The 90,607-nt window shown below is 41.7% G+C and carries 104 protein-coding genes and 1 tRNA gene; 76 read left to right on the top strand and 29 right to left on the bottom strand.

Features of this window, described 5'->3' with window-relative positions:
• Window positions 1-401: 401 nt before the first annotated feature.
• From PY092_RS17165 to PY092_RS17155, 3 genes are all read left to right on the top strand, one after another.
• A complete protein-coding gene (locus PY092_RS17165; RefSeq protein WP_275617027.1) occupies window positions 402-638 on the top strand; it encodes a bacteriocin immunity protein in 237 nt (78 codons plus the stop codon).
• A 74-nt stretch (window positions 639-712) separates the two neighbouring features.
• On the top strand, window positions 713-1,153 hold the full coding sequence (locus tag PY092_RS17160; RefSeq protein ID WP_275617026.1) for a hypothetical protein: 441 nt from the start codon (window positions 713-715) through the stop codon (window positions 1,151-1,153).
• A gap of 41 nt (window positions 1,154-1,194) precedes the next feature.
• Entirely contained in the window at window positions 1,195-1,707 is a 513-nt protein-coding gene (locus PY092_RS17155; protein WP_275617025.1) for a DinB family protein, read from the top strand.
• Window positions 1,708-2,384: 677 nt separating this feature from the next.
• Here the strand turns inward: PY092_RS17155 and PY092_RS17150 are convergent.
• Window positions 2,385-3,899, bottom strand: a complete 1,515-nt coding sequence (locus PY092_RS17150; RefSeq protein WP_275617024.1) for a sensor histidine kinase — start codon at window positions 3,897-3,899, stop codon at window positions 2,385-2,387.
• Between the two features lie 458 nt (window positions 3,900-4,357).
• Window positions 4,358-4,705 (bottom strand): winged helix-turn-helix transcriptional regulator, encoded by a 348-nt coding sequence (locus PY092_RS17145; protein WP_275617023.1) that lies wholly within the window; start codon window positions 4,703-4,705, stop codon window positions 4,358-4,360.
• A 277-nt stretch (window positions 4,706-4,982) separates the two neighbouring features.
• Between PY092_RS17145 and PY092_RS17140 the strand changes: the two genes are divergently transcribed.
• From PY092_RS17140 to PY092_RS17115, 6 genes are all read left to right on the top strand, one after another.
• The gene (locus tag PY092_RS17140; protein ID WP_275617022.1) at window positions 4,983-5,576 is read left to right on the top strand and encodes an NAD(P)H-dependent oxidoreductase; all 594 of its coding nucleotides are present in this window, start codon (window positions 4,983-4,985) and stop codon (window positions 5,574-5,576) included.
• A gap of 20 nt (window positions 5,577-5,596) precedes the next feature.
• Window positions 5,597-5,884: a putative quinol monooxygenase gene (locus PY092_RS17135; protein WP_275617021.1), complete on the top strand. Its 288-nt coding sequence runs from the start codon at window positions 5,597-5,599 to the stop codon at window positions 5,882-5,884.
• 84 nt (window positions 5,885-5,968) lie between these two features.
• A complete protein-coding gene (locus tag PY092_RS17130; RefSeq protein WP_275617020.1) occupies window positions 5,969-6,877 on the top strand; it encodes a helix-turn-helix domain-containing protein in 909 nt (302 codons plus the stop codon).
• Between the two features lie 77 nt (window positions 6,878-6,954).
• The gene (locus tag PY092_RS17125) at window positions 6,955-7,956 is read left to right on the top strand and encodes an aldo/keto reductase (RefSeq protein ID WP_275617019.1); all 1,002 of its coding nucleotides are present in this window, start codon (window positions 6,955-6,957) and stop codon (window positions 7,954-7,956) included.
• 49 nt (window positions 7,957-8,005) lie between these two features.
• Window positions 8,006-9,226 carry an MFS transporter gene (locus PY092_RS17120; protein WP_275617018.1) on the top strand — a complete coding sequence of 407 codons (1,221 nt, stop codon included), beginning with the start codon at window positions 8,006-8,008 and terminating at the stop codon, window positions 9,224-9,226.
• Between the two features lie 422 nt (window positions 9,227-9,648).
• Complete coding sequence (locus PY092_RS17115; protein ID WP_275617017.1) at window positions 9,649-9,885, top strand: hypothetical protein; 237 nt, start codon at window positions 9,649-9,651, stop codon at window positions 9,883-9,885.
• 135 nt (window positions 9,886-10,020) lie between these two features.
• Here the strand turns inward: PY092_RS17115 and PY092_RS17110 are convergent, their stop codons facing one another.
• The 3 genes from PY092_RS17110 to PY092_RS17100 all read right to left on the bottom strand — a co-directional run bounded on the left by PY092_RS17110 (window position 10,021) and on the right by PY092_RS17100 (window position 12,020).
• Window positions 10,021-10,737 (bottom strand): DUF6090 family protein, encoded by a 717-nt coding sequence (locus tag PY092_RS17110; protein WP_275617016.1) that lies wholly within the window; start codon window positions 10,735-10,737, stop codon window positions 10,021-10,023.
• A 44-nt stretch (window positions 10,738-10,781) separates the two neighbouring features.
• Complete coding sequence (locus PY092_RS17105) at window positions 10,782-11,204, bottom strand: DUF3052 domain-containing protein (RefSeq protein ID WP_275617015.1); 423 nt, start codon at window positions 11,202-11,204, stop codon at window positions 10,782-10,784.
• Between the two features lie 132 nt (window positions 11,205-11,336).
• Complete coding sequence (locus PY092_RS17100) at window positions 11,337-12,020, bottom strand: metal-dependent hydrolase (RefSeq protein WP_275617014.1); 684 nt, start codon at window positions 12,018-12,020, stop codon at window positions 11,337-11,339.
• 180 nt (window positions 12,021-12,200) lie between these two features.
• On the opposite strand from PY092_RS17100, the gene PY092_RS17095 reads away from it, so the two are divergent.
• Window positions 12,201-12,614, top strand: a complete 414-nt coding sequence (locus PY092_RS17095; RefSeq protein ID WP_275617013.1) for a 6-carboxytetrahydropterin synthase — start codon at window positions 12,201-12,203, stop codon at window positions 12,612-12,614.
• Between the two features lie 28 nt (window positions 12,615-12,642).
• A tRNA-Val gene (locus tag PY092_RS17090) sits at window positions 12,643-12,717 on the top strand.
• 11 nt (window positions 12,718-12,728) lie between these two features.
• On the opposite strand, the gene PY092_RS17085 is transcribed toward PY092_RS17090, so the two are convergent.
• Together PY092_RS17085 and gldJ are read right to left on the bottom strand one after the other, a co-directional pair.
• Window positions 12,729-14,006, bottom strand: coding sequence for a UDP-N-acetylmuramoyl-tripeptide--D-alanyl-D-alanine ligase (locus tag PY092_RS17085; protein ID WP_275617012.1), 1,278 nt, complete (start codon window positions 14,004-14,006; stop codon window positions 12,729-12,731).
• Window positions 14,007-14,073: 67 nt separating this feature from the next.
• A complete protein-coding gene (gene gldJ, locus PY092_RS17080; RefSeq protein ID WP_275617011.1) occupies window positions 14,074-15,723 on the bottom strand; it encodes a gliding motility lipoprotein GldJ in 1,650 nt (549 codons plus the stop codon).
• A 394-nt stretch (window positions 15,724-16,117) separates the two neighbouring features.
• Here gldJ and porV point away from each other — a divergent pair, with 394 nt between their 5' ends.
• The 9 genes from porV (at window position 16,118) to PY092_RS17035 (ending at window position 25,611) form a co-directional block, all read left to right on the top strand.
• On the top strand, window positions 16,118-17,263 hold the full coding sequence (gene porV, locus PY092_RS17075; RefSeq protein ID WP_275617010.1) for a type IX secretion system outer membrane channel protein PorV: 1,146 nt from the start codon (window positions 16,118-16,120) through the stop codon (window positions 17,261-17,263).
• 78 nt (window positions 17,264-17,341) lie between these two features.
• The gene (gene cdd, locus PY092_RS17070) at window positions 17,342-17,833 is read left to right on the top strand and encodes a cytidine deaminase (RefSeq protein WP_275617009.1); all 492 of its coding nucleotides are present in this window, start codon (window positions 17,342-17,344) and stop codon (window positions 17,831-17,833) included.
• An 80-nt stretch (window positions 17,834-17,913) separates the two neighbouring features.
• The gene (pdhA, locus tag PY092_RS17065; protein ID WP_275617008.1) at window positions 17,914-18,912 is read left to right on the top strand and encodes a pyruvate dehydrogenase (acetyl-transferring) E1 component subunit alpha; all 999 of its coding nucleotides are present in this window, start codon (window positions 17,914-17,916) and stop codon (window positions 18,910-18,912) included.
• A 4-nt stretch (window positions 18,913-18,916) separates the two neighbouring features.
• Complete coding sequence (locus PY092_RS17060) at window positions 18,917-20,536, top strand: pyruvate dehydrogenase complex dihydrolipoamide acetyltransferase (RefSeq protein WP_275617007.1); 1,620 nt, start codon at window positions 18,917-18,919, stop codon at window positions 20,534-20,536.
• 94 nt (window positions 20,537-20,630) lie between these two features.
• Complete coding sequence (locus PY092_RS17055) at window positions 20,631-21,617, top strand: M28 family metallopeptidase (RefSeq protein WP_275617006.1); 987 nt, start codon at window positions 20,631-20,633, stop codon at window positions 21,615-21,617.
• 86 nt (window positions 21,618-21,703) lie between these two features.
• On the top strand, window positions 21,704-22,381 hold the full coding sequence (locus tag PY092_RS17050) for an SDR family NAD(P)-dependent oxidoreductase (protein ID WP_275617005.1): 678 nt from the start codon (window positions 21,704-21,706) through the stop codon (window positions 22,379-22,381).
• A 46-nt stretch (window positions 22,382-22,427) separates the two neighbouring features.
• Window positions 22,428-23,039 carry a SprT-like domain-containing protein gene (locus tag PY092_RS17045; protein WP_275617004.1) on the top strand — a complete coding sequence of 204 codons (612 nt, stop codon included), beginning with the start codon at window positions 22,428-22,430 and terminating at the stop codon, window positions 23,037-23,039.
• Window positions 23,040-23,067: 28 nt separating this feature from the next.
• A complete protein-coding gene (locus tag PY092_RS17040; RefSeq protein WP_275617003.1) occupies window positions 23,068-24,147 on the top strand; it encodes a mannose-1-phosphate guanylyltransferase in 1,080 nt (359 codons plus the stop codon).
• A 3-nt stretch (window positions 24,148-24,150) separates the two neighbouring features.
• A complete protein-coding gene (locus PY092_RS17035) occupies window positions 24,151-25,611 on the top strand; it encodes a DUF389 domain-containing protein (RefSeq protein WP_275617002.1) in 1,461 nt (486 codons plus the stop codon).
• Window positions 25,612-25,620: 9 nt separating this feature from the next.
• On the opposite strand, the gene PY092_RS17030 is transcribed toward PY092_RS17035, so the two are convergent.
• From PY092_RS17030 to PY092_RS17020, 3 genes are all read right to left on the bottom strand, one after another.
• On the bottom strand, window positions 25,621-27,450 hold the full coding sequence (locus PY092_RS17030) for a sugar-binding protein (RefSeq protein WP_275617001.1): 1,830 nt from the start codon (window positions 27,448-27,450) through the stop codon (window positions 25,621-25,623).
• 95 nt (window positions 27,451-27,545) lie between these two features.
• Window positions 27,546-28,313, bottom strand: a complete 768-nt coding sequence (locus tag PY092_RS17025) for an ABC transporter ATP-binding protein (RefSeq protein WP_275617000.1) — start codon at window positions 28,311-28,313, stop codon at window positions 27,546-27,548.
• Window positions 28,313-29,050: an MlaE family ABC transporter permease gene (locus tag PY092_RS17020; RefSeq protein WP_275616999.1), complete on the bottom strand. Its 738-nt coding sequence runs from the start codon at window positions 29,048-29,050 to the stop codon at window positions 28,313-28,315. The genes PY092_RS17025 and PY092_RS17020 overlap by 1 nt, the downstream gene beginning before the upstream one ends.
• A 116-nt stretch (window positions 29,051-29,166) precedes the next feature.
• Between PY092_RS17020 and pafA the strand changes: the two genes are divergently transcribed.
• Window positions 29,167-30,837, top strand: a complete 1,671-nt coding sequence (pafA, locus tag PY092_RS17015; RefSeq protein WP_275616998.1) for an alkaline phosphatase PafA — start codon at window positions 29,167-29,169, stop codon at window positions 30,835-30,837.
• A 1-nt stretch (window position 30,838) separates the two neighbouring features.
• Here the strand turns inward: pafA and PY092_RS17010 are convergent, their stop codons facing one another.
• The 6 genes from PY092_RS17010 to gcvP form a co-directional block, all read right to left on the bottom strand.
• Window positions 30,839-31,282, bottom strand: coding sequence for a hypothetical protein (locus tag PY092_RS17010; protein ID WP_275616997.1), 444 nt, complete (start codon window positions 31,280-31,282; stop codon window positions 30,839-30,841).
• Entirely contained in the window at window positions 31,283-33,646 is a 2,364-nt protein-coding gene (locus PY092_RS17005) for a MopE-related protein (protein WP_275616996.1), read from the bottom strand.
• Between the two features lie 263 nt (window positions 33,647-33,909).
• Window positions 33,910-34,752, bottom strand: coding sequence for a glycosyltransferase family 2 protein (locus PY092_RS17000; protein WP_275616995.1), 843 nt, complete (start codon window positions 34,750-34,752; stop codon window positions 33,910-33,912).
• A 101-nt stretch (window positions 34,753-34,853) separates the two neighbouring features.
• The gene (locus tag PY092_RS16995) at window positions 34,854-35,378 is read right to left on the bottom strand and encodes a class I SAM-dependent methyltransferase (RefSeq protein WP_275616994.1); all 525 of its coding nucleotides are present in this window, start codon (window positions 35,376-35,378) and stop codon (window positions 34,854-34,856) included.
• A 117-nt stretch (window positions 35,379-35,495) separates the two neighbouring features.
• Window positions 35,496-36,554, bottom strand: coding sequence for a 3-oxoacyl-ACP synthase III family protein (locus PY092_RS16990; protein WP_275616993.1), 1,059 nt, complete (start codon window positions 36,552-36,554; stop codon window positions 35,496-35,498).
• A gap of 168 nt (window positions 36,555-36,722) precedes the next feature.
• The gene (gcvP, locus tag PY092_RS16985) at window positions 36,723-39,575 is read right to left on the bottom strand and encodes an aminomethyl-transferring glycine dehydrogenase (protein WP_275616992.1); all 2,853 of its coding nucleotides are present in this window, start codon (window positions 39,573-39,575) and stop codon (window positions 36,723-36,725) included.
• Between the two features lie 125 nt (window positions 39,576-39,700).
• Here gcvP and PY092_RS16980 point away from each other — a divergent pair, with 125 nt between their 5' ends.
• Complete coding sequence (locus tag PY092_RS16980) at window positions 39,701-40,525, top strand: UbiA prenyltransferase family protein (protein WP_275616991.1); 825 nt, start codon at window positions 39,701-39,703, stop codon at window positions 40,523-40,525.
• Here PY092_RS16980 and PY092_RS16975 read toward each other — a convergent pair.
• The 6 genes from PY092_RS16975 to PY092_RS16950 form a co-directional block, all read right to left on the bottom strand.
• Window positions 40,522-40,752 (bottom strand): hypothetical protein, encoded by a 231-nt coding sequence (locus tag PY092_RS16975; protein ID WP_275616990.1) that lies wholly within the window; start codon window positions 40,750-40,752, stop codon window positions 40,522-40,524. The genes PY092_RS16980 and PY092_RS16975 overlap by 4 nt on opposite strands.
• Before the next feature lies 1 nt (window position 40,753).
• Window positions 40,754-41,308 (bottom strand): sigma-70 family RNA polymerase sigma factor, encoded by a 555-nt coding sequence (locus PY092_RS16970; RefSeq protein WP_275616989.1) that lies wholly within the window; start codon window positions 41,306-41,308, stop codon window positions 40,754-40,756.
• A 133-nt stretch (window positions 41,309-41,441) separates the two neighbouring features.
• Complete coding sequence (locus PY092_RS16965) at window positions 41,442-43,469, bottom strand: M3 family metallopeptidase (RefSeq protein WP_275616988.1); 2,028 nt, start codon at window positions 43,467-43,469, stop codon at window positions 41,442-41,444.
• 5 nt (window positions 43,470-43,474) lie between these two features.
• Window positions 43,475-43,867 (bottom strand): hypothetical protein, encoded by a 393-nt coding sequence (locus tag PY092_RS16960; protein WP_275616987.1) that lies wholly within the window; start codon window positions 43,865-43,867, stop codon window positions 43,475-43,477.
• A gap of 18 nt (window positions 43,868-43,885) precedes the next feature.
• Window positions 43,886-44,377: a 5-(carboxyamino)imidazole ribonucleotide mutase gene (purE, locus tag PY092_RS16955; protein WP_275616986.1), complete on the bottom strand. Its 492-nt coding sequence runs from the start codon at window positions 44,375-44,377 to the stop codon at window positions 43,886-43,888.
• A gap of 3 nt (window positions 44,378-44,380) precedes the next feature.
• Entirely contained in the window at window positions 44,381-45,535 is a 1,155-nt protein-coding gene (locus tag PY092_RS16950; RefSeq protein ID WP_275616985.1) for a 5-(carboxyamino)imidazole ribonucleotide synthase, read from the bottom strand.
• A 117-nt stretch (window positions 45,536-45,652) separates the two neighbouring features.
• Between PY092_RS16950 and PY092_RS16945 the strand changes: the two genes are divergently transcribed.
• The 6 genes from PY092_RS16945 (at window position 45,653) to PY092_RS16920 (ending at window position 50,670) form a co-directional block, all read left to right on the top strand.
• Complete coding sequence (locus PY092_RS16945) at window positions 45,653-46,759, top strand: adenylate kinase (RefSeq protein ID WP_275616984.1); 1,107 nt, start codon at window positions 45,653-45,655, stop codon at window positions 46,757-46,759.
• Window positions 46,760-46,792: 33 nt separating this feature from the next.
• Complete coding sequence (gene obgE / locus PY092_RS16940) at window positions 46,793-47,794, top strand: GTPase ObgE (RefSeq protein ID WP_275616983.1); 1,002 nt, start codon at window positions 46,793-46,795, stop codon at window positions 47,792-47,794.
• Between the two features lie 64 nt (window positions 47,795-47,858).
• Window positions 47,859-48,386, top strand: coding sequence for a DUF4136 domain-containing protein (locus PY092_RS16935; RefSeq protein ID WP_275616982.1), 528 nt, complete (start codon window positions 47,859-47,861; stop codon window positions 48,384-48,386).
• Window positions 48,387-48,624: 238 nt separating this feature from the next.
• Window positions 48,625-48,834 (top strand): hypothetical protein, encoded by a 210-nt coding sequence (locus PY092_RS16930; protein ID WP_275616981.1) that lies wholly within the window; start codon window positions 48,625-48,627, stop codon window positions 48,832-48,834.
• A gap of 43 nt (window positions 48,835-48,877) precedes the next feature.
• On the top strand, window positions 48,878-49,948 hold the full coding sequence (locus tag PY092_RS16925; RefSeq protein WP_275616980.1) for a sensor histidine kinase: 1,071 nt from the start codon (window positions 48,878-48,880) through the stop codon (window positions 49,946-49,948).
• Window positions 49,945-50,670, top strand: a complete 726-nt coding sequence (locus tag PY092_RS16920) for a LytR/AlgR family response regulator transcription factor (protein ID WP_275616979.1) — start codon at window positions 49,945-49,947, stop codon at window positions 50,668-50,670. Before PY092_RS16925 ends, PY092_RS16920 begins: the two co-directional genes overlap by 4 nt.
• Here PY092_RS16920 and PY092_RS16915 read toward each other — a convergent pair whose 3' ends face one another.
• Window positions 50,671-51,456 (bottom strand): SDR family oxidoreductase, encoded by a 786-nt coding sequence (locus PY092_RS16915; RefSeq protein WP_275616978.1) that lies wholly within the window; start codon window positions 51,454-51,456, stop codon window positions 50,671-50,673.
• Window positions 51,457-51,458: 2 nt separating this feature from the next.
• Window positions 51,459-51,770 (bottom strand): cupin domain-containing protein, encoded by a 312-nt coding sequence (locus tag PY092_RS16910; protein ID WP_275616977.1) that lies wholly within the window; start codon window positions 51,768-51,770, stop codon window positions 51,459-51,461.
• 96 nt (window positions 51,771-51,866) lie between these two features.
• On the opposite strand from PY092_RS16910, the gene PY092_RS16905 reads away from it, so the two are divergent.
• Window positions 51,867-52,760 (top strand): Mur ligase domain-containing protein, encoded by an 894-nt coding sequence (locus tag PY092_RS16905; protein WP_275616976.1) that lies wholly within the window; start codon window positions 51,867-51,869, stop codon window positions 52,758-52,760.
• A 3-nt stretch (window positions 52,761-52,763) separates the two neighbouring features.
• Here the strand turns inward: PY092_RS16905 and PY092_RS16900 are convergent, their stop codons facing one another.
• The gene (locus PY092_RS16900; protein WP_275616975.1) at window positions 52,764-53,213 is read right to left on the bottom strand and encodes a DUF1569 domain-containing protein; all 450 of its coding nucleotides are present in this window, start codon (window positions 53,211-53,213) and stop codon (window positions 52,764-52,766) included.
• A gap of 53 nt (window positions 53,214-53,266) precedes the next feature.
• Between PY092_RS16900 and radC the strand changes: the two genes are divergently transcribed.
• Genes radC through PY092_RS16870 form a run of 6 tightly spaced genes read left to right on the top strand, consistent with a single transcriptional unit; the run spans window position 53,267 to window position 58,871 of the window.
• Complete coding sequence (gene radC / locus PY092_RS16895) at window positions 53,267-53,965, top strand: RadC family protein (protein ID WP_275616974.1); 699 nt, start codon at window positions 53,267-53,269, stop codon at window positions 53,963-53,965.
• A 3-nt stretch (window positions 53,966-53,968) separates the two neighbouring features.
• Complete coding sequence (locus tag PY092_RS16890) at window positions 53,969-55,264, top strand: polysaccharide deacetylase family protein (protein WP_275616973.1); 1,296 nt, start codon at window positions 53,969-53,971, stop codon at window positions 55,262-55,264.
• A complete protein-coding gene (locus PY092_RS16885; RefSeq protein ID WP_275616972.1) occupies window positions 55,257-55,946 on the top strand; it encodes a YjjG family noncanonical pyrimidine nucleotidase in 690 nt (229 codons plus the stop codon). The genes PY092_RS16890 and PY092_RS16885 overlap by 8 nt, the downstream gene beginning before the upstream one ends.
• Before the next feature lie 55 nt (window positions 55,947-56,001).
• Complete coding sequence (locus PY092_RS16880) at window positions 56,002-56,553, top strand: hypothetical protein (RefSeq protein WP_275616971.1); 552 nt, start codon at window positions 56,002-56,004, stop codon at window positions 56,551-56,553.
• Window positions 56,554-56,555: 2 nt separating this feature from the next.
• Entirely contained in the window at window positions 56,556-58,010 is a 1,455-nt protein-coding gene (locus PY092_RS16875; RefSeq protein ID WP_313790232.1) for a DUF5723 family protein, read from the top strand.
• A 12-nt stretch (window positions 58,011-58,022) separates the two neighbouring features.
• A complete protein-coding gene (locus PY092_RS16870; RefSeq protein ID WP_275616969.1) occupies window positions 58,023-58,871 on the top strand; it encodes a hypothetical protein in 849 nt (282 codons plus the stop codon).
• On the opposite strand, the gene PY092_RS16865 is transcribed toward PY092_RS16870, so the two are convergent.
• A complete protein-coding gene (locus PY092_RS16865; RefSeq protein WP_275616968.1) occupies window positions 58,868-60,145 on the bottom strand; it encodes a replication-associated recombination protein A in 1,278 nt (425 codons plus the stop codon). The genes PY092_RS16870 and PY092_RS16865 overlap by 4 nt on opposite strands.
• A 119-nt stretch (window positions 60,146-60,264) precedes the next feature.
• On the opposite strand from PY092_RS16865, the gene PY092_RS16860 reads away from it, so the two are divergent.
• A complete protein-coding gene (locus PY092_RS16860; protein WP_275616967.1) occupies window positions 60,265-60,987 on the top strand; it encodes a rhomboid family intramembrane serine protease in 723 nt (240 codons plus the stop codon).
• Between the two features lie 3 nt (window positions 60,988-60,990).
• Here PY092_RS16860 and rlmB read toward each other — a convergent pair whose 3' ends face one another.
• Complete coding sequence (rlmB, locus tag PY092_RS16855) at window positions 60,991-61,728, bottom strand: 23S rRNA (guanosine(2251)-2'-O)-methyltransferase RlmB (protein ID WP_275616966.1); 738 nt, start codon at window positions 61,726-61,728, stop codon at window positions 60,991-60,993.
• Window positions 61,729-62,109: 381 nt separating this feature from the next.
• Here rlmB and rpsL point away from each other — a divergent pair, with 381 nt between their 5' ends.
• The 36 genes from rpsL (at window position 62,110) to PY092_RS16675 (ending at window position 85,006) form a co-directional block, all read left to right on the top strand.
• Window positions 62,110-62,484, top strand: coding sequence for a 30S ribosomal protein S12 (gene rpsL / locus PY092_RS16850; RefSeq protein WP_127138685.1), 375 nt, complete (start codon window positions 62,110-62,112; stop codon window positions 62,482-62,484).
• A 20-nt stretch (window positions 62,485-62,504) separates the two neighbouring features.
• Entirely contained in the window at window positions 62,505-62,981 is a 477-nt protein-coding gene (rpsG, locus tag PY092_RS16845) for a 30S ribosomal protein S7 (RefSeq protein WP_127138686.1), read from the top strand.
• Between the two features lie 8 nt (window positions 62,982-62,989).
• Entirely contained in the window at window positions 62,990-65,116 is a 2,127-nt protein-coding gene (fusA, locus tag PY092_RS16840; RefSeq protein WP_275616965.1) for an elongation factor G, read from the top strand.
• An 11-nt stretch (window positions 65,117-65,127) separates the two neighbouring features.
• The gene (rpsJ, locus tag PY092_RS16835; RefSeq protein WP_108246808.1) at window positions 65,128-65,433 is read left to right on the top strand and encodes a 30S ribosomal protein S10; all 306 of its coding nucleotides are present in this window, start codon (window positions 65,128-65,130) and stop codon (window positions 65,431-65,433) included.
• Window positions 65,434-65,600: 167 nt separating this feature from the next.
• Window positions 65,601-66,224, top strand: a complete 624-nt coding sequence (rplC, locus tag PY092_RS16830) for a 50S ribosomal protein L3 (protein WP_275616964.1) — start codon at window positions 65,601-65,603, stop codon at window positions 66,222-66,224.
• Entirely contained in the window at window positions 66,224-66,853 is a 630-nt protein-coding gene (gene rplD / locus PY092_RS16825; RefSeq protein ID WP_275616963.1) for a 50S ribosomal protein L4, read from the top strand. The genes rplC and rplD overlap by 1 nt, the downstream gene beginning before the upstream one ends.
• Window positions 66,854-66,860: 7 nt before the next feature.
• A complete protein-coding gene (gene rplW, locus PY092_RS16820; protein WP_275616962.1) occupies window positions 66,861-67,151 on the top strand; it encodes a 50S ribosomal protein L23 in 291 nt (96 codons plus the stop codon).
• A 9-nt stretch (window positions 67,152-67,160) separates the two neighbouring features.
• Window positions 67,161-67,985 (top strand): 50S ribosomal protein L2, encoded by an 825-nt coding sequence (gene rplB, locus PY092_RS16815; protein WP_275616961.1) that lies wholly within the window; start codon window positions 67,161-67,163, stop codon window positions 67,983-67,985.
• Between the two features lie 11 nt (window positions 67,986-67,996).
• Window positions 67,997-68,275 (top strand): 30S ribosomal protein S19, encoded by a 279-nt coding sequence (rpsS, locus tag PY092_RS16810; protein ID WP_275616960.1) that lies wholly within the window; start codon window positions 67,997-67,999, stop codon window positions 68,273-68,275.
• A gap of 7 nt (window positions 68,276-68,282) precedes the next feature.
• A complete protein-coding gene (rplV, locus tag PY092_RS16805) occupies window positions 68,283-68,690 on the top strand; it encodes a 50S ribosomal protein L22 (protein WP_127138691.1) in 408 nt (135 codons plus the stop codon).
• 10 nt (window positions 68,691-68,700) lie between these two features.
• Entirely contained in the window at window positions 68,701-69,411 is a 711-nt protein-coding gene (gene rpsC, locus PY092_RS16800; protein WP_100816202.1) for a 30S ribosomal protein S3, read from the top strand.
• Between the two features lie 20 nt (window positions 69,412-69,431).
• Entirely contained in the window at window positions 69,432-69,851 is a 420-nt protein-coding gene (rplP, locus tag PY092_RS16795) for a 50S ribosomal protein L16 (protein WP_275616959.1), read from the top strand.
• Between the two features lie 19 nt (window positions 69,852-69,870).
• On the top strand, window positions 69,871-70,062 hold the full coding sequence (rpmC, locus tag PY092_RS16790) for a 50S ribosomal protein L29 (RefSeq protein ID WP_014032004.1): 192 nt from the start codon (window positions 69,871-69,873) through the stop codon (window positions 70,060-70,062).
• A gap of 13 nt (window positions 70,063-70,075) precedes the next feature.
• Window positions 70,076-70,333, top strand: a complete 258-nt coding sequence (gene rpsQ / locus PY092_RS16785; RefSeq protein ID WP_100816200.1) for a 30S ribosomal protein S17 — start codon at window positions 70,076-70,078, stop codon at window positions 70,331-70,333.
• Window positions 70,334-70,335: 2 nt separating this feature from the next.
• A complete protein-coding gene (gene rplN, locus PY092_RS16780; protein WP_014032002.1) occupies window positions 70,336-70,704 on the top strand; it encodes a 50S ribosomal protein L14 in 369 nt (122 codons plus the stop codon).
• A gap of 16 nt (window positions 70,705-70,720) precedes the next feature.
• Window positions 70,721-71,032, top strand: a complete 312-nt coding sequence (gene rplX / locus PY092_RS16775; protein WP_275616958.1) for a 50S ribosomal protein L24 — start codon at window positions 70,721-70,723, stop codon at window positions 71,030-71,032.
• A gap of 2 nt (window positions 71,033-71,034) precedes the next feature.
• Complete coding sequence (gene rplE / locus PY092_RS16770) at window positions 71,035-71,586, top strand: 50S ribosomal protein L5 (protein ID WP_127138694.1); 552 nt, start codon at window positions 71,035-71,037, stop codon at window positions 71,584-71,586.
• Window position 71,587: 1 nt separating this feature from the next.
• On the top strand, window positions 71,588-71,857 hold the full coding sequence (rpsN, locus tag PY092_RS16765) for a 30S ribosomal protein S14 (RefSeq protein WP_207096771.1): 270 nt from the start codon (window positions 71,588-71,590) through the stop codon (window positions 71,855-71,857).
• A gap of 18 nt (window positions 71,858-71,875) precedes the next feature.
• Window positions 71,876-72,274: a 30S ribosomal protein S8 gene (rpsH, locus tag PY092_RS16760; protein WP_127138695.1), complete on the top strand. Its 399-nt coding sequence runs from the start codon at window positions 71,876-71,878 to the stop codon at window positions 72,272-72,274.
• Window positions 72,275-72,293: 19 nt separating this feature from the next.
• Complete coding sequence (gene rplF / locus PY092_RS16755; RefSeq protein WP_275616957.1) at window positions 72,294-72,836, top strand: 50S ribosomal protein L6; 543 nt, start codon at window positions 72,294-72,296, stop codon at window positions 72,834-72,836.
• Window positions 72,837-72,847: 11 nt separating this feature from the next.
• Entirely contained in the window at window positions 72,848-73,201 is a 354-nt protein-coding gene (rplR, locus tag PY092_RS16750) for a 50S ribosomal protein L18 (protein WP_275616956.1), read from the top strand.
• A gap of 6 nt (window positions 73,202-73,207) precedes the next feature.
• On the top strand, window positions 73,208-73,732 hold the full coding sequence (rpsE, locus tag PY092_RS16745) for a 30S ribosomal protein S5 (protein WP_275616955.1): 525 nt from the start codon (window positions 73,208-73,210) through the stop codon (window positions 73,730-73,732).
• Between the two features lie 12 nt (window positions 73,733-73,744).
• Window positions 73,745-73,924 (top strand): 50S ribosomal protein L30, encoded by a 180-nt coding sequence (gene rpmD, locus PY092_RS16740; protein WP_207030334.1) that lies wholly within the window; start codon window positions 73,745-73,747, stop codon window positions 73,922-73,924.
• Window positions 73,925-73,937: 13 nt separating this feature from the next.
• On the top strand, window positions 73,938-74,390 hold the full coding sequence (rplO, locus tag PY092_RS16735; protein ID WP_275616954.1) for a 50S ribosomal protein L15: 453 nt from the start codon (window positions 73,938-73,940) through the stop codon (window positions 74,388-74,390).
• 11 nt (window positions 74,391-74,401) lie between these two features.
• Window positions 74,402-75,745 carry a preprotein translocase subunit SecY gene (secY, locus tag PY092_RS16730; RefSeq protein WP_275616953.1) on the top strand — a complete coding sequence of 448 codons (1,344 nt, stop codon included), beginning with the start codon at window positions 74,402-74,404 and terminating at the stop codon, window positions 75,743-75,745.
• 4 nt (window positions 75,746-75,749) lie between these two features.
• Window positions 75,750-75,965: a translation initiation factor IF-1 gene (infA, locus tag PY092_RS16725; protein ID WP_014031991.1), complete on the top strand. Its 216-nt coding sequence runs from the start codon at window positions 75,750-75,752 to the stop codon at window positions 75,963-75,965.
• 4 nt (window positions 75,966-75,969) lie between these two features.
• A complete protein-coding gene (gene ykgO, locus PY092_RS16720) occupies window positions 75,970-76,086 on the top strand; it encodes a type B 50S ribosomal protein L36 (RefSeq protein WP_010519235.1) in 117 nt (38 codons plus the stop codon).
• A gap of 2 nt (window positions 76,087-76,088) precedes the next feature.
• Window positions 76,089-76,463 carry a 30S ribosomal protein S13 gene (gene rpsM, locus PY092_RS16715; protein ID WP_275616952.1) on the top strand — a complete coding sequence of 125 codons (375 nt, stop codon included), beginning with the start codon at window positions 76,089-76,091 and terminating at the stop codon, window positions 76,461-76,463.
• Window positions 76,464-76,475: 12 nt separating this feature from the next.
• Window positions 76,476-76,868 (top strand): 30S ribosomal protein S11, encoded by a 393-nt coding sequence (gene rpsK, locus PY092_RS16710; RefSeq protein WP_014031989.1) that lies wholly within the window; start codon window positions 76,476-76,478, stop codon window positions 76,866-76,868.
• Window positions 76,869-76,976: 108 nt separating this feature from the next.
• Entirely contained in the window at window positions 76,977-77,582 is a 606-nt protein-coding gene (gene rpsD, locus PY092_RS16705; RefSeq protein ID WP_275616951.1) for a 30S ribosomal protein S4, read from the top strand.
• Between the two features lie 21 nt (window positions 77,583-77,603).
• The gene (locus tag PY092_RS16700; protein WP_127138704.1) at window positions 77,604-78,596 is read left to right on the top strand and encodes a DNA-directed RNA polymerase subunit alpha; all 993 of its coding nucleotides are present in this window, start codon (window positions 77,604-77,606) and stop codon (window positions 78,594-78,596) included.
• Between the two features lie 60 nt (window positions 78,597-78,656).
• Window positions 78,657-79,160 carry a 50S ribosomal protein L17 gene (gene rplQ, locus PY092_RS16695; protein ID WP_127138705.1) on the top strand — a complete coding sequence of 168 codons (504 nt, stop codon included), beginning with the start codon at window positions 78,657-78,659 and terminating at the stop codon, window positions 79,158-79,160.
• Between the two features lie 96 nt (window positions 79,161-79,256).
• Window positions 79,257-80,369 (top strand): glutamine-hydrolyzing carbamoyl-phosphate synthase small subunit, encoded by a 1,113-nt coding sequence (carA, locus tag PY092_RS16690; protein ID WP_275616950.1) that lies wholly within the window; start codon window positions 79,257-79,259, stop codon window positions 80,367-80,369.
• Window positions 80,370-80,653: 284 nt separating this feature from the next.
• Complete coding sequence (gene eno, locus PY092_RS16685) at window positions 80,654-81,943, top strand: phosphopyruvate hydratase (protein ID WP_275616949.1); 1,290 nt, start codon at window positions 80,654-80,656, stop codon at window positions 81,941-81,943.
• A 120-nt stretch (window positions 81,944-82,063) separates the two neighbouring features.
• Window positions 82,064-83,602 (top strand): glycogen synthase, encoded by a 1,539-nt coding sequence (locus PY092_RS16680; protein ID WP_275616948.1) that lies wholly within the window; start codon window positions 82,064-82,066, stop codon window positions 83,600-83,602.
• 120 nt (window positions 83,603-83,722) lie between these two features.
• A complete protein-coding gene (locus PY092_RS16675; protein WP_275616947.1) occupies window positions 83,723-85,006 on the top strand; it encodes a citrate synthase in 1,284 nt (427 codons plus the stop codon).
• A gap of 68 nt (window positions 85,007-85,074) precedes the next feature.
• Here PY092_RS16675 and PY092_RS16670 read toward each other — a convergent pair whose 3' ends face one another.
• Window positions 85,075-85,539: a hypothetical protein gene (locus PY092_RS16670; protein ID WP_275616946.1), complete on the bottom strand. Its 465-nt coding sequence runs from the start codon at window positions 85,537-85,539 to the stop codon at window positions 85,075-85,077.
• Between the two features lie 285 nt (window positions 85,540-85,824).
• On the opposite strand from PY092_RS16670, the gene PY092_RS16665 reads away from it, so the two are divergent.
• From PY092_RS16665 to PY092_RS16650, 4 genes are all read left to right on the top strand, one after another.
• Window positions 85,825-86,739 carry a dimethylarginine dimethylaminohydrolase family protein gene (locus tag PY092_RS16665; RefSeq protein WP_275616945.1) on the top strand — a complete coding sequence of 305 codons (915 nt, stop codon included), beginning with the start codon at window positions 85,825-85,827 and terminating at the stop codon, window positions 86,737-86,739.
• Between the two features lie 33 nt (window positions 86,740-86,772).
• Window positions 86,773-87,726 carry a citrulline utilization hydrolase CtlX gene (gene ctlX, locus PY092_RS16660; protein WP_275616944.1) on the top strand — a complete coding sequence of 318 codons (954 nt, stop codon included), beginning with the start codon at window positions 86,773-86,775 and terminating at the stop codon, window positions 87,724-87,726.
• 284 nt (window positions 87,727-88,010) lie between these two features.
• Entirely contained in the window at window positions 88,011-88,628 is a 618-nt protein-coding gene (locus tag PY092_RS16655) for a Pr6Pr family membrane protein (RefSeq protein WP_275616943.1), read from the top strand.
• A gap of 529 nt (window positions 88,629-89,157) precedes the next feature.
• A complete protein-coding gene (locus tag PY092_RS16650) occupies window positions 89,158-90,174 on the top strand; it encodes a TIR domain-containing protein (protein WP_275616942.1) in 1,017 nt (338 codons plus the stop codon).
• Between the two features lie 4 nt (window positions 90,175-90,178).
• Here PY092_RS16650 and PY092_RS16645 read toward each other — a convergent pair whose 3' ends face one another.
• Window positions 90,179-90,364 carry a hypothetical protein gene (locus tag PY092_RS16645; RefSeq protein ID WP_275616941.1) on the bottom strand — a complete coding sequence of 62 codons (186 nt, stop codon included), beginning with the start codon at window positions 90,362-90,364 and terminating at the stop codon, window positions 90,179-90,181.
• Window positions 90,365-90,607: the final 243 nt, after the last annotated feature.

Here is a 90,607-nt window from a genome sequence, read left to right as displayed (position 1 = left end):
GACTTTTTACAGATAGATCTAATCTAAAGGTGGGTCACTTTGGCCCGGCGGGGGTGGGTCACTTTCGTCCGGCCAGCTATGGTCACTTTAACCCGGCGAGGGTGGTATACTATGTCCGGCGTTTCCAATTAGGGTAACTATTGCAACTGGATCTAAAAACAATAAAGAACTTAGTAACGTGCAAATTTCAAAAATGGAATGTGTGAATTGCGAAAGGAATGTTCTGGATGAAGCAATCAAATGTGAAGCCATTCAAAAGAGTTTTGAAATACTAAAAGGTCATGCAGAAAATCGGGATTTTAAAGAAAATTCAATTTATGTCAAAAAATTCAGGTTTGACATCTAAAAACGAAAGTACTAGATAGATCTGTGTCAAAACAAAGTTCAATAAAACGATTAGGATGACAAGGATAGAATTAATTGATCTCGGACAAAAAATCGTTGCGGCTAAAGGAACTGAAAGCCAAATTGATGCGATGATGGATTTGTTTGACAAAAACGTTCCTCATCCCAATGGATCAAATCTATTTTTTTACCCTGAGAATTATAATGCAAGAATTGATGATCTTTCGAAATATCGGCCAAGTGTTGAAGAAGTAGTAGATCAGTGTTTATCTTATAAACCTATTCAACTATAGATTGATTTAAAGTTCAAATAAACGATGACACGGAAATTGCCTATTGACAAACAAATCACATTAATATCTGGTAAATGAATAAAGTAATAATAATTTCATTTCTGACTTTTTTGATTATTGGTTGCGTTAATAAAGATCAAGATGCAATCACAATTCAAGAATTGGAAAATCTCAAGGCTGAAAATGATAGTCTGCGGAAAATTGTAGAAGAAATTCAAACTAAATATGTTTTTGATAGCATTTCAGTTCGTGATATTCCTTCTTACAAAAATAAGTATGAATTGAATTCAAAAATTAATGGTGAAATTGTGTTCGTTGGTTATAATTTAAATGATAAATCTTGGGCTATAAAATTTGACAGTGTCAATTACAATAATGGGAGAACCTTAATCAATCCAGACACCTTAACAAATATTAGAGGTGGATACAAATATGAATTAGTTTTAGATTCTAACATTAATAGGATTGGAGCGGAATTAAAACGGAAAATGATTTTGGAAAACCATTTAATGTAGTTTATCAATCAATAATAAAGGCAGAATAGTTCAAATAAACGATGAAACAAATCTTTTTCATTTCGATATTGAGTTTAATAATCCTTAGCTGTTCTGAAAGTAAAAAGGACGAGAGCGTGAGATCTTTGCTAGTGGAACAATTGAGAAATACGCACAACGAACAAAATTGGTTTGTTCCAACTAAAATAGCCCTTAAAGGACTTTCTTTAGAACAGTCTATCTGGAAGGATTCTACAAACAATCACTCTATTGCAGAATTAACAACGCACTTGACTTTTTGGAGTGAAATGAACCTAAGATCCTTTAAGGGAGAGGATATGTCGGACCTTAATGTTGATAATGAACAAACCTTTATAATAAATACTGCAGATGATTGGTCAATGATGTTGATGAAATTGGATAACATCCAAACAGAATGGGAAAAATTGATTGGGGAAGCTTCCTTGGAAAAATTGGAAGAATGGAGTTCGGAGGTAACAAACATGACGGCTCATAATGCCTACCATACTGGCCAGATTATTTATATTAGAAAACTTAAAGGCTGGTGGCCTTAGCCAAATAAAGTTCAAATAAACGTTCAACATCACTTTTCCAATAAGTAATCCTAATTACATAAAAACTATCCATTTAGAATGAGTTAATATTTTATGATTAAATTTGATGTCTATGAAGTCGGATTTCGATAAGTGGTCTGTAATTCGGTTAGTAAAAATAGTATACGCAAGGAAAAACCCAGTAAACATAAGGGTAGGCAAAAGGGGTTCGAATCCCTCAGCGCCCACAGAAAAAAAGCCTTCGATTTTTCGAAGGCTTTTTTGTTTGTCCAAGTCTCCCATATCATCCCGCAAAGGGTCAAGCCGCAGTATTTTGGAGAGGATGAAAGCCAAGACCTTAATGGGACTATTTGAACATTACACCTCCATAGTGCTTATAACCTCAGTAAGCAACCTTTAAGCACTATAGGGCCATCCGGAAGATATTTAAGAAGGAATACAAAATGTAAATAAAATTGTTTGTATTTGTGGTGTGATGGGTTATGCGGAAAATATAAAGGTATACATCCAGAATCGATCTTGACAAGGGAATTGAAGAAAATATCCAATCAGAATCCTAGCTTACTTCAATCCTGATGATTAGATGACAAGGAGGTGATCATCCATACTCAATAATAAGTGGTTTGGTAAATAGGTTTGAATCTGGTGAACATTGTTTCCTACGGTTCCATCTCTGATTAATGCACGGACATTGTCTGGTCTTTAATTGTACCATTGATCGAGTCCTTAAAGCGAAGGATAAAGTTGGTACCCTTGCCAATATCGCTTTCGCAGATTATTTCACCTCCATTCATTTCCACAAAATCCTTGGTAATCAAAAGACCGAAACCAGTCCCTTTCTCGCCTTTTGTACCTTTTCGTGTTCGGGGTTTTTTATCATCTTTCAGCTTGCGGTACCAATTGACATCCATACCTACTCCAAAATCCTTCACGCCTATATCGACACTATCCGCATTATGTTGAGACCATATTATGATATTTTGGCCATTGGGACTGAATTTTATGGCATTGGAAATCAAATTCCGTAGAATGACCTTTAACATATCTTCATCGATGAATAGAACTGGATGGGAAATGCTTAGTTCAATGGTTATGTTTTTATCTTCGGCCATCCTTGTAAATTCAAGCCTTATCAATTGACAGATGCCTTCCAGGTCACATTTCGTTTTTTCTAACCTGACCCCGTCCAATTGCTTGTAGGACCATTGAAGTAAACTATTCACCATGGAAATCTTATCAAAAATCTCATTTTTTAACATTGTTGTCAAATCCTTTAGTTCGGTATCGACCAATTCACTCTCAATCAACTCTATGATCACAATGAAATTATTGAGTGGTGCCCTTACGTCATGAGCAAGTAAGGAGAACAATTTGTTTTTAAGTTCGCCAATCTTTTCAAGCTCATCATTTTGGATTTCCAGCTCTCTCTTCGCCATTTTGAGGCCCTTGGTCTGTCGGTCGACTTCTTTTTTAAGCCTCATATTGGATTCAAGTTGCAATTTGAGGTGTTGTTTTTCTATGGCTTTGAACTTAATTCCGATGAGCACCGAAAAAAGAATCAATTGGACCGTTACCAGTATAGAAGTTGCAAAAACAGTTGGATTGGCATCAAACTCATAGTGCCTTTTTAAAAACCATGTCCCGATATATAGTAATGCGGCGAGCAGGATCGGAGCATATGAGTACATGTAATACCTGTTCAATTTATGGGCATTGAACAAACGGACGCCAGCAAATATGTTCAAGAATATGGAAGCCATGGCCACAATGGCAGCCGACAAGATCAAAAAATCGTTCAACCAACCAACCTCGGCCACTATATTGTTCACAATGTGGAAAAAGGGTAGGAAGATGATGATCCATGAAAATATCCTATAGATACCGGATAGCTTGGGATAGTTACTCTTTTTAATGTTCAGGTAACTCTTGGTGAACAACAACAATCCAAAAGTTGTAATCATGGCCGTTGTCAGGGAGGCCCTGTCCACAATATCGAAAGTCAGATTGCTCAATGGGTGGGTCACAAAAAAATACAAGCTCCAATGTAGGGCAAGGCCCAAAATGAGGATAAAATAATACAACAGAATCTTGTGTCGTAATATAAGGTATGAAAGAAGGTGGTAAACCCCGAAAACCGCAAAGATTGAAATAAACACAATGGTTGTTACGTCCCTAAAATCGAACACATCCATATTGGGAAAAGAAGTTGGTTTTGTTGTTTGTCGTCAAAAATAGAACAGTTTTTTTATTTCTATATGAAAAGCTAAGATTTTATTTCTAAACCAGTTAGGGATTACCTTTGAAAAGGTGGGCACTGCCAACCTTTTATGCTAACCTTAAACTTTAGGACTATCCTTTACCTAGCACTTTTGGTGACTTGGAAATTTTTGATGGTGGTTTCCGGGGTTCTATCGGTTATGCGTCCAGGAAATGGTTGAACCAAGATTAACTATTGGAATGACAACATGATGAAGGCACCAATAAGGAAGGTGGTAAATGTATTTTGTCCCATACAAATCTTTTATTGGGTTATGCCATGAAGGGGGGGTAATTCTGTTTGTCCACCGGAAAAATTTCAGGGGGGTCTGTAATAAAAGAAGCCGTGATTGTTTTTTCAGGGAATCGAAAAATCGGATAAGGTAATGGATGGTCATTCGATCTTAATTTCCTTATGGGTGTCAGCTGTTGTCTTCCCCCAACTGGCAATCGCCTCCAATACGGGTATCAGGGTCTTGCCAAAAGAAGTCAGATCATATTCTACTTTCAGGGGTGGCTTGCTCGTATGCACCGTACGGGAAACCAATCCATCGGATTCCATTTCTTTCAATTGAAGGCTCAATGTACGTTCCGTTATGGTGGGTATTTCCTTTTTGAGTTCATTGTACCTTTTTTTTCCACGGGTAAGGTGAATCAAGATGACCGATTTCCATTTGCCTCCTATGTACTTCATGGTCAGGCTTGTAGTACAGGGATATTTTTTGTCATTGATACAGTACATGCGTTGATTTTTTTAAAAATGGGAAACTATACATTTTGACCGTTATTGCAAAGATAGAAAACTATATATATGTTTGTAACTATAAAAAGTATAGTTATATATGGTTAATGTAATTTGTAGGTCCTGCCAATTGGACCTGATGTGACAACCAACCTTGCAGACAAAACCTAGGCAGGTCAAGGAGGACGGCATGCCATTTATGTAATCATTTTAATTCAATCAATATCATCACTTTGGTGGGTTGTTTTTCAATCTACCCTAAACTTCTATTTTTACAATGAAACACGTACACATTATCAACGCCCATCAGTTTTATGAGGGGATCTCAGAAGGAGCATTGACCCGAACCTTGGCAGACATTACCAAGACCTTTTGTGAGGAAAAGGGATATAGTTATAGTATGACCAATATAGAAGAGGAATATACTCCCGAAAAAGAAGTGGACCTTTATGTAAAAGCCGATTATGTGGTATTGCATACCCCGGTCTATTGGTTCAATACCCCGTGGATTCACAAAAAATATGTGGACGAGGTCTTTAATGTGGGATTGGCCACCGGGAAATTGTTGAAGGATGATGGTCGTACCCGCAAAGACCCTTCAAAAAACTACGGTACGGGAGGTCTCATGCAGGGCCGAAAAATGACCATGGTCACTTCATGGAATGCACCGGAAGAATTTTCAGGGAATGGGAATCAATACTTGTTAAGTGGCAAAACAGCTGATGATGTCATGTACAATGTGGGTGTCAACTACCGTTTTTGTGGATTTGAGGTGCTGCCCCAATACCACTGTTTCAATGTAATAAAAGATCCCCAAGTGAAAAAGTATGTGAACGAGTACAGACAACACCTGGAAAACCATCTAGTCTAAACCAAAAAACAATCAATAGTATGAAAGTTTATGTTTCTGCGATTATTACCAGTAAACCAGAATTTCAAAACGAGGTAAAGGAAGCTTTGCTGGAATTGGTAAAGGCCACCGAAAAAGAAGAAGCCTGTATCCAGTATGATCTTCATCAGGACCTTGATGACGGAAACCGATTCCTTTTTTATGAGATCTGGGAGGACCAAGAGGGATTGGACAAGCATAATGGCCAACCCCATATCAAAGCCTTTCAAAACATTGTTGAAGGCAAGTTGATGGGGCCGGTGGAAGTTTACAAGGCCACAAAGCTCTGATTGTTGAACAATTTCCTGTAAAGACTGCTTTTGAAACATAGTTTTTCAAGATTCCATATGATTTGAATTTTATAATTTTACAGTATGGATGAAAAAGAGTCTTTACAGGATTTTTATCGACGGGTGCCCAAATTAGGGGCTGGCACAGGTCAACTCAACAATTCAGGGGCGGGTCATATCAATGTATTCTCCAGGGATAAATGTAGATTGATCAGTCCTTATATGCGTAGGGATTTTTACAAGGTGACCCTGATCATTGGAGAGGGAACCCTACAATACGCCAATAAGTGGATTGCCATTGACCGTCCGGCATTGTTGTTTTCCAACCCTATGGTGCCCTATGCTTGGGAGGCCCGTTCGGAGGAGCAAAAGGGCTGGTTTGCCTTGTTTTCGGAGTCTTTTCTCTTCAATGGTACACCGTCCACAAGTCTGAGGGAATCCCCATTGTTTCGGGTGGGCAGTGACCCGGTATTCTTTTTGGATACTGATCAGTTAGCCAGTATATCCGATATTTTTCAAAAGATGGAAAAGGAAATGAATTCAGACTATCAATTCAAGTATGATGTAATCCGAAGTTACCTGCATTTGATCATCCATGAGGCCATGAAATACAATCCAGCCAATAGCTTTGAAAGAAACTATAATTCATCAGAACGAATTGCTTCCCTTTTTCTGGAGTTATTGGAGCGTCAATTTCCGGTTGACTTTCCCAACGCTCCCTTGGAGATGAAATCCGCGAAGGATTTTGCGGCACATCTATCCGTGCATGTGAACCACTTGAACAGAATGGTCAAAAAGCAAACCAATAAGACCACCACAGAACATATTGCGGACCGCGTATTGAGAGAGGCGGTGTCGCTGCTGCAACATAGTGATCACAGTATCTCTGAAATTGCCTATAGTCTTGGATTTGACAACCCGGCCTACTTCACGAATTTTTTCAAGGGTAAAATGGGTGTGTCCCCCAATCGTGCCCGTGAGGCTCGTGCTTGAATTTTATAAGTGATGCTTTGAATTTTATAAGCATGCCCTTGGCATGGTGCCTACCTTTGTCTTCAAAACCAAGTATCATGAAATATAGAAAATTAGGAAATACGGAAGAGCAATTGTCAACATTGGGATTGGGCTGTATGGGAATGAGTTTTGCCTACGGTCCATCCGATGACAATGAAAGCATTCAAACATTGCACAGTGCCTTGGATTTGGGCATCAATTTTTGGGATACGGCGGATATGTACGGCAATGGTGCCAATGAACGGCTGTTGTCCCAAGTCTTGAAGGAAAACAGGGAGAAAGTGTTTTTGGCCACCAAATTCGGATTTCGGTTCAGGACAAACAATGCTTCGGACAGTAATTCACCCAACACTTATTTTGATGGTTCCCCTACCTATGTTAAGCAAGCTGTGGAAGCAAGTTTACAACGGCTGGGCATTGAGGTCATCGATCTTTATTATGCACACCGGGTGGACCCCAATGTGCCCGTTGAGGATACCGTGGGTGCTATGGCAGATTTGGTAAGGGAAGGAAAGGTGCGTTATCTGGGCCTAAGTGAGGCATCCCCGGAATCCATCAAACGGGCCAATACTGTACATCCTATTTCTGCGTTGCAAAGTGAATATTCGTTGCTTACCAGGGGAGTGGAAGGTAAAATTATGGACACCATGAGAGCCTACAACATGTCGTTGGTTCCCTATTCCCCATTGGCCAGAGGGTTGGTGACCGATACCTTTAAAGTGGAAAATTTGGATGAAAAGGATTTTAGGCGAACCTTGCCAAGGTATAAAGGGGACAAACTGGACAACAATCTTAGTCTTAAGACAGAATTACAGGAATTGGCCAATCAGAAAAGCATTACCATGGCCCAATTGGCTTTGGCTTGGGTCTTGCACCAAGGTAACGACATTATCCCTATACCAGGAACCCGAAAAATCCATAGGTTGAAAGAAAATGCGGCCGCCGTTGATGTCAATCTTTCCGAAGAAGAGCTACAAACAATTTCGCAACTTTTAGCCAAATACCCTAATGTGGGCGAGCGCTATAATGAAGGGGCCATGCGCTTGGTGAACAATTAAAATTCCCCGATTTAGTTCAATTGAAATTATTTATTTTAAAAATTTTCTATTGGTAACAAAACCTTATACCGACGTAAAGCGGCTACACGACGATCATAAAAGGAAGGCGACCCTTATCTCCTTTTTAATGATTCCCCTGTCTGGATTGGTCACGGATATTTATGCCCCGTCCATGCCTACCATGGCCTCGGAGCTGAACCAATCCGAAGGAGCCGTTCAATTAACGCTGACCTTCTTTTTGCTGAGCTACGCCGTGGTACAGTTCTTCGCGGGCAGCATCATGGATAGTTATGGACGCTATCGGATAACCCTGATCTCGCTCGTTCTGTTTATTTTGAGCAATGTGGTCATTGCCCTGTCCACCAGTTTGGCCCCCATCTACGCGATGCGAATTTTGCAAGGGGTGGCCATTGGGTGTATCGGGGTCTCCAAACGCAGTTTTTTTGTGGATGTCCATGAAGGTGACAAGCGGAAACATTACCTGAGCATCATGTCCATTGTATGGTCCATAGCGCCCATAGTGGCACCTTTTATTGGAGGGTATCTACAGCATTATTTCAATTGGCAGGCCAGCTTTTGTGTTTTGGCAGGATATGCCTTTGTACTGCTATTGTTGGAGTTGTTCTATTCCGGGGAGACAATACCTGAATTTAGACCGTTCAAACGAAAGGCCATACTCAAGGATTACGGAATTATGCTACGGACACCCATGTTTATTTATGGAGTGATCTGCAGTGGTCTGTGCTATGGGACCATAATGATATTTAACCTGTCCGGTGCATTTATTGTGGAACATGGTATGGGATTTCCTCCAGTGGTTGCCGGGTACGCCTCCTTGGTCATGGGAATAGCTTGGCTACTGGGTGGTTTTTTGGGCAAAGCGCTTATTGATAAACCTTTTATGCCAAAATTAAGAATTGCCATTATATTGGAGATTGTTGTGATCATCCTGATGATTCTCAGTGCCACCATCTGGGAAAATATATACAGTTTGGTATTGTTCGCTTTTTTGGTGCACCTAGGGGTTGGATTCATTTTCAACAACTATTTTGCCTATTGTATCGGAAGGTTTCCAAAAATGGCGGGCATATCAGGTGGTTTTATCGGGGGCTCCGCGTTTTTCATCACTTCCATTTCCAGTTATGCCCTTGTGGGACTGGTGCATCCGCAGGATCAAGTCGGTCTCGGTATCAGTTATTTGGGCATGGGAATATTGATTATGGTTATCTTATTGTTCTTGATGAAGCCGGACAACCTCGAGGAAAATTAGGCGTCGAGATACTTTTTTATGCAGTAAAATGGTATGGAGACTATATTACCGGTGCACCATTGAAATCGATTAAATTTCAAGGGATCCATAATAAAAGAAGCCTGGTTGTTTTTCTGGGCATAGAAAAATAGGGCAGTGCCCAAAGACTTCCAATCAGGATGCTACCACTTGTACTCGTTTGACTTCCTGTATGCTCCCTTGGGTAGGTGAAGCAAAGCCCTTATTGAACCACTGAAGGAATCCTTTTGAATATTGATTGTCAAAAATTGGGCAGCTATGCACATTTGGTCATTGGGATGATTTTCGTCATACTAAGCCTCTTGGGAAGAATTTAACTTTGAAATGTACAATGAGGAAGAAAGCATCGAATCAGGTAATCCCTGTAGTGTACCCAGCAAATTTGTATGTCGTAAGATATTATCATGGGGAACCTTAAAATTTCCCATCAAGTCAAAGGTTTGCCAGAGATTAAAAAAGCTATGGATCGTTTGGTATTGGCCTTAATTATTTCTGCTCTGTCCATTGGTTCGGCCATTTTAGTACTGGCCAACATGCCACCGAAGATTTTGGGGGTTCCCTTGCTTGGTCTTGTCGGCTTTACCGTATCATTTCTTATCGGGTTTTGGATTGTGCTATCTATGTTGAAAAGGAAAAATTGAAAATATTTCATTTTTTCAGTAGCACACGTCTAAAAGTTTTCAAAAAAAGGAGGGGTGCCATGCGAAAACCACCATTTTTGTCCAAGGTCAAGTGCTTTTGCTACTTGGAAAGTCATAAGTGTGTAAAAACCCCCTTTATGGCGACACATCTTTGGAGAGGCGTACAATTTCTTTCATATAGTGCTCCAATCCATCATTACCGCCCATGGAACTAACAATGTTCTTTTGAAAATGTTGTTTGCGAACAAGCATGTTGATAAAAACAGGATCGGTAAGCATAGCTTTGTTCTTATCGCTGGAAATATCCATGAAATTTCCATTCTCGATGATATGGGGCTCAATTTTTTGACTCCAGAAGTTAAGGTCAACCTCAACAAAATCCGTATAATGGGTAAGCACGTCTTTCCATGAGACCAAATACTTCCGTAAAGTGTCGTTTCTGATTAAGTTGATGTCCCCAGTACTTAATAAAGATTCCACGACACCATTGGATGGGTTGTACGGATAGCCTCCGAACATGTTGTCCGCATGTCGGAAAACAGAGTCCCTGGATTTTGGCAAATGTAATTTGTTAATGTTCCTAAAAACAATGTTTCCACTGTTCAAAGTGCTTATTTGAAGCTGTTTGATGGGTTGAAATGCCTCTAGGTTTTTTTTGAAGTCCTTGTGGAGCTCCATTAAAAGGGCTCTTTCTTTGTTTCTGTCTTTTCTGTTTTCGTTCCAGGTGTTTACTTGCAGTGCCAAAAGGATACCGATCATAACCAAAATAATTTCTCCAAAGGCATATTTTAAGTAAGAACCCACACTGTTTTTCTTCATCAGTTCAAAGCGTATTTTTCTAAATAACTTCACCTACTTTCAAGTTTTAAAATGACCGATATCACTCTGTATGAACATCAAATTCGCCTGTCCTTGGTTCGATACACAAATTTGAGACCGCTCCAATCTTCATCTATTGCGGCAACTTTAATGTCCACAAGTCCCAAGTCGAGGATATGTGCCCGTATCAAATCTCTTTTTAAATCCGTTTGGATTTTGGATTGCCCTTTGGGCCAGCTAATCCATAAAAGACCGTCTTTCTTTAATGTTCTGATAAATTTACCCACATGGATTTGTAGGTCATGTAACGAAGTAAAAAACAAATGGATAAAATCAATTTCCTTTTCTTCGGATTGGTCGATGTTGAGAATATTGAGATTTGGGGGCAAATCGGAAAATAAATCAAAATAATGCTCAGGGGCATTGTGCAGAAGGATATTGTACCTTTCTTTAAGCCCCAACTTTTTTCCCAAGGGTGTCCCTGAGTATCCCGTACTCATCACAAAGCTTTTCTGAATTTTAAGCCTTTAAATTACATTAATTTATCCAAATTGGATTTTTTCATGCTTTGCAGGATGTTGTTTCTGGAGAGCAAGGCAAAAAGCCTCCGAATTTTCGAAGACTTTTTTCTTTTATATGTTAATGGACTCTCCAATATCTGGAAGAATCAGTTTCTTTCCTTTTTTGTCAAAATACTCAACCGCTTTGGATTTATCTATTTTAATGGGAGGAAAGGTATCATAATGACAACCGATTACGGTGTTGCACTCTATAAAATCACTTGCAATAGAGGCATCTTCGTAGCCCATGGTAAAATTGTCCCCAATCGGTAGGACCGCAATATTCAATTTTGGGCATGTCATGGGGATGAGTTCCATGTCCTTGGTCAATGCCGTGTCGCCCGCAATGTAAATGCACTTTGAATCATCCCATAATACAAACCCTCCAGGGTTTCCTCCATTACTTCCATCGGGCAGCATACTGGAGTGGATGGCGTTCACGTATTTGGCGGTTCCAAAGTCAAAGGTGTATTTTCCACCATGGTTCATGCCGTGTCCCTCAATGCCTTTGTTGCCAAACCAAGTGGCAACCTCAAAATTGGAGACCAAAAGTGCTTCCGGATTGTTTTTTGCAATGGCTTCGACATCGAGTACATGGTCTTGGTGCCCGTGGGTTATAAAAATGTAATCGACTTTAAGACTGTGAATATCCACATCCGATGCCATTTCGTTACCTGTAATGAAGGGGTCGAACAATATCTTTTTCCCGTTCATTTCCACTAGCAATGTGGCATGACCCAAATAGGTGATTTTCATAATATATGATTTTATTTGTTTTTAGAAATAACTGTAATTCTGAAGACATTTCAGTCTTTGTATAAAGTTAGCAAGAACGCTTGTGATTATCAATTGGATTTTTAGGTTAATGCGCAGATTGTTTTTTGATTTTTTTGAATCCTAAATATGGATTGAAGAAAAAGGGATTAACTTTGCAACATGATTGCTACAATTTGCAGAAAAGCCCATTTTAATGCAGCCCACAGGCTCCATAATCCCAATTGGAGCAAGGAGAAGAACATAGAGGTGTTCGGTAAATGCAACAGCCCTAGTTTCCATGGTCATAATTTTGATCTTGAAGTGAGAATCAAGGGCGAAGTCGACCCGGATACCGGTTTTGTGATGGACCTTGCCGTATTGGGTGCTTTAATCAGGGATGAAGTGGAGGAACGGTTCGATCATAAGAACCTGAATGAAGATTGTCCAGAGTTTGCAGACCTATTGCCTACCACGGAATACTTTGTAAAAGTGATCTACGATATTTTGAAGCCCAAACTAAAAAAAGGGCAATTGCTGCATATTACCTTGCATGAGACATCAAAGAACTCTGCAGAGTATGGAGATTGGGATTAATTTCCGATATTGCAGCCCGATTTATAAAGGGATATTAGCTCAGTTGGTTTAGAGCGCTGCCTTGACAGGGCAGAGGTCACTGGTTCGAATCCAGTATATCCCACTTTTTTCTTTCTATTTTAAGATATCCAAAATCCGTTCCAAGGCCATTCCACGTGAACCTTTGATGAGCAATGCTCCTTTTTTCAAAGGGTTTTTGTCTAGATATTCTTTAAGATCAACAAAAGATGGGAACTTATGGAACGAAGTTTTGGTCCTGAAGAAATTTTCGCCCACTAAATGCACGTCGTCAAAATTCAATTGCTTTGCAAAATCAGCGATGGCTTGATGCTCTTCGGCAGCAGTATTGCCGAGTTCGAACATGTCGCCAATAATTATTGTTTTCTGGTTGGCATCCATCAAACTGAAATTTTCAAGGGCGGCCTTCATACTCGTGGGATTGGCGTTGTAAGCATCCAATACAATGTCAAAACCATCTTTGGATAGGATTTGTGAGCGATTGTTCTGTGGTTGATAGCCTTCAATGGCCGATTTGATATCCTCCAGGGGAATGTTGAAATATTTGCCCATCAAAATGGCGGCGCAGCAATTGGGAAAGTTGTACTTGCCCACCAATTGTGTATTGATCTGTACCCCTTCAACTTCCAAGGAGACATAGGGGGCAACACCGAGAAATGTGATGTTGTAATAGTGATGGTTGCTCGTGCTGAAGCCCATCTTTTTGGTATACCCTGCCAATTTTTCTTTTTGAATCCCATCGTCAGCATTTAAAAAAACATACTTGTTGTGGGCTATTAGATAATCGTAGAGTTCACTTTTTCCTTGAATAACGCCTTCAATGCTTCCAAAGCCTTCCAAATGGGCTTTGCCAAAATTGGTAATGTACCCAAAATCTGGCTGGGCGATGTTGCACAGGGATTCAATTTCCTTTTTGTGATTGGCGCCCATTTCCACAATGGCGATTTCTGTATTTTCTTTTATGGATAAAAGGGTCAAGGGAACACCAATGTGATTGTTGAGGTTGCCATATGTGGCTATGGTCTTGTATTTTTTGGAGATTACCGCATTGATGAGTTCCTTGGTAGTGGTTTTGCCATTGCTTCCCGTAAGCGAAATGATCTTTGCTTTGCAATGGTTTCTGTGATGGGAGGCCAACTCTTGAAGCGTTTCCAAAACATCTTTGCAAAGAATAAATCTGTCCGACGTTTTGAATTCTACCTCATCTATTATGGCATAAGCAGCACCTTTGTTCAAAGCTTCTTGCGCAAATGCGTTTCCATTGAAATTAGGGCCTTTCAGGGCGAAGAACAGACAGTTTTCGGTAATTTTCCGAGTGTCCGTACATATTGTGGTGTGCTCCAAAAACAGAGCGTGCAACTCTTCCATTGTCATAAATCGAAGATAAAAAAAAGCCCCGACCTTTTGGCCAGGGCTTTTTTAAATACTCAAGAAATTTATGTTATTTCGTTTTTTTGTGTCGTACCGTTTTCTTGGTTCTCGATTTGGAACCAACTCTGGACATGGCGCATCTAAAGCCGATATCGTCCGTTGCCATGTATTGTGGTAAATATCTACGTTGTGCAGGATCTAACCAGTAGGCCCTATCTCTCCAAGATCCACCTTTGTAAACTCGAACTTCGTTATTGATCAATGAAGTCCTGAAGTTTGACTCATCATACTGACGAACAAGCTCGCCATCCTCATTGCGCTCTACTTTGTGCTTTGGAGCATCGTACATTTTTTGGTTGTCGTCCTCATCGCTAAAGCGGCTGAAGAATCTTGATGAGCCTGGGTCGCCATCTCTGTAACCCCTGTTATCACTCTTGTCAAAATTGGTTCTCAGGTATGTTTCTTTTTCTGTAACGGGAACCTCTTTGATTTCGCCCGGAAGGTTGACGGCCACGATTTTGCCGTTGGGCAATGTGTCGTAAACAATGTTATCTTCCAATATCTCAACTTTTCCATCTTCGCCTATGGCTTTTTTCATGAAAACGTTTCCACGGTAGTAATTGAAATCACTGATTTCATCATCCACTATGGGGCGGTATACATCTGCGACCCATTCGTTTACGTTTCCGGCCATATCGTATAGGCCAAAATCGTTGGGTTTGTAGGATTTAACCTCTCCGGTAATATCAGCACCGTCATCGGACCATCCAGCAATACCACCGTAATCACCTTTACCTTGTTTAAAGTTGGCCAATTGATCGCCTCGGCCTACACGTTGTCCGTTACGGGTGTAATCACCTTCCCATGGGTATTTTTTTCTACCCCTGTAATTGTTGTATTCCCTGCTTCCGACCAATGCTTGGGCTGCATATTCCCATTCGGTTTCAGTGGGCAATCTGTAGGCGGGCATAATGACACCGCTACTTCTTTTGGCAAAGGAGTTGATGGAATCCTTTTTTTGTTTTCCTTGAAGGGAATCGATCTCGCCACCATAAACGGATTCTGGATTGTTCAAATATGCTTCTGTACTGAAAGTACCGTCAATATCGCCGTTCAGTACTTTGTATTTTGAATCTTCGGCCAAATACCCTTCTCTCTCCAACATTACTTCGTTGACCCTGTCCGTTCTCCATTCGGCATACTGGGTAGCTTGCACCCAATTTACCCCTACTACTGGATACTCGGCATAAGCAGGGTGTCTTAGGTAGTTGTTGGTCATGGTTTCGTTAAAGCCCAACCTGTTTCTCCATACCAAAGTGTCCGGCAGGGCACCTGTATATATATTGGTGTAATTGGGGTTGTCCGGAGGATAGACCTCTTTAAGGTAATCCAAATACTCTAGGTACATCACATTGGTCACTTCGGTCTCATCCATATAGAAAGACTGTACGTGTTGCTGGGTAGGGGTATTGTTCCAATCATGCATGATATCGTCCTGAACTTTACCTTTGGTAAACGTTCCACCCTCTACAAATACGGTTCCTGGTGGAGTTTCTTGCTCCTTGAAATCCGAATTATATTGAAATCCTCCTTCTTTGGCATTGATTTTCCAACCGGTGGCTCTGGATACGTTCTTTGATGAGGAAGAGTTTTTACAACTGGAAAAACTTCCCATCACTACGGCGCAAGAAAGTACAACTTTGATTAAGTGTTTTTTCATAATTTGGGCTTGAGTACTTTAAAACTCAGGGTTTTTACCCTCAGTAACTTCGATTTGTTTTGATTTTTTGAAATCCTTCGATGGCATTAAAACGATGTTTTTACCATTATATTTTGTGCTCATCAAATATTTCTGGCGATGTGGCAATTGGCCCACGCTACACTTCTGTAACGGAGAAGGTTCTGAATTAGTATAGAAAGATTGGTTTTTAACGGTTTGGGCAAATATGTCCGAACTTGATCTTTACCTTTTAACCAGAATAGTGATGTTTTGGACGATTAACATCAAAAATATGTGTTGAGATATAAGATTTTTGTCAAAACACCGTTTAATTTGTATTGCTTCCAAAACATATTTTTGGAACTCGGACTACACTAAATGCTAAAATTTTAGAATGAAAAAATTATTGATAGTGGTTGTTTTCTTAATTGTAGCACCACAAGTTAGCGCTCAGCAAGAAAGAGCAATCACAACAGCCGTCCCCTTTTTGAACATAGCAGCGGATGCAAGAGCTTCCGGTATGGGGGACTTGGGTGTGGCAACTTCTTTTGATGCATACTCCCAACAATGGAACCCGGCTAAATATGCATTTGCTACCCAAAAAATGGGAATAGGAGTAAGCTACACTCCCTATCTGGAAAGTATTGTGAATGATGTGTCCCTGTTGAACGCCAATTTTTACAATAAGCTCAACGATAGAAGTGCCTTTGCCTTTAGTATTCGTTATTTTGGTTTAGGGGAGATTGAATTGAGGCAAACCTTTGATCAAAATGCTACCTTGGTCAAACCCAATGAATTTTCTTTGGATGGTTCTTACTCCTTAAAATTGAGCCAGACATTTTCGATGGCCGTTGGAGGTAGGTTCATCAGTTCAAATCTAAGATTTCAAGATGGAACCCAGGATTCACAAGCTGCCAATGCCTTTGCGGTGGATATTGCTGGATTTTACAGATCTCCAGAGATTGCTTACAGCAATTTTGACGGTCGTTGGAGAGCAGGTTTCAATATCTCAAATTTGGGAGGTTCCATACAATATGATGAAGGAGGACAAGAAAACTTTTTACCGACCAATTTAAAATTTGGTGGAGGTTTTGATTTTATTTTTGACCAAGACAATGTTTTGGCGGTAACTACCGAGTTCAATAAATTATTGGTTCCCACACCAAGAGATTTTGATGGTGATGGTGATATTGATGTGGATGATAATGACGAGTATCAAAACATTGGCTTTTTTCAAGGAGTTTTTGAATCCTTTGGAGATGCGCCGGATGGATTCAGTGAAGAACTGAAAGAAGTCACTTGGGCCCTTGGTGCCGAATATAAGTTTAGGGAAGCTTTTATGCTGCGCAGCGGTTATTTTAATGAAAGTGAAGAAAAAGGTTCCAGAAAATTCTTTACACTGGGAGCCGGTTTCAAGTTCAAATCAACACAAATAGACCTTTCCTATCTGTTTTCAACCTCTCAGGTTAGAAACCCATTGGAAAATACATTGCGATTCTCACTTACCTTTAATTTAGGGGAAGAATTCTATAATGATTAAGAAGACATAAAATATATAAATAAAAAAACCTGTCCCTTGTGGCAGGTTTTTTTATTTTTGGATACATCCAAAGTTTACATGGAAAAAAAGAAAATCGGTTTTGAACTGCTCATTTTTGAGGATGCATCGGAGTTGTCACAAAACGAGCAAAAATTGTTACGGGATGCTGCAGCTGCTAGAGAGAATGCCTATGCTCCGTATTCCAAATTCAAAGTGGGGGCCGCAGTCTTGTTGGAGAATGGCGAAGTGGTCATAGGGAACAATCAGGAAAATGCATCCTATCCTTCAGGGCTTTGTGCAGAGCGCGTGGCTATTTTTCATGCCGGTGCAAAATACCCAGGAGTGGCCGTGAAAGCCATTGCTATAAGTGCTTCCTCATCTAAATATGAGGTAGAGGTCCCTGCGGCGCCATGTGGTAATTGTAGGCAATCCATTATGGAGTACGAACAAAAACAAAATACACCAATTTCATTGTTGATGAAGTCGGAGAAAGGACCAATTTATAAATGCAATTCCATGACCGATATTTTACCATTGGCATTCAATAGCTCATTTTTGGGCGATTCTTAATTCAATTCTTTTTCCAAAACAGATATATATGTATTTTTGCTTTTCCCTACACTGGGGAAATTCATTTAATACAACTGTAGATGAAAAAAATTACCAAAGAAGTTTACCTTAAATGGTACGAGGACATGTTTTTCTGGAGAAAGTTCGAGGATAAACTGGCTGCCGTATATATTCAACAAAAAGTTAGAGGTTTCTTGCACCTGTACAATGGTCAGGAAGCGGTTTTGGCTGGTGCATTGCACGCCATGGACTTGGATAAAGATCGCATGATCACCGCTTATCGTAACCATGTTCAGCCAATTGGTATGGGTGTGGACCCACGAAAAGTAATGGCGGAACTTTACGGAAAAGTTACAGGTACCTCCAAGGGCATGGGGGGGTCCATGCACATTTTTTCCAAAGAACACCGTTTTTATGGCGGACACGGAATCGTGGGTGGACAAATTCCTTTGGGTGCTGGATTGGCATTTGCCGATAAGTACTTCAAGAGGGATTCGGTAACACTTTGTTATATGGGTGATGGTGCCGTTAGACAGGGTTCGCTTCACGAAGCATTCAACTTGGCCATGCTTTGGCAATTACCGGTGGTTTTTATTTGTGAGAACAATGGTTATGCCATGGGGACATCCGTGGCCCGTACATCGCACTCCACGGAAATCTGGAAATTGGGTCTTGGTTACGAAATGCCTTGTGGCCCAGTAGATGCCATGGATCCTGCAAATGTGGCAAAGGAGATGGATAAGGCCATTGAACGTGCACGTACCGGAGGTGGTCCAACTTTCTTGGAGATGAAGACATATAGGTACCGTGGTCACTCCATGTCCGATGCACAGCACTACAGAACTAAAGAAGAAGTAGAAGAGTATAAAAAGATAGATCCGATTACTCAGGTTAAAGATGTGATTCTTGAGAAAGGATATGCATCCGAGGACGACCTTAAGAAAATCGATAAAAAGGTAAAGGATTTGGTGGAAGAGTGCGAGAAATTCGCCGAAGAGTCGGATTTCCCACCATTGGAACAGTTGTACGACACCGTTTACGAGCAAGAAGACTATCCATTTTTACAACATAAATTATAATTAGATGGCAGAAGTAATCAACATGCCTAGATTGAGCGATACCATGGAAGAAGGAACCGTGGCGAAATGGCTCAAAAACGTAGGGGACAAAGTCGAAGAAGGAGACATATTGGCTGAAATCGAAACGGACAAAGCCACCATGGAATTTGAATCTTTTCATGAAGGGACTTTGCTCCACATCGGAATAGAGGAAGGTAATGGTGCCCCGGTTGATTCACTTTTGGCCATTATCGGTGAGGAAGGAGAAGATATTTCAGGTCTGTTGAACGGCGGGTCGGAAAGTTCTTCCGATTCAGCGAAAGAAGAAGCTGAAGAGAGTTCAGCTCCTGCAAGCGAACCTGTGGATATCCCGGAAGGAGTGGAAATCGTGACCATGCCCCGGTTGAGTGATACCATGGAGGAAGGAACGGTTGCCAGCTGGTTAAAGAGCGTTGGAGACGAAGTAGAGGAAGGCGATATATTGGCAGAAATCGAAACGGACAAAGCTACCATGGAGTTTGAATCGTTCTATTCGGGAATTTTGTTGCATATCGGTATTCAAGAAGGCGAAGGAGCTCCTGTGGATTCATTGTTGGCCATTATCGGGCCGGAAGGGACCGATGTTGATGCTGTATTGAAAGCACAAGCTGGAGGTGGTTCTTCAAAGAGCGCTTCAAAATCTGAGCCAACCAAAGAAGAAGCCCCAAAGGCCGAAACATCTTCCCAAAAAGAAGAATCTGCACCTGCCACACAAGATGGGCAACGCATTTTTGCTTCGCCATTGGCCAAAAAGATCGCCGAAGAAAAAGGTATCAACTTGGCCGATGTAAAAGGGACGGGAGATAACGGTAGAATCGTTAAAAAAGACATAGAGAACTTTGCACCAGTTGCTAAAGCAGCACCATCAGTAGAAAAAACTGAAGCATCTCCTGCAATTGCACCAGTTGCACTTCCTGTTGGAGAGGAAAGTGTGGAAGAGGTAAAAAACTCCACAATGCGTAAGGTGATTGCGAAGCGTTTGGGCGAGTCCAAATTCTCAGCACCTCACTATTACTTGACCATTGAGGTGGATATGGACAATGCCAAGGCTTCCCGTGCACAAATCAATAGCTTGCCAGATACCAAGGTGTCTTTCAATGATATGGTCTTGAAAGCTTGTGCTATGGCGCTTAAAAAGCACCCACAGGTCAATACCACTTGGAATGGGGATTCCATGTTGTACAAACATCATGTGCACATGGGAGTGGCCGTAGCTGTTGATGAAGGTCTTGTGGTTCCTGTAGTTAAATTTGCCGATCAGTTGAGTTTGACACAATTGGGGACTGCCGTGAAAGATTTGGCAGGAAGGGCACGAAACAAGAAAATCAAGCCAGATGAAATGGAAGGAAGCACCTTTACCGTATCCAACTTGGGTATGTTCGGTATTCAGGAATTCACTTCCATCATCAACCAACCCAATTCCGCAATTTTATCGGTAGGGGCCATAGTTGAGAAACCCGTGGTCAAAAATGGTGAGATTGTACCAGGAAGTACCATGAAAGTTACTTTGGCCTGCGACCACCGAACGGTCGATGGTGCTACTGGAGCCCAGTTCCTTCAAACTTTGAGAGCTTACTTGGAGAATCCGGTTACCATGTTGGCATAAATTGTCAATGAGTACAATATGAATACATAAATTAAAAAGCATCCTTTTTCGGGATGCTTTTTTTTATCTTTAAAAAATTCAAAAAACTACACGAATGAAATTACTGTCCTATTTACTACTTACACTTTTTGCAATGAATTGTGGGTCCACTCCGATATCCCAAACATCAGCTGTTGAAACCACCGAAACATCAAAGAGCACAGAATCAAACAAAACATTTACAGATGCCGACCGGATTGGAGAAATGATGAATTATTTGGCTTCCAATGATATGAAAGGAAGAGAGGCAGGAAGTGAAGGCATTGAAATGGCAGCTACCTATATTGAAAACCACTTCAAATCGTATGGGGTACAACCTTATTTTGAAACCTATCGCGATACCTTGTCAAATTTTAAAGAACCAGCATACAATATTGTGGGGGTGGTTGAGGGCAATGACCCCGACCTGAAAGATGAATATGTTCTGATAGGGGCGCATTACGACCACATTGGTACCATAAAACCCGAGAATGGTGACTACATCGCCAATGGCGCCAACGATAATGCTTCCGGTACTACTTCCGTTTTGGAAATGGCCCGTTATTTCGGAACCAAAAAAACCAATAAACGAAGCCTGATTTTTGCCTTGTTCAGTGCAGAGGAAAAAGGACTATTGGGCTCCAAGCATTTAGCCAAAAAGTTGAAAGAGGAGGATATGGATCTTTATACCATGCTCAACTTTGAAATGACAGGCGTTCCATTACAAGACAAGGATTACTTTATGTACATCACGGGATACGATATGTCCAATTTGGCAGAGGTGGGCAACACCTATGCTAAAGAGAACCTAATTGGGTTTCTGCCTACGGCAAAGGAATTCAACTTGTACCAACGCTCTGACAACTACCCGTTTCATGAAGAATTTGGAGTGCCATCACATACTTTTTGCACTTTTGATTTCACAAATTTTGCGTACTATCATAAAGTTGGGGATGAGGTTTCATTGATGGATTTTGATCACATGGCCACTTTGGTGAACAAGACTATTCCAGTGATTGAGGATATCGCCAATGCCGTTACCCGAGAAATCAAGTTAAACTAAGTTTAAAAATGTCACGTTGAGCACAGTCGAGATGTGAAGGTTTTTACAGATTCCCGATTTCTTGGGAATGACAAATCAATTCAAATATGGCAAACATTATCATAACAGGTACAAGTAGGGGAATAGGTTTTGAACTGGTAAAACTTTTTGCAAGGGAAGGACATCAAGTTTTGGCCCTGTCTCGTAATGATGGGCCCGTAAAAGCACTGAAATTGCCCAATGTACATTCCTTTTCCTTTGATTTGGGCAGTCCAACCGATTATCAAAAGTTAAATGATTTTTTGGAGCAATGGCATGTGGTGGATGTACTCATCAACAACGCAGGGCGATTGCTGAACAAACCATTTTCGGAAACCACCACAGAAGAATTTGAAAGTGTTTACAAGGTAAATGTGTTCGGTGTGGCCGAAATGACCAAGACCGTATTGCCTATGATGGGCCAAGAGGGGCATGTGTTGACCGTAAGTTCCATGGGCGGGGTGCAAGGCAGCATGAAGTTCCCTGGACTTTCGGCTTACAGTTCAAGCAAAGGCGCTGTGATTACCTTGACAGAGTTGTTGGCAGAAGAGTACAAAGAAACAGGACCAAGTTTCAACGTGTTGGCGTTAGGTGCTGTGCAAACCGAAATGTTGGAAGAAGCGTTTCCTGGATATAAGGCTCCTGTCACAGCCATGGAGATGGCAACCTACATCAAGGAGTTTGCGTTGACGGGCCAAAAACTTTACAATGGAAAATTGCTGCAGGTAAGTAATAGTACGCCTTAGGTTTTATCATTGAATATTTTCTGGATAAACTTGTAACTTCATCCCAGTGGACAATACCCTTCAAAAATACCTCCCTGAGCTTGCAGTAGTTCCTTGTTTTGAACTCATCAAAACCCATGGGGTACATTTAAAAATCGTGAATCATAGGGTAACCCGGCATGGCGATTACCGAAGATTGCCCAATGGGCTTCATCTGATTACCGTAAATGCTTCACTCAATAAATATCGATTCCTCATTACACTCGTCCACGAAATCGCGCATTTGGTGGCCTTTGAAACGTATGGTCGTCGAATAAAACCGCACGGCGTGGAATGGAAGCGTACCTTTCAGCACTTAATGGTTCCCTTTATTAGGCCCGAAGTGTTCCCAAGGCAACTCTTGCCGATAATTGCGAACCATTTTAAAAACCCGAAAGCAAGTAGTAGTACCGACGCAAGGTTGTCTATTGCGCTTAAAACTTTTGACGAGGAAGAACGACAGCACAGTTATGTCTATGAGTTGCCAACTGGCAGTGTTTTTAGACTGTACAATGGCAAGTTGTTCAAAAAAGGAAATAAAAAAGTAAAACGGTACGAATGTGTGGAGTTATCAACTGGCAGACTATATTTGTTCCAACCCAACGCTGAGGTTGAACTGGTTCAAGATGTGCCTAGATAATCAGCATTCTAATTAGAAAAACAGCAAAATGAACAAGAATTATTATGCAGTTTTAATGGCAGGAGGAGTTGGTTCCCGATTTTGGCCTGTGAGTACATCATCCAACCCAAAACAGTTCCATGATATGCTGGGAACGGGTAAAACGTTGATTCAAAAAACCTTTGATCGTTTAAATAAGTTTATCCCCACCGAAAATATTTTGATCCTGACCAATGAGCGTTACAACGATTTGGTTTTGGAGCAATTGCCAAAGGTAAAACAAGATCAAGTTGTTCTGGAACCCGCCATGCGCAATACAGCACCCTGTATTTTGTATGCTTCGCTGAAGATTCAAAAAATGAATCCCAATGCAGTGATGATCGTAGCTCCAAGTGATCATTGGATAGAGGACGAAGCTGCTTTTGAAAAGGATGTGATAGCTTGTTTTGATAAATGTGAAAAAGAGAGCGCACTTTGTACCTTGGGTATTCAACCCACATTTGCCAATACCGGCTTTGGTTATATAGAGTTCGAAAAGGGAAGTGACGAAAATTTGAAAAAGGTGTCCCAGTTCAGGGAAAAACCAGATTATGAGACCGCAAAGGAATTTTTGGCACGGGGCAACTTTTTGTGGAATGCAGGTATTTTTATGTGGAGCGTGGAAACCATAGTGGAAGCTTTTAAAAAATACCAGCCAAGTCAATATGAATTATTTGGAAAAGGAATTTCGAGTTACAATACGGAGGAAGAAAGAGCCTTCATTCAAGAAAATTATGCCAAGGCAGAAAACATATCCATCGATTATGCTATCTTGGAGCAATCCAAATCCATTTATACCTTGCCAGCTACTTTTGATTGGAACGACTTGGGAACGTGGGGCGCTCTTTATGATAAATTGGATAAAGACGAAGCGGACAATGCCGTTGTGAATGCCCAAGTGCTGTTGGAAGATGCCAAAGGAAACATGATTCGTTCCCCAAAAGGGAAGGTCGTCGTGGTAGATGGTCTGGAAGACTATATTATCGTGGATAAGGAAGAAGTGCTCTTGATTTATCCCAAGGACAAACAACAGGATATTAAAAAAGTATTGAACCAAGTAAAAGAAAAATTTGGAGATCAGTTTGCATAATAGATGAGCGAAGAACAGAAAAAGGATGTGAAAACGACAGCTCCCAATCAAGATAGCGGAGATGAGGTAAAAAAGGATTTTAAAGGCCTTTTGGGCAGCGTGCGCAAATTTTTATCGGATTTGTTGGAGATACGCTCCAATACCGATGCGGCTGCAACCAAAGAATCCATAATTGCGGATATTCCTTTTAAAAACCACACCACATGGATTTTGGTATGCTCCATATTTATTGCCTCAATTGGGTTAAACGCCAATTCAACGGCAGTGGTTATCGGGGCCATGCTTATTTCTCCTTTGATGGGTCCCATTTTGGGGATGGGCATGTCCTTGGCCATTAATGATATCGATACGCTACGGAGATCACTTAAAAACTTTACCGTAATGGTGGTGTTGAGTGTGATAACCGCATTCTTGTTTTTCTATTTCTTTCCATTGCGGGATGAATCCTCGGAATTGTTGGCACGCACCAAGCCCGATATCCGAGATGTGCTGATTGCATTTTTTGGTGGGCTTGCCCTTGTGATTGCCCGTGCCAAAAAGGGTACTATTGCCAGTGTTATTTTTGGTGTGGCCATTGCAACTGCACTGATGCCACCTTTGTGTACAGTGGGTTTTGGTCTTGCGATAGGCAAACCGCTATATGCAGCGGGAGCCATGTATCTATTTATAATCAACACCATTTTTATTGGCTTGGCAACCTTCTTGGTCATCAAGTTTTTGAGGTTTCCCATGGTTCGCTACGCTAACTCACAACGGAGAAGATTAATTGCCCGTTTGGCATCCATCACTGGAATTTTGGTCATGATCCCAGCAGGGTTCACTTTTTACAATGTGTTCCAGGAGTCACTTTTTATGAAGCAAGCACAAGGATTTTTACAGGATACAGTTGAGGTATACCAGTTTGATGGTGCTGGAAGATATGTGGACAATCTTACCAAATTGGAATATGTGGACGACGGAACATCAATGATTGAAGTAGTGTTTATGGGAGATGAATTGGTGCCTGATAATATTATTAGTACGTGGAGAACACAAAAGAACGAATACAATAGGCTCAAAGATGCCGAACTGCATATTATTCAAGGAGGAAGGGACGATTCAGAAGAAAAGTTCAACTATGTGAGTGAGCTTTACGAGAAGAACAAGGCCGAACTTCTGAACAAGGACGAGCAAATCAGACTGCTTGAAGAAGAACTGGCCACGTTGACCAAAAATGTGGGGAAACAGATTCCTTTTCAAAACATAAGCGCAGAGGCAAAGGCCAATTATGATAATATAGATGCTTTGGGTTTTTCGTACCAAATACGTACTGACTTTAAAAAATTGGATACCATTCCCGTATTTGAGGTACATTGGAAAAATGGTGTCAGTTCCGCTCAAAAAGAATCAGATACAAAAAAAATGTTAGCTTGGTTAAAACTAAGGCTACAAGATTCCACTTTGGTCATTAAAGAGGTCGAATAAACTCTCGTTTTACTTTTTGAATATCATTCCAGAACCGGGTATGTCACTGCTTTCATTCCAAGCGGGCACCCAAAAATGGGTTGTGGAACCTTCATCTGCGGTGTCAAAATCATAATAACCAACATCCAAACGTAATGTGGACCATGGGCCTTCATGCATTTTGTTGAGGTATTCAATAGGTATGGCCATTTCCATTTGCGCCCCTGTTTCTGTTTTCTTCAATGCGGACTCCACCTTAACGGGTAAGGTGTCTTCTTGGTAAACAGGGTTTTCTTCTTTGAAGGTTCGTAAAAAAGCCAGCCAATCACGACCTCTTCCTGCTCCGGCATTAAAAGCACTGGTCAGTTGGGGTCTGGCATCAAGGCCAACAATGATAGCATCCTGTCCCCAATAGGAACCTTTTTCATTAGTGTAAAAGTCATTGTCCTTGACATCCACGGCCACATAAAAATACGTGTCGTCGTATGCTGTGGCAAACTTCATCTCAAAATCTTCTTTCCCATCAAAATCAAAAGGGGAGCCATCCATATCCTCTACCATATTCCATTGGGAATTATCCCATTCCTTCAATTTTCCGTCCAACTTTACTTTGGATATTTTCTCTGTTTTGTATTTAAAAAAGGGCAGGTAATTCAAGGTTGATGAGAACTCAACGTTTGGTTGATTCTCAAACAGGTAGGTAATGTCAGCTTCCACTTTCATGGTGGAAAGGTCTTTTAGGACTTTGCCATGTACATTTTCAATGGTTAAATCAAAAACGGTCACATCGTTGGGCTCCACGATAAAATCAGTCTCTTTGAACTGATAAAATAGTTCTTCATGAGCGATACCTTTAAGCTGCACCCTCATTTTTGTATCAGAATTGTTTGTGGCTCTTACTTGTGTGATGCTGGTTTTGGCGTTAGGGTTATTCTCATAGACAGGTTCTATTTTTACAGGAAAAGGACGGTTCCGAACCAAGTCAACAATTTCCTCGGTTACCACATCTTCATCCCAGATACCATCCAAGAACAAATTGGCCAAAATGGGGCCTTCTTCTGTCATAGTGACCCAAACCACATGGTCGAATTCGCCATACGCCTTCCCTCTGAGTTGACTCCCACCACCCGTGGTCGCCAAGGCAATATATTTGCCATTGTTCCTTTGTGTTTTCCAGTATCTGTGATAGTGTCCTGCAAAAACGTTGTGCGGTCTGTCTTGAAGCAATTTTTCCACATCGTTCCATCGTTTTGTGTCGTCTTGGACCCAAAGTGGTTGGTGCAAGAAGGCCAGCGTCCATTTCACGTCTTTGTTTTCCTCCAATACTTTTTTGATGTATTCGTACTGTTCATCATCAATGGTTCCTTTTCCGGCACCACGCAAATTGTCTTCGGAATTCAAACAAAGAAAAAGCACATCTTTATAAACAAAATGATAATAGGACACCCCGAACATTTCTTCCCATTTTTCTTCCATGACCTCATTGGTAATGTCATGGTTTCCGGGAATATAGAAAAATGGAGCTTCGAGTTGGGATATAAAGCCATTGAATTCCTTCCATTCTTGGTTCAACCGGACTGTGTCGCGGGTATACCCCTCGATAAAATCGCCAACGCTCATTACAAATTCGGGTTGTAACAAGTTCAATTTCTTAATTCCGGTAGGGAAAACCCCAGGTCGGTGGCCACCGGTTCGGTCGGTAACGATGGCAAATTGAAATTGCTCTGGAGAGGCGTTCCAATCGATATGGTTCCAGGGTTTTTGTTGCGTGGGGATATCGATGTAGATGGTAGGTTTGTCTTGGGCAAAGACAGTTGAAAGGGACAAAAAAGAAAGGATGAGGAAATAAAAACGTGGCATGGTTGATTTTTTACGAAAATTCAGGATTTTTCGTTAAATAAACGGCACGTTCAAATTAAGGTTTGGTTAACATTTTTAGGAGTTATGGTATTAACTTAATTTCTCTCCTCGATATACATTTGCCGCACTTTTTTAAAGAGCTCGGAAGAATAGACAAAATCAGTAACGGCCTTGTTATCCGTTTTAAAGATTTCTTTGTTGGTACCTTCCCATTCCTTATGTCCGTTTTTTAAGAAAATGATTTTCTCCCCGATTTCCATTACGGAGTTCATATCGTGGGTATTGATCACTGTGGTAATGTCGTATTCCTGTGTGATCTCATGTATTAGATTATCAATTAAAATGGCTGTTTTGGGATCTAGTCCAGAGTTGGGTTCATCACAAAACAAGTATTTTGGGTTCATCACAATGGCTCTTGCAATGGCGACTCTTTTTTGCATCCCCCCTGAAATTTCTGCGGGATACCTTTTGTGTGCATCCACCAAGTTGACCCGCTTCAAAACAAAATCTACCCGATCTTGCTTTTCGGACTGAGATTGGTTGGTGAACATATCCAATGGGAACATGACGTTGCCTTCCACCGTCATGGAGTCAAAAAGTGCACTTCCCTGGAACACCATGCCCATTTCTTGCCGTAGGTTCCTTTTTTCTTTTATCGAAAGCTCGGAATAGCATTGGCCATTGTAATAAATGTTGCCTTCGTCGGGCTCAAAAAGCCCCAAGAGGCATTTTAGGAAAACTGTTTTACCGGAACCACTCTGACCAATGATCAAGTTGGTCTTGCCTTTATCAAAACGTGTGGAAATTCCTTTTAGGACATGATTGTCCCCAAACGATTTGTGTATGTTTTCTACCTCTATCATCAGCCAAGCAAAAGTTGTGTTAGTATGTAGTTCAAAATAATAATTACGACACTCGTCCAAACAAAAGATGTGGTACTGGCCTTGCCCACTTCCAGTGCGCCACCAGTCATGTAATATCCGTGGTATGAGGGCACCGTAGCGATCACAAAGGCAAAAACAACCGATTTTATTAAGGCGTATGTTACGTGATAGGCATTAAAATCCATTTGTAGTCCCTGAATAAAATCGCCACTTGGGGCAAAACCGCCGAATACGGCTGCTACCCATCCTCCCAAAATACCTACAAACATGGAAATCGCAACGGCGAAGGGGTACAACATGACGGCCACGATTTTTGGGAACACCAAATAGTTCAACGAGTTGATTCCCATTACCTCAAGGGCATCAATTTGTTCGGTAACCCTCATGGTGCCTATGCTCGAAGTAATATAAGACCCTACCTTTCCCGCCATGATGATAGAGGTGAAAGTGGGGGCAAACTCCAAAATAACAGATTGTCTTGCCGCAAAACCAATAAGACTTTTTGGTAAAAGTGGATTGGTAAGGTTCAATGCGGTTTGTATGGTAACAACCCCTCCTATAAAAAAGGAGATGAATATAATGATGCCCATGGCGCCATAGACCAACTCATCAATTTCCTTGAAGATCAAGGTTTTCATGATGCGCCATTTGGTAGGTTTTTTAAATACTTCCCAAACCATGATGAAGTATTTTCCAATCGCTTCTAGGTATTTCATGCGTTTTTTGGACTTGAGGTCATAAAAATAAGAATATTGTGCAGCATTTAACCTTCATTTAAATTTTTAAACGGGAGAATTCAATAGTTTTGCCCTTACTTGATTAAAACTTTAGCATGAGAACAACCAACCTTTTAGTATCCATTTTAGCATTGTGCATGATCAGTATCACTTATGGTCAACGCAGGAAAAAGAACGATGCAGCACCTCAACCGGTACCTATTGCACAAACTCCGAAATTGGTCGTGGGTATTGTCGTGGACCAAATGCGATATGACTATTTGACCCGTTTTTGGAATCAATATGGCGAAGGAGGATTTAAAAGATTGGTGAATGAAGGGTTCAATTGTAAAAACAACCATTTTAATTATGCGCCAACCAGTACGGGGCCCGGGCATACATCCGTTTATACGGGCACAACACCATCCATGCACGGTATTATTGGGAACGATTGGTTCGATAAGGAATCTGGAGAGGATGTATACTGCGCAGGGGATGATAGTTACACTTCTGTGGGAACATCATCGGATGCTGGGCAAATGTCCCCGCACCGAATGCTTGTGACCACGATTACAGATCAGTTGCGTTTGCATACCCAAAAGAGAGGAAAGGTCATCGGGGTGGCCTTAAAGGATAGAGGAGCCATTTTACCTGCAGGCCATGCTGCCAATGCGGCATATTGGTTTGAAGGAGGGGAAACAGGAAACTGGATAACCAGTTCCTATTATATGGATGAATTGCCACAATGGGTGGCGGATTTTAATGCCTCGGACAAGGTTGAAGTCTATAAAAAGCCTTGGAATACCTTAAAACCTATTGAAACATACGTGGAAAGTGGATTGGATGCCAATAATTATGAGGGACTACAAAAAGGAGAAGCAACCAATACGTTTCCACACGACTTACCTGCCATTTGGGATCAAAACGGTCAGTTTGATTTGATAAGAAGGAGTCCGTACGGGAACAGCATCACTGCTGATTTTGCCCTAGCTGCTTTGGAAGCAGAAGATTTGGGTGCTGATGCCATAACCGATTTCTTGGCCATCAGTTTTTCCAGTACCGATTATGTGGGGCACTTTTTTGGAGTAAATTCCAAGGAAATTGAGGATACCTACATTCGATTGGATCAAGATTTGGCCCGAATTTTTTCCACTTTGGATGAAAAAGTGGGCGAAGGGGAATATACAGTTTTCCTAACCGCAGATCATGCAGCGGTCAATGTACCTTCATACCTGATGGATTCCAAAATTCCAGCAGGTTATTTGGATATGGGAGGGATGCAGACAAAGTTTGCCGAGTTTCTTCAGTATAAATACGGAACTACCGATGTGGTAAGGGACCTTTCCAATTATCAATTGTTTTTGGACCACAAGATTTTGGCCAATTTGGATATTGATTTGGACGATGCCCAAGAGGATATTGCACGGGAATTATTGTCTTATGAGGGCATAAGCCAAGTCTACACGGCAGACCAAATGTGGCATAACGATTATACCAAAGGTATACCGTACATTTTACAGAACGGCTATAATCAAAAACGTTCGGGTGATGTGCTTTTGGTGCCAAGTGTGGGATATATTTCATATGGAAGAACCGGTTCCACCCATGGTTCTGCACAGATTTACGATACCCATGTTCCGTTATTGCTTTACGGAAAGGGCATTAAGCAAGGAAGCACGGTAAACCGCACGGAAATTCCCGATGTTGCACCCACTATTGCCGCTTTGTTGGGCATTGCATTCCCGAATGGGGCTACTGGACATCCGATTGGGGAGGTTTTGGAATAATTTATTCAATAAAAACCCTATAAATTCCTGTTTCATAATCTATTTCGTAATTCGAATGGGATATTTCAATGGTCGTGAATTTGGTGTAAGAGCAACAGCCTTCTGTTATTCTTTCAGCATTGACCTGTAAAGAGAAAATAAGGTTGTCAGAAGCGATGATTTGATAATTGACAGCTTCCGATTCCCAACCAATGGAGTTGATGTTTATTAAATCAATATCCCCATCTTGAACAATGGAGAATTCCAAAGCTTGGTTGTTTGATTGATCAACAACCTTAATATCGTTGGAAGAATAAGTTCCATTGGAAATCAAATTAGCCCCAGTTTCTAGGCCTATAAGTTCAAAAAGCAGCGGTTGAGGAGGTGTGAAACATTCATTACAGTCTTCTTTACAAGCTAGTAGTACGAATAAGAAAGTAACGATAAGAGTTAATTTTGATTTCATTTATCTATTTATGATTAATTTTTTGGCAATCCTTTTACCGACCACTAAATCATGGTAAAGAACAAAATAAATACCGTTGGATAAATGCTCAATGTTTATTGGGTATTTATTTTTATAGCTAAGTACTAAGCGGTTTTTGACATCAAAGATTTCAATTGTGAAATCATGATTGTCGGGTTTTACAATGTATAGGTTTTCGTTGGCTGGATTAGGGTATATAAAGAATTCGTTTGTGTTCTTTTGCTCAGGCTCAGGCTCAGGTTTAGGTTCAGATGAGGATGTGACCTCAATGATGCCATCGCAATTTTCATCCACTTGATTGTTTACTGTTTCCGCTGCATATGGATTGATGTCAGGGTCACTGTCATCACAGTCCTCTGCATTGATGAACCCATCCTGATCTAGGTCATCGTCGAGGGTGTCGGGGTCGCAGTCATCATCTATGCCATTGTAGGGAATCTCCTCCCCATCTGGATTGATGTCAGGGTCGCTGTCATCACAGTCCTCCGCATGGTTGAACCCATCCTGATCTAGGTCATCGTCGAGGGTGTCGGGGTCGCAGTCATCATCTATGCCATTGTAGGGAATCTCCTCCGCATCTGGATTGATGTCAGGGTCACTGTCATCACAGTCCTCCGCATGGTTGAAACCATCCTGGTCGAGGTCGTCGTCAGGAGTGGCAGGGTCACAATCATCGTCGATACCATTGTACGGAACCTCCTCCGCATCTGGATTTATATTTGGGTCGGAGTCGTCACAGTCCTCCGCATGGTTGAACCCATCCTGATCTAGGTCGTCGTCAAGAGTTGCGGGATTACAATCATCATCGATACCATTGTACGGAACCTCTTCTGCATCTGGATTGATGTCAGGGTCGCTGTCATCACAGTCCTCCGCATTGATGAAACCATCCTCATCTAGGTCATCGTCAGGAGTTGCAGGGTCACAATCATCGTCGATACCATTGTACGGAATCTCTTCTGTATCTGGATTGATGTCAGGGTCGCTGTCATCACAGTCCTCCGCATGGTTGAACCCATCCTGATCTAGGTCGTCGTCAAGAGTTGCGGGATTACAATCATTATCGATACCATTGTACGGAACCTCTTCTGCATCTGGATTGATGTCAGGGTCGCTGTCATCACAGTCCTCCGCATTGATGAAACCATCCTGGTCAAGGTCGCCGTCGAGGGTGTCGGGGTTGCAGTCATCATCGATACCGTTGTAGGGAACCTCTTCTGCATCTGGGTTGATGTTGGGGTTATTGTCATCGCAATCATTGGCTTGGTTGAATCCGTCCTCATCTAGGTCATCGTCAGGAGTGGCAGGGTCGCAATCATCATCTATGCCATTGTAGGGAACCTCTTCTGCATCTGGGTTGATATCGGGATTGAAATCATCACAATCCACATCCGATAGTGTTCCATCTTCGTCAAAATCGATGCTGCCAATTCCATAGTGAAGGCTTAAATATTCTTTAATACTGTTCGCGCAAGACTCTGCAAATAATTCTCTTGTTTGGGGTTGGTCGCCATTTAATCTAATATTTTGATCTGCTTCGATTTGAAAGGCATCAAAGTTGTCATTAAAATGGGCTCCATGATAATATACATTGTATCCTCCATTAAAATAAGGATCATCGAACTCGGGATATGGGTCTTCGGGACTCGGAACGGCAGGATATCCCTTACTATGGATAAGTGCACCGAAACTTAGTGGACCTCGGACCAATTCAGAGTGCTCCAGATCTAAAGGATTCTCCTTAACAAGGTTTTTAATGCTGTTCCGATTGATATGAAAGGGAGTGTTCAGGGTTTCGTCAGTTTGGTTAAGGTCACTGTGTGTCAGAATGTAGCCTAACTCTATTCGTTGAATTGGATGCGCATGACCATGCAGGTCGATTAACAGCCCTCTACCAAATTCTTGTACAATTTTTGTTTTGGTTGTCTCTATGTAATCTTGATAATTGGTCCAAGCCTCTTCACCAATAGGATCACCATCGGCACCGTCCTCTATTGGACGATTGGTGTCTAATTTACTTCTATCCAGTAAATTGATGATTACGTGCGGATAGTGGCCTGTTTCCTCGAAAAAATACTGCATAATGCTTCTCCCGATTTCTTGTGTGAATGAGTCTCGGATATACACACACTCATTGCAATCTCTATCTGCAATCTCATCAGGTGTTTCATAACCACCGTGGGGAATGGAAATAATCAATGGGTAGTTTCCAGCGATATATTCCACATACCCAGTATCATCAAAATAGCTTTGCCCTGGAATTTGAGCCGTAGCAGAACCGATCAACAACAAGAAAGCCAGAGGGAAAAATAGCTTTTTCCGAAATTGTAGGTCAGGTTTCATATTTTTCATTGGTTTATGAATCCTTTTATGATGTTGGGGTTTTACATCTGGGACAAAAGATTATTTGGGAATGCTGCTATCTTTAAAGTTACTTACAGTTAGGGCAATACCATGATGAAAATTGATGAATGCCCCATTTGAATTGACGGAATTTGGTTTAGTATGTGACTTGTAGTTCTATTGAAGAATAGCTGTAAGTGAATTCTTTGTTGTTAATAAAGAATAACATGTAAAATATCTGATATTCAAATAGTTGTTTGTGTTTAGATTTTGGATTTGATTCCTTTCCAACGATATTTTCGGATGAATTTGCCTTCTTTTTTGGAAACGTATTTCGTTTGCTGTTGGATGAAAGCCTTCAGGAAGCCCAGCACTGCTTGAACGTATAAATTCAGACTTTTGGCCTGCCAGGCCATTTTCAATGCGGCAATTTTGGTCAGTACAAGTCCGTAGCCCATTTTGTACATCGCCACACCCTTGGATTGATAGTTTTTTGTGCTGTACCCATGCCCCGTTGGTCGAAGATGTTTTACTTGGAGTTCGGGGAGCGTCAAGGTGTCAAAATCATGGTATTTGGCTAAAAGGATGTCCACGGTGTCCCAGCCAACACCTGGCCGTAAACCACCTATTTTGTTAAAGCAAGCTTTATGATAGAGCTTGATAGGTCCTCGGATGTGATTTTTGTCCGCAATGTGTTCATAGATCCAATCATTGCCTCTTTTGATGTACAAAAGTCCTGAGCACATTCCTAGTTTCCAATTGGCCTGAAATTGATTGACGATTAATTCAAAATAGTTGTTTGGCAGGATGATATCTGCATCAAACTTGCCAATAAGGTCATATTCCGAAGTGTGTCCCAATCCAAAATTAAAGGTGTCCACCACTTTTTTACCTGGGATATGCTCATCGGTGGAGCTTCGCTGAACCACTTTTATCCAGTCATGCTTTTGTGCGAAAATGGTCGCTATGGTAAAGGTATCATCAGAAGAATTGTCATCCACCACAATAAGCTCGTTGGGCAAATAAGTTTGGGCCACAAAAGAATCCAAGCAATCCTTTAAAAAAGAAGCCTCATTGTGTGCGGGAATTATGATACAGATGCGCATTGGCTAAAATTCCAAAAAACAAACCAGAAATCCCAAATTAGTTTTAGGTTTAGTAGTCAGTGATTCCCGTCTTTGATTTTAGAAACTTGGAACTTGATATACTATGTTTCCCGCTCGGCATAGACGATATAATAGCGATTGGTAAAATATCGTAGAATTGGACGAATTCCGATTTTTTTGGTAGGGTTGGTCCATTTAGCAGAATCTTTGATAGTCCAACCTGCCTTTTCCAATAGCCAATCAAATTGCCAATCCTCGAATTCGTGGTAGTGGCGGTCCCATGGATCGGTTTTGCTTCGATAAGCTGGGGAGAACCATAATCGCATAGGTATGCTTGCTACCAATTTCTTGGCTTTTACCTCCTTCAAAACATTCAGCGGAGCTACCAAATGCTCAAAAATCTCGAAAGCAGTAACCACATCAGCATCGGACTGGGCAACATTTTGAAAATCCACGTCCAAATCTTCTCCACCAGTATTTGTGACGGCATATCCGTTGGACTTCATTATTTCAGAAAATGGATTTTCGACCCCAAGGTCCAAGATGGATTCCGAAGGGGCTATATGCTTCTTTAGGAACTCCAGGGTGTGTTTATAGCGCTTGTTGGGAAAGTTGTTTTCGTACATGGGTTAAAATTCCAAAAAACAAACCAGAAATCCCAAATTAGTTTTAGGTTTAGTAGGCAGTGGTCAATGATGGGTATATTGTGTTTGAACTTGATGCTTGAGTTTGTTTTTTCTGTATCAACATCTGTAAACAATAGCGTTGACGTTCATTCCTGCACCAACGCTTGCAAAAATCACAACGTCTCCTTTTTTTACTTCATGATTGGGTAGTTTTCCTTTCAGGACCATGTCGTATAGGGTAGGTACGGTAGCAACGGAACTGTTCCCTAAATCCTGAATGCTCATGGGCATAATGTTTTCGGGTACAGGTTTACCATAGATTTTATAAAACCTTTTGATGATGGCCTCGTCCATTTTTTCGTTGGCCTGATGGATGAAAATCTTTTTAACATCATCAATATCAACTCCGCTGTCATCCAGACAAGAAGCCATGGCTTTGGGAACGTTAATGCAGGCAAATTCGTAGATTTTTCGACCTAGCATTTTTATATATCGGGTGTCCTTGGGTTCCGAGGGGCAGTTGGATTTATCAAAATATAGATAGTACGCTTCCTCATTGGCGTAGGTTACCGAAGCATGGGACAATATTTCGCCATTGGGTGCATCGGCTTCAAGTATCGCTGCTCCAGCACCGTCGGAAAAAATCATACTGTCTCGATCATGGGAGTCCACAACTCTGGAGAGGGTTTCTCCCCCAATTACCAAACACTTTTTGGCCATACCGCTTTTGATGAAGGCAGTAGCTTGAATCATACCTTCAATCCAACCGGGACATCCAAAAATAAGGTCGTAAGCCACACATTTTGGATTTTTGATACGCAATAAGTGCTTGACACGAGTAGCGAGACTGGGCAGGGTATCCCCTTGGATTTTTCCTGGGGTAAGATCCCCGAAATTATGGGCAAATATGATGTAATCGAGTTCCTCCTTATCCACTTTAGCACTGGCAATCGCTTCTTCGGCTGCCAAAAATCCAATGTCCGATGTTTTAAGATCGGGTTTGGCGTACCTACGGTTGGCAATGCCCGTGATGGCCTCAAATTTTTCAATGATCACATTGTTCTGTTGTTCAAAGGACGACCCATCGGTTTCCATAAACTCATGATTCAAGAAATCTTCGTTTTTGGTAATTATGGAAGGGATGTGGCTTCCTGTACCTGTTATGCCAATTTTCATGTTGCGCAGAGGTTATTAATCAATACAAGTTAAGATATTGAACCATTAATGTTATGCATGCATAATAAATTATACAATGTCCAAAAGGTAACATATATAATGCAGGATACGAAAAAAGCCTTGATCTAATTATAGAATCAAGGCTTTTCTCAATGTTTATACTGGTTTTCAGGCTTCTACGTAATCTTCGATTGGAGTACAGGAGCACATTAAATTACGATCCCCAAACGCTTCGTCCGTTCTTCGGACACTTGGCCAAAATTTGTTTTCGGTCACATACGGTAAAGGGAAAGCGGCTTTTTCCCTGCTATACGGATGCTCCCATGAATCGCTGGTAAGCATCGCCAATGTATGCGGGGCATTTTTCAATACATTATCCGTTTCGTCCACAGAAGCCTCGTCAATTTCCTCTCGGATTGACAATAGTGCATCGCAAAAACGATCAAGCTCCGCACGGCTTTCACTTTCTGTTGGCTCTATCATCAATGTTCCCGCTACGGGGAAGGAAACTGTTGGCGCATGGAATCCGTAATCGATAAGTCGCTTGGCAATATCGGTCACTTCTATGCCATTTGCTTTGAAAGGTCTACAGTCAACAATCATTTCGTGGGCCGCACGTCCTCGTTCGCCAGCGTAGAGCACATCAAACTTGCCTTTTAAGCGGTCTTTGATGTAATTGGCGTTTAAAATGGCGCCTTTGGTTGCATTGGTAAGCCCTTCAGCTCCCAACATTTTGATGTACCCGTAGGAAATCAAACATACTAGAGCGCTTCCCCAAGGTGCGGATGATATAGCCGTTATGGCGCTTTCTCCTCCAGTTGGAATTACCGGGTTGGTGGGTAAAAATGGTTTTAATTGCTCTGCAACACAAATAGGTCCTACGCCCGGGCCTCCACCACCGTGTGGGATGGCAAAGGTCTTGTGCAGGTTCAAGTGGCAAACATCGGCTCCGATGGTGGCTGGATTGGTCAATCCTACTTGGGCATTCATGTTGGCACCGTCCATGTAGACCTGTCCGCCATTATCGTGGATTAATTTTGTGATTTGCTTGATGGATGATTCAAATACACCGTGTGTGGATGGGTAAGTGACCATCAATGCGGCAAGATTTTCGGCATGCTTTTCTGCTTTTTCTTGCAAATCGGCCAAATCAATGTTTCCTTTTTCATCGGTTTTGGTCACAACGACTTTCATGCCTGCCATCACTGCCGATGCTGGATTGGTACCATGTGCCGAAGCAGGAATCAAACAAATATCCCTGTGTCCTTCCTCTCTTGATTCGTGGTAGGCACGGATGACCATCAAACCAGCATATTCTCCTTGAGCACCCGAGTTAGGCTGAAGGGAAGTGGCGGAAAATCCAGTTATCACGTTGAGTTGCTCTTCCAACGCTTTTAATACCTCTTGATAGCCTTCTGCTTGGTTCAACGGCACAAATGGGTGGATGTTGCCCCATTCGCCCCAGCTCAATGGTAACATTTCAGAGGCTGCGTTCAACTTCATGGTGCAACTTCCCAAAGAGATCATGGATTGGTTCAATGCCAAATCCTTACGCTCCAATTTCTTGATGTAACGCATCAGTTCGGTCTCGGAATGATAGGAATTGAACACTGGGTGCTCCATAAATGGAGATTGTCGCTGGAGTGAAGCTGGAATCGCTTCATCCAAATCCATTTCTTCGATGGATTTTTCATCCAGATCATGTGATTCCACGAAGCAAGAAACCAATCTGTTCAAATCTGCTTCGGAAACGGCTTCGTTCAATGAAATGGATACGGTGGTATCATCAATATAAAACAGATTGATGCCTTTGCTTTCCGCTACTTCCTTAAGTTGCTCAGTATTTTTAACCTTAACCTGAATGGTATCAAAGTAGGCACTGTTCAATTGTTCAAACCCGTGGGCTTCCAATGCTTTTGCCAGCTTTTTGGTATTGTTGTGCACTTTGTTGGCGATATACTTTAAACCTTCGGGCCCGTGGTAAACGGCGTACATTCCAGCCATGACCGCCAGGAGTACTTGGGCGGTACATATATTGGAAGTTGCCTTTGCTCTTTTTATATGTTGCTCCCTGGTTTGAAGCGCCATACGTAAAGCTGGGTTGCCATCGGTATCTCGGGTAATCCCGATGATTCTTCCGGGAATATTTCTTTTGTAAGCTTCTTTTGTGGCAAAATATGCGGCATGGGGCCCACCGTAACCCAATGGGATTCCAAAACGCTGTGTTGTTCCCACCACGGCATCCACGCCCCATTCTCCGGGAGGGGTAAGCATCACCAAGCTCAAAATATCAGCGGCAACTGCTACTTTTATGTCATTTTCCTTGGCTTTTTCCACAAAGGATTCGTAATCATGAACTTGACCGTACTTCCCGGGGTATTGCAATAGTGCACCATAGAATTCATTGGAGAAATCAAAATCTTCATGATTTCCCACGACCAATTCTATACCTAAAGGTATAGCACGTGTTTTCAGCAAGCTCAAGGTTTGGGGAAGTATTTCTTCAGAAGCGAAGAACTTTACGACATCATTCTTCTTCTGTTCTCGGCTACGAAGCTCGAACAACATGCTCATGGCTTCGGCTGCAGCAGTACTTTCATCCAAAAGTGATGCATTGGCGATTTCCATACCGGTAAGGTCGCTCAACATGGTCTGGAAATTCAAAAGGGCTTCCAATCTACCTTGTGCAATCTCTGCTTGGTAGGGGGTGTAGGCGGTGTACCATCCTGGATTTTCCAAAATGTTCCTTTTGATGACCGATGGTGTTAGGGATTCATGATATCCCAATCCAATGTAAGTTTTGAAAACCTTGTTTTTCTTGGCCAGTTCGTTCAGGTGGCCCAGGAATTCGTGTTCGCTGATTCCCTCTGGAAGGTCCAATGGTTTTTTCAATTTGATGTCATCGGGAATGGTCTCAAAAATGAGTTGTTCCATGTTTTCCACCCCAATGGTTTTGAGCATATGGGGCAAGTCTCTCTCTGTGATGCCAATGTGTCTGGCAGCAAAAACCTCTGTGTTCATGTTCAATCCAATAAAGTGCACAAAATTAGGGATTAATTCAATGAAAATGGTCAATTTTGAAGGTATCTGAATCAAAGTTGTTAACCACAAGTTAACCTTTGGTTAAAGCGATTGGATTTTACCCTATGCGAACTCTTAAAGCCATTTTTGATTTTTACTTGGATGCGAGTATCCATGTGGCCATTGCGGTTATTTCCATGGCTGGGGTTACCTTTCATTTGTTGGGGAGCTCGTCGGATATCAATTTATTGGGTTTTATCTTCTTTAGTGTGATTGTCTGCTACAATTTCATCAAATATGGGGTAGAGGCATATAAATACCTGATTGTGTCCAATGCATACCACAAAATCATTCAAATATTCAGTTTTGTTTCCTTTGCCTTTGCCATTTATTTTTTGCTGCAATTGGATGAAGAGATTTGGGTGGCGACCGTTGTTCTGGGCGTGCTGTCCGCTTTATATGCGGTTCCGTTGTTGCCGCGGGCTAAAAACCTGAGGAATTTGGCAGGGCTCAAAATTTACATCGTGGCTTTTGTTTGGGCTGGTTTTTCTGTTTTATTGCCCGTTTTGGATGCAAAAATGACTTTGGATTGGGATTTTGCTGTAACCTTTATCCAGCGAATGTTGTTGGTTTTGATACTGATTCTGCCTTTTGAAATCAGGGATATGCGATGGGACGACAAAAGTTTAAGGACTTTGCCACAGGTGTTGGGTGCTAAAAATACCAGGCGAATGGGAATAGGTCTGACCTTGTTTTTTTTTCTGCTGACTTTTTTAAAGGATAATGTGCATCAGCTGGAAATTGTGCTACGATTCATACTGTGCATTGCACTTATTTTGGTGTTGCTTTCCGAAAAACGGATGCAATCCAAGTATTTTGTGATGTTTTGGGTGGAGGCAATACCTATTTTCTGGTTCTGTCTGTTCTGGGTAACGGAGAGTTACTTTTAGCGTTTTTCTTCGAGATCGCGCTTCATCTTTTTCTTGTCCTCTTCGGAGAGCATGGTCAATCCAGCCCTGTCACATAATGAAGTCAACTCGCTGTTCTTCTTTGAATATGCTCGACACACTTTACAATATGTCAAATGGATGCGAAGCTTTAGTATTTCCCACCAACTTGCCTCTTTATATTGGGATTTATCGCAAATGCCCGATGCCTCTTTACATGAAATCTTCATACTAAAACCAATTTTCATTTAAACAACCCATGAGTGCCGTTCTTGCCCTATGGATCATTACCCACAAGTTGGACGGATTTATGTCCAGTTCATTACAAACATCTTCGGTACTCATTCCCTGAATGGTTTTCAACTTAAACACCAAAGCCTGTTTTTGGGGCAATTTTGTGATGCAATCCTGTATGGCGGAACCCAATTCTTCATTTTCAAGAACATTGTCGCCATCCGTGCTATATGGGTCGGCCACTTGTTGCTCCAGCCAATCCCCTTCGGTATCGGAATCAGAGCTATAGTTCATTCGGACTTCCGCTTTTCCTTTTTTGGAATTTATTTTTCGGTAATGGTCGATTACCTTTCTTTTTAGGATGGATACCAGCCAAGTACGCTCTGCGGCATCTCCCTTAAAATTTTTGGCTGAATTGAGACCTGCGAAAAAGGTTTCCTGCACCAAATCTTTTGCAATTTCAGCATCGCTAACGCGAGAAACCGCATAGTTAAACAGGTAATCGGCATATAGGTCTATCCAATTGTCTGGTTGAAGTTTGTGTTTGGCCATTATTCCTATCGAATTACCAAATATAATCGTTTTAGGATATATAATCCCATGGTTGAAAATGGTTTGGACGGATAAATCGAACGATGCTAACAAAAAACTTGGGCATTAACCCTTTTTTAGCACTTGAAAACTATTAATCATTGGTTTCCAGGAGCCCAGCGCGTTCCAACAAGGCATCAATGTTCGGTTCGGCTCCCCTAAACTTCTTATAGAGGTCCATCGGATTTTCCGTACCTCCTTTGGAAAGCACATGCTCTTTGAATTTGTCCGCTACCATTTTACTGAAAATCCCATTTTCCTTAAAATAGGCAAAGGCATCGGCGTCCAATACCTCCGCCCATTTGTAACTGTAATAGCCTGATGAGTATCCACCTTGAAAAATATGGGCAAAAGAAGTACTCATACAGGTTTCAGGTGTTTCAGGAAAAAGGTTGGTGCTTTCAAAGGCTTCTGTCTCGTATGCCTTTACGTCTTCAATGTCTGATGGGTCTTTTCCGTGCCATGCCATGTCCAATAGCCCAAAGCTCAACTGGCGAACTGTGGCCATTCCTTCTTGAAAGGTCGCGGATTCCTTGATTTTCCCCACTAATTCCATCGGAATCAATTCCCCTGTTTCGTAATGATGTGCAAAAAGTTCCAAGGCTTCTTTTTCATAGCACCAGTTTTCCATCACTTGGCTCGGCAACTCCACAAAATCCCAGTACACCGAAGTTCCTGATAGGCTAGGGTAGGTGGTGTTGGCCAACATCCCATGCAAAGCATGTCCGAATTCATGAAAAAGAGTGGTCACTTCGTTGAACGTGAGCAAGGATGGTTTTGAGCTCGTTGGTTTGGTGAAATTGCACACATTGGAAATATGCGGCCTACTGTTTTTTCCGCCCAAAGTGTATTGTGGTTTATATGAAGTCATCCATGCACCACCGCGTTTTCCAGGTCTTGGATGAAAGTCTGCATAAAACAGAGAGATGAAGTTGCCATTCTCGTAGACTTCAAAGGTTTTTACCTCGTCGTGGTATTTATCCACATTGTCCACTTCTTCAAACGTAAGTCCGAACAGTTTTTCCGCAACCTTGAACACCCCACTTATCACATTTTCCAGTTTAAAATAGGGTTTCAGTTTTTCATCATCCAAATTGAACAGCTTTTGCTTCAACTTTTCAGAATAAAAAGCACTGTCCCATTTTTCCAAACGGTCTATGTTGTCCAACTCCTTGGCAAAGGCTTCCAGTTCGGCAAATTCACGTTCTGCTGCGGGTTTGGCCTTTTCCAAAAGCTCTTTTAGGAAGTCCTGCACCTTTTCTGGAGTCTCCGCCATGCGCTCTTCTAGCACAAAATGAGCATGGGTTTTATATCCTAAAAGATTGGCTCGCTCAAAACGAAGATCAACAATACGCTTTACATTTTCCTGATTGTCCAATTCATCATTGTGGAACCCTTTGCTTCCAAAAGCCAAAGAAAGTTCTTTACGCAATTCCCTGTTTTTGGCATATTTCATAAATGGGATATAGCTTGGGTAATCCAATGTAATCAACCAGCCTTCCTTGCCTTTGGATTCTGCCAGTTGGGCAGCGGCTTCTTTGGTGCCCTCGGGAAGGCCTTCCAGATCCTTTTCATCAATCAGTAGCAATTCATATTTATTGGTCTCGGCCAGTACGTTTTCGCCAAATGTGAGTTTTAATTTGGATAGTTCTGCATCGATTTCTCGAAGACGTTTTTTGTTTTCTTCCTTTAAGTTGGCCCCATTTCTACTGAAATTCTTGTATTTCTTTTCAAGAAGGGTTTGTTGCTCTTTGGTAAGGTCCAACGAATCACGTTGCCCATAAACAGTTTCAATTCTTTTGAAAAGACCTTCATTCAAAGTAATGTCGTTGCTGAACTCCGACAACAATGGGGATACTTCTTGGGCTATTTTTTGGATTTCCTCGTTGGTCTCGGCCGAGTTCAGATTGAAGAAAATGCTTGAGATACGGTCTAATTGCTGACCAGAAAAATCCAAAGCTTCTAAAGTGTTTTGGAATGTAGGCGGTTCAGGATTGTTAACGATATCATCAATTTCCCTTTTGGTGTCCTCGATGGCCTGAAGAAAAGCAGGCTTGAAATGTTCGTTCTTTATTTTTGAAAATGGAGCTTGGTTAAATGGCTCCAACAATGGGTTGCTCATAGTTGTTACTTCTGTTCTTTGTTTTTTAAACGTATCACGGCCCAATCACTCAACAAATAGGCGAAACCGATAATGGAGGAAATCACTGCCATGGTCAAGGGAGCATACCCTCGAACTGTTGAACCATAGGTTTTTCTATTCATAGCGGCGATGGCCTCCTCAGAATATTCATTGAGGTCTACAAAACCGTTTCCGTTTAAGTCATATTTACTGGCATAATCCGAAATGAATTGCCAACGTATTTCTATATAAATTAGAAGGGCAGCATAAATGGTGAAAACCAAAAGGCCACTTTTCCAGATTCCTTTTACATAGGGGTTGCCCATTTTTTTTAGCGTGAAGCCAAAAAAGGCAATGGCACAAATGCCTACTAATATCCCGATTTGATTAAAGTTCATAATCAAACAAGATTTTTTCTAAAATGTTTTTTTTATCTCTTCAGCTCCTTTGATTACTTTTTCCTTGAGGCCTTCTTTATAAGAGATAATGTTGTCCATGATCTTGCTATTGGAACTCCCAATGATCTGTGCCGCAAGAATCCCAGCATTTTTCGCACCGTTCAAAGCTACTGTGGCCACTGGGACACCACCGGGCATCTGTAAAATGGACAGAACGGAATCCCAGCCATCAATGGAATTACTGCTTTTTACGGGAACTCCAATAACGGGCAGGGGAGATAGCGAAGCTACCATTCCAGGTAAATGTGCTGCACCTCCTGCTCCTGCAATAATGGCGGAGTAGCCATTGGTATGCGCACTTTTGCTAAAACTGAACAATTTTTCGGGTGTTCTGTGGGCAGACACAATGTCCACGTCCACATCTACACCCAATTCCTTTAATATATCGATGGCGTCTTGCATAACGGGAAGGTCACTGGTACTCCCCATGATTACGGCTACTTTGCTCATATCTTATTTGCTTATCACTTTAATAGTTTCTTTTACCTGCTGTGCCACTTCTCGGGCTCTTGCCATATTCTCGTCCACGATGGTAACGTGGCCCATTTTACGAAACGGGCGAGTTTGTTTTTTCCCGTAAATATGCGGTGTGACCCCATCCATTTCCAGTATTTTTTCGATATTTTCATAAACCACATCTCCCGTATGTCCTTCGGCGCCTACCAAGTTAACCATAATTCCAGCTACTTTGCTGTCCGTTTTTCCGAGTGGCAAGCCTAAAATGGCTCGAATATGTTGCTCAAATTGGTTGGTGTATGATGCTTCTATGCTATAATGTCCACTGTTATGGGGTCTGGGAGCGGATTCGTTCACCAAAATCTGGTCGTCCTTGGTCTGGAACATTTCTACTGCCAGCAGCCCAACATGTTTCATGTGCTCAGAAACTTTCAAGGCCACTTCTTGTGCTTTTTGGGCTACGGCATCATCAATTCGTGCGGGACAGATAACATATTCCACCTGATTGGCCTCGGGGTGAAATTCCATTTCCACAACTGGATAGGTTTTTACCTCGCCTTTGTTGTTCCTTGCGACCACAACGGCCAATTCATTTTTAAAATCAATCATTGTTTCGGCAATGCACTCCACATTGGGCAGGTCTTTAAGGTCCTCCATCTTTCTGACGACTTTTACCCCTTGACCATCATACCCAAACTGGGCACTCTTCCATACGAATGGCAGCGAAAGACCTCCATTGTTTATGCTGTCCTCTATTTCCGAAGTATAGGCAAACCTTGTAAATGGTGCCGTAGGAATTCCATGGTCCGTGTAAAATAATTTTTGGACGGCCTTGTTCTGTATGGTCCTCAAGGTCTTGGTTGGTGGATATACGTTAATCCCTTCGTGCTCCAGTTTTTCAAGGGCAACCACATTTACATTTTCAATCTCAATGGTAAGTACGTCGACATCTTTTCCAAAAGCATAAACGGTATCAAAATCCATCAAACTACCTTGCACAAACTCGTTGCAGGCTATTTTGCAAGGGGCTTTGGGCGAAGCATCCATCACTTTGGTCTGTATGTCCCATTTCCTGGTTTCGTAGAGCATCATTTTGCCCAATTGTCCACCACCTAATATTCCCAGTTTAAAGTCGGAAGAGAAAAATTCCATTGATTTGTAAATTGAATGTGAGCAAAAATACATGAAATCCACGAGGGTATAAAAGATGTCAGGGCTTAGCAGCTTTAAAAATATTATCTTTGCCAACCTGACCATAACTCGAACACATTGATCAAGCTTCACGACAAGAATTTTAAGCCGTATTTAAAGGAAGAACAAATCCTTGCGGCCATTGATAAAATGGCAAAGGAGATTGCCGCCGATTATAAGGATGAAACACCTTTGTTCGTTGGAGTGCTCAATGGAGCCTTTATGTTCGTGGCCGATTTTCTAAAAGCTTATCAGCACCCGTGCGAAGTTTCTTTTGTAAGGCTGAGTTCTTATCAAGGGCTTACATCGACCGGTATTGTGGAGACTCTTTTGGATGTTCCGGAAGAGATTGAGGGAAAGAGTGTTATTATTTTGGAAGATGTTGTGGATACGGGCCGTACCTTGAAACAATTGGTGCACTTGTTTTCCAATACCAATGTAAAAGAGTTTAAGATCGGAACGCTTTTTTACAAGTCGGATGTGTACAATGGCGAATATACCATCGATTACGTGGGATTGGAGATCCCCGATCATTTTATCGTGGGATATGGGCTGGACTATAACGAGCTCGGTCGCAATCTTAGAGAAGTTTACCAATTAAATCAAACAGATATGATCAACCTAGTGCTTTTTGGAAAGCCAGGAGCTGGAAAAGGTACCCAAGCAGGGTTCCTAAAGGAAAAGTATAATTTGAAACACATTTCCACAGGGGATGTATTCCGTTACAACATTAAAAATGGAACCGAGCTTGGAAACTTGGCCAAATCTTACATCGATAAAGGAGACTTGGTGCCAGATGAGGTGACCATTGATATGCTAAAAGCCGAGGTGGAGAAAAACCCGGATGCGGCAGGTTTTATTTTTGATGGATTTCCACGTACAGCGGCCCAAGCAGAGGCATTGGATAATTTTTTGGAATCCAAGGACATGAAGGTAAATGCTACTATCGCACTGGAAGCTGAGGATGATATTTTGGTAGAGCGCCTTTTGGAACGAGGAAAAAGTAGTGGACGTTCCGATGATCAGGACGAGAGCAAGATCCGTAACCGTTTTGATGAGTATAATGAAAAAACCGCTCCGTTGAAGGCTTACTACGAGGAACAGGGAAAATTCCATTCCGTAAACGGAATAGGTGATATCGATGAGATTACCAAGCGTTTGAGCAAGGTGATCGACTCCCTATAATTGGTTTCCACAAAGACTTTTTTATATTAGAATATGACCGAGGGAAATTTTGTAGACTACGTAAAGGTACACATTGCTTCTGGAAACGGGGGCAAGGGTTCTGCACATTTACGTCGCGAAAAATATGTGGCCAAAGGTGGCCCGGATGGGGGAGATGGTGGTCGTGGAGGTCATGTTATTGTCAAAGGGAACAAAAACTTGTGGACGCTGGTCCATTTCAAGTTCAAAAAACATTTTAAGGCAGGCCATGGGGAACATGGTGCAAAGAGCCGCAGTACTGGTGCCGATGGTGAAGATGTGTACATGGAAGTGCCCTTGGGCACCGTGGTGCGCAATACTGAGACCAATGAAGTGCTCTTTGAAATCACCGAAGATGGCGAGGAGAAGATTGTCCTCGAAGGCGGTATGGGCGGATTGGGAAACTGGCATTTTAAAAGCGCCACGAACCAGACGCCTCGGTATGCCCAGCCAGGTATAAAAGGTCAAGAGGGGCATCTGACCCTCGAACTTAAGGTGTTGGCTGATGTTGGCCTGGTTGGTTTTCCCAATGCGGGGAAGTCCACATTACTTTCGGTAATGACCTCCGCCAAGCCCAAAATCGCCAATTATGAGTTTACTACCCTAAAGCCCAATTTGGGCATTGTGGAATATCGGGACTTTCAGAGTTTTGTAATGGCCGATATCCCTGGAATTATTGAAGGTGCAGCCGAAGGCAAGGGACTGGGACATTATTTCCTTCGCCATATTGAACGAAATGCGACCCTTTTATTTTTGATTCCCGCCGATAGTAAGGATATCAGTCAGGAATACCACATTCTTTTGGACGAGTTGAGGAGGTACAACCCCGAATTGTTGGACAAAGGGCGTTTGGTGGCCATTTCCAAATGCGATATGCTGGATCAGGAACTCATTGATGAAATGGATGCCGATATGAAAGAGGATTTCAAGGATGTGCCCTATATGTTCATATCATCGGTAAGTGGATTGGGAGTCCAGCAGTTAAAAGATAGACTTTGGAAGCTATTGAACGAATAGTCCCTCTACTTCTTTACATCCAATCAATATATTGATTAAATTTAGGAGGACCCAAATGTTCATCATGCGATATTTTCCTTCTTTACTGTTATTTTGTATTGTAGTGACCTCTTGTAGTTCAGTCAAAGTGAATTGCGATTATGATAAGGCGGTCGATTTCTCAAGCTACACCACTTATAACTATTATGCCGATATGCAGTCTGGCCTGAGCCAGTTGGAAGAAAGGCGTTTGCTGCGTGCCTTGGACTCTACTTTAAAAGCTCGCGGATACAGATTGGCCGAAGAACCGGAACTCTTTATCAATATTGTCAGCGATGAATATCGAGGCGCTCCGAACAGCAATGTTGGGCTTGGCATTGGAGGTACGGGACGAAATGTGGGCGGAGGCATCTCTGTGGGATTGCCCTTGGGAGGGTCCAGTTTACAGCGCAGCATCCAGTTTGATTTGGTCGATGCGCAACGTGATGCACTTGTTTGGCAGGCCGTGGCCGAGAGTGGGCTCCGTGAGAACGCATCACCAAGCGTTCGTGAGGAAAAACTCAAGGCGGTAGTGAAAAAGGTGTTCTCTAAATTTCCTCCAAAAATAAAATAGTCTTAAAAATCAGGTTGTTAGGGCTTTTGTGGGCCAAAACATAATGGTTTTACCGTTCGCTTGGCCAAAATGACCACTTGTCATAAATCACTTCATCAGACGGGTGTTGTCCTGTACTTTAGCTTCAGAAATAAAATCTAAAAACAGAACAGTCATGATAGCATTAGCCAAATTCATTATTTCACTTTTAGTAAGTATCATTTTATAATCCGCTGAAGCGGTCACAAAATTCATCAATATGAAAAAACTGAACACAAGACAAAAAGTTGTATTTTCCATGGGTATTCTTGGTGTATTGATAGGGGTCTATGGGAGGTTCAATGCCTGGGAATACATGGGATACTTTCCTTTTTTCTATTCTGGATCAACCTTGATGTGGATAGCATTTTTGCCACAGCGAAAAACTTGCGACAATCCCTTTAAAAGAAAAGTCGCACAAAAATCTTAGTATAGTTCATCCCCAATAAGTTTAATGTAAATTTGGGCAGTTCATGCTCAATCGAATGGAGTTAAGTACAAGGAAAAGGAATATTGCATTTTGGGTGCTTCAATTGCTGGGATGGGGATTTATCAATGCCATTGCTGCTCTGATTCCCCAGAACGTTAGCATTGAGATGACCATATTTTCGGTCATCGTTGGGATTTTCATAGGCATATTATCTACTTCGATATTACGATGGTACCTTAAAAGAAATGTGCATTTTGATTCCTTTGGGGGCAAAGAGATCATTAAAATCATTGTGTCCATATTGGTGGCCTCTACGATTTTTGGTCTTTTAAATGTCTTTTTTGGATATATCTATCTTGAATTCGGTCCAGAACTTACCGAGACTGAGATGCATATGCTCGAAGGGTATGACAAGTTTATGGTGCAGGTACTTAATTCGGTCTTTTTGGTCGGAGCTTGGGCAATTACCTATTTGGTTATCAAATTGCTTTTGAAACTGAATCAGAACAGAATAGAAAGGCTGGAGCTGAACACTACCTTGAAACAGGCCCAATTGAACACCTTAAAAGGACAGATAAATCCGCATTTTATGTTCAATAGCCTCAACAATATTCGAGGTTTGATGCTGGAGGATGTGGAAAAATCCAGAGAAATGCTTACCAAGCTTTCCGAAATTATCCGATATTCCCTTACCAAGAACAACATCAACGATATTCCCGTACGTGAAGAACTGGAAGTGGTGGATAACTATATTGATCTATCAAAGATACAGTTCGAAGATCGTTTGGAATTTGTTAAGCAAGTGGAGGAAGGTACGTTGGACCTTAGGATTCCGCCCATGATCATTCAATTGCTGATAGAAAATGCAGTCAAGCACGGTATTTCCAATCTTAAAAATGGCGGAAGGATTCTCTTGGCCATTTTCAAAAAGGACAACGATTTGATTATTGAAGTCAGGAATACAGGAAAACTGAATATTTCGCAAGATTCCACCAAGTTGGGATTAAAGAATATTGAGCAACGCTTAAAATTGTTGTATGCCGACAAAGCATCCTTTAAATTGGAGGAAGTATCAGATGAGGTGGTGGCAGAAATCAAAATACCATTGACATGAAGATCAGGTCGGTAATAGTGGAAGACTCCAGACTGGCACGAAATGAGCTCAAAGAGCTTATCAAGCTCCATGATGATTTGGAACTTATTGGCGAAGCGAGCAATGTGGATGATGGTGTGGAATTGATTGAGTCCGAATCGCCAGATTTGTTGTTCCTTGACATCAACATGCCCGAAAAGGATGGTTTTGACTTATTGGAAATGCTGGATGAGGTGCCCATTACCATTTTTACGACCGCTTATGATGAATATGCCATAAAATCTTTTGAGTACAACGCATTGGATTACTTGTTGAAGCCCGTGAGCAACAAACGCTTTGGTATGGCCTTGGAAAAAGTGCGTACCAAGATGGCGTCCAAGGAGGACGGCGCATCCACAGCTAAAAAATTAACCGATAACAGTCAGATTTTTATTAAAGATGGAGAAGCTTGTTGGTTGGTAAAAATAGGAGACATCTCCCTGTTCGAAATTGTAGGGAACTACACTCGGGTGTTTTTTGAGGACAAGAAACCAATGCTCTACAAATCGCTCAATCAGGTAGAGGAAAAGTTGCCGGAAGATTCATTTTTCAGGGCAAACCGCCAGCAAATAGTGAATACCAATTATATTGAAAATGTGGTGCCTTGGTTCAATGGAAAGCTAAAACTTACCATGAAAAACGGAGAGGAAGTGGAGGTTTCCCGCAGACAATCCTATATTTTCAAGGACCGCATGAGTCTTTAACTACATTGATTTTAACAGCCCACCATCTATCGGGATATTGGTTCCTGTAATAAAAGCCGCTTTGTCCGAAGCTAAAAACGTTACCAAATACGCATACTCTTTTGGGTTGCCAATACGTTTTACAGGAACTTGCTCCTCCATGTTGGAACGGACTTCATCAGGGGAAATTCCAAGTTTCTCCGCTTTTTTGGAGTTTAATTGGGCAATTCGGTCTGTATCAAAATAGCCTGTAAGGGTGCTGTTCACGGTAATGCCATCTTTGGCCACGTCATAGGCCAAGCTTTTGGCCCAAGTAACCACCGCTGCTCGAATGGTATTGGAAAGTGCCAAATAATTCAAGGGTTCCTTTACCGAAATGGACGCGATGTTTATAATGCGCCCCCATTTGTTTTCCTGCATGTGTTTCAGGGCTAGTTCCGTAGTATATACCACCGACTTGAACAGCAGGTCAAAGGCATTTTGGTAATCTTCAACATTCTTTTCCAAGGCACCACCACCTTTAGGTCCTTGCGTATTGTTGATCAAAATATCAATAGTGTTGGTTTCGAAGAACGCGGTAATTTTAGCTTTGTAATCTTCAAAATCGGTAAAATCAACGGCCAGGTATTGGTGTCTTTGTCCTTCGGAACTATCCATTTCATTGATCAAATCCTTCATGCGCCCTTCGCTTCTGGCCATTAGTGTCACACTTGCCCCGCTTTCGGCCAATTGCCGTGCGATGGCTTCTCCTATTCCTTTGCTGCTACCTCCAACGAGGGCTGTTTTTCCTCTTAACGAAATGTTCATGGCTATCGGTATTCTTCTCTAACGGGACTGAAAATGTCCATTAATTTACATGGGGTCAATGCTTTTCCACTATGTGGTACGTTGGATGGGATCACTACAATGTCTCCTGCGGTGTAAGTTCCTTTTTCTCCATTTAGCGAGAACTCAAAAGTACCTTCCACTACGTGCATGATCTGTTCATGGTCGTGTTGGTGCTCGGGGACTTCAGCATTTTGCTCAACATCCCAAAATACCCAGCTCATACGTTCTCCGTGCACCAATTTACCATGGTATCCGGGCATTATTTCCTTTGGTTTGATTTCTGATAAATTCATTGTTCTCAAATTTAGCACCAATATAGAAATTAATATAGCGTTTCCATGTTTGCAATGGTTTCAGCTTTGGCTATTTTTGAGCTCTAATTTGAAGCGATGCAGGTACATTTTATAGGTTTGGGCGAGATCAATATGTTCAATTTGGCCATTGCCTTGCATAAAAAGGGAGAAACGGTCACGGGGAGTGATGAGACATTTGATGAGTCTCTCAAAGCCATTATGCAGGAACAGGGATTGGTATCCAATGAAGCCGGTTGGTTTTCCGATAGAATCAATGACCAATTGGATGCCGTTGTCTTGGGTGTTACCGTTGAAAGGGATAATCCAGAATTGATGAAGGCAAAGGAGTTGGGCCTAAGATTGGTTTCCTATCCTGAATTCTTGTACGAGCTGGGCAAATTCAAAACACGAGTTGTGATATCGGGCAGCCAGAGAAAATCCAATGTGGTTTCCATGATTTTACACGTGCTGGCCTATAATGAGGTTGAGGCTGATTATGCATTGACATCGCCCAATGGAATCCATCTGACCAAAGAAAACGACTTTATGGTAATCGAAGGCAACGATGGGCCTTCATCCGTCATCGATACTGCTCCACAATTCCATAAATATCAGCCAAACATTGCTTTATTGAGTGATATTGAGTTTGATGAAGATGGTTTTTATTCCGGTTTTGAAGCCTACTCGGAACAGTACGGCGTTTTTGTGGACAGTATTGTAAAGGGAGGGAGCATTACCTATAATGATGAGGATGTAGAAGTGAAAAAGCGAGTGGAATCATCCGAAAACCCGATTAGAAAATTCCCTTATGCAACCCCAGTGTATCAAGAAGAAAATGGCCAAGTGTTTTTGGATACGCCCGATGGCGACATGCCATTGGATATATCGGGTGAAACCGCACTGAGCAATTTGGCGGGCGCTAAATGGATTTGCCAGCAAATGGGAGTGGACGAAGTGGAGTTTTACGAGGCGATGGCAGCTTTTCACTAAAACCTAAACGCCAAATTGCCTTAAATGATGGTCCAAATGCTTGTATTGCATCTGTCCCCATTGTTCGGGAGTGAAAGACCCAAATACTGGGTGTGGGTCCCACTCTTTTTTATCTTTTTCTTGATGGAAATCCTTGATCAAGCTTATTAGTGCCTTCTTTTCTTCATCAAAATTTTTGTCGTCCACTACTTTTAAGCCTTTGGCTGTGGGAAGCCCTTGTCTCCATGGTTTATCGTTGTACAAGCTTTTTTTGAAAAACTTGCCCATAAACTTCAACATGGGGCTGGGCTTGTCCAAGCGATGTTTCCTTAGGGAAATTTTAAGTGGGAATTGGCAATGGTGGAGCATTTGACCTATTTCCATTTTGCCCCATTGCCTTTCCGAAGATTCCGAAAGTTGATTGATTCGAGATAGGATTTCTTCGTGTGCCTCGCTGTTGAAAAGGGATTTCATAATGCAGGATTTATATTGAAAAATACATAAAATTATTCTCCTATCTTTAGCCCATGCAAGAAAAACCAGCTTCTTTTTCCATTAAAAACTGGGCCGATGATGACAGGCCAAGGGAAAAATTGGTGCAAAAGGGCAGTTTTGTACTGTCTGACGCTGAGTTGATCGCTATTTTGATCGGATCGGGAAGTCGGGATGAAAGTGCAGTGGAGCTTTCCAAGCGAATATTGGCCTCAGTGGACCACAATTTGAACGAACTGGGAAAACTTTCCGTAAACCAATTGATGCGTTTCAAAGGGATTGGTGAGGCCAAGGCCGTAACCATTGCCGCTGCCTTGGAAGTGGGAAGGAGAAGGCGTTTGGAGGATACGTCAAAAATCACCAAAATTAAAAGCAGCCATGATGCTTTTGAATTGCTCTACCCATTGATCGGGGAACTTCCACACGAAGAATTTTGGATTGTCTATCTGAACAATTCCAATAGGGTTGTCCATAAAGCGCAGTTGAGTAAAGGGGGAATTACAGGAACCCTTGTGGATGTCCGTTTGGTGTTGAAACAGGCCTTGGAATTAGGAGCTGTAGGAATCATATTAGCCCATAACCACCCATCGGGAACCTTGGAACCTAGCGGGGCGGACAAACAAATAACCCAAAAATTGAAAGTGGCTTCAGAAGCTTTGGATATCAAGATTCTGGACCATTTGATTTTGGCACAGCACGAATATTTGAGTTTTGCGGATAAAGGAATACTATAGTCCATGTTGTTGATTTTTACCCATAAAGTAACCAATCGATTGACCTATACGGCCAAACATGTTTTTGAAAACATCTTGGGGGTGGAAATGGGGTTTACCACAAAGGTCGAGGACTTCATAAAGCACAATGGACCCAAAATGACCTATTCCAAACAACCGCTGCAGAACGAGTTTTTTATTCGAAGCAACGACTTATTGTTCGAGCAGGGCATCAACGATTTGGAGATCAAGGTGTCTGATTGGAATGGCATCCCTTGTTTTTTCTCTTCAGGAGAGAAGAGTAGCGTTCCCTTTGATATTTTTTCAGCCAGTTTTTTTCTGTTGAGCCGATATGAGGAATATTTACCACATGTTAAGGATAGTGTTGGAAGGTTTCCGGTAAAGGAAAGCATAGCTTATCAGAACAACTTTTTGGAACTTCCCGTAGTGGATTTATGGGCTTATAGGTTGTTGGAGGCACTAAAGGAACGCTTCCCCGACTTGGAGCACAAGGAAAAGAGTTATCGTTTTACCTCCATTGTCAATGTGACCACTTCGCATGCTTATGCCATGCGTGGAATCTCACGTACTTTGGGAGGTTTTCTATTGGACTTGGGAAATTTTAGGTTCAGGGATGTTTGGGAGCGTTTGTCCGTAATATTGAGACTTAAAAAGGATCCCTATGATAATTTCTTCAAGCTGGTGGACATCCATAAAAAGTTTCCGATCAAAACCATGTTCTTTTTTCAGTTTGCGAAACATTCAGCCCATGATAAAAATGTATCCACCAATAACAATAAGTTCCGATACCTGATTAAATCCGTGGCCGATTACAGTGTGGTTTCCCTGAGCACATCCTTTGTATCGACCATGGACAAGGAAGTGCTGCGTGAAGAGAAAAAACAGCTGGGCAATTTGATCAACAGGCCCATTAGCTATGCAAGGCTTAGATACAATAAAGTCAATGTCCCCGCTACCTACAGAAATTTGGTGGAAACCGAATTCACGGACGATTTTTCGATGGGCTATACCCACGAAATCGGTTTTAGGGCAGGTACTTGCACTCCTTTTTATTTTTACGACATCAATACAGAGGTAAGGCAGCCGATAAAAATACATCCATTTGCCATGCACGATTACGCTTTGGTAAAATATAAGAGCAAGGAAGAGGTGTGCGAAAAAATGGATAGGGTATACCGATTGGTAAAACAGGTCAAGGGCGACTTTATTTTGGTTTTTTCCAATGAGCTGCTGGGCGGCAAACAGCAATTGGATTGGATGGACCTATATCAATCCCTATTAAAGCGATATTATGTTTGACCACCAAGTAACCGATGTTTTTTTTGATTTGGACCATACACTATGGGATTTTGAAAAAAACTCAGCACTAACCTTTGCCAAAATTTTAGTGGATAACAAAGTCAATGTGGATTTCGATGGTTTTTTGGAGATCTATGCCCCGATCAACATGCAGATGTGGGCCTTGTACCGTGAGAATGGAATAAGCAAATCGGAACTGCGTTACCAACGCTTAAAGCAAACTTTTGATAGATTGGAAGTATTGGTTTCGGATGAGGTCATCGATAAATTGGCACACGATTATATTCTGCACTTGTCTTCCTTTACCCATTTGCTTCCCAATGCCAAGGAGGCTTTGGAGTACCTCTATCCAAAATACCGACTGCATATCATTACCAATGGATTTCAGGAAGTACAGACCAAAAAGTTAAGGGGAAGTGGAATCCACCATTATTTTCAAAAAATAATAGATTCAGAGATGGCGGGGGTCAAAAAACCACATCCTTACATTTTTGAAATGGCCTTGGAAAAGGCCCAGGTGGACCCCAAAAACTCTTTGATGATAGGGGATAATGTGGAAGCCGATATTTTAGGTGCAAAGGCCATGGGCATGCAAGTGCTCCACTACAATTTCCATAAAGATTCTGACCACGGAGAATGCATCATGATCAACGATCTTATTGAAATAAAAAGCATTTTATAGAGTTATATAAAAGTGGTTAACCCCATTTTTTTGACACTGGAAAATGATTTCAACTATGAAAAGATTGCCCTACTGTATCATCTTGCTCTCAGGATTTCTGTTGTTCCTTGCAGCCTGTACCGAGGAGCAGGATTTCAGTCAGGTTGATGACTTACAAGTGACCCCGACATTGGCTTCGGGACTTTTTTATTTTGAATCGGATGAAGCTACCATAAATTCTGAGGGAGCATTAAGTGTCTTTTATTCCCAAGAGGTCAATTTTGATGCTTTCAACGAACAATATGTGGCAGAGCGCCTTATAGAAGGCGTAATTACCTACGAGATTGATAATACCACGAGCAAAGAACTGCGATTGATCATTGAATTTTTAGATGATGCCGGACGACCATTGGACGCGGAAATCTTTACCATTGAAGCGAACTCTCCGGAAACTGTGGTCCGGGATGTTCCTTATGGTCCGGGAGGTAAACCAATAGATATTCTTGCTAACACCTCAAGCCTTCGGGTGTCCGCCATCAATTTAAGTGATGGCACCAGTGTGTCTTCCGCAGACGATCCCAAAATTATTTTACGCTCAGGAGCGCAATTTGTATTTCGATTGAAATGAGAATGACCTTTAAAATAATATGGATTGCCTTACTGGGCAGCGCCTCTATTTTTGCACAAAATAAGGAACTGCTGTACGATTTTAATGAAATCCCACAGTCTTTGATGGTAAACCCAGGAGTAAAGACATCGCAAAAGTGGCACGTGGGCATTCCTGTTGTTTCTGGGTTGGCTTTTCAAGGAGCCACCAGTGGTGTTACCGTTAATGATCTATTTGCCAATGACGGGATAGATTTTACAACAAAAGTTCAAGAAAGACTCTTGGATGTGATGGGGAACAAGGACGATTTCAGTACCACCAGTCAGATTGAAGGGATTACAATCGGTTTTAGAGGCAAGAACAGACCTGATGATTATTATTCCTTTGGGATTTATGGAGAAACGGATATCATAACCTATTGGCCCAAGGATTTGGCCATTTTGGCTTTTGAAGGTAATGGAGGGGGCAACTTGGGGAGAAGTTTTGATTTGGGGGATTTGAATCTCCGGGGAGAAATGATCAACGTGTTTCATTTTGGTATCAACAGAAAAGTGAGCAATGCACTGACACTGGGAGCTAGGGCAAAGCTTTATTCAAGTGTTTTTCAATTTCAATCCATCAAAAATTCGGGTTCCTTCACTACAACAGCAGGTCAAAACAATATTTACGAGAGTACCATCACTGCGGATATGCAGCTTCAAACTGCGGGGGTAAGGGAGATTTATGACATTATTGATGAAGATACCGGAACAACCCAAAAAGACTTGACCAGCGTTTTTACAGAACGGGTATTGTTGGGAGGCAATCTGGGTTTTGGCCTTGATTTTGGTTTCAGTTATGACTTGAACCCCCAAACCACCATTACAGGAAGTATTTTGGATTTGGGTTTTATCAATAATTCCAAGGATGTTTGGAACTATACTTTTGCGGGAAGCACAACTACCGAAGGGATTTCAGTTTTTCTGCCGGATGACATCGATGATGTAAACAATGATCTTTGGGAAGAACTGATAGATGAAATCGATACGGCATTGCCCCATGGGGAAAATCAATCAAGCTATATTTCTTGGAGGCCTGTAAAGGTTTATGGCTCTATCAAGTATGATTTTGGCCAAGGTGGAGGGGCTGTTTTGGATAATTGTGGATGTGCCGTCAATGGTGGTGGTGGAGGACGCGCCCTGGATTATTATCGGAATAGTTTAGGGGGACAATTGTTTATGATAAAAAGGCCAAGAGGGGTACAGGCAGCGTTGACCGGTTTTTACCAAAGAAGGTTTGGCAGGGCTCTTTCCCTAAAAGGCACTTACACTGTAGATAAATATTCTCTCACCAATATCGGATTGGGTGCAAACTTTCAGTTGGGCCCGGTTAATTTTTATGTCTTGGCGGATAATCTTTTGAGCTATGCTAATTTGGCAGATAGCCATTATGCTTCTTTACAGTTCGGATTTAATATTATATCTTGGAACGGAAATTGATTATTCATCATTATGAGATTGAAAATATTGTACATATTGCTTTTCGCAATGGGGTTGAATGGGGTTGTTAATGCACAGTTGAACGACTATAAGTATATCATCGTTCCCAAAAAATTTGATGCTTTCAAATCTGCCAATCACTATCAGACCAGTACATTGGTAAAGTATTATTTTGAACAAAACGGGTTCAATGCGGTTTATGATGACGATTTGCCATTTGACTTGGCTGTGAATAGATGCTTGGGATTAACGGCGGATTTTATTGACAGCTCCAATATGTTTACCACCAAAGCGGTAATTGCACTTAAGGACTGTAATAATGTCGAGGTGTTCAGGTCCGAGGAAGCCAAGAGTAAAATAAAATCGTTTGAAGATGCCTACAGGGATGTCATTCAAAAGGCATTTGTTTCCTATGTGGGATTGAATTATGCTTATGAACCCCAACAGGGTCAACCAAAGGAAACGGCACCGGTTACAGTGAGCTTTAAGGATGATGTGAAAACTGTTGACAAGGAGTCAAAGACCAATGTAGTGGAGCAGAAGGCAACAATGGAAGAGCAGGTTTACAAAGCTGTTGAACCCAAGCCCAGTACTGTTGTGAAGTCTACAAATACTACGGCAGCGACCGTGGCCGCGTCGACAACAGACCTTCTATATGCCCAACCTATTGACAATGGATACCAATTGGTGGACAGTACACCAAAGGTGGTATTTAAATTGGAGGAAACCTCTATGGAGAATGTGTTCATGACCAATTTTGAGGGTAACAATGCAGTGGTCTTCAAAAAAGGGGATACATGGTTGTTGGAGTATTCCGATAATGGTAAAAAAGTGCAGAAAGAACTCCATATCAAGTTCTAGAAATCATACTTGTTTTTCCATCTTTTCTTTAGGAAGTCCTTCATGGAATTTTCCCGGGGATTGTTTCCCGGTCTGTAAAAGGTCGTTCCGGTAATTTCATCAGGAAGAAACTCGAAGTCCACAAAATTATTTGGATAGTCATGGGCATAAGCATAGCCCTTGCCATATCCTAGGTCCTTCATTAATTTGGTAGGAGCGTTTCGTAATGGAATGGGTATGGACAAATCTCCTGTTTGCCGCACTTTCTGTTGTGCTTCGTTAATGGCCATATAACTGGCATTACTCTTGGGGGAACTTGCCAAATAGGTGGCACACTGACTCAGGATTATCCTCGCTTCCGGATATCCTATAGTTGTAACCGACTGAAAAGTGGTGTTGGCCAAGACCAAAGCAGTCGGATTGGCATTCCCAATATCCTCCGATGCCAATATGATCATTCTGCGAGCTATGAACTTTACATCCTCACCGCCTTCAATCATACGGGCCAACCAATAAACCGCGGCATTGGGGTCACTTCCACGGACACTTTTAATGAATGCAGAAATAATATCGTAGTGTTGCTCCCCGGTTTTGTCATACCGTACCGTGTTTTTTTGAACCTTATTGAGGACCAAATCATTGGTAATGGCAATCTTGTCCCCTGGTTCGGAGTTCACGATAAGCTCAAATATATTGAGCAATTTTCGTCCGTCCCCACCTGACAAACGCAATAACGCATCGGTTTCTTTCAGTTCAATTTGCTTTTTGGAAAGAATACCGTCTGTTTTTATGGCACGTTCCAAAAGTGCTACAAGGTCGTCTTTTCCAAAAGGGTTGAGGGTGTAAACTTGGCATCTGGACAAAAGTGCGGGAATCACTTCAAAGCTTGGATTTTCCGTAGTGGCACCAACAAGCGTTACCCAGCCTTTCTCAACCGCTCCAAGCAACGAATCCTGTTGCGATTTGCTAAAACGATGAATCTCATCAATAAAAAGGATGGGGTTTTTGGAAGTGAACAAGCCTCCACTTTGCTTGGCCTTGTCGATTACCTCCCGAACATCCTTTACACCACTACTGATGGCACTCAAGGTGTAAAAAGGCCGTTGGCTTTCGGTGGCAATGATGTTGGCCAAGGTGGTTTTTCCCGTTCCGGGAGGTCCCCAAAAAATCAAGGAGGGAATAACACCACTTTTAATCTGGTTGGTCAAGGCGCCCTGCTTTCCCACCAAATGTTGCTGACTGATGTAATCCTCTAAAGTTTTTGGACGTATGCGTTCTGCCAAGGGTTCGTTCATGCCTCAAAAATAAAATAAATTTGATGGTCTATTGTTCTTGTTTTGGAAAGGATTTTATCGTCGACCTGACAATTTGTGTCAAATCAAGGTTGTGGCGGGATGTTTGATTTTGTTTGCGTATGAATTCGGATTCATTTAAATTTTCGAATGCGGTGGTCATAGCACCCTTATTGGCGGTATTGTCCATTTGGATGGTGTTCTTGGTCGAGGTGCAGTTGGGCATCAACCTGAACGAATATGGGGTGTATCCAAGAAGGTTGTCCGGTCTGCAAGGCGTATTTTTCAGTCCATTTATTCATGGTTCCATAGAACATTTGTACAACAATACCATTCCTTTGGCTGTGCTAACGGCCTTTCTGTTTTATTTTTATCGGAGTGCGGCACTTCGGGTCTTGCTGTTGGGAACACTTGCCTCTGGACTGCTTACTTGGGCCATTGCCAGGCCATCGTATCATATTGGTGCCAGTGGAGTGATTTATTTGCTGGCCAGTTTTATATTCTTCAAAGGAATTTTGGCCAAACATTACAGGCTCGTTGCCCTCTCATTGATTGTTGTTTTTATTTATGGTAGTATGATTTGGTATATATTTCCCGTGAAAGATGGTATTTCGTGGGAAGGACACCTAGCAGGTTTTGCTATGGGACTTATTATGGCATTGGTTACCAAGGTAAAAGTTCCCGAGGTCAGAAAATACGATTGGGAGCATGATGATTATAATGAAGCAGACGACTCTTTTCTACAGCACTTTGATGAGCACGGTAATTTTATCGAAACTATTACAGAGGAAACCGAAGAAAAAATCGAAATCAAATACCATTATAAAAAATCCGATGAGGACTGATGGTTATTTGTTTCTTTGCCGAACCACTTCGTAAAGAAAAACGCCACAGGCCACGGAAACATTCAATGAACCGATTTTTCCCATTAACGGCAGTTTGGCTTGGTGGTCAATGATGTTCAGGGTAGAGGGGGAGATGCCCTTTTCCTCTGACCCCATGATGATGGCAGTAGGCTGATTGAAATCAACTCCGTAAATATCGTCTTCAGCTTTTTCAGTAGCTCCTGTAACTACAATCCCAGATGATTGAAGATAAAAAATGGCATCCTTTAAATGGTCTACTTTGGCAATAGGGACATTGAAAGCAGCACCTGCCGAGGTTTTGACAGTGTCATCTGTAATGGGAGCAGCTCCGTTTTTGGGAATTATGATTCCGTGCACTCCACAACATTCCGCAGTTCGGATGATGGCGCCAAAGTTTCGAACATCGGAAACCCCGTCGAGCATCAAGAAAAAGGGGGCTTCCTCTTTGGATAGGACTTGCTCCACCAATTCTTCAAAATTATGGAACTGTACCGGGGATATTTGTGCAACCACACCCTGATGATTGTTTCGAGTAAGGCGGTTCAGTTTTTCAATCGGGACGTAGGATAAACTGATTCCACTCTTACGCACTGTGGATTCCAGTTCCTTGAAAAGCTCACCTTTAAGTCCTTTTTGGACAAATATTTTATTGATGGGCTGTTCAGCATTGAGGGCTTCCATCACTGCCCGTATTCCATAGATTTTTTGCTCGTTCTCCATGGCCGCAAAAGTATGAAAAACCTTAGTTTATTTATTCAAAATTATGATTTGACTCTTATGTGTGCTTTTAATGATGCCTGGACAAATGATTTATAATGGAGAGTGATTATAATGTCAAATATTTTAATGGAAATGTCAACAAATCAATAGTAAGGTCTTAGTTCCTTACTATATGTATTGGAGGTCATGAGGATTTTTTATGTGAAGAGCCTTGAAAATTGTTTGGGATTTCTATGCTTTGAACCATGTTTATGGTCAGGTGTTTTGAGCTTTTTTCAGGGTCAGATTAAATTTAATTGCTTGGGATTTGAATTATTGGGAATTATCACTACATTTGCAGCCCTCAAAATGAGGGTTATTTAGTTTTTTAAAAGAAATTTAATGCCAACAATTTCACAATTAGTACGAAAAGGAAGGGCCACAATTACCAAGAAGAGTAAATCGGCTGCTTTGGATTCGTGTCCTCAAAGAAGAGGGGTTTGTACGCGTGTTTACACTACTACGCCTAAGAAACCAAACTCTGCAATGCGCAAAGTTGCAAGGGTAAGGTTGACCAATGGTAAAGAAGTGAACGCATACATCCCTGGTGAAGGTCACAACCTCCAAGAGCACTCGATAGTATTGGTTAGAGGCGGGAGAGTAAAGGATTTGCCTGGTGTGCGATATCATATCGTTCGCGGTGCTTTGGATACCGCAGGTGTTGCGGATAGAACGCAACGACGATCTAAGTATGGTGCAAAGCGTCCAAAAAAGTAAAACAACTTTAAGAAGAAGCGATGAGAAAAAAGCAGGCAAAAAAGAGACCGTTATTACCGGATCCAAAGTTTAATGATCAACTTGTTACGCGTTTCGTGAACATGATGATGTGGGATGGTAAAAAATCAGTTGCATTCAAGATTTTTTATGATGCAATTGCGATCGTAGACGAAAAGAACACTGACGAAGAAAAAACAGGATTGGAGTTGTGGAAAGATGCGCTTTCCAATGTTATGCCGCACGTAGAGGTTCGTAGTAGAAGAGTGGGTGGTGCAACATTCCAGATTCCCATGCAGATTCGTCCAGATAGAAAGATATCCACTGCCATGAAGTGGTTGATCAGCTTTTCAAGAAAGCGTAACGAGAAATCCATGGCCCAAAAATTGGCAGCTGAGATTTTGGCAGCGGCTAAAGAAGAGGGGGCGGCAGTGAAGAAAAGAGTAGATACACACAAAATGGCGGAAGCCAATAAAGCATTCTCACACTTTAGATTCTAATCAATACAATGGGAAGAGATTTAAAATATACAAGGAATATAGGTATTGCAGCTCACATTGATGCTGGAAAGACAACTACTACAGAACGTATTCTTTTCTATACAGGTGTGAGTCACAAAATTGGAGAGGTGCACGATGGTGCAGCGACCATGGACTGGATGGAGCAAGAGCAAGAGCGTGGTATTACCATTACCTCTGCGGCTACAACATGTACTTGGAAGTTTCCAATGGAGAATGCGCAAGCATTGCCTGACACAAAAGATTACCACTTTAATATTATTGACACTCCCGGACACGTTGACTTTACGGTTGAGGTAAACCGTTCACTTCGTGTGTTGGATGGATTGGTGTTCTTATTCAGTGCCGTTGACGGTGTTGAGCCACAATCCGAAACCAACTGGAGATTGGCCGATAACTATAAAGTTCCAAGAATTGGTTTTGTGAACAAGATGGACCGTCAAGGTTCCAACTTCTTGGCTGTTTGTAAGCAGGTTCGCGAAATGTTGGGTTCCAATGCTGTGCCGATTGTTTTGCCAATTGGTGATGAGGCCGACTTTAAAGGTATTGTGGATTTGGCCAAGAACAGAGCTATTGTTTGGCACGATGAGAACTTTGGTTCTACATTTGATGTTGTGGATATTCCTGCTGAGATGCAAGACGAGGTTAAAGAGTATAGAGCTGCTTTAATCGAGGCTGTTGCTGAATATGATGAGGAGTTGATGGAAAAATTCTTCGAAGATGAGGATTCCATCACGGAAGAAGAGGTGCATGCCGCGTTACGTGCTGCTGTTATGGATAGAGCTATCATTCCAATGATCTGTGGTTCATCCTTTAAAAACAAAGGTGTTCAATTTTTGTTGGATGCTGTTTGTCGTTACTTGCCATCTCCTTTGGATAAGGACGATATTGTAGGTACTGATCCTGCTACTGGTGAATCGATCACTAGAAAACCAGATCCCAAAGAGCCTTTTGCTGCGCTTGCCTTTAAGATTGCAACAGATCCTTTTGTAGGTCGTTTGGCATTCTTTAGAGCGTATTCGGGTCGTTTGGATGCAGGTTCATATATTTTGAACAACCGTTCAGGTAAGAAAGAACGTATTTCAAGGATTTATCAGATGCACTCCAATAAACAAAATGCTATCGATTACATCGAGGCGGGAGATATTGGTGCAGCTGTAGGGTTTAAAGATATTAAGACTGGTGATACCATGTCTGCCGAGAACGCACCTATCGTTCTTGAAAGTATGGACTTCCCCGATCCCGTAATCGGTATCGCTGTTGAGCCTAAAACAAAAGCGGATGTGGATAAATTGGGTATGGCTTTGGCAAAATTGGCTGAAGAGGATCCTACTTTCCAAGTAAAAACAGATGAGGCATCTGGTCAGACCATTATTTCTGGTATGGGGGAGCTTCACTTGGATATTATCTGTGACCGTCTTAAGCGTGAGTTTAAGGTGGATGTTACCCAAGGTCAACCTCAGGTGGAGTACAAAGAAGCTATTACCGGAACGGCCGATCATAGGGAAACATATAAGAAGCAAACTGGTGGTCGTGGTAAATTTGCGGATATCGTATTTACTATGGAGCCTGCCGAAGAAGGTAAGTCTGGACTTGAGTTTGTAAACGTGATCAAGGGTGGTAATATTCCAAAGGAATTTGTTCCGTCTGTTGAGAAAGGTTTCAAAGAGGCTATGAAAAATGGTCCTTTGGCTGGTTTCGAAATGGATTCCATGAAAATTACGCTAAAAGATGGTTCCTTCCACCCAGTGGATTCTGATCAACTTTCTTTCGAGCTTGCGGCAAAACTTGGTTACAAAGTGGCTGCTAAGAAAGCAAGAGCTATTATTATGGAGCCAATTATGAAGTTGGAGGTTCTTACCCCAGAAGAAAACATGGGGGATATTGTTGGAGACTTGAACCGTAGAAGAGGTCAAGTGAACAATATGTCAGATAGAGCGGGTGCTAAAGTTGTAAAAGCGGAAGTGCCACTATCAGAGATGTTCGGTTATGTTACTTCCTTGAGGACTTTGTCTTCAGGTAGAGCAACATCAACAATGGAATTTTCACACTATGCAGAGACGCCTTCCAACATTGCAGAGGAAGTTATCAAAGCAGCTAAAGGAGTAACCGCTTAATTTTCAGCAAGATGAGTCAAAAAATTAGAATAAAATTGAAATCTTACGATCACAATTTGGTGGACAAATCTGCTGAGAAGATCGTGAAGACAGTAAAAACAACAGGAGCTGTGGTAACTGGACCTATCCCGTTGCCAACACGCAAAAAAATATTTACGGTTTTGCGTTCGCCACACGTGAACAAAAAAGCCAGAGAGCAGTTTCAATTGAGCTCTTACAAGAGATTGTTGGATATTTACAGCTCTTCATCAAAAACCATCGACGCCCTTATGAAGCTTGAACTTCCAAGTGGTGTAGAGGTTGAGATCAAGGTCTGATAAAAGTTTCTGCCCCAAGGCAGGAATTACATGTCCTGGACGACGGTTCGGGAAAAACGGAGAAAGAAAAGAATCTGGGTCAGAACAGAATTGTTTTCTTGACCCAATTTTTTTGCCAAGCAATTGGCTAGAGTTTTAAAAAGTAAATAATTGTTAATTAATTAAATATGTCTGGGTTAATAGGTAAGAAAATCGGCATGACCAGCATTTTCGACGAGAATGGAAAGAACGTTCCATGTACCGTATTGGAAGCTGGGCCATGTGTGGTTACCCAAGTCAGAACCGAAGAGGTGGACGGGTACAAAGCCCTTCAACTAGGTTTCGATGACAAGGCAGAAAAGCGTGCTAACAAGGCTGAAACAGGCCACTACAAAAAAGCAGGCACTTCTCCTAAAAAGAAGGTCGTTGAATTCCAAGGATTTGAAGGTGATTACAAATTGGGAGATACAGTAGGTGTCGACCTTTTTCAAGAAGGGGAATTTGTTGATGTAGTAGGTACATCAAAAGGTAAAGGATTCCAGGGAGTTGTAAAACGCCATGGTTTCGGTGGAGTTGGCCAAGCAACACACGGTCAGCACAACAGATTAAGAGCTCCTGGTTCCATTGGTGCTGCATCTTATCCATCCAAAGTTGTAAAAGGTCTTCGTATGGCCGGTAGAATGGGTGGTGATAGAGTTACAGTACAAAACTTGAGAGTGTTGAAAGTGGTTCCGGAGAAAAATCTTTTGGTTGTTAAAGGATGTGTACCTGGTCACAAAAATTCTTATGTAACTATTCAAAGGTGGCAATAATGAAGGTAGCAGTTTTAGATATCAAAGGAAAAGAAACAGGTAGGAAAGTAGAGCTTTCAGACGATGTTTTCGCGATAGAGCCTAACGAGCACGCTATTTATTTGGATGTTAAGCAGTACTTGGCCCACCAAAGGCAAGGTACCCACAAGGCCAAAGAAAGAGCTGAGATCGCTGGTAGTACCAGAAAGATCAAGAAGCAAAAAGGTACTGGTACCGCAAGGGCCGGTAGTATCAAATCCCCTGTTTTTAGAGGAGGTGGTAGAATCTTTGGTCCAAGACCAAAAGATTACACCCAAAAGTTGAACAAGAACATGAAGCGATTGGCAAGAAAATCTGCCTTGAGCTTGAAGTCCAAAGAGCAATCTTTGGTGGTTGTAGAGGATATCAATTTTGAGGCTCCAAAGACCAAAGACTTCGTTAATTTCTTGTCTTCCTTGGGAATAGAAAATAAAAAGTCCCTTATTGTGTTGGGCGATACAAATAATAACGTATATTTGTCGTCGCGTAATTTGGAACGCTCCGAAGTTGTAACTAGCTCAGAATTAAATACTTACAAAATTGTTAATGCAACAAGTTTGGTATTGACTGAAAGCGCTTTGGAAGGAATTGAATCGAACCTAAAGAAATAGAAGTATCATGAGTGTGTTGATAAAACCGATAATTACGGAGAAGATGACCGCTGACAGCGAGCTTTTCAATCGCTATGGATTCTTTGTAAACCCAACTGCTAACAAGTTGGAAATCAAGGAAGCGGTAGAGGCTACTTATGGTGTATCTGTTGAAAAGGTAAGAACCATGAACTATGGTCCAACGCGTAAGAGTCGTTATACAAAAACCGGTATTCAGCACGGTAAAACAAATGCAATGAAAAAAGCGATTGTTGATGTAGCTGAAGGTGATATTATTGATTTTTACAGTAATCTATAAAGACGAGAAATGTCAGTTAGAAAATTAAAACCGATAACCCCTGGGCAGCGTTTTAGAGTAGTAAATGGATTTGACGCGATTACTACTGATAAGCCGGAGAAAAGCTTGCTTGCTCCGTTAAAAAAGTCAGGTGGTAGGAACAGTCAAGGAAAAATGACCATGCGTCACAGAGGTGGTGGTCATAAAAGAAGATATCGAATCATCGATTTCAAAAGGGACAAACAAGGAGTTGAGGCTACTGTGGTTTCAATCCAGTACGATCCCAATAGAACTGCATTTATCGCCTTGGTAGAGTACAAGGACGGTGAGAAAAGATATGTGGTTGCCCAAAATGGAATGCAGGTTGGTCAGACTATTCAGTCCGGTACTGGTTCCGCTCCAGAAATTGGTAACGCACTTCCTTTGAGCGAGGTGCCATTGGGTACTATTGTATCTTGCATAGAATTGAGGCCTGGTCAAGGAGCTATCATGGCGCGTAGTGCTGGAACTTTTGCCCAATTGATGGCGAAAGATGGTAAGTTCGTGACCTTGAAATTGCCCTCTGGAGAAACTAGAATGGTGTTGGCCACTTGTTTGGCTACCATCGGCGCGGTTTCCAACTCTGACCACCAATTGCTTGTTTCCGGTAAAGCTGGTAGAAGCAGATGGTTGGGTAGAAGACCAAGGACTAGACCTGTGGCGATGAACCCTGTCGATCACCCAATGGGAGGTGGTGAAGGTAGAGCTTCAGGAGGTCATCCAAGATCTAAGAACGGTATTCCTGCAAAAGGATTCAGAACCCGTTCCAAGACCAAGGACACCAATAGATATATCATAGAACGTAGAAAGAAATAAAAGAAAAGTAAATGGCACGTTCGTTAAAAAAAGGACCATACGTTCATTTTAGTCTGGAAAAGAAAGTCCAGACCAATATAGAATCAGGTAAGAAATCAGTTATCAAAACGTGGTCTAGAGCCTCTATGATAACTCCGGACTTTGTAGGGCAAACCATCGCAGTGCACAACGGAAGGCAATTTGTTCCCGTTTTTGTTACTGAAAACATGGTAGGTCACAAATTAGGGGAATTTTCACCTACAAGATCTTTTAGAGGTCATGCAGGAGCTAAAAACAAAGGTAAAAAGTAAGTAAGCTATGGGAGTTCGTAAAAGAGAAATGGCCGAAAGGTTAAAAGAAGAGAAAAAGCAACTTGCTATTGCAAAGCTGAACAATTGCCCAACTTCTCCAAGAAAGATGCGTTTGGTCGCTGACTTGGTAAGAGGTAAGCAAATTGAAATGGCATTGGCAACCCTTAGGTTCAACCCTAAAGAAGCATCCAGAAAATTGGAAAAGCTTTTGCTTTCCGCAATTGCAAACTGGGAAGCTAAAAATGAAGGTGCCGATATCGAAGCTGCTGATCTTTATATCAAAGAAATCCGTGTGGACGGAGGAACTATGTTGAAGAGATTGAGACCAGCTCCACAAGGTAGGGCACATAGAATCAGAAAGCGTTCCAATCATGTTACCATGATCTTGGAGGCCAATAACAACGTTGAAAGCTAGAAATTAGAATATGGGACAGAAGACCAATCCAATAGGAAATCGCTTAGGAATTATCAGAGGATGGGAATCCAACTGGTACGGAGGAAATGATTACGGCGATAAACTGGCTGAAGACGATAAAATCAGAAAGTACCTTTATGCGCGTTTAGCCAAGGCTAGCGTATCCAGGGTAATTATAGAGAGAACCCTAAAATTGATCACTATTACCATTACCACGTCAAGACCTGGTATCATCATCGGTAAAGGTGGACAAGAGGTGGATAAACTTAAGGAAGAGCTTAAGAAGATTACCAACAAAGAGGTTCAAATCAACATTCATGAAATTAAGAGACCTGAGCTTGATGCAAATTTGGTAGCTGCAAGTGTTGCAAGACAGATTGAAAGCAGAATCTCATACAGAAGAGCCATCAAAATGGCCATTGCAGCAGCAATGCGTATGAATGCCGAAGGTATCAAGATTCAGATTTCCGGACGTTTGAACGGTGCAGAAATGGCACGTTCCGAATCTTACAAAGAAGGAAGGATTCCATTGTCTACTTTCCGTGCGGATGTGGACTATGCCTTGCACGAAGCTCACACTACCTATGGTAGGTTGGGTGTAAAGGTGTGGATCATGAAAGGAGAAGTTTATGGTAAAAGAGAACTTTCCCCATTGGTAGGATTGAGCAAGAGTCAAGGAAAAGGCGGCAAGGATAACAAGAAATCCCGTCGTAGAAAGTAATTAAGATAAAGTAAGGTAAAATGTTACAGCCAAAAAGAACAAAATTTCGTAAAGCCCAGAAAGGGCGTATGAAGGGGAACTCTCAGAGAGGGCACCAACTTTCCAATGGAATGTTCGGTATCAAGTCCATGGATTCGCACTTCATCACTGCCCGTCAGATAGAGGCTGCACGTATCGCTGCGACAAGATACATGAAGAGACAAGGTCAGTTGTGGATCAAAATATTCCCGGACAAGCCCATTACCAAAAAACCTCTTGAGGTTCGTATGGGTAAAGGTAAAGGTGCTCCGGAATATTGGGTAGCCATAGTGAAGCCAGGTAGAATCATGTTCGAGATTGCCGGTGTACCAAAGGATATTGCAGAGGAAGCCTTGAGGCTTGCGGCACAGAAACTTCCGGTAAAGACCAAGTTTGTTGTAGCAAGGGATTATTCCGCCTAATTTTTAATTGAGAAGAAAGATGAGACAATCAGAAATAAAAGAACTTTCAATTGAAGAGCTAAAGGAGCGTTTGGCCGAGTTCAAAAAGCAGCACGCCGATCTTAAGATGGCACACGCTGTTACTCCTTTGGAAAATCCTTTACAGATCAGAAAGACTAGAAGGACGGTAGCAAGACTTGCAACTGAATTAACTAAAAGGGAATTACAATAATCGGTTCTGCCTTATGGAAAACAGAAATTTAAGAAAAGAAAGAATAGGCGTTGTTACCAGCAACAAAATGGAGAAATCGATAGTGGTTTCTGAGGTAAAAAGAATGAAGCACCCCATGTACGGGAAGTTCGTTCTCAAGACCAAGAAATATGTTGCCCACGACGAGAAGAACGATTGCAACGAAGGTGATACCGTCAAAATAATGGAAACACGACCATTGAGCAAAACAAAATGCTGGAGGTTGGTAGAAATCCTAGAAAGAGCTAAATAATTATGGTACAGCAAGAATCAAGATTAAGAGTTGCGGACAATACCGGTGCAAAAGAAGTTTTGACCATCCGCGTACTAGGAGGAACAAAGAGAAGATATGCTTCCTTGGGTGACAAAATCGTTGTTACCGTAAAAGAAGCTACTCCAAACGGTACTGTAAAGAAAGGTTCTGTGTCTACAGCAGTTGTTGTAAGGACAAAGAAAGAAGTGAGAAGACCAGATGGTTCTTACATCCGTTTCGACGACAACGCTTGTGTGTTGTTGAACCCAACCGGGGAGATGAGAGGAACTCGTGTATTTGGTCCTGTTGCCAGAGAGTTGAGGGACAGACAATTCATGAAGATTGTTTCATTGGCGCCTGAAGTGCTATAAAAGAAATATCAGAGAGATGAAGTTGAAAATAAAAACAGGGGATACGGTAAAAGTCATTGCGGGAGACCACAAAGGCAGCGAAGGTAAAGTACTTCAAGTAGACCGTGAAAAGAACAAAGCTATCGTGGAAGGCGTCAACGAGGTGTCCAAACACGAAAAGCCAAGTGCGAACAACCCTCAAGGAGGCATAACTAAAAAGGAAGCCCCGATACACATTTCCAATCTTTCCTTGATCGATCCAAAGTCTGGCGAGGCAACTCGTGTTGGATACGAAGTAAGGGATGGAAAGAAAGTAAGGTTTTCCAAAAAATCCAATGAAGTAATTTAGTCATGAGTTACATTCCAAGATTAAAGCAAGAATATAAAGAGCGCGTGATCAAGGCGCTAACGGAAGAATTTGGTTACCAAAACGTAATGCAAGTTCCCAAGTTGCAAAAAATAGTGGTTAGCCGTGGAGTAGGTGCTGCTGTTTCCGATAAAAAACTAATCGATCACGCTGTGGACGAGTTGACCAACATTACAGGTCAAAAAGCGGTCGCTACACTATCCAAGAAGGACGTTGCTACTTTCAAATTGAGAAAGGGTATGCCAATTGGAGCAAAAGTGACGCTTAGAGGAGAGCGCATGTACGAATTTTTGGATAGATTGATCACCAGTGCCCTTCCAAGGGTACGTGATTTCTCAGGGGTTAAAGCCACAGGTTTCGACGGTAGAGGTAACTACAATTTAGGAGTTACCGAACAAATCATCTTTCCAGAAATCAATATAGATAGAATCAACAGAATCAACGGAATGGATATTACATTCGTTACTTCCGCTGAAACTGATAAAGAAGCAAAATCATTGTTAACCGAACTGGGAGTACCCTTTAAAAAGAACTAGTATGGCCAAGGAATCAATGAAAGCCCGCGAAAGAAAAAGGGCTAAAATGGTAGAGAAATACGCCGAGAAAAGAAAAGCTCTAAAAGAAGCGGGAGATTATGAGGCTTTGCAGAAGTTGCCAAAGAATGCTTCTCCTGTTCGTATGAGGAACCGTTGTAAACTTACAGGTAGACCTCGTGGTTACATGAGAACTTTTGGTGTATCAAGGGTTATGTTCAGGGAAATGGCCAACAAAGGTTTGATTCCTGGAGTTAAAAAGGCAAGTTGGTAATTTAGATAAAGAAAAGAAATGCTTACAGATCCAATTTCAGATTATTTGACCAGATTGAGAAATGCCAACAAGGCAGGTCATAGGGTTGTAGATATCCCGGCTTCCAATCTAAAGAGACAGATTACCAAAATATTGTTCGATCAAGGATATATTTTGAGCTATAAGTTCGAGGAAGATAAAGTACAAGGGAACATCAAAATCGCCCTTAAGTACGATAAATTTACCAAGGAGCCTATCATTAAAAAATTGCAGAGGGTAAGTAAGCCCGGTCTGCGAAAGTATTCAAACTCTAACGATTTGCCTAGAGTATTGAACGGATTGGGAATCGCTATCGTGTCAACCTCCCATGGAGTTATGACCAGCAAGCAAGCCCAGCAAGAGAACGTAGGTGGTGAGGTATTGTGCTACGTATATTAATTGAGAAAAGAGAAGAAAAATGTCTAGAATAGGTAACAGTCCAGTAAATATTCCTGAGGGAGTCACTGTGGAAGTGAAGGATTCCTTGGTTACTATAAAAGGTAAATTGGGAGAGCTTACACAAGAGTTTTCAGGGATTGACATAAAGGTCGAGGACGGAAGTGTTGTTTTGGAAAGACCTTCCGATGACAATAAACACAAATCAAAGCATGGGTTATACCGCGCTCTTATCAATAATATGGTAGAAGGTGTGACCAATGGATGGACCAAGGAATTGGAACTTGTAGGTGTTGGTTACAGAGCCAGCAACCAAGGACAAAAATTGGATTTGGCCCTCGGATTCTCTCACAATATTGTTCTGGACATCGCTCCCGAAGTGAAGATTGAGACAATCTCCGAAAAAGGGAAAAACCCAATTGTAAAACTAACATCTCACGACAAGCAGTTGGTAGGTCAAGTGGCCGCCAAGATCAGATCCTTCCGTAAGCCAGAACCTTACAAAGGAAAAGGTGTCAAGTTTGTAGGTGAGCAATTAAGAAGAAAAGCAGGTAAATCAGCTTAATAATTAAGACTATGGGATTATCTAAGACTGAAAGAAAATTACGCATCCGAAGAAGAATACGCAAAGTATCCTTCGGAACTGAAGCAAGACCAAGGTTGTCTGTGTTCAGAAGCAATAAAGAAATATATACCCAGTTGATTGACGACAATAAAGGTGTAACTTTGGCGGCGGCTTCATCCAGAGATAAGGATGTCGACTCCAAAGGTTCGAAATCCGAAGTTGCGGCCAACGTGGGTAAGGCCATAGCTGAAAAAGCTCTTAAGCTTGGTGTGGAAGCCGTTGCTTTTGATAGGGGAGGAAACCTATATCACGGAAGAATAAAATCATTGGCTGAAGGAGCTAGGGAAGCAGGACTAAAATTCTAAGAAACTATGTACCAGAATTACAAAAACGTAGAGACAGTAAAGCCAGGTGGACTGGATTTGAAAGACCGTTTGGTTGGAGTACAAAGGGTTACCAAGGTAACAAAGGGTGGTAGAGCCTTTGGTTTTTCGGCAATAGTCGTTGTTGGTGATGAAAACGGAGTAGTTGGACATGGTTTGGGAAAATCCAAAGAAGTAGCAACGGCCATCGCTAAAGCTATAGAGGATGCCAAGAAGAACCTGGTTCGTATTCCTTTGACCAAAGCAACACTTCCCCACGAACAAAAAGGGAAGTACGGTGGAGCAAGGGTTTTCATAAAGCCTGCATCCCATGGTACCGGGGTAATTGCCGGTGGAGCAGTAAGAGCCGTATTGGAAGCAGTTGGAGTACAGGATGTACTTTCTAAATCCCAAGGATCATCCAACCCACACAACGTGGTAAAAGCAACTTTCGATGCCTTGTTGCAATTGAGAAGCGCCGATACCGTTGCCAAGCAAAGAGGGGTTTCCTTGGAAAAAGTCTTTAAAGGATAAATAGAGGATATTATGTCAAAGATTAAGGTTAAGCAAATAAAGAGCGGCATTAAAAAGCCACAAGACCAAAAAAGAACTTTGGAGGCTCTTGGACTGAAAAAGATCGGACAGGAAGTTGAGCATGAAGCAACTCCTAGTATCCTTGGAATGGTAAATAAGGTAAAACACTTGGTTTCCACTGAGGAAGCTTAAAATATAAAGGCACATGGATTTGAATAATCTTAAACCAGCGGATGGCGCTGTGCACAAAGAAGGAAAACGTGTAGGACGTGGAGAAGGTTCTGGAAAAGGAGGAACATCTACCCGTGGACACAAAGGGGCCAAGTCTAGATCTGGATATTCCAAAAAGATTGGTTTCGAAGGTGGTCAGATGCCATTGCAAAGACGTGTACCCAAGTTCGGTTTTACTAACATGAACAGAAAAGAGTACACAGGAATCAATTTGGGCAAACTCCAAGAATTGGTTGACAAGGGAACCGTGAAAAACGAAGTTACTTTGGAAACTCTAATTGAGAACGGATTGGCCCACAAAAACGATTTGGTAAAGATATTGGGCGATGGCGAATTGAAAGCCTCCCTTAAAGTATCTGTACATAAATTTACTGCTTCCGCTAAAGCTGCCATTGAGTCAGCAGGAGGTGAAGCAATAAGTTTATAAGAAGTTATAGCATGAAGAAATTTATTGAGACCATATCAAATATCTGGAAGATAGATGAATTGAGACAACGTATTATCCTAACATTGGGATTGTTATTGGTGTACCGTTTCGGTGCCCAAGTTGTCCTTCCTGGTATTGATACCGCCCAGTTGGCGGAATTATCCTCGCAGACTGAAAATGGTATCTTGGGTATTCTGAATGCTTTTACGGGCGGTGCTTTCGCGAATGCTTCGGTATTCGCTTTGGGTATTATGCCCTATATCTCCGCTTCCATTGTGGTGCAGTTGATGGGAATAGCGATTCCTTATCTTCAAAAGCTACAAAAAGAAGGGGAGAGCGGTAGAAAAACCATCAACCAGATTACCCGTTGGTTAACAATAGGTATCTGTATCGTTCAAGCCCCTGCTTATTTGTACGGTCTTGGTGCCCTAGGTGTGCCGGACAGTGCATTTGTTTTGGGCAAAGGTTTGGATTTTATCGTTCCAGCCGTTATCATATTGGTAACAGGATGTGTGTTCGCCATGTGGTTGGGTGAGAAAATTACCGATAAGGGAATCGGAAACGGTATTTCCTTGTTGATTATGGTAGGTATCATCGCAACAATGCCACAAGCGTTTGCACAGGAATTCGTATCAAGAACAACCAACAATACAGGTGGTATCATGTTTATGTTGATTGAGGTGATTGTTTGGTTCTTGGTAATTTTGGCCAGTGTTTATTTGACCATGGCAGTAAGACAGATTCCAGTACAGTACGCAAGGAGAACAGCTTCTGGTGGATACGAAAAGAACGTAATGGGAGCACGTCAGTACATTCCACTTAAGTTGAATGCATCCGGTGTAATGCCCATTATATTTGCACAGGCAATTATGTTCGCACCAAGTTTGATTGGGAAAACATTTAATGATACTGCTGCAGGACAATGGATGGAAGTACAGTTCGCCGATATATTCGGGCTGGCTTACAACATCCTATTTGCAGTATTGATCATCATATTCACTTACTTCTATACAGCGATCACTGTGCCAACGAACAAAATGGCCGATGATTTGAAAAGAAGTGGTGGTTTCATCCCAGGTATACGCCCTGGAAAGGAAACAGGAAACTATTTGGACAAAATAATGTCCTTGATTACATTACCTGGATCTATCTTTTTGGCCTTGTTGGCGGTATTGCCAGCGGTAGTGGTTAAGCTGATGGATGTGCAGGCCGGCTGGGCATTGTTTTATGGAGGTACATCACTGTTGATTATGGTAGGTGTAGCGATAGACACTGTGCAACAAGTAAATTCCTATTTGTTGAACAGACATTACGACGGCTTGATGAAAACCGGTAAAAACAGAAAAGTAGCATAAATTTATGGCAAAGCAGCCAGCAATAGAACAAGACGGGACTATCATTGAAGCATTGTCCAATGCAATGTTCAGGGTAGAATTGGAAAATGGGCACGTGGTAACGGCGCACATCTCTGGGAAAATGCGTATGCACTATATAAAGTTGCTTCCCGGTGATAAAGTAAAGTTGGAAATGAGTCCATACGATTTAACAAAAGCAAGAATTACGTATAGATACTAGTTACATGAAAGTAAGAGCATCAATAAAGAAGAGAAGTGCCGACTGCAAGATTGTTCGCAGAAAGGGCAGATTGTATGTAATCAACAAAAAGAATCCTAGATTTAAACAAAGACAAGGGTAATTATGGCAAGAATTGCAGGGGTAGATATACCTAAACAAAAGCGTGGCGTTATTTCGCTTACCTACATCTTCGGTATAGGTAAAAGTAGGGCGCAGGAAATTTTGGCAGCGGCCCAAGTAAGTGAAGATACCAAGGTTTCCGATTGGACCGATGAAGAAATCGGTAAAATCAGGGAAGCGGTGGGAGCTTACACCATTGAAGGAGAGCTTCGCTCAGAAACCTCAATGAACATCAAGCGACTGATGGACATTGGTTGTTACCGTGGAATTCGCCACAGGTCTGGATTGCCATTGAGAGGTCAACGTACCAAAAACAACTCTAGGACCAGAAAAGGAAAAAGAAAAACAGTTGCCAACAAGAAAAAAGCAACTAAATAATAAGTAGGTAGTATGGCAAAGGCAAGTACTAAAACAGCTAAGAAGCGCAAAGTAGTCGTAGAATCTACCGGAGAGGCGCACGTGGTTGCATCTTTCAACAACATCATTATTTCCCTTACCAATAAGAAAGGTGATGTTATCTCATGGTCTTCCGCTGGAAAAATGGGATTCCGAGGCTCAAAAAAGAACACTCCTTACGCAGCTCAGATTGCAGCAGAGGATTGTGCTAAAGTTGCTCACGAAGCAGGATTGAGAAAAGTGAAGGTTTATGTAAAAGGACCAGGTAACGGTAGGGAATCCGCTATCCGTTCCATTCACAACTCAGGAATCGAAGTAACAGAAATCGTTGACGTTACTCCACTACCGCACAACGGTTGTAGACCACCTAAAAGAAGAAGAGTTTAATTATTCATTGAATCAATAATGGCCCCAAAAGGGTCTTCACCCGAAGGTGCAGTTAGATTATCGAAGGATAAGCCTTAATTCATAATCGCACTTTCAAATTAACAGAAGATGGCAAGATATACAGGACCAAAAACAAAAATCGCTAGAAAATTCGGAGAAGCGATTTTCGGAGATGACAAGTCATTCGAAAAGAAAAATTACCCTCCAGGACAACACGGGAACAACAGACGCCGTGGTAAAAAATCGGAATATGCAATCCAGTTGATGGAGAAGCAGAAAGCAAAATACACTTACGGTATTTTGGAAAAGCAATTCCGTAATCTTTTTGCAGAGGCCAAAAGAAAAGAAGGCGTTACCGGTGAGGTATTGCTTCAATTGTGTGAGTCTCGTTTGGACAACGTGGTTTTCAGAATGGGGATCAGCCCATCAAGAAGAGGAGCCCGTCAGTTGGTATCCCACCGTCACATTACCGTAAACGGAGAGGTGGTGAACATTCCATCCTATTCACTAAAAGCAGGCGATGTAGTTGGTGTTAGGGAAAAATCAAAATCCGTACAATCCATTGAAGATTCGTTGGCCAATAACAGCAGCGTTTACGAATGGATCACTTGGAACTCTGAAAAGAAAGAAGGTACTTACGTTGCCGTTCCAGAAAGACTTCAGATCCCTGAGAATATCAAGGAGCAACTGATCGTCGAATTATACTCTAAATAAGAATTCAACATTAATCCAATTATGGCATTACTTAATTTTCAGAAGCCCGATAAAGTTATAATGATCGATTCAACAGATTTCGAGGGGAAATTCGAATTTCGTCCTTTGGAACCTGGGTATGGATTAACAGTTGGGAATGCGCTGAGAAGGGTTTTGCTTTCCTCTTTGGAAGGTTTTGCCATCACTTCTGTGCGCATAGATGGAGTTGAACATGAGTTTTCTGTTATACCAGGCGTTGTTGAAGACGTTACAGAAATTATCCTGAACCTAAAACAAGTTAGGTTCAAAAGACAGATTGATGATGTTGAGAGCGAGACTGTATCTGTTTCCGTAAGCGGAAAAGAACAAATGACAGCTGGTGACTTCCAAAAGTTCATCTCAGGATACCAAGTACTGAACCCAGACTTGGTCATCTGTAACATGGATCCTAAGGTGAGCATCAACTTGGAAATCGTTATCGAAAAAGGTCGTGGTTATGTTCCAGCTGAGGAAAACAAAAAATCCAATGCACCTTTGGGAAGCATTGCGGTTGATTCCGTTTACACTCCTGTAAAGAACGTAAAATACAGTATCGAAAACTATAGGGTAGAGCAAAAAACCGATTATGAAAAATTGGTTTTCGAAATCATCACTGATGGTTCCATCCACCCAAAAGATGCCTTGACCGAGGCCGCTAAGGTTTTGATTCACCACTTTATGTTGTTCTCCGATGAGCGCATCACTTTGGAAGCTGATGAAATCGCGCAGACCGAGACTTATGATGAAGAATCATTGCACATGCGTCAGTTGTTGAAAACTAAATTGGTGGACATGGACTTGTCCGTAAGGGCGTTGAACTGTCTTAAAGCTGCCGAAGTGGATACTTTGGGAGATTTGGTTTCCTTCAACAAGAACGATTTGATGAAGTTCAGAAACTTCGGTAAAAAATCATTGACCGAATTGGAAGAATTGGTCATCAACAAAGGTCTTCAGTTTGGAATGGACCTTTCCAAATACAAATTAGATAAAGATTAATAATCATATTTTGCTCTCCTTTAAAAATAGGATCTGGTAGCAAGATGATAACATAGAACAATGAGACACGGAAAGAAGTTTAATCACTTAGGTAGAACAGCCGCCCATAGAAAGGCAATGTTGGCCAACATGGGATGTTCCCTAATAGAGCATAAAAGAATCAACACTACGGTTGCAAAAGCCAAAGCGTTGAAGCAGTTTATCGAGCCTTTGATCACGAAAGCAAAGACCGAGAACAATCAGACTACCGAAAAAGGTACGCACAACAGAAGGGTTGTTTTCAGTAACTTGAGAAGTAAAGAGGCTGTGACAGAATTGTTCAGCACCGTAGCTGAAAAAGTTGGTGATAGGCCAGGAGGTTACACAAGGATCATTAAGTTGGGTAATCGTTTGGGAGATAACGCTGACATGGCAATGATCGAGTTGGTGGATTTCAATGAGCTTTACAACGCAGGTAAGCCTAAAAAGAAATCAACCAGAAGAAGTAGAAGAGGTGGTGGTGCCAAGAAAGCTGAAGCACCTGCTCCAGCAGCTGAAACCAAAACTGACGATTCTGAAGAATAAGAAGAATGTTATTAACTATTGTATTTTAGGAAAAAGGATAAGTGAGAACTTATCCTTTTTTTTATGTTTTTTTGTTAACTGAAACTAGAGCACAAAATGAAGTATCACACAAAGAAAAAAGCGTTGATTTTGTTGGCGGATGGAACCATATTCTATGGCAAGGCCGTTGGGGGAAGAGAAGGTACCGCAGTAGGGGAAGTATGTTTCAATACCGGGATGACAGGTTATCAGGAAATTTTTACCGACCCATCTTACTACGGGCAGTTAATGGTAACCACGAATGCCCACATTGGTAACTATGGCACCCATGTAGATGAAATTGAATCCGATTCCATTAAGATTGCCGGCCTTATTTGTAAAAATTTCAGTTACGATTATTCTAGGCCCAGTGCAGATATGAGTCTATTGGAGTTCTTGGACAAGAACAACCTATTGGCCATTTCAGATGTGGACACCCGTGCTTTGGTAAGCTACATTAGGGATAATGGTGCCATGAACGCATTGATTTCCACAAAAGTGGACGACATCGATGCCTTAAAAGAAGAGTTAAAGCAGGTGCCAAGTATGGAAGGACTTGAGCTTTCATCCAAGGTTTCCACAAAAGAGCCTTACTTCTACGGTGATGAAAATTCCGAAGTCAAGATTTCTGCTTTGGATATCGGAATCAAAAAGAACATCTTGAGAAACTTGGCAAAACGTGGAGCCTATATCAAAGTGTTTCCATACAATTCATCCTATGATGACATGAAGGAATGGAATCCGGATGGATATTTTATATCCAATGGACCCGGGGATCCCGAACCTTTGACGGATGCAGTGGCGGCCACAAAGGAAATGATGGCTTCCGACAAACCATTGTTCGGAATCTGTTTAGGACACCAAGTATTGGCCTTGGCCAATGGTGTTTCCACTTATAAAATGCACCATGGACATAGAGGGATTAATCACCCCATCCTAAACTTGATGACAGGCAAAGGGGAAATCACTTCCCAAAACCATGGATTTGCCGTGAACAGGGAAGAGACCGAAGCCAATGCGGAGCTGGAGATTACCCACACCCATTTGAATGATCAAACCGTGGCAGGAATCAAAATGAAGAACAAGGATGTGTTCTCGGTGCAATACCACCCAGAAGCAAGTCCTGGTCCACACGATGCAGATTATCTGTTCGACCAGTTCTTCGATTTGATCAAGGCTAGGAAAAACTAAGAGTTTGTTCAGGAATTTGTGATTGAAATTGGGATAGGCCATTTTTGATGCAGTTTGAGGAACAAATTTTAAGCATAGCCGTGGTTATGGTTCAAAGATGTAACGAAAAAATGCGCAAAAAGGGTCATAAGAAAACAATTGTCAAATTTCTTAACAAGCGCTAAAACGTTATAGTTTTGTTTTTAAGCAATTAAGTGCGTTTTGTGAGTAATATCATGAAGCTAAAAACGCCACCTTTTGTATCTTAGCCTAAATAATCACAACTATAAAAACATTGAATTAAAATGAGCATCATTATCAACATTCATGCAAGACAGATATTGGATTCCAGAGGAAATCCAACAGTAGAAGTAGATGTAGTAACCGAAAATGGAATTTTGGGGAGGGCAGCCGTACCTTCTGGAGCCTCTACAGGAGAGCATGAAGCCGTTGAGTTACGCGATGGCGGTGATTCCTTTATGGGTAAAGGAGTTGGAAAAGCCGTGAGCAACGTAAATACCATCATTGCAGAGGAATTGATCGGAACTTCAGTTTTTGAGCAGAATCATATCGATCAGACCATGATAGAATTGGATGGTACCCCGAATAAATCAAAATTGGGGGCCAACGCCATATTGGGAGTTTCCTTGGCAGCCGCAAAAGCAGCGGCCAATGAGTTGGGAATGCCTTTGTACCGTTACGTAGGTGGTGTTAGTGCCAATACCCTTCCAGTTCCAATGATGAACATCATCAACGGAGGTTCACACTCCGATGCACCGATTGCATTCCAGGAATTCATGGTAATGCCGGTTAAGGCAAAAGACTTTAGCCATGCCATGCAAATGGGAACCGAAATCTTCCATAATCTGAAGAAAGTATTGCACGACCGTGGTTTGAGTACAGCAGTAGGGGATGAAGGTGGTTTTGCACCTACTTTGGATGGAACAGAAGATGCCTTGGATACCATTGCCAAAGCCGTTGAAAAAGCAGGCTATAAATTTGGAGAAGAAGTAATGATCGCCTTGGATTGTGCTGCCGCTGAGTTTTATGAGGATGGAAAATACGATTACACCAAATTTGAAGGGGATAAAGGAGCGGTAAGAACTTCTGAAGAACAAGCACAGTATCTTGCCGAACTTTCTGAAAAATACCCTATTATTTCCATTGAAGATGGAATGGACGAAAACGACTGGGACGGTTGGAAAGTCCTTACCGAAAAGATCGGTGATAAAGTACAATTGGTTGGGGACGACTTGTATGTGACCAACGTAGAGCGTTTGTCTCGCGGTATCGAGAACGGTATTGCCAATTCCATTTTGATCAAAGTGAACCAAATCGGTACATTGACGGAGACCATTGCTGCCGTTAACATGGCAAAGAATGCAGGTTATACTTCAGTAATGTCACACAGGTCAGGTGAAACAGAGGACAACACGATTGCTGATTTGGCAGTTGCATTGAACACAGGTCAAATCAAAACTGGTTCTGCTTCAAGGAGCGACCGTATGGCCAAATACAATCAATTGTTGAGAATTGAGGAAGAGTTGGGCGATATCGCATACTATCCACAAGAAAAAGCCTTCAAGGTAAAATAAGCATAATGATTATTTAGCATACAAAAAGCCTTTCTCAAATGGGAAAGGCTTTTTTTTGTTTCAATAACAAAGTTTGGTTAAATTAATGGTTTAACTAAACACCCATTCAAATTTTCCCTCATGAATAACTTTCTTTTTGTCGCTGCCGAGAATGATGCTTTAGAGAATTGCAAAGCCGGTGGTATGGGCGACGTGGTCCGTGATGTGCCCAGGCAAATTTCCGAACGCGGCGATAAAGTGCACGTAGTGGTGCCCGCTTACTCCAGACTCCACCATGGGGGATTGCCCAGGACCACGTTGAATTTCACTTTACGCGGGATAGGTTATACAGCGGAATTGTACGAGGTTCAGCCCAAGAAAGAATTCCCGAATATTTTCCATTATGTGCTGCACCATCCAGAAATAGAAGCTGGGGATATCGCACACATATACCACAACGACCCAGAAGAGCCTTTCTATACGGATGCCATCAAATACTTCATCTTTTGTACGGCCGTGGCCGAAGCCATTAAACAAGGCGCATTTGGAGAGGTGGATTTGGTGCACTTGCACGACTGGCACTCCAGTCTATTGTTGTTTTTGAGGGAATATCATCCTGAGTATACCAACTTAAAGGACATACGTATCGTGTATAGTATCCACAATTTGGCGATACAAGGAATTCGTCCGTTTGATGGCAACTATTCCTCCGTCAAAAACTGGTTTCCCAATGTGCCCTTGGACTATCAAAAATTGATGGATTACAGGTATCAGGATTGCATCAATCTTATGGCCGTGGGGATTCGCTTTGCAGATGCCGTGCATACCGTTTCACCTTCCTATAAAGAGGATGTGTTGCTGCCCAGTTCCCCACCCGAATTCATTGGAGGGGAAGGACTGGAAAAAGATTTGCAAACAGCGGATGAGGAAGGACGCTTATTCGGTATTTTGAACGGTTGCAACTACAAGAACATCAACAAAGAAAAGAAAGGCAATATTTACCGGAATACGGTCAAGGCATTGTTTGGGTGGCTACAACAAGAGGATAAAAAATACAAAGCCGATTTTTTGGCCCATACCGGAGAGAAAATCATGGCTTTTGTAGAGGAAAGACCAAAATTCATTGCATCCAGTGTAGCACGTTTAACGGAGCAAAAGTTTTATTTCTTCATGCGATCGCCCGAGGCATTTGTGGAAATCCTGAAACGCCTGGAAAAGGTGGATGGGATCTTTATGCTATTGGGAACAGGTGCACCGGAGTATGAGGAACTCTTCAGGAAATTGAGTTACGAACACAAGAACTTTATCTTTACCAATGGTCAATCGGAAAAACTGATTGATTCCATATACTTGGAATCCGATCTTTATTTCATGCCCAGTCTCTTTGAACCCTGTGGTATCAGTCAGATGTTGGCCATGCGAAACGGAAACCCTTGCTTGGTTCACCACACGGGTGGATTAAAGGACACCGTAGAGCATATGAAAACGGGTTTTTCCTTTGATGGGAACAGTTACGATGAAAAAATAAAAAGCATGTTGGAGGCTTTTGACATTGCTCTGGATGTGTTCGAAAATGATAAGCCGAACTGGAAAAAAATACAAGCCGCAGCACGGAAAAAGCGTTTTACATGGAAAAAATCCGTGGACGATTATTACAAACAGCTCTATAGATTGAATTAAGGCGATCTATCTATATCATTTTAGCGTTAATATCAGCACAAATAGTAGCTGGAAATTGTTAATGGCTGCGCTTTTTCGTAATTTTCGCATTCTATTTTTATTAATCTATTAAAATATAAAATGTCGGATAAAGCTATACTCGAATACGGGGGAAAAAAGTACGAATTCCCCGTTATCAAAGGTACTGAAGATGAATTGGCCATAGATATAAAAACCTTGAGGGCCTCAACAGGAATGGTGACTATAGATCCCGGTTATAAAAATACGGGATCCTGTGAAAGTGCCATTACTTTCCTGAACGGTGAGCAAGGAATATTGAGGTATCGAGGCTATTCAATTGAGGACTTAGCAGAGAAAGCCGACTTTTTGGAAGTAGCTTACCTTTTGATTTTTGGGGAATTGCCCAACAAAGAACAGTTGGAAAAATTCCATAGTGATATCAAAGAAGAGTCCCAAGTAGATGAAGAAATGAAGAAAATTTTGGATGGCTTCCCAAAATCAGCGCACCCAATGGGCGTGTTGTCTTCATTGACCAGTGCATTGGTGGCCTTTAACCCATCTTGTGTGGATGTGTCATCCGAATCCGCCATGTACAATTCCATTGTGCGAATTTTGGCAAAATTCCCGGTTTTGGTGGCTTGGGCCATGCGTAAGAAAAAAGGTCTTCCGTTGGATTACGGGGATGATACCCTCGGATATGTGGAGAACATCCATAAAATGATGTTCAAAAGACCAAATCAAGAATATAAAAGAGATAGAATTGCTATTGACGCCCTTGACAAGTTGTTGATACTTCACGCAGACCACGAGCAAAACTGCTCAACTTCAACTGTGCGTATTGTAGGGTCTTCCCACGCTGGACTTTTTGCTTCACTTTCGGCGGGTATCTCAGCGCTATGGGGTCCATTACACGGAGGAGCGAACCAAGCCGTTTTGGAAATGTTGGAAGCGATTGAAGCTGACGGTGGCGACACAAAAAAATATATGGCCAAGGCAAAGGATAAAGACGATCCTTTTAGATTGATGGGCTTTGGACACCGTGTGTACAAAAACTTTGACCCACGGGCTAAAATCATTAAAAAATCCGCCGACGAAGTGTTGGGCAACTTAGGTATCGAAGATCCAATTTTGGATATCGCCAAAGGATTGGAAAAAGAAGCCTTGGAAGACAGCTATTTTGTGGATAGAAAATTGTATCCCAACGTGGATTTCTATTCCGGAATCATCTACCGGGCATTGGGCATACCTACGGAAATGTTCACGGTAATGTTTGCTTTGGGTAGATTACCTGGATGGATAGCACAGTGGAGAGAAATGAGACTAAGAAAAGAACCGATTGGTAGACCGAGACAAGTCTACATTGGGGAAAACCTTAGAGACTTTGTTCCATTGGAAAAAAGATGATTTGGGACGAAAAGGAATAAAAGAGGGGCTGTAAGGCCCTTTTTTTATGGGAGAAGGGAAATCTTAAACTAAAGAATACCTACTTTATTTTGATTTAATTGTTTGTCTTTGGCATAGCAAATTCGCATAATTTCTCCATGGTAGTGCTTTTGGATGTTTGAAATATTCTCGGTCTCAACGGCACTTTTTGATTTTTGGAAGGCTTGATGAATAAACTCATGGGCATCAACAGTGTTCAAGTTCTTTAAAGTGGAATCCAATGATTTAGTATATTTTTGGATAGACTCGTTAACTTTCATGATGTCCCAATCTGAATGTTGATTGGTAATATCGTGAGTGTATACCGTATACCCATCGGGAAAATCACTTTCCGTAATACAGTCATCATATTTAACTGAATGAACAGGGGGTGCACCCAAATTGGAATTTGTTTCTGCTACATTGATGCCTTCCATTTTTTGAAAAGCATCCATGCTGCCCAATACCGCGAATACTGTCGCCAGTAGAATTGATGTCAATAGCAATTTTTTCATCTGTAAGAAAAATCTTAATACAAATGTAATAATTAAAATAAACCGCTATCTGATATTTGTCAGTTTTTGAGCTTTTGAGGCTAATTTTAACTATTTGATAGGTAGATTTTTGCATGATGGTGATATACCCTTGTTTGAATGATCAATATCTGTGGTTGTATGGGGGTATTTATGATTTGGGTTGATAATTAGGTCTAACTAAAACACTAGATTTGCCACAGAATTCTTAAGGATTTTCCTTAATGCTTTCAATGGCCTATTTTTTGGCATTTAAAAAAACCTTGTATGATTGAATTGAACGTAGTTGATGAGACCAGCAGACTAAAAGCTGTGATTTTGGGAACCGCTGAGAGCAGTGGTCCCATTCCTACAATCGAGGAAGCCTACGATCCTAAATCCATCGAGCACATAAAAGCGGGAACCTATCCCAAAGAGGCGGATATGATCAAGGAAATGGAGACTTTTGCCCAAGTCTTTAATAAATACGGGGTAAAAGTTTATCGTCCAGAGGTATTGAAGGATTGCAACCAAATATTTGCCAGGGATATAGCTTTTGTGATAGAGGATAAACTGTTCCATGCCAACATTCTGCCCGATCGCGAGCGAGAATTTGTGGCGATTCATGAAGTTTTGGACCAAATTGACCCTGCGAAAATTGTCCGTCCCCCAGAAGAAGTGCATATTGAAGGAGGGGATGTGATGCCCTGGAACGATCATATTTTTATCGGAACCTACACAGGTGTGGACTATGCGGGTTACATTACCGCGCGAACCAATATCGAAGCCGTGGAATTCATACGGGATATGTTTCCCCATAAAACCGTAAAATCCTTCGAACTCCGAAAGTCCAATACCAATCCAAAGGAGAATGCACTGCATTTGGATTGTTGCTTTCAACCTGTGGGAAAGGACAAAGCGATTTTGCACAAAAATGGTTTTTTGGTGGAGGAGGAATACCAATACTTGGTGGATTTCTTCGGGCCGGATAATATCTTTGAGATTGATAAAGAAGAAATGTATCAAATGTTCAGCAATGTTTTTTCCATATCGCCCGAAGTGGTGGTATCGGAAAAGAGTTTTTCCCGACTGAACAATTGGCTCCGGGACCAAGGATTTACCGTAGAGGAGATTCCCTATGCTGAAATAGCAAAACAAGAAGGCTTGTTGCGTTGCAGTACCATGCCTTTGATCAGAGCATAATTATTTAACCCTAACTTCCTGCTGCCACAGGTAATGAAAACAGTCAAAGTATTGAGAAAACAGATTACCAACACCATTCTTATGGTGCGCCCCGTGAACTTTAGGATGAACGAGCAAACTGCGGTCAACAATTATTTTCAGGAAGACCCGCATCTGAAAAATACCGAAATCAACAAAAAGGCACAGCAAGAGTTTGACCAATTTGTAGAGGTGCTTAGGGAACATGGCGTCAATGTGATTACCATTGATGACAATATGGAACAGGACACGCCAGATTCGATTTTTCCGAACAATTGGGTTTCTTTTCATGAGAGCGGAACCGTTTGTGTGTACCCCATGTTTGCTGAAAACCGAAGAAAAGAGCGTAGGGAAGATGTGTTGGAATTGTTGGAGGAACATGGTTTTGTCATCAAAAATATCATGGACTATACCGCTGCCGAAGATGAAGGCGTGTTTTTGGAAGGAACAGGTAGTATCTTAAAAGATAGAGTCAATCAAAAAGCGTATTGCGCCCTTTCCGAGCGTGCTCATGAAGAGCTGTTCATTGAATTTTGTGAGGATTTTGATTGCTTCCCAGTAATATTTCATGCCAATCAAACAGTGGATGGCGAGCGACTGCCCATTTACCATACCAATGTGATGATGGCCATGGCGGAAACCTTTGCAGTCATCTGTTTGGATTCCATAGACGATAAAAAGGAACGCAAGAATGTGGTGGAGCACATCAAAATGGACGGTAAGGAGGTTATCCGGATTACGGAAGAACAAATGTGCCACTTTGCAGGCAATATGTTACAAGTAATTGGGACAAACGATCAGCGCTATGTGGTAATGAGCACCCAAGCCTATAATAGTTTGACCGAGCAACAAATCAAGGCCATTGAAAAGCATTGCCCCATTATCCATAGTCCTTTGGATACCATTGAGACCTGTGGTGGCGGTAGTGCCCGTTGTATGATGGCAGAGGTGTTTTTGCCGAAGGCATAGAACCTTGGTGTCATTTCGAGCTGGTTCCTGAGCGGAGTCGAAGGAGGGAGAAGGGGCGGTCGAGATGGTTTAAAGAGCGATGCTTTGCACCTCATCTTGAAATGATGCTATCGTTATGCGCATCGTATTAGGATGAGATTCCGTGTTATGCTTCGACTTCGCTCAGCATACGTACGGAATGACAGTTTGTTTTCTTTTAGATGATCAAGGCCACTTGGATTGTCCCCTTGAGGGGACCTTAGGGGTGTATTTGCCCAATTGAGAATAGAATTAATAAGTAGTATATGCGCAGAAATTTTGAAATCTTGGGGCTTTGTATGGGTTGGTTTGCCGTACTCGCCCAATTGTATTTGATGCTTCAAAACCGAGAGGCTGGTATAGTGGAAAGTTTAGTACGATTTGTAAGCTACTTTACCATACTTACCAACACCTTGGTGGCATTGTTTTTTACCATACGCATATTTGGTGCGGACCAGAAACGACTGACTCTTTTCCATCAAAGGGCAACGCCCATGGCGCTCACTGTTTTTATTGTGGTTGTGGGCCTGGTGTACCAATTGGTGTTGCGTGATATTTGGAACCCAACGGGTTTGCAAATGGTGGTGGACGAATTGCTGCATACCATCATCCCAGCGTTTATGTATGTGTATTGGCTCATGTTCTGTGCTAGGACCGTTGTTACTTGGAAACAAATCTCCAAATGGTTGCTATACCCTTTAGGGTATTTGGTTTTTGTGATGGTGCGTGGACATTTTTCTGGGTTTTACCCCTATCCTTTTTTTAATGTGACGGAACTTGGTTGGGGAGCAACGGTATTGAATGTTGGGTTGGTATTTTTGCTGATGCTTTTGATTATGGCCGCTCTGTTCTTTTTGAGCAAACTACTCAGGCCGAAACAATAAACAATTGGCAATGAATGATAATCACTTTGTCATTTCGAGCTGTTCCTGAGCTGTCATCCTGAGCGGATTCGAAGGAGAGCGAAGGAGCTCGAGAAATCTTTATTATTTATTCGACACGCCTGCCTGCCGCAGGCAGGAATTCCACGAATTTTCCCGAAGTAATTTTTTTGTCATTTCGAACGGATGTGAGAAATCTGAGAATGGAAGAGATTTCTCAATCGATGCTTTGCATCTCATTTCGAAATGACGCCCCGTCATGCTTAACCTGTTTCAGCATCCCATCCAGAACATTTGGATTCTGTGCAGTACTTCGGCTTAGTTCCGCAATCGCATGGAATGAAAACTGGTCAAGAATACACATTAAAGAAAACCTTAATTGATTTTTAAACAAAAAGTGTATATTAGGATAACTTTTTAAAAGTTTTCTCCCCCAAGTTTTAAAAAAGAATTAATCAGTTTGTCCTAATAAATTTTAGGATGAAAATTGTGCATGTTTATTTTTAGATAAGATTTAATTTAATAAGTAAGAATGAGTGAATCAAAAGAAGAAAAGCAAGAAGAACAACTATTGACTAAATCTCCGAACTCATTGGTCTTTATTAGTCATGATACAAGGGATGCAGAAATAGCAGAAGCGTTTAGTATATTGTTGAAAAGGGTTAGTGCAGGTGTCCTAAAATCTTTTCGGTCATCAGATAAAAAAGGTAATCAAGGCATTGAATATGGGGTTGAATGGTATCCAGAAATAATTAAGAACATTCAGGGGGCAACTGACGTTGTATGTTTATTAACACCTTACAGTGTTGATAGACCATGGATTCTTTTTGAAGCAGGGATGGCAAAAGGCAAATTAAATACCCCAATACTAGGTGTTGCACTTGGACTTACACTTAAGAAAGCTTCTAGCGGACCTTTTGCCCAATTCCAAAATTGTGGGGGAGATGAAGAATCTTTATGTAAACTTGTTTTTCAACTTGTTGATAGAATTCCAAATTCTGAGCCGGACGAAGAAACTATCAAGTTTCATGTTCAAAAGTTTATAACATCTATAGGAGAGATTTTTTCTAAAAGAAAAAAAGACCCCCAGAATGATAGTGTTATTCATTACAATGAAAATGATACTCCAAAACTGTTTGAAGAAATTAAGGTAATGTTTCAAGATCTGCCATCCAGAATTGAGAGTAGAATTGATTCTGAACATAGAGAAAAAAGACGAAAAAGGTTCTATCCAGCTATGGTAGAAGAAATGTTGCACATGACGCCAAATCCAACAATAGGTTTATTAATGGCACTTGGTTTAATAAGAGAAAAAATGCCATGGGTATATGAATCGGGAACAGAAACCATTAGAACAATCAAGTCCGATTTATCGAGAATGGAAAAGGAGAAAGCAGTAATGGAATTTGATGAAATGCTTGAAATAACGACTCGTAATCCAATTATGGAAGAATTACTTATGATGAATTCCAAAGAGGATTTTATAATGTATAGAGAGTTGCCAAGAATGTTGAGAAAACATATGCAAAGGTTATTGATGGAAAAATAAGTTACTACTCTCTCAACCCAACCACAATCCCTCGAAGCGCAGCGACCACTTCGTGCACTTCCTTGCGGTCAAAGGTATCTTCTTCCAAATAAAACAGCATTTCCAGCCCCAAATCCAACACTTTGGCGAGTTCCTCAGGAGAACCGTACCCGTCTTCCATCCAATTCAATAAATTTTCTTCTTTTCCCATGATAGAGGCAAGAAAAAGATTTTTGAATAGCTGTTACATGTCATATATGACAAGAAGGGTGAGGATGAAAAGATAAAAGGCGAAGGTTACGGAAGAAAACTAAAAATTTAGAACTCTGTAGATACCCCAAAAATTAGGGCAGTAAGTTTAATCATTAAATTTACTGAATATGACACGAAGAAAGTTTACCCCGAAGTTCAAGACCAAGGTGGTATTGGAAGCCTTGAAAGAGCGGCATAGCCT

It is taken from the genome of Flagellimonas yonaguniensis, assembly GCF_029193885.1.
Lineage (GTDB): Bacteria > Bacteroidota > Bacteroidia > Flavobacteriales > Flavobacteriaceae > Flagellimonas > Flagellimonas yonaguniensis.
This window is presented reverse-complemented; position numbering and strand designations above follow the sequence as displayed.

Coding starts and splice junctions, on each gene's coding strand:
- PY092_RS17165 (WP_275617027.1), top strand. CDS start 402: ATGACAAGGATAGAATTAATTGATCTCGGACAAAAAATCGTTGCGGCT.
- PY092_RS17160 (WP_275617026.1), top strand. CDS start 713: ATGAATAAAGTAATAATAATTTCATTTCTGACTTTTTTGATTATTGGT.
- PY092_RS17155 (WP_275617025.1), top strand. CDS start 1,195: ATGAAACAAATCTTTTTCATTTCGATATTGAGTTTAATAATCCTTAGC.
- PY092_RS17150 (WP_275617024.1), bottom strand. CDS start 3,899: ATGGATGTGTTCGATTTTAGGGACGTAACAACCATTGTGTTTATTTCA.
- PY092_RS17145 (WP_275617023.1), bottom strand. CDS start 4,705: ATGTACTGTATCAATGACAAAAAATATCCCTGTACTACAAGCCTGACC.
- PY092_RS17140 (WP_275617022.1), top strand. CDS start 4,983: ATGAAACACGTACACATTATCAACGCCCATCAGTTTTATGAGGGGATC.
- PY092_RS17135 (WP_275617021.1), top strand. CDS start 5,597: ATGAAAGTTTATGTTTCTGCGATTATTACCAGTAAACCAGAATTTCAA.
- PY092_RS17130 (WP_275617020.1), top strand. CDS start 5,969: ATGGATGAAAAAGAGTCTTTACAGGATTTTTATCGACGGGTGCCCAAA.
- PY092_RS17125 (WP_275617019.1), top strand. CDS start 6,955: ATGAAATATAGAAAATTAGGAAATACGGAAGAGCAATTGTCAACATTG.
- PY092_RS17115 (WP_275617017.1), top strand. CDS start 9,649: ATGGGGAACCTTAAAATTTCCCATCAAGTCAAAGGTTTGCCAGAGATT.
- PY092_RS17105 (WP_275617015.1), bottom strand. CDS start 11,204: ATGAGTACGGGATACTCAGGGACACCCTTGGGAAAAAAGTTGGGGCTT.
- PY092_RS17100 (WP_275617014.1), bottom strand. CDS start 12,020: ATGAAAATCACCTATTTGGGTCATGCCACATTGCTAGTGGAAATGAAC.
- PY092_RS17095 (WP_275617013.1), top strand. CDS start 12,201: ATGATTGCTACAATTTGCAGAAAAGCCCATTTTAATGCAGCCCACAGG.
- PY092_RS17085 (WP_275617012.1), bottom strand. CDS start 14,006: ATGACAATGGAAGAGTTGCACGCTCTGTTTTTGGAGCACACCACAATA.
- gldJ (WP_275617011.1), bottom strand. CDS start 15,723: ATGAAAAAACACTTAATCAAAGTTGTACTTTCTTGCGCCGTAGTGATG.
- porV (WP_275617010.1), top strand. CDS start 16,118: ATGAAAAAATTATTGATAGTGGTTGTTTTCTTAATTGTAGCACCACAA.
- cdd (WP_275617009.1), top strand. CDS start 17,342: ATGGAAAAAAAGAAAATCGGTTTTGAACTGCTCATTTTTGAGGATGCA.
- pdhA (WP_275617008.1), top strand. CDS start 17,914: ATGAAAAAAATTACCAAAGAAGTTTACCTTAAATGGTACGAGGACATG.
- PY092_RS17060 (WP_275617007.1), top strand. CDS start 18,917: ATGGCAGAAGTAATCAACATGCCTAGATTGAGCGATACCATGGAAGAA.
- PY092_RS17055 (WP_275617006.1), top strand. CDS start 20,631: ATGAAATTACTGTCCTATTTACTACTTACACTTTTTGCAATGAATTGT.
- PY092_RS17050 (WP_275617005.1), top strand. CDS start 21,704: ATGGCAAACATTATCATAACAGGTACAAGTAGGGGAATAGGTTTTGAA.
- PY092_RS17040 (WP_275617003.1), top strand. CDS start 23,068: ATGAACAAGAATTATTATGCAGTTTTAATGGCAGGAGGAGTTGGTTCC.
- PY092_RS17035 (WP_275617002.1), top strand. CDS start 24,151: ATGAGCGAAGAACAGAAAAAGGATGTGAAAACGACAGCTCCCAATCAA.
- PY092_RS17030 (WP_275617001.1), bottom strand. CDS start 27,450: ATGCCACGTTTTTATTTCCTCATCCTTTCTTTTTTGTCCCTTTCAACT.
- PY092_RS17025 (WP_275617000.1), bottom strand. CDS start 28,313: ATGATAGAGGTAGAAAACATACACAAATCGTTTGGGGACAATCATGTC.
- PY092_RS17020 (WP_275616999.1), bottom strand. CDS start 29,050: ATGAAATACCTAGAAGCGATTGGAAAATACTTCATCATGGTTTGGGAA.
- pafA (WP_275616998.1), top strand. CDS start 29,167: ATGAGAACAACCAACCTTTTAGTATCCATTTTAGCATTGTGCATGATC.
- PY092_RS17010 (WP_275616997.1), bottom strand. CDS start 31,282: ATGAAATCAAAATTAACTCTTATCGTTACTTTCTTATTCGTACTACTA.
- PY092_RS17005 (WP_275616996.1), bottom strand. CDS start 33,646: ATGAAACCTGACCTACAATTTCGGAAAAAGCTATTTTTCCCTCTGGCT.
- PY092_RS17000 (WP_275616995.1), bottom strand. CDS start 34,752: ATGCGCATCTGTATCATAATTCCCGCACACAATGAGGCTTCTTTTTTA.
- PY092_RS16995 (WP_275616994.1), bottom strand. CDS start 35,378: ATGTACGAAAACAACTTTCCCAACAAGCGCTATAAACACACCCTGGAG.
- PY092_RS16990 (WP_275616993.1), bottom strand. CDS start 36,554: ATGAAAATTGGCATAACAGGTACAGGAAGCCACATCCCTTCCATAATT.
- gcvP (WP_275616992.1), bottom strand. CDS start 39,575: ATGAACACAGAGGTTTTTGCTGCCAGACACATTGGCATCACAGAGAGA.
- PY092_RS16980 (WP_275616991.1), top strand. CDS start 39,701: ATGCGAACTCTTAAAGCCATTTTTGATTTTTACTTGGATGCGAGTATC.
- PY092_RS16975 (WP_275616990.1), bottom strand. CDS start 40,752: ATGAAGATTTCATGTAAAGAGGCATCGGGCATTTGCGATAAATCCCAA.
- PY092_RS16970 (WP_275616989.1), bottom strand. CDS start 41,308: ATGGCCAAACACAAACTTCAACCAGACAATTGGATAGACCTATATGCC.
- PY092_RS16965 (WP_275616988.1), bottom strand. CDS start 43,469: ATGAGCAACCCATTGTTGGAGCCATTTAACCAAGCTCCATTTTCAAAA.
- PY092_RS16960 (WP_275616987.1), bottom strand. CDS start 43,867: ATGAACTTTAATCAAATCGGGATATTAGTAGGCATTTGTGCCATTGCC.
- purE (WP_275616986.1), bottom strand. CDS start 44,377: ATGAGCAAAGTAGCCGTAATCATGGGGAGTACCAGTGACCTTCCCGTT.
- PY092_RS16950 (WP_275616985.1), bottom strand. CDS start 45,535: ATGGAATTTTTCTCTTCCGACTTTAAACTGGGAATATTAGGTGGTGGA.
- obgE (WP_275616983.1), top strand. CDS start 46,793: ATGACCGAGGGAAATTTTGTAGACTACGTAAAGGTACACATTGCTTCT.
- PY092_RS16935 (WP_275616982.1), top strand. CDS start 47,859: ATGCGATATTTTCCTTCTTTACTGTTATTTTGTATTGTAGTGACCTCT.
- PY092_RS16930 (WP_275616981.1), top strand. CDS start 48,625: ATGAAAAAACTGAACACAAGACAAAAAGTTGTATTTTCCATGGGTATT.
- PY092_RS16925 (WP_275616980.1), top strand. CDS start 48,878: ATGCTCAATCGAATGGAGTTAAGTACAAGGAAAAGGAATATTGCATTT.
- PY092_RS16920 (WP_275616979.1), top strand. CDS start 49,945: ATGAAGATCAGGTCGGTAATAGTGGAAGACTCCAGACTGGCACGAAAT.
- PY092_RS16915 (WP_275616978.1), bottom strand. CDS start 51,456: ATGAACATTTCGTTAAGAGGAAAAACAGCCCTCGTTGGAGGTAGCAGC.
- PY092_RS16910 (WP_275616977.1), bottom strand. CDS start 51,770: ATGAATTTATCAGAAATCAAACCAAAGGAAATAATGCCCGGATACCAT.
- PY092_RS16905 (WP_275616976.1), top strand. CDS start 51,867: ATGCAGGTACATTTTATAGGTTTGGGCGAGATCAATATGTTCAATTTG.
- PY092_RS16900 (WP_275616975.1), bottom strand. CDS start 53,213: ATGAAATCCCTTTTCAACAGCGAGGCACACGAAGAAATCCTATCTCGA.
- radC (WP_275616974.1), top strand. CDS start 53,267: ATGCAAGAAAAACCAGCTTCTTTTTCCATTAAAAACTGGGCCGATGAT.
- PY092_RS16890 (WP_275616973.1), top strand. CDS start 53,969: ATGTTGTTGATTTTTACCCATAAAGTAACCAATCGATTGACCTATACG.
- PY092_RS16885 (WP_275616972.1), top strand. CDS start 55,257: ATGTTTGACCACCAAGTAACCGATGTTTTTTTTGATTTGGACCATACA.
- PY092_RS16880 (WP_275616971.1), top strand. CDS start 56,002: ATGAAAAGATTGCCCTACTGTATCATCTTGCTCTCAGGATTTCTGTTG.
- PY092_RS16875 (WP_313790232.1), top strand. CDS start 56,556: ATGACCTTTAAAATAATATGGATTGCCTTACTGGGCAGCGCCTCTATT.
- PY092_RS16870 (WP_275616969.1), top strand. CDS start 58,023: ATGAGATTGAAAATATTGTACATATTGCTTTTCGCAATGGGGTTGAAT.
- PY092_RS16865 (WP_275616968.1), bottom strand. CDS start 60,145: ATGAACGAACCCTTGGCAGAACGCATACGTCCAAAAACTTTAGAGGAT.
- PY092_RS16860 (WP_275616967.1), top strand. CDS start 60,265: ATGAATTCGGATTCATTTAAATTTTCGAATGCGGTGGTCATAGCACCC.
- rlmB (WP_275616966.1), bottom strand. CDS start 61,728: ATGGAGAACGAGCAAAAAATCTATGGAATACGGGCAGTGATGGAAGCC.
- rpsL (WP_127138685.1), top strand. CDS start 62,110: ATGCCAACAATTTCACAATTAGTACGAAAAGGAAGGGCCACAATTACC.
- rpsG (WP_127138686.1), top strand. CDS start 62,505: ATGAGAAAAAAGCAGGCAAAAAAGAGACCGTTATTACCGGATCCAAAG.
- fusA (WP_275616965.1), top strand. CDS start 62,990: ATGGGAAGAGATTTAAAATATACAAGGAATATAGGTATTGCAGCTCAC.
- rpsJ (WP_108246808.1), top strand. CDS start 65,128: ATGAGTCAAAAAATTAGAATAAAATTGAAATCTTACGATCACAATTTG.
- rplC (WP_275616964.1), top strand. CDS start 65,601: ATGTCTGGGTTAATAGGTAAGAAAATCGGCATGACCAGCATTTTCGAC.
- rplD (WP_275616963.1), top strand. CDS start 66,224: ATGAAGGTAGCAGTTTTAGATATCAAAGGAAAAGAAACAGGTAGGAAA.
- rplW (WP_275616962.1), top strand. CDS start 66,861: ATGAGTGTGTTGATAAAACCGATAATTACGGAGAAGATGACCGCTGAC.
- rplB (WP_275616961.1), top strand. CDS start 67,161: ATGTCAGTTAGAAAATTAAAACCGATAACCCCTGGGCAGCGTTTTAGA.
- rpsS (WP_275616960.1), top strand. CDS start 67,997: ATGGCACGTTCGTTAAAAAAAGGACCATACGTTCATTTTAGTCTGGAA.
- rplV (WP_127138691.1), top strand. CDS start 68,283: ATGGGAGTTCGTAAAAGAGAAATGGCCGAAAGGTTAAAAGAAGAGAAA.
- rpsC (WP_100816202.1), top strand. CDS start 68,701: ATGGGACAGAAGACCAATCCAATAGGAAATCGCTTAGGAATTATCAGA.
- rplP (WP_275616959.1), top strand. CDS start 69,432: ATGTTACAGCCAAAAAGAACAAAATTTCGTAAAGCCCAGAAAGGGCGT.
- rpmC (WP_014032004.1), top strand. CDS start 69,871: ATGAGACAATCAGAAATAAAAGAACTTTCAATTGAAGAGCTAAAGGAG.
- rpsQ (WP_100816200.1), top strand. CDS start 70,076: ATGGAAAACAGAAATTTAAGAAAAGAAAGAATAGGCGTTGTTACCAGC.
- rplN (WP_014032002.1), top strand. CDS start 70,336: ATGGTACAGCAAGAATCAAGATTAAGAGTTGCGGACAATACCGGTGCA.
- rplX (WP_275616958.1), top strand. CDS start 70,721: ATGAAGTTGAAAATAAAAACAGGGGATACGGTAAAAGTCATTGCGGGA.
- rplE (WP_127138694.1), top strand. CDS start 71,035: ATGAGTTACATTCCAAGATTAAAGCAAGAATATAAAGAGCGCGTGATC.
- rpsN (WP_207096771.1), top strand. CDS start 71,588: ATGGCCAAGGAATCAATGAAAGCCCGCGAAAGAAAAAGGGCTAAAATG.
- rpsH (WP_127138695.1), top strand. CDS start 71,876: ATGCTTACAGATCCAATTTCAGATTATTTGACCAGATTGAGAAATGCC.
- rplF (WP_275616957.1), top strand. CDS start 72,294: ATGTCTAGAATAGGTAACAGTCCAGTAAATATTCCTGAGGGAGTCACT.
- rplR (WP_275616956.1), top strand. CDS start 72,848: ATGGGATTATCTAAGACTGAAAGAAAATTACGCATCCGAAGAAGAATA.
- rpsE (WP_275616955.1), top strand. CDS start 73,208: ATGTACCAGAATTACAAAAACGTAGAGACAGTAAAGCCAGGTGGACTG.
- rpmD (WP_207030334.1), top strand. CDS start 73,745: ATGTCAAAGATTAAGGTTAAGCAAATAAAGAGCGGCATTAAAAAGCCA.
- rplO (WP_275616954.1), top strand. CDS start 73,938: ATGGATTTGAATAATCTTAAACCAGCGGATGGCGCTGTGCACAAAGAA.
- secY (WP_275616953.1), top strand. CDS start 74,402: ATGAAGAAATTTATTGAGACCATATCAAATATCTGGAAGATAGATGAA.
- infA (WP_014031991.1), top strand. CDS start 75,750: ATGGCAAAGCAGCCAGCAATAGAACAAGACGGGACTATCATTGAAGCA.
- ykgO (WP_010519235.1), top strand. CDS start 75,970: ATGAAAGTAAGAGCATCAATAAAGAAGAGAAGTGCCGACTGCAAGATT.
- rpsM (WP_275616952.1), top strand. CDS start 76,089: ATGGCAAGAATTGCAGGGGTAGATATACCTAAACAAAAGCGTGGCGTT.
- rpsK (WP_014031989.1), top strand. CDS start 76,476: ATGGCAAAGGCAAGTACTAAAACAGCTAAGAAGCGCAAAGTAGTCGTA.
- rpsD (WP_275616951.1), top strand. CDS start 76,977: ATGGCAAGATATACAGGACCAAAAACAAAAATCGCTAGAAAATTCGGA.
- PY092_RS16700 (WP_127138704.1), top strand. CDS start 77,604: ATGGCATTACTTAATTTTCAGAAGCCCGATAAAGTTATAATGATCGAT.
- rplQ (WP_127138705.1), top strand. CDS start 78,657: ATGAGACACGGAAAGAAGTTTAATCACTTAGGTAGAACAGCCGCCCAT.
- carA (WP_275616950.1), top strand. CDS start 79,257: ATGAAGTATCACACAAAGAAAAAAGCGTTGATTTTGTTGGCGGATGGA.
- eno (WP_275616949.1), top strand. CDS start 80,654: ATGAGCATCATTATCAACATTCATGCAAGACAGATATTGGATTCCAGA.
- PY092_RS16680 (WP_275616948.1), top strand. CDS start 82,064: ATGAATAACTTTCTTTTTGTCGCTGCCGAGAATGATGCTTTAGAGAAT.
- PY092_RS16675 (WP_275616947.1), top strand. CDS start 83,723: ATGTCGGATAAAGCTATACTCGAATACGGGGGAAAAAAGTACGAATTC.
- PY092_RS16670 (WP_275616946.1), bottom strand. CDS start 85,539: ATGAAAAAATTGCTATTGACATCAATTCTACTGGCGACAGTATTCGCG.
- PY092_RS16665 (WP_275616945.1), top strand. CDS start 85,825: ATGATTGAATTGAACGTAGTTGATGAGACCAGCAGACTAAAAGCTGTG.
- ctlX (WP_275616944.1), top strand. CDS start 86,773: ATGAAAACAGTCAAAGTATTGAGAAAACAGATTACCAACACCATTCTT.
- PY092_RS16655 (WP_275616943.1), top strand. CDS start 88,011: ATGCGCAGAAATTTTGAAATCTTGGGGCTTTGTATGGGTTGGTTTGCC.
- PY092_RS16650 (WP_275616942.1), top strand. CDS start 89,158: ATGAGTGAATCAAAAGAAGAAAAGCAAGAAGAACAACTATTGACTAAA.
- PY092_RS16645 (WP_275616941.1), bottom strand. CDS start 90,364: ATGGGAAAAGAAGAAAATTTATTGAATTGGATGGAAGACGGGTACGGT.